We start from the raw sequence: 108,011 nt of genomic DNA, 5'->3' as shown, positions 1-108,011 counted from the left end.
CCGGTCGAGCAGCAGCACGGCCACGTCGTCGGCCAGCTCGCCGCCGTTGAGCGAGCGCACCTCGTTCACCGCGGCTCGGAGCAAGGCCTCGCCCCGCAGCCCCTCGGAGAGCTGGCGGCGGATCATGGAGACCATCCCGTCCTGGCCCAGTCGCTCCCGGCCCTCCCCGACACGCCCCTCGATCAGGCCGTCGGTGTAGAGCATCAGGCTCCACTCGGCTCCCAGCTCCACCTGCATCCGGGGCCAGCGGGCTCCCGGCAGCAGCCCCAGGGCGGGCCCGTTGTTGTCGTACGGCAGCAGTCGCGCGGGTCGGCCCGGCACGGCCACCAGCGGCGAGGGATGCCCGGCGAGGCACAGCCCCGCCCGTCGTCCGTCCGGCGCGATGTCCACCGTGCACAGGGTCGCGAAGATCTCGTCGTCCGACCGCTCGTGCTCCAGCACCTCCTGGAGCGTGCCGAGCAGTTCGTCCCCGCACAGGCCCGCCAGGGTCAGCGCGCGCCAGGCGATCCGCAGTTCGACACCGAGCGCCGCCTCGTCGGGGCCGTGCCCGCAGACGTCACCGATCATGGCGTGCACGGTTCCGTCGGGAGTCCGTACGACGTCGTAGAAGTCACCGCCGAGCAGCGCACGCGAGCGGCCCGGCCGGTACCGCGCGGCGAACCGCAGCGACGAGCCCTCCAGCAGCGGTGTGGGCAGCAGCCCGCGCTCCAGGCGCCGGTTCTCCTGCGCCCGCACCCGTCCCTCGGCGAGCCTGCGCTCCGCTGTGTCGGAACGCTTCCGCTCCACCGCGTACCGGATCGCCCGGCTCAGCAGCCGCCCGTCCAGCTCGTCCCGGAAGAGGTAGTCCTGGGCGCCCACCCGCACCGCCTCGGCGCCGCGCTCGGCGTCACCGGACGCGGTGAGCGCGAGGACGGCGTGCCGGGGTGCCAGCTCCAGGACATGGCGGAGTACGGCGAGCTCGTCGTCGTCGGAACGGCCGGGTGCGGGCAGGGCGAGGTCGAGCAGGATGCAGTGCACGTCATCCGTGAGCAGCCGCTCCGCCTCGGTGAGGTTGCGGGCGGTGCGGACGCGGATCGGTTTGCCGGCCGAGTCCAGGAGTTCGGGGACGACCGTGGACCCGCCGGGATCGTCCTCGATCACCAGCAGGCTCAGTTGGGTGGCGGCGTTGTTGTCGACCGTGGCTTCCTTGCGCGGGGCTACTTCCTTGGAGGGTTCGTCCTGGGGTGCGGCCGGCGCCTGACCACTCTCCACGGCCGGGATCGCTCGCTGCCGCGGTATGGGTACGGGCATGGTCTCGGATTCCTTCCCTCCCCCCGAGGGCATGGTGGGGCGAGGGGTCTCGATCCACCGACGGGGACCATAGCGGGTGGCGGGCCGGGAAAGGAATGGCGTGAGACACGCTCCTTGGCCGGTGGCCACTGTCATATGCCGCGTTATCCACCGCAGTTGGACAGGTGGAGGGTGTCGTGGGGATGACGAACGTCACGTTCGCGGCAGGTTTGCGGAAGCGCCGGGCGTGCCTCGCGTCACATGACCCGGGTCTCATCCGGGCGAGCGACGACGCTCACGCGTCCGGCCGCACGACCCCGAGTATCGGCATCGAGCCCGCTCCGGCGATCGTCACCGTGCGTCCGGGGCGCGGCGCGTGCACGATCGCGCCGTCGCCGAGGTACATCGCCACGTGGCTGGCGTCGCCGAAGTAGATGATCAGGTCGCCGGGCCGCATGTCCTTGATGTCGACGTGCTGGAGTTGCTTCCACTGCTCCTGCGAGGTGCGGGGGATGGGCTTGCCGGCGCTCGCCCAGGCCTGCGAGGTCAGTCCGGAGCAGTCGTACGAGTCCGGGCCCTCGGCGCCCCATTCGTACGGTTTGTCGATCTGGGCGGTCGCATAGGCGACGGCGGTCTTGCCGGCCTCGCTCGCCTTGCCGCTGATCTCGTCGAGGACGCCGGAGTCCAGCCAGGCGGTCTGTGCCTGGTGGGCGGCCTGTTCCTGCAGTTCGGCGAGGCGCTTCTTCTCCTTCGCCTCGAGTTGGGACTCGAGCTTCTCGGCCGCCGCGATCTGCCGCTCGACCTTCTTCTTGGCCGCTGCCTTGGCCTTGCGGTTCGCCTCCAGCTTGGTCCACTGGGCGGAGGCGTCGTCGGCGTACTGCTTCAAGTCCTGCTGGGTGCGGGTCAGTTCGGCGATGAGCGCCTTGGTGGCGCGCTGGCCCTGGATGACGCGGCCGGTGGCGTCCAGGAACTGCTGCGGATCGTCGCTCAGCACCAGCTTGGCCTCGTCCGGCAGGCCGTTGGTGCGGTACTGGGCGGCGGCCGCGGCACCGGCGCGGGCCTTCAGCTTCGCCAGCTTCTCCTGACCCTTGACGATCTTCTGGGCCAGCGCGACGATCTGCGCCGACTGCTGCTCGGCCTTCTCCTCGGCGGCGTTGTACGCGTCGGTGGCGACAGCTGCGTCGTGGTAGAGCGCGTCGAGTTGTCGGCGTACGGCTTCGATGTCCCTGTTGGTCGGTGGCGTCGACGCCGACGGTGAGGCGGTGGGAGTGGGCGTCGGACCCGGGGCGGCGAAGGCGGTGCCCGGCGCCGCCAGCACGGCCACCGCGCCGATCACGGTCAAGGCCGTAGCGATCAGACCGCGCTTGCCCGTCCCCATACCCCTGCCCCCAAAGCTGATTTACCGTCAGTAACTTACGGTGCTCGGGGGATCGTGCCACGTCATGGCCGAAAGCGACAGAGGCTCGCCTTCCCGGCGCACCCCTGCACGACCCGGCGCTCCCCGATGCCTCCCCGTCTCCCCGTCCCCCGAAGACGATCTCCCGGTCATTGTGACGAACGACTCATGTAGATCGTTCCCGGCAGGTCGCGCGAGGGGCGGAGCTCCGCGCCTGTGCCGAATCCTCGCCGGCTCCGCCGCCGTCTCGCCGCCTGCACCGCACCACGTCGAAGTAGCGCTCTGTGGCGCGGCACCGCCCGCCCCGGCCGCGGGCCGGTCCTGCGCCGACCTCGGCTGGTGAACGCCGGTGTACCGCTGGTCGGCGGATCGGACGGCCGGGCTCGGTCGGCGTCGTACGGCGCTTCGCCGGCGCGCCGAGGTTCGGGCGAGTGCTGCGGCCCGCGGGGCGTAACCGCGCCCATGGGGACCGGAATTCGCGGGGGCGCGCGGTTTCAATCAGCCGTACCCCATGTGGAGCCCCGCAGTTCAGCGAGCGGCGCCCTAGTGCGGCGCTCCCGGCGCCAACGCCCCCCAGGCCACCGTCACTTCCCCCTGGCGCCACCGTGAAGGGCCGTCCGTCACCGGCCAGTCGGCTGTCAGGGCCCGTACCGTCCTGATCCAGCGCTGTCGGGCGCCGTAGGACGCGTAGGGCGCGGCGGCCGCCCACGCGCGGTCGAAGTCGCGCAGGAAACGGTGCACCGGCTCGCCCGGGACGTTGCGGTGGATCAGGGCCTTCGGCAGTCGTTCGGCGAGGTCGGAGGGGCGTTCCAGCGAGCCCAGCCGGGTCGCGAAGGTGACCGTCCGCGGTCCCTCGGGGCCGAGCGCGACCCACACGTGCCGGCGCCCGATCTCGTCGCAGGTCCCCTCGACGAGCAGTCCGCCGAGCGACCCTCGCGCCGGGTCGGCCGGAGCCAGCCGGGCACACAGCCGTGCCCACACGTCGGCCACGTCTCCCTCGTCGTACTGGCGCAGCACATTGGCCGCCCGGATGAGCAGTGGCCGCTGGGGGAGCGGGATCTCGAAGCCGCCGTGCCGGAAGACCAGCCCCTCGCGTTGGTACGGCCTGGCCGCCGCCACCCGGGCCGGTTCGATCTCGATGCCGACCACGCGCGTGCGGGGAGCGGTCTCGCGGAGCCGGGTGAGCAGTTCGACGGCGGTCCAGGGCGCGGCCCCGTACCCGAGGTCGACGGCGACCGGATCGGTGGCGCGGCGCAGCTCCGCTCCGTGTGCGGCCGCGATCCAGCGGTCCATGCGGCGCAGCCGGTTGGGGTTGGTCGTCCCGCGCGTGACCGTGCCCACAGGGCGGGAGGCGGCGCGGGAGGTCATGCCTACGAGGGTATGCGGCGGGTATGCGGCGGCGAGCACGGCACCGGGCGCCGGTGTCAGGTGCCAGGGGTGGCGCCCCACAGTCCCCGCCGCCCCCACTGGCACCGCAACGCGCCACGCCTTCGAACGGTTGAGCGAACTCCGGTAATACCTCGGCAAAAACCACTCCGATCGGAATGGGAATGGCTCCCTCCGGTGTTGCCGCCCTCGGAGGGTGTCCCACGCCCTCCGTCCGGCATGCCCGCTGCAAGGAGGAACGCCACGTGAGCCAGTACGTCAGCAGGCTCCAGCGTCGCTCCCAGGCCGCTCCCCACCGGCTGCGCCTGCACCGCCGCCCCCGCCGCGTCGCCATGCTCTCCGTGCACACCTCCCCGCTCCACCAGCCCGGCACCGGCGACGCGGGCGGCATGAACGTCTACATCGTGGAGCTCGCGCAGCGACTCGCCGCGATCAACATCGAGGTCGAGATCTTCACGCGCGCGACGACCGGCGGTCTCCCGCCCACCGTCGAGATGGCCCCCGGCGTCCTGGTCCGCCATGTCGACGCGGGCCCTTACGAGGGCCTGAACAAGGAAGACCTCCCCGCCCAGCTCTGCGCCTTCACCCACGGCGTGATGCAGGCCTGGGCCGGCCACCGCCCCGGCTACTACGACCTGGTCCACTCGCACTACTGGCTCTCAGGACACGTCGGCTGGCTCGCCGCCCAGCGCTGGGGCACCCCGCTCGTGCACGCCATGCACACCATGGCCAAGGTCAAGAACGCCAACCTCGCCGACGGCGACACCCCCGAGCCCGCCGCCCGCGTCATCGGCGAGACCCAGATCGTCGCCGCCGCCGACCGCCTCATCGCGAACACCGCCGAGGAGCGCGAGGAACTCGTGCTCCACTACGCCGCCGACCCCGCCAAGGTCGCCGTGGTCCACCCCGGCGTGAACCTCGAGCGCTTCCGCCCGGCGGACGGCCGGGCGGCGGCCCGTGCCCGGCTCGGGCTGCCCCAGGACGCCCTGATCCCCCTCTTCGCGGGCCGCATCCAGCCCCTGAAGGCCCCGGACGTCCTCCTGCGAGCCGTCGCGGTACTCCTCGACCAGCGCCCCGACCTGCGCTCCCGCATCCTGGTGCCGGTCGTCGGCGGCCTCAGCGGCAGCGGCCTCTCCAAACCCGAGGGCCTGCAGAAACTGGCCTCCCGCCTCGGTATCGCGGACGTCGTACGGTTCCAGCCGCCGGTCGGCCAGGAGCAGCTCGCCGACTGGTTCCGGGCCGCGTCCGTGCTGGTCATGCCCTCCTACAGCGAGTCCTTCGGACTGGTCGCCATAGAGGCCCAGGCGGCCGGCACCCCGGTGCTCGCGGCGGCGGTCGGCGGGCTGCCGGTGGCCGTGGCCGACGAACGGACCGGTTTCCTCGTACGCGGACACGATCCGGCCGCCTACGCGCGCGTGCTGCGCGACTTCGCCGACGACCCGACGCTCACGCCCCGCATGGGCGAGGCGGCCGCCCGGCACGCCCGGTCCTTCGGCTGGGACACCGCGGCCGCGGCGACGGCGGACGTGTACGTGGCCGCCGCGCAGTCGTACCGGCGTCACGTACGCTCGCTGCATGGCTGAGGCAGAGAAGGCGGCGCAGGTCATCGAGGGCGTCCTCAAGGACACCGAGGTCGAGTGGGAGAGCCCCGCGCCCGGCAACTACGTCGTGCAGCTCCCCGGCACCCGCAAGCTCAAGACGACCGTCTCGCTCCTCGTCGGCCGCCACTCCCTCTCCCTGAACGCCTTCGTCATCCGCCACCCCGACGAGAACGAACCCGGCGTCCACCGCTGGCTCCTGGAGCGCAACCTCAAGCTGTACGGCGTGAGTTACGCCGTCGACCGGCTCGGCGACGTCTACGTCACCGGCAAGCTCCCCCTCGCCGCGGTCACCGCCGACGAGGTCGACCGCCTCCTCGGCCAGGTCCTGGAGGCGGCCGACGGCAGCTTCAACACCCTGCTGGAGCTGGGGTTCGCCACAGCGATCCGCAGGGAGTACGAGTGGCGGGTGGCCCGGGGCGAGTCGACGCGCAACCTGGACGCGTTCGCGCATCTCACGCAGCGCGCGCAGGACTGACCCCCGGTCGTCCCCGTTGTTCTGCGTTGTGTCTGCGCCTAGTTGGGCGGCAGCGAGCTGGTGGGCTGGGGCCCGCTGGTGGGCTCGTGGCCGGGATCCTCGGGCGGGCCCGGCTTGTCCAGCTGGTCCGCCATGGCCCGTAGCGCGTCGGCGAGTTCCTTCTTGGTGGGCAGCTCGTCGATCTTCCTGTCGAGCTCGGCGATCCGGCGGTTGAGCTCGTCCAGCTCGCTCGGGGTGGAGGGTTCCTCCGTGGGCCCCTCGGTGACCGGGGGCTCGTCCGGGGACGTGGAGGTCGGGCTCGGGCTCGGGCCGGTGCCGCCAGTGCCGCCTGTGCCACCGGAGGTGTCGGGGTCCGACCCGCCGTCCGAGCCCTCGCTCAGGCCCACGCTGCCGCCGGAACCCACATCCCCCGGGAAGGTGGCCGACGCGCTCGGTTCGGCGGTGGGCTCGTCGTCCGAGCTCGCGGCGATGGCGCCTCCCACGCTGAGGGCGACCAGGGCCGCGGCGCCCGCGACGGCCACGGAAAGACGTCTGAACGGTAAGGAGTTCTGTCTGTCATCCATGCCGCCGACGCTAACCCGCGCCGATCACCGGACGGACGCCTTCCGTGGATCTCCCGGCGCCGCCGCGGTAACGCCCCGGCGTCACCCCCACCAGCCGCTTGAAGTGCCGGGTGAGATGGGCCTGGTCGTGGAAACCGGTGAGCACGGCGACCTCGGCGGGACCCTGCCCCGCGAGCAGCAGACGCCGGGCCCGGTCGACCCGGCGGGAGGTCAGGTACTGGTGCGGGGCGATGCCGTACGCGGCACTGAACGCCCGTACGAGATGCGCCGGATGGGCCTGTACGACCCCTGCCGCCTCCTCCAGGGACAGCCCCTCCACGACCCGCTCGTCGAGGAGTTCGCGCAGTCGGCGGGCGAGGGCTGGGTCGCGGCGCGTGGGCCCCTCGTACAGCGAGGGCCGCAGCAGCGTCCTGAGCCGGTCGCCGATGAGCGTCAGCCTGCTCTCCGCCTCGAACTCCTCGCCGGGCCCGGTCAGGGCCGTGTGCAACTGCCCCACCCGCTGCCGCAGTACGGGATCACGCAGGTCGGGACCGTCGACGGCGGGCCCGATGAGCTCGTCGCCGAGGTGGGTGCGGTCGAGGTAGAGGACCCGCTTGCGGAAGCCGTCGGGGGTGGCGGGCGAGCCGTTGTGCGGGACGTGCGGCGGCAGCAGCGACACGGTGTCGTCCGGGGTGCCGTGCTCATGCCGGTCGAGGTCGTACCGTACGGCCCCGTCGTCCACGATGAGCAGCGTCCACGCCTCGTGCACGTGCATCGGGTACGCGTACTCGGTGAAGTGGGCGTGGAAGACCTCGGTGACGCCCGGGACGGCGGGTCGCCACGCGGTGACTTCCTGCGCGGGCATGGTCGGGGCCGCCATGCAAAGAACGTACAAGACGGGGTCGTGCGACGCCCGCCAGTCTCACCGTATGAACGATGAACCCATCCGCTTCGACACCAAGATCGCCGTCCTGCTGCGCGAGGACCTGGAGACCTGGCAGCGCCTGAACGTCACCGCGTTCCTCGTCAGCGGCCTGGGCACGCAGGCCCCCGAGGTGGTCGGTGAACCGTACGAGGACGCCGACGGTGTGCCCTATCTGCCGATGTTCCGGCAGCCCGTGCTGGTCTTCGAGGGCACGAAGGAGACGCTGAAGGCGGCCCACGCGCGCGTGCTGTCCCGTGCCCTCCCGCGCGCGCTCTTCACGAGCGACCTCTTCGCGACGGGCAACGACCGGGACAACCGCGCGGCGGTACGGGCGGTGACGACCGAGGAGCTGGACCTGGTGGGCCTCGCGGTGTACGGCCCACGCAATGCCGTGGACAAGGTGCTCAAGGGCGCGCGCATGCATCCGTGACGGATCAGGCCGGGCTGGCCTCGGTGGCGGCGGATCTCTCGGATACGGCGGTCTCGGCGACCGTCTCCGTGGACAGGCGGCGCATGAGGGCGGCGTACCCCACCGCCGCCACCGTCCCCACGACCGCGCACAGCCCCCACAGCCACTCCGCCCCGAACCGGTCGATGACGAAACCGGACATCAGGGGCGCCACGAGGGCGGCGACCGACCAGGACAGCGTGTACATGCCCTGGTAGCGGCCGCGGCCGTGGGCGGGGGAGAGGCGGACGACGAGGCCGGTCTGGGTGGGTGCGTTGATCATCTCGCCCAGGGTCCACACGCAGACGGTGAGCGCGAACAGGCCGACGGACCCGGCGAAGGCGGTGAGTCCGAAGCCGTATCCCGCGAGGAGCGACGAGACGACGAGGAGCCGCTGGGGATCCCGGTCCTGGATGAACCGGGTCACCGGGATCTGGAGCGCGACGATCAGGACGCCGTTGAGGGCGATGGCCAGGCCGTAGTCGGCGGGCGTGAACCCGGCCTCGCCCATCGCGACGGGCAGCCCGATCGAACCCTGCTGGAAGATCACGGCGACCAGGAAGGACAGCCCGACGACACTCATGAACCGCCCGTCGCGCAGGACGGTGCCGAGGCGGACGTCATCGGGCGTCTTCACGTCCTGTCGTGCGGCGGGCCGGGACTCGGGCAGCTTGAGGAAGACGACGACCGCGCAGACGGCGGTCATCGCGGCCTCGATCAGGAAGCCCGCGAGGTAGCTGTACTCGGCGATGAACCCGGCGCCCATGGAGGAGAGGGCGAAACCGAGGTTGATGGCCCAGTAGTTGAGGGAGAAGGCCCGGATACGGTCCTCGGGGCGCACGATGTCGGCCATCATCGCCTGCACGGCCGGCCGGGAGGCGTTGGAGGCCATGCCGACGAGGAAGGCGACGGCGGCGATGGCGACGGGGTGGTGCATGAACCCGAGCAGCGCGACGGAGGCGGCGGTCGACGCCTGGGCCACGAGCAGGGTGGGCCGCCGCCCGAGCCGGTCGGTCATGACCCCGGCCCCGATCGACGAGACGACTCCGCCCAGCCCGTGCAGCGAGGCGACGAGACCGGCGTAGGAGGCGGAGTAGCCGCGGTCGAGGGTGAGATAGAGGGCCATGAAGGTGGCGACGAAGGCACCCAGGCGGTTGACGAGGGTGCTGGTCCACAGCCACCAGAACTCGCGCGGGAGCCCGGAGACGGTCTCGCGGGTGGCACGTCTCAGGGCGGCGAGTGGCATGACGGTTCCCCCAGGGCTGGTGCTACGGCTGCGAGCGGCTGGCTTCTGGGCGCCCGGGTGTAAGTGCCTCCGGCGCCGAGCACAACTTACGAAGACGAGGGGACCGGGGACCACTCAATTAACAGATCCCGTCAACCGTCCGTCTGTCGAGCGGGCACCGCCCGGACCGAAGGCGTGGATTACGCTCATACGCATGGCCGACGCACCGTACAAGCTGATCCTCCTCCGCCACGGCGAGAGCGAATGGAACGCGAAGAACCTGTTCACCGGCTGGGTGGACGTCAACCTCAACGAGAAGGGCGAGAAGGAGGCAGTCCGCGGCGGCGAACTCCTGAAGGACGCCGACCTCCTGCCCGACGTGGTCCACACGTCCCTCCAGAAGCGCGCGATCCGCACCGCGCAGCTCGCCCTGGAGTCCGCGGACCGCCACTGGATCCCGGTCCACCGCTCCTGGCGCCTGAACGAGCGCCACTACGGCGCCCTCCAGGGCAAGGACAAGGCCCAGACCCTCGCGGAGTTCGGCGAGGAGCAGTTCATGCTCTGGCGCCGCTCCTACGACACCCCGCCCCCGCCCCTCGAGGACGGCACGGAGTTCTCCCAGTCGGACGACCCCCGCTACGCGACGATCCCCCCGGAGCTGCGCCCCCGCACGGAGTGCCTGAAGGACGTCGTCGTCCGCATGCTCCCCTACTGGTACGACGGCATCGTCCCGGACCTCCTCGTGGGCCGCACGGTCCTGGTCGCGGCCCACGGCAACAGCCTCCGCGCCCTGGTCAAGCACCTGGACGGCATCTCCGACGCCGACATCGCGGGCCTGAACATCCCGACGGGCATCCCCCTGTACTACGAACTCGACGCGTCCTTCAACCCGGTGACCCCGGGCGGCAAGTACCTGGACCCGGAGGCGGCCGCGGCAGCCATCGAGGCGGTCAAGAACCAGGGCAAGAAGAAGTAGGTTTTCCGATCACGCCCCTGACCTGCGGTTTCTCGGCAGGTCGGGGGCTTTTTGGTGGGGCTGGGCCGTCTCCGCCCGGGCTCCCGCATCGCGGAGGGCCGAGACGGCTGCCGCCGCGTCCTCCTCGGGCACGCCGGCGAGAAGGACGGCGGGAACCTGCGTTGCCAGGACCTTGCTGCGCCAGAGACTCAGTCCCATCAGCCGGCGCACGACCTGAACGACGTCCATCACGCGGACGCCGGGGTCGGTGAGCACCACGTCGTGGGGTACGTCCTCACACACCAGCAAGAAGTACTCGTCCGCCATGTCCTGCCTCGCCCTTCTCCGGTTCGGAGCGTACGAACCCTCAGCCGTCATGTCGCATCGTTTTTTACGGCGTCGAAGATGGTGGCTACGGCCTTGCGGCTGCGCACCTGGCTGGACGGCATGAGGTGCGCGTGAACGGGGGCCAAGTTGAGTGCTCCACAGGGCCGTCCGAGCCCGCGACGAAACGCTCAGGAGTGGCAGCAGGCCGAGCAGGCGCAGGTGCGCATCATCGGGGTCGAGCACGAGGTCGAGCAGCTGGGGCAGTTGCTCCGTTACGCGTTGGTGGGCGATCCGCCGACGACCTTCGAGCGCCGACGGAGGACTCACACGCCGAAGAAGTCAGATGTTGCGCCGCTCGTCGCGCGTTTTGCGACATCGGCGGGGGCGGCGGCGATGACTTTGTCGAGTGCGGCGCGGGAGGTCTGCAGATCGATGATGGCTTTGGTGATCCGCTCGCGCTCTTTGGTCAGGTCGGCGAGGAGGTCGGAGCAGGTCGGCACCAGGCGTTCGCCCTCGTCACGCAGGCAGGGCAGGATCGTTGCGATGGTGGTGGTGTTCAGGCCGGCGGCGAGCAGGCTGCGGATGCGGCGCACGGTGTCCACGTCCGCCTCGCTGTATTCGCGGTAGCCGCTGGGCCGTCGCTCGGGCTGGAGCAGGTGCTGCTCTTCGTAGTAGCGCAGCAACCGTTCGTGTACGCCGGTCTTGCGGGACAGCTCACCGATTCGCACGTCATCCTCCTCATGGATGTCCCGGGCGGGCAACGCCGCTTGACTCTCACACCGATGTGAGACTCTAACTTCCCCGGCATGAGGAGAAACTCTGCCTCGCTCGCGGCCTTGTGCGCGAGCGTCTTCGTTGTCGGTACGTCGGAATACCTGGTCGCGGGCATGCTGCCCGAGGTCGGTGCGGATCTTCAGGTGTCGCAAAGCACTGCGGGGCAGGCCGTGACCGCCTACGCGCTCGGCGTGGTGATCGGCGGGCCCGCGGTGACCATGCTGACCGCGCGGCTGCCCCGCAAGCCTCTGGCACTCGGGCTGATGCTGCTGTTCGCTGCGGGCAGCGCGCTCAGTGCCTTGGCCCCCTCGTTCTCGATGTTGCTGGCCGGGCGGGTGGTCTCCTCGCTCAGCCACGCCGCGTTCTTGGCGTTGGCGCTGGTGATGGCCACCAGCGTCGTGCCCGAGGACAAGACCGGCTCGGCGATCGCCACTGTGGCCTCCGGGTTCACCGTCGCTACCTTGCTCGGGGTACCGCTGGGCTCGCTGCTGGGACACGCGGCCGGCTGGCGGGCCCCGTTCGCGGTGCTGACCGCTCTGGCCTTGGCCGCCATCGCGCTGTTGGCGCTGGTGCTGCCCAAGCAGCAGGCGTCGTCCGCCGGCCTGCGCGACGAGCTGCGCGTGGTGAGCCGCAAGCCGGTGCTGCTGGCCATCGCCACCACCGCGGTCGGCTTCTCCGGCGTCGCGGTTGTCTTCACCTACATCGCGCCGCTGCTCATCCGCATCGCCGGCTTCTCCCCGGCCGGAGTCTCCGCCCTGCTCTTCGCCTACGGTGCCGGCAGCTTCCTGGGCAACCTGGCTGCCGGCAAGCTGACCGACAGGTCCATGTCCGCCACCGTGCGCGGGGTGTTCGGCGGCTTGACCGGCGTGCTGGTGGCCATGCCGTTCGCCGCCGCCTGGCAGCCCACCGCCATCCTTGCGGTCCTGGTCCTGGGCCTGCTGGCCACCGCCACCATCGCCCCGCTGCAGGGCCTGATCCTGCGCCATGCCGGCTCCGCCCCGACATTGGCCGTCGCGGTCAACGTCGGTGCCTTCAACCTCGGCGCCGCCGCCGGCTCTGCTCTCGGCGGGGTCATCGTCGCCGCCGACGCTCTGCGCTGGACCGGCCTGGCCGGGGCCGTACTCAGCCTCAGCGGTCTGGCCCTGACCTACCTGGTCCTGCCTCGAACCGGGACCGCGCAGCACACCGGCAATGCCCCAGTGGGCACCGCCGTTTGATTCCCGAACCCACCCTGCCTGGAAGGTCCCTTCTGACCATGCGCGCTGTCCAGATCGACCGCCACGGCGGTCCCGACGTCCTGGCCCTCCGCGAGGTTGCCGCACCCGAACCCGCCGCCGGTGAAGTCCTCATCCGCACCGCGGCCAGCAGCCTCAATCCCGTGGACTGGAAGACCCGCGCCTGGCAGGTCGGCCCGCCGCTGCCGGCCACGCTCGGCTGGGACATCTCCGGCCGGGTCGTCGCGAGCAACGACCCCGCCCACGAGGTGGGCGCCCACGTGATCGCCATGTCCGCGCAGATCGCCACCGGCCGCGGCACCTGGGCGGAGCTGGTCGCCCTGCCCGGCCACCTGCTCGCACCCGCACCGGCCACCGTGCCGTTGGCGGACGCGGCGGCCCTTCCGCTGGCCGGGACGACCGCCCTGCAGGCCCTGCGAGCCACGGAGTTGAGCGTCGGCGAGCGCATTCTGGTCGTCGGTGCCGCCGGGGCGGTCGGCGGCCTGGTTGTCCAACTCGCCCGCTTGACCGGCGCCCACGTCGATGCCCTGGTCTCCCGGCCCGGCCATGAGCAGGCAGCGATGGAACTCCGTGCGAAGCAGGCCTGGCACCGCCCGCAGGACCTGCCCCGCAGCCGGTATCAGGCCGTTCTCGACACCGTCGGCGCGGACGTGGCTGCGGCCCTCGTCCCCGGAGGGCGTTTCGTCTCCATCGCCGACTGTCCCCTGCCCGACGTACCAGGCGCCTGCAAGAGCTACGTTCAGGAGAACGCCGCCGACCTCGCCCACCTCGCCCAGCTCGTCGACACCGATGAGCTGCGGCTGCGAATCGCCGACCGCTTCCCGCTCGACGACATCCGCACCGCCCACGAGCGCTTCGAAGCCGGCGGACTCCTCGGCAAGGTCCTCATCACCTTCTGAGGTACATCGCATGCTTCTCCGACAGATCTGGAACCGGCCGCGTTCATCCGAACGCGGCCGGGGACGCCGAGGTCCGTTGCCGTTCGTGGCCCCGGCGACAAGCGCAGGTGCCGCAGAACATTCACTGACAAGGACTCCTCTTGCCACACGGCAAGGCACCCCTGTCCGGCGAGGGACGCCGTCTTCTCATCGAACGATGCAAGAGCCGACCGGTCGCCCACGTCGCTGCCGAGACGGGGATCTCCCGTGCGTGCGCGTCGAAGTGGGTCAACCGCTACCGACGGCACGGTGAACTCGGTTTGTTGGACCGTTCTCCAACACCTCGACGCCAGCCGACCACGACCGATGCCGACGTCGTCGCCAGGATCGAAACGCTCCGCCGTGCCAGGAAGTGGTCGGCGTCGCGGATCGCATCCGAGCTCCAGCCGAAGGCCCCTCGATCAGTCGCCGCACGGTGTCGCGGCACCTGCTCTCACTCGGACTGAACAGGCGCCGCTTCATGGACCCGAGCGGCGATTCGAACCGGGAGCCGCGGAAGATCACCGCCCGCCGCCCCGGCCACATGGTCCACATCGATGTGAAGAAGGTGGGACGGATCCCTGACGGCGGGGGCTGGAGAGCACATCACGCCTCTGACCTGTGCACATGGCGCGAGTCAGGGGCGTTTTCATGGCCGGGGCACTGTGGGCCCCCAGTGCCCCGGACATTGCGGCCTGAGCGCGCGACCGATGGTGTTCCGGGCCTGGTCCCGACTGCTCGGCATGAGACGCGCGTACACCTTCCGCGTTGATGGGACCGTTCGCTCGCATCCACAAGAGCTCGATGTCCACAGGCGGGAACCCATGGGTCGGGGGCGTCTCCTTGGCTGGGCCCGGGAGGGTGCCCGTGGTGAAGATCGTCTGGCAGGCCGATGAGTAAGGCCGCCGCGCCAGGTCTACATGCGGTGAAATCAGCCTGGAGGAAGACCACAGGAGGTCGAAGTGTCTAGATCAGTGCTCGACATGTCGGTGTCAGTCGACGGGTACATCGCCGACACCGACGATTTCCTCGGCGGCGACGACGGCGAGCGCCTGCACAAGTGGGCCGACGCCGACGGGGAGTCCGGCCGGCCGTCCGGGCCGGCCGCGCAATTCCAGGACGAGTGGAATGCGGCCGGTGCGGTGCTCGCGGGACGGCGGACCGCCGAGCTCATGGACCACTGGGGTGGTGATCACGGCGGTCTCCCGATCTTTGTGCCCAGCCACCGCCCGCCCGGCCCGGCCGCCCGCTGGGGCTATCCACTGGTGACGTACGTGACCGACGGGATCGAGAGCGCGATGGCACAGGCCAAGGCCGCAGCCGGAGGCAAAGACGTGCAGGTGCGCGGCGCGTACACGGCGCAGCGGGCGCTCGAGGCCGGGGTGCTGGACGAGGTGCAGATCCATCAGGTCCCGGTGCTTCTCGGGCGTGGCCGGCGGCTGTTCGACGTGTTGCCGTCAGAGATCGAGCTGGAGATCGTCCAGGTGATCGACACACCGCAGGCCACCCACATCCGCTACCGCGTCCGTCGCTGAGCGCACAAGCAGACGATCTTGAGCGTGGGCAGGCGCCCATCATCTACGAGTTGCTCCGCTGCTGGGCCTCCCAGGACTGCTGTTGCCAGAACAGAGTGAGGAAGAGGGCCAGGAGGAGGTCGGGGGACAGTTCGGCCGCGTCGCCGGGGAGGTGGGCGCGGACGGGGCGGCTGCCGAAGCGGTCGTAGGAGATCTCGAGTGGGCCCACGGTCCGGACGCGGTTGCCGCCCCTGTCGTGGCTGAGCGGATAGGGGCCGAGGCGCAGCATGCGGCTGCCGAACCTGCTGTGCTCGCAGCTCCACTCGCCGACGGTGAGCGGCAGGGCGGACCATCTGCGGTAGGTGATCTCGATACCGGCCACCGACCGCAGGGTCGTGCTGAACCGCTGGTACTCCAGCGGCCAGGAACCCAGGGCACGCGGTGTGCTGTCCAGCCACTCCCGCGGACCGTAGGTGACTTCCACACCACCGATACCGCGCAGCAGGCCCCTTCGATAGGTCAGCTCGATGTCCATGCCGTACCTCGCATCGGCGTTCCGGGGACGCTCCCCGTCGTCGCCGTCGCCACCGCGGGACACCAGGCGGCCGCCCGGACCGCCGCCGCCCCCGTCACACCTGCAACGGCACCGCGTGGATCTCGTCCGCCTTGTGCCCCGCCCGCTCGTGGATCCGCTGGACCGCCTCCGGTGACGGTGCCTCCGAGAGGCAGTACACGAGGCCGGACTCGGGGTCCGCCCAGGCGCGCTCGAAGTGCACGCCCTCTTCCTTCTCTATCGCCAGGTCGGCCTGGTGGGCCTCCATCAACTGGTCGGCCGTGATGCCCTGCATCCCACGGTGTACGTCCATGAACCGTGCCATGGCCTCCACCTCCCTGCCTTCCCCGAGCCGGACGGTCACCTCCCTCCCATGCTCCCCCTCCCCGCCCGCCCGGTCGAGCCGGGACGACGAGGGGCCCCGGGATCACCCGGGGCCCCTCACGGTCGTACGAGATCCAGCCGTGCCGGCTTCAGCCGCACTGGCACGGACTGCCCGACTGGCATCCGCACCCGCACCCCGAGCCGCAGCCGCACGCGCCGATGACCGTCAGGGTCCTGATCGCGGCGGGCTGCTCGGTCGGGCGTTCCTGCGTGGGGTCGGGCTGGGGAGTGCTGGGGGATTCGGCCATGGGTCCCTCCTCGAGGCGAGAGCCAGAACGTGCCGACTGCCGGACCGACTGTCGGATCGGGCCCTGTGCCCATTGCATGCCCGCCCCACTGGGCGCATCAACGGCGCATCGAGGCTCGCGCACGCCCCGTACGGACCCGAAGGCGCCGGTTCAGGCTCCTGCCCACCACCACGTTCAGGCCCCACAGGCTCCGTCAGGCCCCCTCGACCCCCGTCACCGGCTGGATGTCCTGCTGGAGCTCGTCCGCGTGCTCACCCGTCACCAGGTACACCACCCGCTTGGCCACCGACACCGCGTGGTCGGCGAACCGCTCGTAGTAGCGGCCGAGCAGCGTCACGTCGACCGCCGTCTCGATGCCGTGCTTCCACTTGTCGTCCAGCAGGTGCTGGAAGAGCGTGCGGTGCAGCAGGTCCATCTCGTCGTCGTCCTGCTCCAGCTGGAGCGCGAGGTCGACGTCCTTGGTGATGATGACCTCCGCCGCCTTGGCCATCAGGCGCTGGGCGAGCTGGCCCATCTCCAGGATGGTCGCGTGCAGGTCGTGGGGGATGGCCTTCTCGGGGAAGCGCAGCCGGGCCAGCTTCGCCACGTGCTGGGCCAGGTCGCCGGAGCGCTCCAGGTCGGCCGACATGCGCAGGGAGGTGACGACGATACGGAGGTCCGTCGCCACCGGCTGCTGGCGGGCGAGCAGTGCTATCGCCCTGGCCTCCAGGTCGTGCTGGAGGTCGTCCACCTTCTGGTCGGCCTCGATCACGCTCTCGGCCAGCTTCAGGTCGGAGTCGAGGATGGCCGTCGTGGCGCGTCCGATCGCCGAGCCGACCAGCCGGGCCATCTCCACCAGACCGTCGCCGATCGAATCAAGTTCCTCGTGGTACGCGTCCCGCATTGTCGGTTCCCTCTCGTACGTCATTCCTGTGGGTGCCAGGGGCCAAAACCGGCCGTGAAACCGGTGCTGCGTACCCCACGCTCCCACGTTCGGCCCCCTACGCGTCCGTTTCCGCCCTCCCAAATGAACCCGCACTGGCTCCAAGGTGAACTCTGGGCGACGAGTGTTCGAGCTCGCACTCGGACGGCTGTGGCCAGGACGGAACCCATGCCTAACCTGGAGGCATGGACGTGAACGCGGCGGTCGCCGCAGCGGCAGCGATCGCCGGTGTGCTCACCGGTGTCATCGCCATGCTGGCGTTCCGCTGGAGCGAGCGGGAGCAGAAACGCCCCACCCGCACCTCCCTGCACACGGACCCGGTGCTTCCGCCGGGCGTGGACACCGTCCTCTCCGTGCTCCGCTCCTCGGCCGTCGTCCTCGACGAGGCCGACGCCGTCGTCAAGGCGAGCTCCGCCGCGTACGCCCTCGGGCTGGTCCGCGGCGGCAAGCTCTCCGTGGAGCCCATGCTCCAGATGGCCCGGGACACCAGGAGGGACGGCGAGATACGCCAGGTCGAGCTGGACCTGCCCAGGCGGGGGACCGGACGGGGGGAGGCCCTCGCGGTCTCCGCCCGGGTCGCACCCCTCGGCTCCCGGCTGGTGCTGCTCCTCGTGGAGGACCTCACCGAGGCCCGGCGCATCGAAGCGGTACGGCGCGACTTCGTCGCGAACGTCAGCCATGAACTCAAGACCCCCGTCGGCGCGCTCTCCCTCCTGTCCGAGGCCGTCATGGACGCCTCGGAGGACCCGGAGGCCGTGGAGCGCTTCGCCGGCCGCATGCAGATCGAGGCGACCCGGCTCACCAGCCTGGTCCAGGAGCTCATCGACCTCTCCCGGGTGCAGAACGACGACCCGCTGGAGGACGCCGAGCCGGTCCGCGTGGACGAGCTGGTCGCCGAGGCCATCGACCGCTGCCGGCACCAGGCCGGCACCAAGCAGATCACCATGGCCGCCGCCGGCGCGGCCGACCTGCGGGTCTGGGGCAACCGCGGCCAGCTCGCCGCCGCCCTCGGCAACCTCGTCGAGAACGCCGTCAACTACTCGCCCGCCCGCACCCGCGTCGGCATAGCCGCCCGCCGGGTGTCCGTGCCGGGCGGCGACCTGATCGAGGTCGCCGTCACCGACCAGGGCATCGGCATCTCCGACAAGGACAAGGAGCGCATCTTCGAGCGCTTCTACCGCGTCGACCCGGCCCGCTCCCGCCAGACCGGCGGCACGGGCCTCGGTCTCGCGATCGTCAAGCACGTGGCCGCCTCGCACGGCGGGGAGGTCACGGTGTGGAGCTCGGAGGGACAGGGCTCCACGTTCACCCTCAGGCTGCCGGAGGCGGGCGCGGCCCGCGACCGCGCGCTCCAGCACCCCGACCTCGACCACGAGGACGGGCATTCCACCACCGAGTCGGCTTCTTACGACCCGCTTCCCGCCCCGGAGGTCCTTCCGTGACCCGAGTGCTCGTCGTCGAGGACGAGGAGTCCTTCTCCGACGCCCTTTCGTACATGCTCCGCAAGGAGGGCTTCGAGGTCGCCGTCGCGACCACGGGCCCCGACGGACTCGACGAGTTCGAGCGCAACGGCGCCGACCTCGTCCTCCTCGACCTGATGCTGCCGGGCCTGCCCGGCACCGAGGTCTGCCGCCAGCTGCGCGGCCGCTCCAACGTCCCCGTCATCATGGTGACCGCCAAGGACAGCGAGATCGACAAGGTCGTGGGCCTGGAGATAGGAGCCGACGACTATGTCACCAAGCCGTTCTCCTCGCGCGAGCTGGTCGCCCGTATCCGCGCCGTCCTGCGCCGCCGCGGCGAGCCCGAGGAGGTCACCCCGGCCGCGCTGGAGGCCGGTCCGGTCCGCATGGACGTGGACCGCCACGTGGTCACGGTCTCCGGCTCCAAGGTCGACCTGCCCCTCAAGGAGTTCGACCTGCTGGAGATGCTGCTGCGCAACGCCGGCCGCGTCCTGACCCGCATGCAGCTCATCGACCGCGTCTGGGGCGCCGACTACGTCGGCGACACCAAGACCCTCGACGTCCACGTCAAGCGCCTGCGCGCCAAGATCGAGCCGGACCCGGGTGCCCCGCGGTACCTGGTGACGGTGCGGGGCCTCGGCTACAAGTTCGAGCCGTAGGCCGACGCTGACCGGAGCCGACGGACGGAGTCCGGCGCAGCACCTCGAAGCCTGCGAAGCGGTGCGAGTGGTGCGTCAAGGGGGGTGCTCGAGCCGGACCCGGGTGCCCCGCGGTACCTGGTGACGGTGCGGGGCCTCGGCTACAAGTTCGAGCCGTAGGCCGACGCTGACCGGAGCCGACGGACGGAGTCCGGCGCAGCACCTCGAAGCCTGCGAAGCGGTGCGAGTGGTGCGTCAAGAGGGGTGCTCGAGCCGGACCCTGGCGCCCCGCGGTACCTGGTGACGGTGCGGGGTCTCGGCTACAAGTTCGAGCCGTAGGCCGACGCTGACCGGAGCCGACGGACGGAGTCCGGCGCAGCACCTCGAAGCCTGCGAAGCGGTGCGAGTGGTGCGTCAAGAGGGGTGCTCGAGCCGGACCCTGGCGCCCCGCGGTACCTGGTGACGGTCCGCGGTCTCGGCTACAGGTTCGAGCCGTAAGCCGGGACAGCTCACGTACGCCGAAGGGCGGGACCTCCTCGGAGGTCCCGCCCTTCGTGTCGTACGACGGTTACGACCGTCTCGTGAGGCCGTTCAGTGGCTCGCGGCCGACTCGCCGGCCGAGGCGCTCGCGGGCGCGGAGCCCGTCGGCGTGGCGGAGCCGCTCGGCGTGGCCGAACCGGTCGGGGTCGCGGAGCCGGTCGGCTTCGGCGAGGCCGCCGGCGCGGACGGGACGGCGCTCGGGCCCCACTGGGTGTAGTAGCTGTCGGCCGGGACCACGAAGGCGCGCAGGCTCACGTCACCGGTCGTGCTGAAGGTGAAGGTCACCTTCTGGGCGTTGCCGTTCTTGACGCTCGGGCCGAGCTCGCTCACCGCGGCCGCGGCGTTGTTCTTGCCGCCGAGGACGATGGAGCCGTGGGCCGGGACGGTCACCTCGCCCTTGCCCTTGGCGGGCGTGAGCTTGGCGCTGCCGCCGCCGTCGATGCTCACGGAGTCCAGGGTCTGGGGCTTGTCACCGGAGTTGAAGACGGTGGCGGAGACCACGGCAGGGCCCTTGGTCTCACCGGAGGCCTCGGGGGTCGGCTGGGTGATCACCACGACGTTCTGGAGCTTGATGTCGCCCACGCGGGCCTCCGCGTTGTCCGGCTTGACCTCCAGGGTCTGGGCGTTGTTGCCGGCCGCGCACGCGGAGAGCGCGGCGAACGAGAACGCGATGGCGGAGGCGGCGAGGGCGCCGCGTCGAAGGCTGCTGCTCACGGCGGCGGCAACTCCTTGACTTGAGCGGGGCGGCCCGTAAAGCCGCGCTAAGTGTCTGTCAGCGGCCTTAGGTTACCGAGCCGTTCCCGCGGGGCCGCACCCGACCCTCCCCAAGGGGCGTGTCACTCGGTTCACAGCTGACCCGTGCGTCACTTCTGCACCGCACTCCGGCGCTCGTCGGGCATTCGGATAAGAGTCTTCGCAGCCAGAGGCAAATCTTCCGTGAAGGAATGCGCGATCGTCCCCGGAATTGATCACCACCTGATCCGTCGGCCGTACGTGATCAATTCCGGATTCGGCGGGGAAGTGACTCCGGACACCGAACGGAGTAGCGGAAGTCGCACACATGGAACCGGACATTTGGGGACGTTAGCCCACTCGGAGGGGCCTCCGGATGCGTGTAACGTACGCGTTTCACCTCGCCCGGAGAGCCGCTCCGACCTGCGAATTCCTTCTTCCGCTCGGCCTCCGCAGCACGTTCCTGTTGCTGTTGTCAAGCCCCGAGATATGCCCTGACCTGCGAAAACGCCATTCAGAACCCGCAGTTTCCGTGTTACCCTGGATAGCCACGGAAGGGGTACCTGTCACATGACGTTCAAGGTTGGCGACACCGTGGTCTATCCCCATCACGGGGCCGCGCTGATCGAGGCTATCGAAACTCGCCAGATCAAAGGCGTGGACAAGACCTACTTGGTGCTGAAGGTCGCCCAGGGTGACCTGACGGTACGTGTGCCAGCGGACAATGCGGAGTTCGTCGGCGTGCGTGATGTGGTCGGTCAGGACGGGCTGGACCGGGTCTTCGAGGTGCTGCGCGCGCCGTACGCCGAGGAGCCCACTAACTGGTCCCGTCGTTACAAGGCAAACCTGGAGAAGCTCGCCTCCGGCGATGTCATCAAGGTCGCGGAAGTCGTGCGTGACCTGTGGCGTCGTGAGCGCGAGCGCGGACTCTCCGCAGGTGAGAAGCGCATGCTCGCCAAGGCTCGGCAGATCCTGGTGAGTGAGCTCGCTCTCGCGGAGAACACCAACGAGGACAAGGCCGAGGCGCTGCTCGACGAGGTTCTCGCGTCCTGAGCGTCCCTGTGCAGGCACCTCGCCCGCTCAGCTCAGCACCCTGAATCTGAATTGCCGCACTGAAATGCCGCGGTGCCCGATGACGCGAAAGCTGTCGCCGGGCGCTGCGGCATGTCTGTCTCCGGATGCCGGTCGCCGGATGAGAACCGCCCCCACGCCCTGCCGGACGGGGAACCGCCCCGACGCCCCCGAAGTGCCGTGCGCCTGTTCCTCTCGGAGAAAGATCCCCCGATACTTGGCGTGCCGGGCCCGGGCAGCATGCTCGACCGGTGTCACGGAAGGGTCCGGTCAAGGCGTCGCGCCCGGCACGCTGTCTCCGTACCCACGTTGGCCGAGCACACAAACCTGACAGGAACCGATGTCTGACGTTTCGCGTCCTTCGCCCGCCGAAGCCCGTGCGGAGGCCCGCACCGCGGTGGTGATTCCGGCCGCCGGAAGGGGCGTACGCCTCGGTCCGGGCGCCCCCAAAGCGCTCCGAGCGCTGAACGGCACCCCCATGCTGATCCACGCGGTCCGCGCGATGGCCGCCTCCCGCGCCGTCTCCCTGGTCGTGGTCGTGGCCCCGCCCGACGGCGCCGGCGAGGTCAAGTCCCTCCTCGACGCCCACGCGCTGCCCGAGCGGACGGACTTCCTCGTCGTCCCGGGCGGCGACTCCCGTCAGGAATCGGTCCGGCTCGGCCTGGACGCCCTGCCCTCCGACTACGACATCGTCCTGGTGCACGACGCGGCCCGCCCGCTCGTCCCGGTCGACACCGTCGACGCGGTCATCGAGGCCGTACGGGAGGGCGCGCCCGCCGTCGTCCCGGCGCTGCCCCTCGCGGACACCGTGAAGGAGGTCGAGCCGGCGGCCGCTCCCGGTGAGCCGGAGCCGGTGGTGGCGACCCCGGTCCGCGCGCGCCTGCGTGCCGTGCAGACCCCGCAGGGCTTCGACCGGGCCACCCTGATCCGTGCCCACGAGACGGTCACCGAGGACGTCACCGACGACGCGAGCATGGTCGAGCAGCTGGGACACACCGTCGTGGTCGTGCCCGGTCACGAGGAGGCCTTCAAGGTGACCCGCCCGCTCGACCTGGTCCTCGCGGAGGCGGTCCTGGCCCGCAGGAGGCTCAACGATGGCTTCTGAGCAGCCCGTGATCCTCCCTCAGGTCGGCATCGGCACCGACATCCACGCCTTCGAGGAGGGCCGCGACCTGTGGTGCGCCGGCCTGAAGTGGGAGGGCGAGGGCACCGGTCTGGCCGGCCACTCCGACGCGGACGTCGTCGCCCACGCCGCCTGCAACGCCCTCTTCTCCGCGGCCGGACTCGGCGACCTCGGTCAGCACTTCGGCACCGGCCGCCCCGAGTGGTCGGGCGCGTCCGGCGTCACGCTGTTGACGGAGGCGGCCCGGATCGTCCGCGAGGCGGGCTTCGGGATCGGCAACATCGCCGTACAGGTGGTGGGTCCGCGCCCGAAGATCGGCAAGCGCAGGGACGAGGCGCAGAAAATCCTGTCGGAGGCGGCGGGCGCCCCGGTGTCGGTGTCGGGGGCGACCACGGACGGCCTCGGCTTCCCCGGGCGCGGCGAGGGTCTGATGGCGGTGGCGACGGCCTTGGTCGTAAGGCAAGGGTGACAAAAGGACTGCTCCACGCATCCCCTCCGGCCCACTACCCTAGGTCCCGTGACTATTCGCCTGTACGACACCAACGCCCGGCAGATCCGTGACTTCGCCCCGCTCACACCGGGCTGTGTCTCGATCTACCTGTGTGGTGCCACCGTGCAGGCGGCCCCGCACATCGGGCACATCCGCTCCGGCCTGAACTTCGACATCATGCGCCGCTGGTTCGAGTACCGCGGCTACGAGGTCACGTTCATCCGCAACGTCACCGACATCGACGACAAGATCATCGCCAAGGCGGCCGAGCACAACCGCCCCTGGTGGTCGATCGGGTACGAGAACGAGCGCGCGTTCAACGACGGCTACACCGCCCTCGGCTGCCTCCCGCCCACCTACGAGCCGCGTGCCACCGGGCACGTGACCGAGATGGTCGAGATGATGCAGGGCCTCATCGAGCGCGGCCACGCCTACGAGTCCGACGGCAACGTCTACTTCGACGTGCGCTCCTTCCCGGGCTACCTGGAGCTGTCGCGGCAGGAGCTGGACAACCTGCTCCAGCCGTCCGGCGAGGGCGAGACCGGCAAGCGGGACCCGCGCGACTTCGCCATGTGGAAGTCCGCCAAGCCCGGCGAGCCGACCTGGTCGACGCCGTGGGGCCCCGGCCGCCCCGGCTGGCACCTGGAGTGCTCGGCGATGGCCCACAAGTACCTGGGCAGCGCCTTCGACATCCACGGCGGCGGCCTCGACCTGATCTTCCCGCACCACGAGAACGAGATCGCCCAGGCCAAGGCCTACGGCGACGACTTCGCGCAGTACTGGGTGCACAACGCCTGGGTCACCATGGCCGGCGACAAGATGTCCAAGTCGCTGGGCAACTCGGTGCTCGTCTCCGAGATGGTCAAGGAGTGGCGGCCGATCGTGCTCCGGTACTACCTGGGCACACCCCACTACCGCTCGATGATCGAGTACAGCGAGGACGCCCTGCGCGAGGCCGAGTCGGCGTTCGCGCGGATCGAGGGCTTCGTGCAACGGGTCGTGGAGAAGGCCGGCCCCGTCGAACCCTCGGCCGAGGTGCCGCCCGCCTTCGCCGAGGCCATGGACGACGACCTGGGCGTCCCGCAGGCGCTCGCCGTCGTGCACACCACCGTCCGGCAGGGCAACAGCGCGCTCGCGGCCGACGACAAGGAAGCCGCGGTGGCCCGCCTCGCCGAGGTGCGCGCCATGCTCGGCGTCCTCGGCCTCGACCCGCTCGACGCGCACTGGGCCGGCGAGTCGGACCGCGGCGAAGACCTGCACGGCGTGGTCGACAGCCTCGTGCGCCTGGTCCTCGACCAGCGCGAGGGGGCCCGCGCGCGCAAGGACTGGGCGACCGCGGACGCCATCCGCGACCAGCTCGGCCAGTCGGGCCTGACCATCGAGGACGGCCCGCAGGGACCGCGCTGGACGCTGGGTCCCCGCTAGCCGGTTTTCTTGATCGATTGTGCCGCCCGGCCCTCCGGGCGGCACACTGCATAGACGTACGCCCATTTCACCGACGTAGAACAGGTAGGTCATGGCAGCCAACAACCGCCGCATGTCCGGCAAGAAGGGCGCGCAGGTCGGCAGTGGCGGCCAGCGGCGCAAGGGCCTGGAGGGCAAGGGGCCGACCCCGCCCGCCGAGGCACGCAAGGGGCACAAGAAGAACCGAATCGCCAACGCCAAGGCGAAGCAGACGGTACGCCGGCCCGCGCCGCGCGGCCGGGGCGGCAAGGGCACCTCGGAGATGGTCGTCGGGCGCAACCCCGTCGTCGAGGCGCTGCGCGAGGGCGTACCCGCGGTGACGCTGTACGTCCAGCAGTTCATCGACAACGACGAGCGGGTCCGCGAGGCGCTCCAGCTCGTCGCCGACCGCGGCGGCGTCCACCTCATGGAGGCTCCCCGTCCCGAGCTCGACCGCATGACCAACGGGCTCAACCACCAGGGCCTGGTCCTCCAGGTCCCGCCGTACGAGTACGCCCACCCCGAGGACCTCGCCAACGCCGCCTACGACGACGGCGAGGACCCGCTGATCGTCGCCCTCGACGGCGTGACCGACCCCCGCAACCTCGGTGCCGCCGTCCGCTCCGTCTCGGCCTTCGGCGGCCACGGCGTCCTCGTGCCCGAGCGGCGCGCGGCCGGCATGACCGCCGGTGCGTGGAAGTCGTCCGCCGGTACCGCTGCCCGCACCCCCGTCGCCCGCTGCACCAACCTGACGCGCGCCCTGGAGGCGTACAAGAAGCAGGGCATCGCGGTCGTCGGTCTCGCCGCCGACGGTGAGCACGAGATCGGTGACCTGGAAGCCCTCGGCGGCCCCGTCGTCATCGTCGTCGGCAGCGAGGGCAAGGGCCTGTCCCGGCTGGTCGGTGAGACGTGCGACTACCGGGTGCGGATCCCCATGCCGGGCGGCGCCGAGTCGCTGAACGCCGGTGTGGCGGCGGGGATCGTGCTGTACGAAGCGGCCCGCCGACGGGCCTGAACGACTGTTCGGCGCGGTCCCCCACACGGGGTGTTCCTGGCGTACGGGGCAAGCTTGACGGGGTCCGGACAGATCCGGCGAGTCAAAGCAGTGTCCTAACCACACGTCACTCGGTTAGATGAGTGTGGACACCAGAACACCCCGCACACCCACGGGGGGCCGCTCGTCGGGATTCGATACCGGGTTCGATGACGCTCCCGCGCTGAGCATGGTGAAGGTGCCGAGCGATCCGGCGCAGATCATCGTCAACCACGCCAGCTTCCGCGTCCAGTTGGGCGCGTCGACGCGGCGCACCGCCCAATCCCAGCGGATCGCACGGCATTTGAGCGCCGCCGAGGACACCGCGCGCATTCCGGTCGTCGGCGCCACGGCGGGCAGAACCGGCGCGGCCCCCGCCGCGGGGCGCCGTCGGCCCGTCGTGTGGAGCGGCAAGTCCGCCCCCGACGACACCGGCGCCCACCGCCTGTTGCAGGCCGTGCGGGGCGGCAGCGTCGGCCACGCCGAGCCGCCCGCCGCCGACGCCGGAGCCACCCAGGTCATCCCTCGCGTCGACGTCGACCACGGCTACCAGGCCGACTACGGCGACGAGTTGGCCCAGACCATGGAGACCCCGGTCGTCGGCGCCCAGCGCACCCCCGAGGGCGACGGCACCCGACTCCTGCCCCACATGCGCACGGTGGGCAGCGCCTACGACGAACCCGCCTACCAGGGCGAGGAGTTCGACGACGGCTTCGACGAGGCCCGCGCCGACCGCGCCACGAAGCGACAGGGCGACGAAGCCGCGCGGCACGCGTACTACCCCGGCCGCCGGATGAACCTCGGCGTCGTCCTCCTCCCGCTCCGGATCTTCCTCGGCTTCATCTCCATCTACGCCGGCATGGGCAAGCTCTGCGACCCCGTCTACTTCGACGGCGGCAAACGCGGCTCCATGGTCAAGTGGCTCAACACCCTGCACCCGTGGGAAGTCGCCGAACCACTACGCCAGTTCGCCCTCCAGCACCCCGTCGGCTCCGGCCTCGTCATCGCCTTCCTCCAGGTCATCGTGGGCGTCCTCACGATCCTGGGCTGCTGGCAGCGCGTCGCCGCGGTGGTCGGCGCCGGCCTGTCCGCCGCGCTCCTCGTCACCGTGAGCTGGAAGAGCGTCCCCGCCTACGACACCCCCGACATCATCTACCTCGCCGCCTGGTCCCCGCTGATCATCGCCGGCGCCCCCGTCTACTCCATCGACGGCCGCCTCGCGGGCAACGCCTGGCGCCGCCTCGGACCCCACTCCGACATCTGGGAGCTGCGCCGCTTCGTCCTGCGCCGCGGCGCCCTCATCACGGCCATCGTCACCGGCATCACCCTCCTGATCGGCTCCGTCCTCGGCGGCGCCGTCCGGGACGCCGACCGGATCATCGTCCCCGGCCCCGGCGAGGCCCCCCGCAACGAGCTGCCCGGCTCCCCGCTCCCGCAGGACTCCGCCAGGGCCCACAAGAAGAAGCCCTCGGCGTCCACCCGGCCCAGCCACGGCGCCACCAGCGGCCCGTCCGTCGGCGCCTCGGCGGCCCCCGGCGCCACCCGCGACACCGGCACCGCCACCGGCGGCTCGCCCAGCCAGACCCAGGGCACCACGGGCCGGACCTCGCCCCAGCAGTCCTCCCCGGCCCAGCAGGAGGCCCCCAGCACCACCGCGGGCCCGACCGGCGGCACCAGCACCTCCGGCGGATCGACGGGCGGCTCCGGCACCGGAGGTTCCTCCTCCGGCGAACCGGGCCTGGTGGGCGGCCTGTTGGGGTAGGCGGGCCGGTGGGCGACGTACTGGGCAACCCCACCGGCTGAGAGACACGGGCCCACGAAAAGGTCCCGCACCTGTCGAGGTGCGGGACCTTTTCGCGCCGCTCCGGCGTCGACGTACGCCTGCTACCGGCCGAGTGCCGCCAGTTCCCTCGCCGCCTCCGTCAGGTCCTTCGCCGTGTCGATGGCCCGCCAGTACGCGCCCTGCGGAATCGGGAACCCGGCGAGCCGCAGCTCACGCGCCAGCGTGGGGAACGTGGTCCGCTCGTGGTCCCCCCGCTCCGGCAGCAGGTCGGTGAAACCGGGCGAGAACACGTACACCCCGGCGTTGATCTCGAACGTCGACGGGGGTGCCTCTATGAAGTCCGTGATGTGCCCGAACCCGTCGGTCTGCACGGCACCCCACGGGATCCGCGGGCGCGCCAGCGCGACCGTCGCCACCGCGTCGCGCTCGGTGTGGAAGTCCGCCATGTCCCGCAGCGAGAACCGGGTCCAGATGTCACCGTTCGTCGCGAACCAGGCCCGGTCCGGGTGCGGCAGACGCGCCGCCGCGTACTTCAGCCCGCCACCCCGGCCGAGGGGTTCCGTCTCTATCACCGTCTGGACGCGCACCGGGAGGTCGGCCGTCCGCAGCCAGTCCTGCAGCACCTCGGCGAGATGCCCGCAGCTCACCACCACGTCCGTCACGCCTTCCTCGGCGAGCCAGACAAGCTGATGGCCGATGATCGGAGTCCCCGTACCGGGGATCTCGACCATCGGCTTGGGCCGGTCGTCGGTGTAGGGGCGCAGCCGGGAGCCCTGGCCGCCGGCCAGGATCACGGCCTGGGTCGGACGGGACGCGGCGTTCGGATCGGTCATGCCCGAAACTGTACGGCGCGCCCCTTCCCCGACCTCGGTCGGCGTCCCCTCTCGCGGGGTCAGCCGTGTGCCGCGGCCACACCCGTCGCGAACGACGTGTCGCAGACGGGGCGGGCGTAGGACTGCGCGCGCGTGGGGCCGTACACACGGACCGCGGCGCGGCCCAGGGCCCTCGCGATGGACGCGCAGTGCTCGGCGAGCGACGGACGCTCGTTCACGGCCTCCTGGAGGTGCGTGAGGGCGATGCCCGGGTTCTTCTCCTGGAGCTCGGTCAGGAGCTGGTCGCGCAGGGCGTCCTGCGGGGCGAGGCGCGCGCTGCGCGGCTTGCTGTCCGAGACCGTCGCGTCCGAGGCGGTGAGCACCGAGGAGCTCGAGGGATCCCCCGACCAGTTGACTCGGGTGACCGCGAGGGTCCCGGAGAGCACCAGGACGACCGGCAGGACAAGGGCGAGGGAGCGGCCGATACGGCGGGCGGGGCCCCGGCCGCGTCGCGTCTGTTGGTAAGTGGAGTGCTTCACGCGTGTGAGGGTAGCGTGCGGTAATGATTTGGCGACATTTAGTCACCGGTTCGGGGGATGAGACGGTGCCGTTTTTTGGGTAGGGCGTTGACGCACACTGCTCGAAATGACCGGTGTGCCGGGGTATCCGGCGACAGTCTCCCGGCACGGAAAGGGCCCCGCAGACGCGCTGCGGGGCCCTTCTCGTCAACCTGGGTGTTTTGCTGCTGTTCGTCCTCAGTCGGAGAGGCGCTCGCCCGTCGAGGTCGAGAACACGTGGGTCTCGCCCGGACGCGGCACGACGTGCAGCGTGGCGCCCTTCTCCGGGACCGCGCGGCCGCTGACACGGACGACCAGGTCCTTCAGCTCGCCGTCGACCTTGGCGGAGCCGTAGACGTAACCGTCGGCGCCGAGCTCCTCGACGACGTTCACGGAGACCGCGAGACCGGCCGGGGCGTCCTCGGTGTCCTTGGAGAGGGCCGTGGCGGCGGCACCGCCGTGCTCGACCACGTCGAAGTGCTCGGGGCGGACGCCGACGGTGACGGTGGTGTCACCCTTGTCGGAGGCGGCCTTGAGGGCCTCGCGGTTGACGGGCACCACGCTGTTGCCGAACTTCACACCGCCGTCGGTGATCGGGACCTCGACGAGGTTCATCGCCGGGGAGCCGATGAAGCCGGCGACGAAGAGGTTCGCCGGGCGGTCGTACATGTTGCGCGGGGAGTCGACCTGCTGGAGCAGACCGTCCTTGAGCACGGCCACGCGGTCGCCCATCGTCATGGCCTCGACCTGGTCGTGGGTGACGTAGACGGTGGTGATGCCGAGGCGGCGCTGGAGCGAGGCGATCTGCGTACGCGTCGACACACGGAGCTTGGCGTCCAGGTTCGACAGCGGCTCGTCCATGAGGAAGACCTGGGGCTCACGCACGATGGCGCGGCCCATCGCGACACGCTGGCGCTGACCACCGGAGAGGGCCTTCGGCTTGCGGTCCAGGTACTCCGTGAGGTCGAGGATCTTCGCGGCCTCCTCGACCTTCTGCCGGATCTCCGCCTTGTTGACGCCGGCGATCTTGAGCGCGAAGCCCATGTTGTCGGCGACCGTCATGTGCGGGTAGAGCGCGTAGTTCTGGAACACCATGGCGATGTCCCGGTCCTTCGGCGGCAGGTGCGTGACGTCGCGGTCACCGATGCGGATGGCGCCGCCGTTGACGTCCTCGAGCCCCGCCAGCATGCGGAGCGAGGTGGACTTGCCACAGCCGGACGGGCCGACCAGGACGAGGAACTCGCCGTCCTCGATGTGGATGTCGAGACCGTCGACGGCGGGCTTCGTGGAACCCGGGTAAATGCGGGTCGCCTTGTCGAACGAAACAGTGGCCATGGCTCAGAGGCCCCCTTCTACCGGCAGGAACGTGCCGGACGATCCGTTGTAGGAAGGTGGTGGTGTAGTCCACGCAGGTGGACTGGGTCAGGACGGTACCTGGCGTTCACCCGTCTGTCAGTACCTGGCGGACTGTGAACTTCGCGGAAATTTTCGACGGGGCGCCCTGGTGACCTGGGTACACTGCACGGGCGCCTCCTTAGCTCAGCTGGCCAGAGCAACGCACTTGTAATGCGTAGGTCGTCGGTTCGAATCCGACAGGGGGCTCTCTGGAAGCCCAGGTCGGATCACCTCTGACCTGGGCTTTTGTTGTGGGTGGAGGGGGCCGTCGCCGGTAGTTCCACGGTGACGCGCAGGCCGCCGTCGGGGCGTGGGGCGAGGCTCAGGGTGCCGTCGTGGGCCTGGGTGATGGTCTTGACGATGGCGAGGCCCAGGCCGACGCCCGCGTGGTCGGTGTGGATGCGTTCGGTGCCGCGCCGGAAGGGTTCGGCGAGGGTCGAGATCAGTTCCGGGGTGAGCCGGTCGCCGGTGTTCTCGACCGTGAGGATCACCGTTGTGGGGCGCACGCCCGTGGTGACCCGGACCGTGCCCCGGTCGGGCAGGTTGTGGACGATCGCGTTGTGGACGAGGTTCGTGGTCAGTTGCAGCAGGAGAGCCTCGGAACCGGTCGTCGGGGCGATGTCGCCGCAGGTCTCGAGGGTGACGCCGTTCTTCTCCGCGAGGGGGAGGAGGTTTTCGGTGGCTTCCTCCGCCAGCAGGGACAGGTCGACGGGTTCCCGCGTGAAGGACCGCTGTTCGGTACGGCTGACCAGGAGCAGTGCCTCGGTGAGGTCGATGGCCCGGGTGTTGACGGTGTGGAGGCGGTCGAGGACTTCGCCGGTGTCCTGGCCGGGGTCGGTGCGGGCCACGTCGATGAGGGCCTTGGAGATCGCGAGCGGGGTGCGCAGTTCGTGGGAGGCGTTGGCCGCGAATCTGCGCTGTTCGGCGACGTGGGCTTCGAGGCGGGCGAGCATCCCGTCGAAGGCGTCGGCGAGTTCGCGGAACTCGTCCTTGCGGCCGGGCAGCCGGATCCGGTGGGAGAGGGAGCCGGTCGCGGCGGTGCGGGTGGCGTCCGTGATGCGGGTCAGGGGGGCGAGCATGCGGCCGGCGAGGATCCAGCCGCCCAGGAGGCCGAACACCAGCAGGAACGCCATGACCGCGGCTGCCGTCGGGGCGAAGCCCTTCACGAAGAAGGTGCCCGGGGTCGCCTGCATCGCCCCGGTCTCGTTGTATCTGAACTGCCCGTTCCGCAGGAAGTACACCCCCACGGCGGACAGGGCCAGGACGCTGGCGAGCATGAGGAACCCGGCGTAGCTGAGGGCGAGTTTGAGGCGGACGCTCAGGCCGGGCGCTCTATCCACGGTCCGCTCCCTCGTGTCCGGTCCCCGACTGGGTGTCGATGCGGTATCCGACGCCGGCGACGGTGGCGATGATCCAGGGTTCGCCGAGGCGCTTGCGCAGGGCGGAGACGGTGATGCGGACGGCGTTGGTGAAGGGGTCGGCGTTCTCGTCCCAGGCGCGTTCCAGGAGTTCCTCGGCGCTGACGACTCCGCCCTCGGCGGCGACGAGGACTTCCAGTACGGCGAACTGTTTCCTGGTGAGGGCGACGTAGCGGCCGTCGCGGTAGACCTCTCGGCGGAACGGGTCGAGGCGCAGGCCGGCGATCTCGCGGACGGGAGGTCTGCTGTGGGCGCGTCTGCGGTCGAGCGCGCGGAGTCGCAGGGCGAGTTCCTGGAGTTCGAAGGGTTTGGTGAGGTAGTCGTCGGCGCCGATCCCGAAGCCGGAGGCCTTGTCGTCGAGGCGGTCGGCGGCGGTGAGCATGAGGATGGGCATGCCGCTGCCGGAGGCGATGATGCGTTGGGCGATCTCGTCGCCGGAGGGTCCGGGGATGTCCCGGTCGAGGACGGCGATGTCGTAGGTGTTGATGCTCAGCAGTTCCAGGGCGGTGCCGCCGTCGCCCGCGATGTCGGCCGCGATCGCTTCCAGGCGCAGGCCGTCGCGGATGGCTTCCGCCATGTAGAGCTCGTCCTCGACGATCAGCACACGCATGTCCTCGATGCTACGAGCGGGCGCATATCGCGGGCGTATCGAAAACCGCATACGTGCCGGCAACATCGCGCTGCTTTCACTGGTGGTGGATGTGTGCCGACCCCACTCAGGACCCGAGGACGACGTAGTGAGCAACACAGTGACCGGTGGTGAGCGTGACCAGGCGCGCGTGGACACGGCGGACACGGCGGACGCCGGGCAGGAGGGGCCCGTCCGCCGGATCGTTCGCGCCGGCCTCCGCCCTGGCCTGTGGAGGCGGGGCCCGGTGCTGGCCGCGCTGGCGCTGCTGCTCGGTCTGGTCATGCTGCTGCACGCGGGGATCCCGGACTACGGCGGTCTCGGCAGCCTGGTGGAGACGTTCCTGCCGTGGTTCGGTCTGTTCGTGCCGGTGCTGCTGGCGGGGGCGTTGTGGCGTCGGTCCGCGTCCGCGGTGGTCGCGCTGCTGCTGCCGGTCATCGTGTGGCTGAGCCTCTTCGGGGGGCTGCTCGGCGACAAGTCCCGCTCGGGCGGTGATCTCGTCGTGGTCGGCCACAATGTGGGCGCCGGCAACTCCGACCCCATCGGTACGGCGCGTGACCTGGCCGCGTCGGGGGCGGACGTGCTGGGGCTTGAGGAGATCACTACGCGGGCGGTGCCGGTGTACGAGAAGGCTTTGGCGGGGGCGTATCCGTACCACGTGGTGCTGGGCACGGTCGGGCTGTGGAGCAGGCTGCCGTTGTCGGACACCCGGGTGGTCGACACCGCGCAGGACGCCGGGCCGCTGGGGGCCACGAAGTCGGCGGCCGACAAGCTGCCCTCCAATCGGGCGCTGCGTGCCACGGTGGCGACGGACCGGGGCCCGCTGGTGGTGTACGTGGCTCACCTGGGGTCCGTGCGGGTGATGCCCCGGGCCGGGTTCTGGACGGACAGCCGGGACCGCAACGCGAAGGCGCTCGCGAGGGCCGTGGCCGCCGAGCGGAGCGGTCGGGTGGTGCTGCTGGGGGACTTGAACGGCACCACGGACGACCGTGTTTTCGCCGGTCTCACCTCGCGGCTGCACTCGGTCCAGGACAGGGCCGGGGACGGTTTCGGCTTCACCTGGCCGGCGGCGTTCCCGGTGGCGCGGATCGATCAGATCCTGGTGCGTGGGGTGGAGCCGGAGCGTTCCTGGGTGCTGCCGGCCACGGGCAGTGACCACCGTCCGGTGGCGGCCGCGATCAGTTGGTGAGGCGTGTGGAGGCGCTTCATGGCTGTGGCGCGTTCTCCGGTTCGGTGTCCGGTGGTCCCGGCAGCGGCAGTTCCCGGATCGCCGGGTCCGTGACACCGGACAGCAGGGCCTGTGCGAAGCGGTCCGCGCGCAGGACGCGGAAGGGGCGGGAGTGGTACGGCCTCGTCGTGGGGTCGATCGGGTCCGTGAGGCCGAGCTGGTTGTGCAGGGCGGCGACCGTCTCGTAGGCGGTGGCGAGACGGTGTTCGCGTTCGTGGTGGTCGGTGGCCGTGAGGGCGGCGGTGAGGACCGGGGTGAGGCGGTCGCCCGCGGTGGTGCGGGCGAAGGCGGTGCCGAGCCATTTGCCGTACGGGGGGTAGCGGCGGTCCATGAGGAGGCACAGGCGCATCAGGTGGCGGGCCAGGCGGGCGGCGACGACGGTCGCGCCGAGTTCGTCGCCGACCTCTGCGCAGCGGCCGACGAAGGCCTCCTCGTGGGCGATGCGCTGCCACTGGCAGGCCAGGACGTACCGCCACAGGTCGAGGGGGTACCAGCGCAGGGCGGCGCGCAACGGGGTGAGGGCGTGCAGGCCGTCGTGGAAGACGGCTCCGGCGGTGACCTCGGCGAGGCTTTGGGTGGGGGTGCGGAGCCAGTCGGCCGGGGTGATCCCGGTGGTCGGGTCGAAGCCGAGGGTGTCGGTGAACCAGGCGGAGACGTGGGTGATCTCGACGCGGTGGTGGACGGGGCCGTCGGTGGCGCGCATGACGCGGATGTCGCGGGTCTCGCCGGTGGGTGCGAAGTGGGTGGGGAAGCCGTGGAAGGTCTTCGGGAGGCGTTCGGCGAGGACGCGGCCGATCCGGGCCGCGTGGCGGGAGGCGTCCTGGGGGCGGAGGAAGAGCTGGAGGCGCGGGCCCCACTCGTGGTCGGCGGAGCGCGGGGTGTCGTAGCCGAGGACTTCGGAGCCGGGGCCGATGCGGGTGGCGGAGTGCGGGATGCCGGGCGCGGCCTGCGCGAGCAGGGGGCCCACCGCTTCGGTGTAGAAGCGGCGGGCCAGTTCGAGGCCGGGGACGAAGGCGGGGGTGGTCACGCGGTGCCGGACGCCTTGACGAGGGCTTCGTCGGTGAGGCGGTACACCGTCCACTCGTCCTGTGGGCGGGCGCCGAGGGACTCGTAGAAGTCGATGGCGGGGGTGTTCCAGTTCAGGACGGACCATTCGAGGCGCTGGTAGCCGCGTTCGACGCAGATGCGGGCGAGTTCGGTGAGCAGGGCCTTGCCGTGGCCGCCGCCGCGGGCGGTGGGGCGGACGTAGAGGTCTTCCAGGTAGATGCCGTGGACGCCGCGCCAGGTGGAGAAGTTGAGGAACCAGATCGCGTAGCCGACGACCGTGTCGGTGGAGTCGGTGGCCACGTGGGCGTAGGCGGCGGGATGGGGGCCGAAGAGGGCTTCGTGGAGTTGGTCCTCGGTCGCCGAGGCTTCCTCCAGGGCCTTTTCGTAGTCGGCGAGTTCGCGGATCAGGGTGTGGAGGGCGGGGATGTCGGCGGGGGTGGCGGGGCGGATCACGGCTGTCGGCTCCGGGGGGTGCGCAGGCGGTGGGCGATGTCGAGTTGGCGGGGTTCGAGGGGGCGGCCGTCCTCGATGTCCCAGAGGGCGTTCTGGAGGAGGCGTCCCAGGGTCCAGGCACGCGCGCGTGCGCGGTCCAGGCCGAGGACGTCGGTCATGGCGTCGAAGCGCCAGAGGACCTCGTCGGGCTCGTAGCGGTTGTCGAGGGCGGGCCACAGTTCGAACCCGGGGTCCCCGGCGAGGGGTTTGGGGTCGATGGCGAGCCAGGGGGCGCGCTCGGAGGCGAGGACGTTCTCGTCGTGCAGGTCCCAGTGCAGGAGCCGGTCGCCGGGTTCGTCGGCGACCTCGCGTACGGCGGCCGCGCAGTCGGCGACGGTACGGCGGGTCCGCGGGTCCGGGATGCGTTCGAGGGCTTCGGGGGTCCGGTCCAGCATGGTGCGCGCGATGTCGTCGAGCCGGCGCATTCCGGCGGGGGCGGGCTGTGCGGTCAGGTGGGCCAGCAGACGGGCGATGACCAGGACCGCGTCCCGGGTGCCGGGCAGGGTGGACAGCATGCGGGCGGAGTCGAGGCGCTCCAGGAGCATGGTGTGGGTGACCGGGTCGTGGTCGAGGAGGCGGACCGCCCCGTCGCCGTGCCACAGGCGCAGGGCGACGGGTTCGCCGGCGCTCTCCTCGTCGAGGAGTTGCAGCTTGAGGGCGGCCCGGGTGCCGTCCTCGCGGCGGACGACCGGCAGGACCAGGGCGGCGACCCCGTGCATCGGCGGGCCGTCCGGTGTGAGTTCCCAGCGTTCCAGGAAGTCCTCGATCAGCGTCGGCAGTCCGGCGATGAACTCCCGGCCCCGGTCGCCGTTGTAAAGCTCCTGTGTCGCCGCCAGTTCCTGCGGGATGTCGATCACGTGCCGGACCCTACCGGCGTGCGTGAATCGACTCATGCGAATTAACCGGGGTGTCCACAGGGTGTGGGCGTACGTCCGCAGCGCCCCCGGCACCCATGTGTGGCTGGCGGTCCTCTTCGTGACGACGGTGGCGTTGCACCACATGTCGCCGGAGTTCGAGGAGGAGTTCCTGCGGCAGCGCTCGACCAACATCCGTGAGCTGTCGAGCAATCCGGTGCGGGTGCTGGTCTCCAGCGCGATGTGGATCGACAGCGGGCACTGGCTGCCGTACGTCGTGCTCTACTCCCTCTTCCACGCGCCGGCGGAGCGCTGGCTGGGTACTTCGCGCTGGCTGGCGGTGTGCGCGGCGGCGCACGTCCTGGCCACGCTGATCAGCGAGGGCGCGCTGCTGTGGGGGATCCGGCACGGGATGGCGCCCGCCTCCGCGGTCAACACGCTCGACATCGGGGTGAGTTACGCGCTGGCCGGCGTGATCGCCGTGCTCGTGTACCGGATTCCGGAGCCCTGGCGGTACGTGTACGGCTTCGCGGTCCTCGTCGTGTACGCGGTGCCCCTGGTGACCGGGCGGACCTTCACCGATCTGGGGCACTTCACCTCGGTGCTGATCGGGTTCGGGTGCGGTCCGCTGGTCGCGGGGCGGGAGAAAGCACGGAATCCGAAGCAGACAGCGGGTGTGCCGGCGGGTTAACGTCCCAGGCCATGAGCAGCGGGGCCGTGAACGGCGGCATCTCCTTCTGGTACGCGGACGACGGCTTCCCCGGGGCGCGGGAGCCGCTCGGCGGTGACGCCTCGGCGGACGTCGTGATCGTCGGCGGCGGGTACACCGGACTGTGGACGGCGTACTACCTGAAGAAGGCGGTGCCCTTCCTGCGGATCACCGTCCTGGAGCAGAAGTTCTGCGGCTACGGCGCCTCCGGGCGCAACGGCGGCTGGCTCTACAACGGCGTCGCGGGCCGCGACCGGTACGCGCGACTGCACGGCCACGAGGCCGCCGTACGCCTCCAGAAGGCCATGAACGACACCGTCGACGAGGTCGTCCGTACCGTCGCCGAAGAGGGCTTCGACGCCGGGCTCCACAAGGGAGGCGTCCTCGAAGTCGCCCGTACACCCGCGCAGTTGGCGCGGCTGCGGGCCTTCCACGAGCACGAGCTGTCGTACGGCGAGAAGGACCGGGAGCTGTACGGCGCCCGGGAGACGGCCGAGCGGATCCGGGTCGCGGACGCGGTCGGCTCGTCGTGGACGCCGCACGGGGCGCGGGTGCATCCGGTGAAGCTGGTGAAGGGGCTCGCGGCGGCCGTCGAGTCCCTGGGCGTGGTCATCCACGAGCAGACGCCGGTGACGGAGATCCGGCCCAAGCACGCTCTCACGCCGTACGGCACCGTCCGCGCGCCCTATGTGCTGCGCTGCACCGAGGGTTTCACCGCCGCGCTGAAGGGCCAGAAGCGGACCTGGCTGCCCATGAACTCCTCGATGATCGCCACCGAACCGCTCACCGGCGAGCAGTGGGCGGCGATCGGCTGGGAGGGGCGCCAGACGCTGGGCGACATGGCGCACGCCTACATGTACGCGCAGCGCACCGCCGACGGGCGGATCGCGCTGGGCGGGCGCGGAGTGCCGTACCGCTTCGGGTCGCGCACCGACAACGACGGGCGGACGCGCGCCGAGACGGTCGAGGCGCTGCGGGAGATCCTCGTGGGCTTCTTCCCGATGCTGGCCGGAACGCGGATCGAGCACGCCTGGTCGGGTGTCCTCGGTGTGCCGCGCGACTGGTGCGCGTCGGTGACCCTGGACCGTTCGACGGGGATCGGCTGGGCGGGCGGGTACGTCGGCTCGGGCGTCGCCACCGCCAACCTGGCCGCCCGGACCCTGCGGGACCTGGTCCAACAGGACTCCGGGCAGGGCGGCCGGACCGAGCTCACCGAACTGCCGTGGGTCGGCCACAGGGTGCGCAAGTGGGAGCCGGAACCGCTGCGCTGGCTGGGCGTGCAGGGCATGTACGCCACCTACCGCACGGCGGACCGGCGGGAGTCGACGAGCCACAGCGCGCAGTCGTCGCGGCTGGCGCGGTGGGCGGACCGGGTCGCCGGGCGGCACTGACCCCTCCCGGGCGTCAGGGCTCAAGGACCACCTTTCCGGTGGTGCCGCGCGTCTCCAGCGCCCGGTGCGCGGCGGCCGCCTCGGCGAGCGGGAAGCGCTGTACGGCGGGGGTGAGGCGGCCCGCTGCGGCTTCGGTGAGGGCGCGCAGTTCGAGGGTGCGGATCGGGTCGGGCCCACCCGCCTTCCGCGCCATGACGGGTCCGAGGACCTGCTCGGAGACGCCCTCGACGAGGTACGGCCGGCCGTCGTGGATGCCCTCGCCGGACCAGCCGAAGACGATGTGCCGGCCCTGGTCGCCGAGGAGGCCGACGGACTCGCGGGCGATCTCGCCGCCCACGCCGTCGAAGACGACCGTGGCGGGCCGGCCGCCGAGGAAGGCGCGGACCTTGTCCGGCCACGCGGGGTCCGTGTAGTCGACGGCGAGGTCGGCTCCGTTGGCCTGCACCCGTGCCGTCTTCGCCGATCCGCCCGCGAGGCCGATGACGGTCGCCCCGGCGTTCTTCGCGTACTGCACGAGCAGGGTGCCGATGCCTCCGGCCGCCGCCGGGATCACGACCACGGAGCTGGGGCCGAGCTCGGCGAACTGGACGATCCCCATGGCCGTACGGCCCGTGCCGATCATGGCGACGGCCTGGGCGAAGTCGAGGTTCGCGGGGATCTCGTGGACGCGGTCGACATCGGTGACGGCGAGTTCGGCGTAGCCTCCGGGGGCGAAACCGAGGTGGGCGACCACCCGCTTGCCGAGCCAGAGCCCGGCGACGCCCTCGCCGAGGGACTCGACCGTGCCGGCGACCTCACGGCCGGGGACGGTGGGCAGGACGGTCGGCTCGGGCAGCGGTCCCTGGTGACCCTCGCGCAGGGCGGTGTCCAGGAGGTGGACTCCGGCCGCTCGTACGGCGATACGGACCTGGCCGGGGCCCGGTACCGGGTCCTCGGTCCGCTCGTACGTGAGGTTCTCGGCGGGGCCGAAGGCGTGCAGGCGGATGGCGTGCATGGGCGGAACCCTCCCGTGTGTCGGTGTGCGCCCACTCTCCGACCTCAAGCGTGCTTGAGGTCAAGGGCGTTGCGGCCCAGGGCCAGCGACACGGCGGTGAGCGCGCTGTTGAAGGAGACCTCCGAGAGCACCCCGGGCGCCGCGACCTGGTCGCCCGCGAGGTAGACGCCGTCGCCCCGGTCGATGGCGGGCCGGTCGCGCCAGCTGGTGCCGGGCAGGTCGACGGCTCCCGTACGGCCGTTCGCGACGGACTCCCGCCGCCAGGTGACGCGCTCGCGCCAGCCGTCGAAGGCGAGGTCCAGCAGCTCCTCCGCGCGCGCGACCCCGTCGGCCTTGGACTCGTGCGGGGCGATCGGGATCTGCCCCTGGAGGAGCTGCTCGCCCGCGGGTGCCAGGGTGCGGTCCTGGGCGGTGAACCGTTCGAGCCAGCCGGGGGAGTCGAGGTCGGAGACGGCGAAGGCGTCGCCGCGCCGGGTGCGCAGGGCGAGGTCGAGGAGGGTCGTACGGCCGCTCGGCCAGGTCAGCGAGTCGTCGTGAAGGAGGCGGCGGGCCGCGTCGAGGGAGGTGGCGACGACGACGGGGGTGTCGGTGGGCAGGGCGTCGACACGGGACAGGGTCTCCATCCGGACGCCCAGGTTCCAGGCGCGGGCGGCCATCCGGTCGACGACCGCGGCCCAGCCGCCGCGCGGGTAGTGCGCCTCGGGCGGCAGCTTGGTGGCGCGCCGGAGCCGTTCCTGCACGAACGCGGCGGACAGGGCGCCCGGGTCGTGGTGGAAGAGGGCGACGGCGGAGTAGTGGGCGGCGGCGCGGGCGCCCTCCTCGCCGGCCTGAGCGGTGGCCCACGACATGAAGTCCACGTCGACCGGCGCCTGTTGGGCGCCGCGGCGCAGCAGCTTGAGCATCGCGAAGGGCGGGGTGCGGCGGAGTGCGCCCTTGTGCCGCAGGCGCAGCCGGGCCGCCTCCAGGGGCGGGAGCGGGGCGAGCGGTCCGATGAGATCGCGCTGCTGGAGCCAGGACCAGTGCGGGCCGCCGTTGTAGAGGGCGTGCGGGCCGTCGTTCGTGCGGTACGGCCCCTCGGCGGTCCTGGCCCGGCCGCCGAGCGTGTGATGGGCCTCGTACACGGTGACCTTGGCGCCCGCCTCGGCGGCGGTGATCGCCGCGGTGAGCCCGGCGAGGCCGCCGCCGATGACGGTGATGCGGTGCATGGCTGGGGTCTCCCTCTGCTGTTCGGGGTCGGTTCGGGGTCGCTGGTTGTTCGGGGTCGGTGGTCGTGGCTTCGTCGGTATGACCGATCGAGGGCACCGGAATGTGACATGGGGGTTGTCCGCGCAGGTCAGGGGGGTTGTCAGTGGTGGGGTGCAGGATGCGGGGCATGGTGAGTCGAGGGACGGGCGCGAGCAGGGTGAAGGGGGCGCGGCGGCCGGAGGTGCGGCTGCCGCCGCTGGAGCCGTACGGGGGAGGGGAGCTGGAACCGGACGGGGACTACGACGGCCTGGAGTTCCTGGAGGCGGACCTCGCGGGGCAGGACGGGGCGGGGGCCCGCTTCATGGACTGCGCGCTGAGAAGCTGCGCGCTGGACGAGGCCCGGCTGCACCACGCCCGCTTCCTCGACTCGGTCCTCACCGGCATACGGGGCGTGGGCACCGACCTCGCGGAGTCGACCCTGCGTGACGTCGAGCTGATCGACGCCCGCCTCGGCGGGGTGCAGATGCACGGCGCTGCCTTGGAGCGGGTCGTGATCCGGGGCGGCAAGATCGACTACCTGAATCTGCGCACGGCCGTCCTGAAGGACGTCGTCTTCGAGAGCTGCGTGCTGGTGGAACCGGACTTCGGCGGGGCCCGCCTGGAGCGCGTGGAGTTCGTCGACTGCGCCTTGAAGGGCGCGGACCTCACGGCGGTGACCCTCAAGGACGTCGACCTGCGCGGCGCCGCGTCACTGGAGATCGCCCGGGGCGTGGACCGACTGGCGGGGGCGCTGATCAGCCCGTCCCAACTCCTCGACCTGGCACCGGTGTTGGCGGCGGAGCTGGGAATTCGGGTGGAGGGCTGACAGGGCTGGCGCCGGGTGGAGGGCTGACGGGACTCGCCCCGGGTGTCGGGCTGACGGGGCTCGCGCCGGGGTGGAGGGCCAGCTGACGGGACTCGCGCCGGAGACGGCACGATCTCACCCGTGTCCGGTGAGGGACCAGGTCAGCCGTCCGCCAGTACCCGCCGCAGTGCCGCCCTTCCCGCCGGTCCCCAGGTCGGTTTGCCTCCGGGCAGGCCCTTCTCGCCGGCCTGGCCGATGCTGAGGAGGCCGAAGGCGCTGCGGACCGCCCAGGCGCGGGCGCGTTGGACGAGGGCCGGGTCGTCGGTGCCGTAGGACGTGAAGAAGCGGGGGGCTGCGCCGTCCGGGAGGAGCAGCCAGGCGGCGGCGAGGTCGGTCGCCGGGTCACCGGCGCACAGTTCGCCGAAGTCGATCACGCCCGCGAGCGTCCCGTCCGCCGTGACGACGTTCGCGGGATGCAGGTCGCCGTGCAGCCACAGCGCGGGTTGCTGCCAGACAGGGGCGGCGAGGCCCGCCTCCCACACCCGCCGGACGAGGTCCGGTGCGAACTCGCCCAGGTCCATCGTCCTCAGCGCCCTGTCGACCCCGGCCGCGTGGGTCGCGAGGGGCACTCCCCGGTCGGGGTTCGCCGGGGCGTCGGTGGGAGCCGGGCGGTGCAGGGCGCGCAGGAAGCCGGCGAGGGCGTCGGCCGCGTGGTCGGCGCGGGTCACCGGGACGCGGTCGGCCGGGTCGCCGGGGACCCAGGTGACCACGCTCCAGGGGGAGGGGAAGCGGGGGGACGGCCGGCCGAGCCGGACCGGCGTCGGCACGGGGAGCGGGAGGAGCGGGGCTAGGGCGGGCAGCCAGCGGTGCTCCTTGACGAGGAGGTCCGGGGCGCGGGGTGTGCGGGGCACCCGTATCGCCAAGTCCTCGCCGAGACGCCAGAGTTCGTTGTCCCAGCCGCGGGCCGCGTGGTCGAGCGTCAGGTCCGCGAGGTCGGGGTGCTGCTCCCGCAGCAGGGACCGCAGCAGCCCCTCGTCGATCGGGATGCCGGTGCTGTCGGCGCTGCCCGTGGCTTCCGTGGTCACTTCACCCTCGGGAATCGTGCCTGGAGCGTCCAGATCGCCGGGTTCTCGCCCAGGTCGTCGTGCAGGTCGGTCAGATCCGCGATCAGGTCGTGCAGGAAGTCGCGGGCCTCCCGGCGCAGATCCGTGTGGGAGAAGGTGAGCGGGGGTTCCTCGGCCGGCATCCAGTCGGCCTCGATGTCCACCCAGCCGAAGCGGCGCTCGAAGAGCATGCGGTCGGTGGACTCGGTGAAGTCGAGCTCGGCGTGCTGGGGCCGGGAGGCGCGGGAGCCCGCCGGGTCCCGGTCGAGGCGTTCCACGATGTCGCACAGCGCCCACGCGAAGTCGAGCACCGGCACCCATCCCCAGGCTGTGGACAGTTCCCGGTCCTCCCTGGTGTCCGCGAGGTACACGTCCCCGCAGAACAGGTCGTGCCGCAGCGCGTGGACGTCCGCCCGGCGGTAGTCGGTCTGCGGGGGGTCCGGGAAGCGGTTGGAGAGGGCGTAGCCGATGTCGAGCACGTACGAGATGGTGTCACGCGGCCTCTCATAGGATCACCTGGTGCCCCGACCCGCGCCGCTCACCGCCCTCGCCCTGCTCCTCGCGGGCACCCTCGTCGCGTGCGACGGGGGAGTGCACGGCACCCCCGGCGCCCCTGGCCTGCGCGACCCGTACTTCCCGAAGGCCGGCAACGGCGGCTACGACGTCACCCACTACGACCTCGACCTCGCCTACGACCCGGACGGCGACCGGCTCTCGGGCACGGCGACCCTCACCGCCCGCGCCGGTCAGGACCTCTCCGCGTTCCACCTCGACCTCGACGGCCTGGACGTCGAGAAGGTCACCGTCGACGGCGACACGGCCCGCTGGAACCGCACCGGCCAGGAGCTGACCGTACGCCCGCACGACGACCTCGACGAGGGCCGCGTCTTCCGCGTGACCGTCCGCTACTCCGGCACCCCCCGGACGATCACCGATCCGGACGGCTCGGAGGAGGGCTGGCTGCCCACCGAGGACGGCGCGGTGGCCCTCGGCGAACCGACCGGCTCGATGGCCTGGTTCCCCGGCAGTCACCACCCGTCCGACAAGGCGTCCTACGACCTCACGATCACCGTGCCCGAGGGCCTCCGTGCCGTCTCCAACGGCGAGTTGACGCAGAGCAGGACCAGCGGCGGCCGTACGACGACCACCTGGCACACCGCCGAACCCATGGCGAGCTACCTCGCCACCCTCGCGATCGGCGACTACGACATCCACACCTCCACCCTCGCCGACGGGCTGCCCGTGTACACCGCGGTGGACCCGGAGGAGGCCGACGCGAGCCGGAAGGTGCTGGCACAGATCCCCGCGGTGCTGAAGTGGGCGCAGGACACCTTCGGCCCGTACCCCTTCTCGTCCACCGGCGCGATCGTCGACCGCCAGGGCGACGCGGGGTACGCGCTGGAGACCCAGAACCGCCCCTACTTCCCCGGCGCCCCCGACACCGGGACCCTCGTCCACGAACTCGCCCACCAGTGGTACGGCGACTCGGTCACCCCGAGGACCTGGCGGGACATGTGGCTCAACGAGGGCTTCGCGACCTACGCCGAGTGGCTGTGGGCGGAGGACCACGGCGGAGACAGCGCGCAGGAGACCTTCGACGCCCTCTACGACCACGGCGAGGACGACCACGAGGACCTCTGGGACTTCCCGCCCGGCAAGCCGTCCGGCGCCGCGCACCTCTCCGACAGCCCCGTCTACCAGCGCGGCGCGATGGTCCTCCACAAGATCCGGCAGCGACTCGGCGACACCGCCTTCCGTGCCCTCCTGCGCGACTGGGCCACCACCCACCGCCACGGCAACGCCGACACCGAGGACTTCACGTCGTACGTCGAGGACCTCGCCCCCGACGAGGACTTCGGTCCGGTCTGGGAGGAGTGGCTGTACGGGGACGGCAAGCCGACGGAACCCTGATGCCGTCAGCCTTCCGCGCGGCCCCCACCGGCTGACAGCTTCTTGCACAACACCGCGCAGGGGCGGGCGTGTTGGCGGTCCGGGCGGTGGTCGACGACCTCGTAGCCGAGGGCGGTCCAAAAGGCGAGGGCGCGGTCGTTGCCGTCGAGGACGGCGAGGCGTACGGCGGTGCGGCCCTCTTCCCGGAAGCGGTTCTCGACGAGTCGCGCCAGTTGCTGCCCGTAGCCCTGCCGGTGCACGCCCGCGTCGATCATCAGCAACCCGATCCACGGGTCCGGGTCGGCCGGGTCGGGGTGGTGGGCGAGGGTGATCGCGATGCCGACCAGCCGGCCCTCGCTCCGCGCCAGCAGCACCTCCGCGTCCGGATGCGCGAGCTCCTCGGCCAGCGCCGCCGCCACCTGCTCCGGCCGGATGTCGTCCGGGTCCGGGAAGTCACCGCTGAGCGCGAAGAACTCGTGGTTGGCGGCGTAGAGAGCGGTGAGCTCGGTCAGGAGGGGGCCCGGGATGTCGTGGTCGGGGGTGAGGTCGAGGGGGTGAGGAGCATGCGGGGCAGAGTAGTTGAGCGACTGTGACGCCCAGGCCCCGTCGTTTGGATCAGGCCGTGGGGTGGCGGCGGGCGCGGAGCCAGTGGGCACCCTTCACGGCGTAGACAGCGGTCAGGAGCGGGAAGCCTGCGAGGCCGAGCCAGAACCAGGATCGCTCCACCGTGAAACTCAACAGGCTGCCGCCGAAGAGCAGCAGGGAGCCGGCGACCTCCAGCAGGTCAAGGCGCGCTTTGAAACGCATCGCGGAGTTGGCTTCCCGCAGTCGATGAATGACGGGGAAGAGACCGAGGACCTGCCATAAGAACAGAACGAGAAAGATCCAGACGAACCAACCGGGTATGCCCACGGCGCGCACTCTATCGGCCGCCTGGAACCCTCCGGAGGAAGATCCGAAAGGAGCACCCTAGTCCTGGTAGCGCGGCAGGCCGTCCGTCGGGATCGTCCAGTCGCCGATGGTGACGTCCTCGCCGTAGACGAAATCCTTGCGGGTCGCGTAGCGCGGTCCGTCGGGGGTGGAGTGGATGTCGGTGAGGACGGCGCCGGTGGCGCTGCGCGGGTCGAAGATCGCGTAGATGGGGATGCCGATCAGGGGGTAGTCGCGCATCTTTCCGACCCAGTCGTTGTCGGGGTTGGAGCGGGAGACGACCTCGATGGCGGCGATGAGGGTGCGTGGATCGATGGAACCCTCGACGTCCAAGTCGTCCCATGCGATCACCATGACGTCGGGGTGACGTGTGATTCCTTCTGGTGCGTTCTCCACATCCGGTGTGCCGTTGTGTGCCAGCAACTCGTCCGGCATGACCCTCTCCAAACGGCGGCTGATATGGGCTGCCGTCACTTCGTGGGGTCCCCCCGGCGACATCATGTCGTGGACGATTCCTTCCTTGGTGATCTCGAATTTTCCGGGGAGGTTGTCGTCCATGGACTGAACGACGTCTCGCATGGCTCGGTAGACGTGGGAAGCGCTCTGCTGCGCGTCGTCCGGGGCGATGGTCATGGCGCTCGCTCCTCGTCTGTGCCCAGGGTCCAGAATCGTCACGTCCATGCTAGGCGGCCCCCGGGAGATCGCCTCGGCAGTCGCGGCAGCGGCCGGGGGGCGCGGAAGGCGCGGTCGCAGCTGTCGCAGGTCTGGAGCGGGTGTCGGATTTCCGGGGGTGGGGCCGGGGGCCGGATCGGGGGCGGGGGTGGCAGCTGGGCGGTGAGGCGGTGGGCCAGGAGGGCCGCCGGGCGTTGCAGCGGTTCCATGGGGAGGCGCGCGGTCAGGGCGTCCCGTACGGCGGTGGGGGTCAGGTCCCGTTCCAGCCAGGCGGCGACTCCGGGGGCCAGGTGTTCCGTGTCCGTGGCCGACAGGAGCAGGCGGGGGTCGTGGCGGCGCAGGGTGCTGAGCAGGTCGATGGCCCGCTGAAGGAGGGCGGGGGCCGGGTAGCCGGGCTGCGGTACGGCGGGCAGGAGCCGCTTGCGGGCCGGTTGCCGTTTCTTCGGCGGCCCGGGGGCCTGGTCCTCGCCGGCCCGGCCGCGGTGACCTGGCCGGTTGCAGGAGATCGTGCGGGTGACGATGCGGCCACCGGAGACGCGTTCGCGGCTACGGCGCAGGTAGCCGTGGGTCTCCAGGTCCCGCAGGGCGGCGGCGATACGGTCCCTGCCCTCCGGGAAGCGGGCCGCGAGCGTCTTGATGTCCACGGGGGCACCGGCGGGGAGGGACTGGATGTACAGGGCCAGGCCTCTGGCTACGAGCGAGAGCTCCGGGTGCTGGGCGAGGTGGTTGCCGATGACCGTGAAGCGGGTGGTGTGCCGGGCGTTCTCGTGAACGAGGCCCCCCGCGTGGGAGTGGTTTTTGCCCGCGTTGCGGGACCGGGCGCGCGAGGGCGCGCTAGGGTTTTGGGTGTCCATCGGGAAGGTCTTTTCTTCCTTGGTGGGCGCCACCGGGAAGGTCTCTTCTTCCTTGGTGGTCAGGCCCTCGCATCGGGATGCCAGTCCCAGCGAGGGCCGTTGCATGTCTGCGGTTGTGTTGCGCCGACTGTAGGGCAGGCAACCGGGGCGAAATCCAGCTGAGTTGGCGATGTTCACTCGCCCGGGTGAGCTGCGCCGCGAGGCGGGAGGAAAGGTGGGGCTTGGTCTGGGTTCTTTCTTCCCAGGGTTCTTTGGGAAAGGCCGCCCGCGCCACCGATGTACGGGTTTCCGGGATGCGGTGACAGGGCGATTTCCGCCCACACCGTCTTGCGCGGACGGGGGCCCGGGGCCACGCCCCAGCGGTCGGCGAGCGCGTCCACCAGGACCAGGCCCCGGCCCGACTCGGCGTCCGGTGCGGGGAGTTCGGCGCGCGGCAGACGGTCACCCCGGGTGTCCGTGACCTCGATGCGCAGGGTGCCCCCGACGACGTACAGCGTCACGCGGAAGTCCCGCCCCGGGACCCGGCCGTGCGTGGCCGCGTTCACCGCCAGCTCCGCCACGATGTGCTCCGCGGGGTGCAACGGGAGTCCCCACTCACGGAGTTGCTCCGTCGCCAGCAGTCGGGCCAGGCGGGCCCCGCGGGGCGTGGGGGAGAGCAGGACGCTGAAGTTCCTGATGACGGCGGTTTCTTGATTCACGTCACTCAGCGTGGTGGCGCTCGCTTACCGTAAACAGTGATCGAGTCGATACGTACGGTGACTGTCCGGAAGCTGTCCGGTCGTGTCCGGGCTGTCGGAGGTCGTCGCAAGGGTAGGGGCGCGGGATGAGTGTGGATGGCGAGACGGTCGACCCGGACGACGAGTGGGGTGTCGCGGTCATCGCGACGGTCGGGAGGCAACTGAAGCTGCGACGCGAGGCCGTGGGGATGCGGGCCGCGGAGTTCGGAGAGGCGGTGGGATACGGCGAGGACCTCGTCTACAAGATCGAGGGCGGCAAGCGGATTCCCCGGCAGGAGTATCTGGACAGGGCGGACGAGGTGTTGGGGGCCGGTGGGCTGCTCTCCGCGGCCTGGGAGGACGTCAAGAAGGTCCGGTACCCCAAAAAGGTGCGGGAGCTGGCCAAGTTGGAGGGGCAGGCCGTCGAGATCGGGGTGTACGAGTGCAACAGCGTCCATGGGCTGTTGCAGACACCCGAGCATGCACGGGCCGTGATCTCCGCCGCGCAGCCGCCCTATTCGCCGGACGACGTGGAGCGCATGGTGACCGCTCGGGTCGCGCGGCAGTCGGTCTTCGATCGCGTTCCGGCGCCGTCCATCCATTTCGTGCTGGAAGAGGCGGCCCTGCGTCGTCCCATCGGAGGCACAATGGTGTGGCGACGCCAGCTCGAACACCTGCTGGAGGTGGGGCAGTTGCACAACGTCGTGCTTCAGGTGATGCCGCTGAACTCCGAGGTGCACTCCGGTCTGGACGGAAAGATCGAGATGCTCAAGTTTCCCGATGGCACGGCGGTTGGGCGTTCCGACGGTCGCGCGACCTCGGATCCGAAACAGCTGCGCATCCTGGAACTGCGGTATGGCACGATCCGCGCGCAGGCTCTCTCACCAAGAGAGTCGCTGGTCCTCATCGAACAACTGCTGGGAGCAACATGATCCGTAAGTCCGCTGCCGGGGACGTCTCCGACCTGGCGTGGTTCAAGAGCAGCTACAGCAGCGGCAATGACGGCAACTCCTGCGTCGAGATCGCGGTAGCACCCCGCACGGTCCACGTCCGTGACTCCAAGAACGACACCGTCGGCCCCCGCCTGGCCTTCACCCCGGCCAGCTGGACCGCGTTCGTGTCGCAGACCTGACGCCGGAGCCCCCGGCCGGTACGGCCGGGGGCTCCCGCTCAGCTCAGCGCGGCGACACGTCAGACGTTGACGCCGAAGTCCTGGGCGATGCCGACCAGGCCGGACGCGTAGCCCTGGCCCACCGCGCGGAACTTCCACTCCGCGCCGTTGCGGTACAGCTCGCCGAAGACCATCGCCGTCTCCGTGGCCGCGTCCTCGGAGAGGTCGTAGCGGGCGATCTCGGCGCCGCCGGCCTGGTTGACGATGCGGATGTAGGCGTTGCGGACCTGGCCGAAGTTCTGCGAGCGGTTCTCCGCGTCGTAGATCGAGACCGGGAAGACGATCTTGTCGATGTCGGCCGGGAGGCCGGCCAGGTTGACGTTGATCGCCTCGTCGTCGCCGGCGCCTTCGCCGGTGCGGTTGTCACCGGTGTGGACGATGGTGCTGTCCGGGGTCTGCTTGTTGTTGAAGAACACGAAGTGGGCGTCGGAGTAGACCTTGCCCTGCGTGTTGACCGCGATCGCCGAGGCGTCGAGGTCGAAGTCCGTGCCGGTGGTGGTGCGGACGTCCCAGCCGAGGCCCACGGTGACGGCGGTCAGGCCCGGAGCCTCCTTGGTGAGCGAGACGTTGCCACCCTTGGACAGGCTTACAGCCATTGTTGGGAGTCCCTTCCCTCGTTAAGTAACGGGCACGAAGCTACAGCTACCTCTATGAACGCCGCGAGCGGTGTCGAAGGTTCCCCGCTTCTTTACTTTCTTTACCCAAGCGGACGCGGGCGGCGGACAGGGGATATTGGGGTGACGTGGACCGGTCAGAGGCGGGAACATGGACCCCATGTCCGGTCCTTACGTCATCCGCGGCTCCGTCTCGCTTCCCGAGGCCGAGCTCATGTGGCGTTTCTCGCGGTCGTCCGGTCCGGGCGGTCAGCACGTCAACACCAGTGACTCCCAGGTGGAGCTGCGCTTCGACCTCGCCCGCACCGAGGCCCTGCCCGACGTCTGGAAGCAGCGGGCCCTCACCAAGCTGGCCTCGCGGCTCGTCGACGGGGTCGTGACCGTACGGTCCTCCGAGCACCGCTCGCAGTGGCGCAACCGGGAGACCGCGGCCGTACGCCTTGCGGCGCTGCTGGCGGAAGCGACGGCGCCGCCGCCGAAGCCTCGGCGGCCGACGCGGATTCCTCGTGGGATCAATGAGCGGCGGTTGCGGGAGAAGAAGGCGCGGTCGGACACGAAGCGGGGGCGGTCGGGGCGGGACTGGGGGTAACAGGCCGTCTGTAGGGCGCGGCGCCGTCGTGGCTTGTCGCGCAGTTCCCCGCGCCCCTACGGGGCGCGTCACATTCTCGCCGTCTCATCCGTCAACTCATCGACGGCGGACGACGACGAGAGCGGTGACCCATGGGCGACGAGGACTTCCAGGCCGAGCGGTTCGAGGCGCACCGCGGACAGTTGCGGGCGGTGGCGCAGCGGATGCTCGGGTCGGTCGCCGAGGCGGAGGACGCCGTGCAGGAGGCCTGGGTGCGGATGAGCAGGTCGGACACCACGCACGTCGACAACCTCGGCGGCTGGCTGACCACGGTCGTCGGGCGGGTCTGCCTCGACATGCTCCGCGCCCGCAGGTCCCGTGCCGAGCAGCCGTTGGAGCCCGAGGTGCCGGTCGCGGCCGCCGTTCCCGATCCCGAGCAGGACGTCCTCCTCGCCGACTCGGTCGGCAGCGCCCTGCTCGTCGTCCTCGACACCCTCACCCCCGCCGAACGGCTCGCCTTCGTCCTCCACGACCTCTTCGCCGTCCCCTATGACGAGATCGGCGGTGTCGTCGGCAAGTCCCCGGCGGCCACCCGCCAGCTCGCCAGCAGGGCCCGGCGCCGGGTGCGGGGCGCCCAGGCCACCGACGCCGATCCGGCGCGTCGGAGGGAACTCGTCGACGCCTTCCTCGCCGCCGCGCGTGACGGTGACTTCGAGGGGCTGCTGGAGGTCCTCGACCCGGATGTCGTGGTGCGCACGGAGGCCGGGGTGACGGCGGGGGCCCTCGCCGTGGCCAAGGGGGCGACCGGCTACGCGCGGCACATCACCGGTGTCGCAGTACCGGCTCTCGTGGCGGGCCGCAGCGGCATCGCGCTGCTGCGGGACAACCGGGTGGAGCGGACCCTCGCGTTCACGTTCGTACACGACCGGATCGCCGTGATCGACATCACCACGGACCCGGCGAGGGCGGCACGGCTGGACGTCACCCTTCTCTAGCCTCTAGGCGAGGTCCAGGACTCCCACCGTCTCTCCCTCGCTCAGTTCGCCGGTGCGGCGGAAGCCGAGCTTCAGGTAGAACTCCGCCGGGCCCTCGGGACCCTCGTGCCAGGTGACGTACAGCTCCTTCGTGCCCCGGCGGCGCAGCTTTGCGGCGACGGACTCGACGGCGAAACGGCCGTAGCCCTGGCCCTGGGCGTCGGCCGCGATGTTCAGGCGCCACAGCCCGGAGCGGCGCACGGTGCCGCCGTCGGCGTGCCAGTCGATGTCGAGGAAGGCCATCAGGAAGCCGACCGTGCGGTCACCGTCGACGATCAGGCGGGGCCAGGCCACGCCCGGGGGATGGACGTACGCCTCGGCGAGGGACTGCATCACGGGGGAGACCGCGAATTCCTGCTCGGGGCGGACGCGTATGCCGGTCGCGGTTTCGAAATTCCCGGGTGTGACCTCTTCGAGGCGCGGTGCGAATGTCATCCGGGGACCTTAGGGCGGGTCAGTGGCGCGCTGCCACTGAATTCATCCCAACTGCCGGTACCTGCCGCGGAAATACGTGAGCGGGCCGCCGTCCGCGCTCGGAACGTCAGCCGTCAGGACGCGGCCGATCACCAGGGTGTGGTCGCCGGCCTCCACCCGCTGTTCGGTGCGGCACTCCAGCGTGGCCAGGGCGCCGCCCACCAGAGCGGCGCCGGTCGCGGCGCCGCGGACGTACGGGATGTCCTCGAACAGCAGGCGGTCGCTGATGCGGCCCTTCATGGCGAAGCGGCCCGCGATGTGCCGCTGGCTCTCGGACAGGACGGACACCGCCCACAGCGGCTGCTCGTCGAGCAGGTCGTCCATGCGGGAGCCGGTACGCAGGCTGACCAGCACCAGAGGCGGGTCCAGGGAGACGGACAGGAAGGCGGTCGCGGTCATGCCGACGTCCTCGCCCTTGGGTCCCTCGGCGTCGAACGGGGGCTCGAACGCGGTCACCAGGACCACACCCGCGGCCAGCCGGGACATGGCGGCGCGGAACTCGTCGTTGCTCACCCCCACAGCATGCCCGTAGGTGGGCGAGGGGATCATCGGGGCGGTGGGGACGTGAGTGTTCGACACACCGGAAACGCTAGTCCGGGTGCCGCGCGCCCCGCATCGGGCCTTCGCCCGAGACCGGACCTAGGTCTCCCGGCGGACCGCCTACCAGCGCCTCCACAAACACCCAAACTTTGTGTGCAGTAAGCGCACGGGAAAAACGCAGAAACACCGTTCAATTGCTCAGCTTTCACTGTGACTTGAGTCACAAGAGAAGCCAATTGTTGACCCTGTGTACCGAGCGGGCAGCGCGCTGTGATTCAGTGGCTGGACAGATGACCCTTGATTCACTGCGAGGTCTCGGGGGGAGGGCGAGCAATGGAGAGCGAGTCGGAGCCGTACGTCCGCCTTGCGTCCCTGCGACAGCTGCACCAGGTCATGGCCGACATGAACACGGCCCGCAGCCTGGCCGACACACTGCAGACCGTCGCGAACGGCGTGGTCACCGCACTCGGTTATGAACTGGCGTGCGTCAATCTCGTGCGCCCCGACGGGGACCTCGTGGTCGCGGCCTTCGCCGGGAACCAGGCCGCCGAAGCGCTGATCACCGGTCGGGTGGGCTCCCGCGAGTCCTGGGAACGCCGGCTGAGCATGGGAGAGACCTGGGGCGACCTGGTCTTCATCCCGCACACCGAGGGCTGGATCCTCGACGACGACGACGTCCCGCAGTGGTACACCGACGGTCCCGCGCCCCGCTTCGAGGACGAGTGGCACCCCTCCGACCGGCTGTTCGCGCCGATGTACACGCCGGGCGTGCAGGGCGGCCAGTGCGGCGAACTGATCGGCGTGCTCTCCGTGGACCGACCGCGCAACGGCCGCAGGCCGGGCGCGTGGGGCCGCGAGGCGCTCCAGATGTACACGTTCCAGGCCGCCATCGCGATCAGCAACGCGCGCCTGCGCGCGAACATGCAGCGTGCGCTGGTCAGGCTCGAAAGGGAGCAGCAGGCCCTCAGGGCCAGCGAGGAAAGCTTCCGGCAGGCCTTCGAGTACGCCCCCTCCGGCATGGCCATCGCCGAGATGGGCGGCGACCAGCACGGCCGCATCCTGCGCACCAACGACGCCCTGTGCCGTCTGCTGGGCCGCCCCGCGTCCGCGATGCGCCGCTACTCCTTCTCCGACCTCGTGCACCCCGAGGACATAGGCACCCTGCTGCGGACCTCGGCGGAGGGCGGACGGGCCGAGCTCCGCCTGGCGCGCCGCGACGGCACCTACGTCTGGGTGTCCCTGCGCAACTCCGTCGTCGCCGACGCGGCCGACGGCCCGCGCTTCCTGCTCACCCACGTCGAGGACATAGAGGAGCGCAAGCGCCGCGAGCTCCAGCTCGCCCACCGCGCCTCCCACGACTCGCTGACCGGCCTGCCGAACTCCGCGGAGCTGCGCTCGCGGCTGTCCTCCCGGCTCTGTCAGCGCCCCACCCACACGGGCGCCCTGGAGTCCGTCGACGCGGCCTTCGGGCACCCGGCCTTCGACGCGGGCGGCCACGGCTTCGACTTCCGGCAGGGCGGGACCGAGGCGTACGACACCTTCGACCACCATGTGCACACCGTCGCCCCCCAGGGGGAGCGCGACGACGGCTCCAAGGGGCTCGCGGTCCTCTTCTGCGACCTCGACGGCTTCAAGTCGATCAACGACCGGTTCGGGCACAACGCGGGTGACGCGGTGCTCATCGAGGTCGCCCGGCGGCTGTCCCAGTGCGTCCGCGACGGCGACACCGTGGCCCGGCTCGGCGGCGACGAGTTCGTGATCCTCGCCGACGGCCTCGGCAAGGCCGACGCGGCCGACCTCGCGGTCCGCCTGCGCAACGAGATCATCCAGCCCATCCGGGCCGAGGGACGGGCCGTGCGGGTGGGTGCCAGCTTCGGTATCGGCTGGGCGCACTGCGGCATGACCGCGGACGAAGTGCTGAAGTCGGCCGACGAGCGGATGTACGTCGAGAAACGATCTCGTCCCAAACAACACAGACGCGCGGGCTGAGCCCCAGGTCAGCGAGCCGATGCGATCCGAGTCACCCGTTTGGGCCATCTGGAGCGGGTAGGCTCGCCATTCTGACTCCACGTATCGCATCCGATCCGCACCTGTTGAGGAGTACCAAGGGATGACGTCCGGCAACAACGGCGCGAGCACGCCAGAGGACGAAGACCCGTTCGGCTACCTCTACGCCGACGGCCAGGCCAACGGGGCCCAGCCGCCCTCCGGCGGCGGCTACGGCTACGGCTACCCGAACTCCGTCAACCGGACGCGCGCGGTCGGCCAGCGGCAGTACGGCCAACAGCAGGCACCGGCCGCCCCGAACGGCCCGTACGGCCAGGTTCCGCAGCAGCAGGGCCAGGTCGGCTACGGCCAGCCCAGCGCGCACTACCAGGCCCCCGAGACCCTCCCGGGCGGTGCCCCCACCAGCCAGCAGCCCATGCCCGGCTACAGCGGCGGCGGCCGCAGCGGTGGCCCCAACACCAAGGGTCTGCTGATCGGCGCGATCGCGGTCGTGGCCGCGGTGGTCATCGGCATCGCCATCGCCATCGCGGGCGGCGACGACAACAAGGACGACAAGGGCAACGAGGCGGCGACGACGCCGAGCGTCTCGCAGAGCTCGAAGCCGAGTCCGTCGAGCAGCGCCGGCGCCGACGCCGAGGAGCTGCCGAAGGCCGACGCGAAGACGATGCGGCTGGAGGGCGGCACGACCCTCGCCTCCGACGTGAAGGGCGCCCAGTCCGACGGCGGCGTCTACGTCCAGGGCTTCAACCAGGTCGGCGCCTCGGTCACCTGGACGGTCAACGGCATCAAGAAGGCCGGCACCTATCGGGTCTACGTCCGCTACGGCCTCCCCGCCGAGGACGCCAACGCGACGGTGACGGTCAACGGCAAACCCTCCGCCCGGCCGTTGAACATGAAGAACTTCGGTGGGCTTCCCGCGAACGAATGGCAGGAGACCTGGGCGCAGGTCTCCCTGACCAAGGGCACCAACACGATCCAGCTCTCGTGCCAGCAGGGCAACAAGTGCAACGCGCTGCTCGACCAGTTCTCCGTGACCGAGAACGTCGACCAGTAGGTCACGCCGCGCTGACCTCCCCCGTGACCGTCACCCGCCCCAGCAGGTCCTCGTAGGCCGCCCGGTCGAACTCGCCGGCCGTCGGGGACAGGACCGTCGCCGCCGACAGGGCTACCGCTCGGGTCAGGCGGTCCGGCCAGGGGAGTTGTTCCACCAGGCCCGACAGCAGGCCCGCCGCCACCGAGTCGCCCGCGCCCGTCGGGTTGCCGTGGACCGGGGCGGGCGGGGTGGCGCGCCAGCGGCCCTCGGGGGTCGCCGCGAGGAGGCCCTCCTTGCCGAGGGACGCGACCACCGCCCGGGCGCCTCGCCGCCGAGCGTCCTGCGTCGCGCGCAGCGGCTCGTGGGAGCCGGTCAGTTCGGCGAGTTCCTCGATGTTCGGCTTCACGATGTCGGGGCGGGCGGCGACCCCGCGGCGCAGCGCCTCGCCGCTGGTGTCCAGGAGGACAGGGACCCCGGCCGCCTTCGCCGTGCGGATCAGGCCCGCGTACGCCCCCACCGGCACCCCCGGCGGCAGGCTCCCGCACAGGGCCACCGCCGCCACGGACGGGACGAGATCCTCGTACGCCTCCTGGAAGGCCGACCACTCCGCGGGCGTCACCGTCGGGCCCGGTTCGTTGAGCTGGGTGGTGTCGCCGGAGCGTTCGTCCACGACGGCGATCGTGCGCCGGGTCGGGCCGGTGACCGGGACGAGCGCGTCCACCAGGCCCGGTACGCGGGTGAGGCGGTCCTGGACCGAGCGGCCGGTGGCGCCGCCCGTGAAGCCGGTGACCGTCACCTCGTGGCCGAGGGCGGCCAGCACCCGGGCCACGTTCAGGCCCTTGCCGCCGGGACGTTCGCTGACCTCGGTGACCCGGTGGCTGGTGTGCGGCCGCAGTGACCGTACGCGATAGGTGATGTCGAGAGCGGTGTTCAGCGTGACCGTGAGGATCACCCGGGCCGACCTCCCCCGAAGACGAAAACGTGCCCGTCCAGTCTCCCAGGACGATCCCGGCCCCAACAGCCGGACACATCACCCCAGTTGGGGACCGACCACCCATTCTCCCCGGCGCATGACGCCCTTGAGGTCGAAATGACGGTCGAGGAGGACCAGGTCGGCGTCCTTGCCGGGCTCCAGTGAGCCGATGCGGTCGGACATGCCGAGCAGCCGGGCCGGGTTGGCGGAGATCGCCGCGACCACGTCCTCGACCGGCAGCCGGTCGACGGTCACCGCCCGCTTGAAGGCGCGGTCCAGGGTGAGCGTCGAGCCGGCGATCGAACCGCCCTCGACCAGGCGGGCGACCCCTTCGCTGACCTCGACCTCCAGGGGGCCGAGCATGTAGCGCCCGTCGCCGAAGCCGGCCGCGTCCATGGCGTCCGTGATGAGGGCGACCCTCTGCGCACCCGCGTGGTGGAACGCCAGTTGCAGCGCGGCCGGGTGGAGGTGCGTGCCGTCGTCGATGAGCTCGACCGTGATCCGCTCGTCCTCCAGGAGGGCGGTGATGGGGCCGGGGGTGCGGTGGCCGAGGGGCGGCATCGCGTTGAAGAGGTGGGTGGCCACGGTCGCGCCCGCGTCGATCGCCTCGACGGTCTGCTCGTAGGTCGCGTCCGTGTGGCCGATCGCCGCGATGACCCCGTGCTCGGCGAGGAGACGTACCGACTCGATGCCGCCGGGGAGCTCGGTGGCGAGCGTGAGCATCCTCGCCTGCCCGCGCGCCGCGTCGATCAGCTTGCGGACCTCCGCCGGGTCGGGGTCGCGCAGGAGCTCCTGGGAGTGCGCACCCTTGCGGCACGGGGAGATGAACGGGCCCTCGAAGTGGATGCCGGCGATGTCGCCCTGCTCGGCGAGTTCGGAGAGGAGACCGGCTCGCTGGGCCAGGAAGTCCATGTCGCCGGTGACGGTGGAGGCGACGAGGGTGGTGGTGCCGTGGGTCAGGTGGGTGCGGATGCCCTTGAGGATCTCGTCGGGGGTGCCGGAGGTGAAGGAGGCTCCGCCGCCGCCGTGGTTGTGCAGGTCGACGAAGCCGGGGACCAGCCAGTGGTCGGTTACGTCTATGACCTGGGCGTTTTCTGGGGCGGTAGCGGTGATTCGGGTGCCGTCGATGACGACTTGGCCGTTCTTGACCGTTCCCGTGGGCAGGACCACGGTCGCGCCGGACAGGACGAGGGGGGTCTTGTCCGTTGCGGGGTGCGGGTGCGTCGTGGCTTGTCGCGCCCGCGCGGCGGTAGCCGCAAATTCGACGCTGTCCCGCGCCCCTGAGTCGGCTGCCATCAGGGCGTTACCTCCGTACCGTCGGTCTTGTTGAGGAGATCCCAGGCCAGGAGGCCGGCGCCCAGGCAGCCCGCCGTGTCGCCGAGTGCCGCGGGGACGATCGTCGGGAGCTTCTGGAAGGTGACCCGGCTGCGGACCGCCTCCCTCAGCGGTGTGAACAAGGTTTCCCCCGCCTCCGCCAGGCCGCCACCGATGATCAGGGTGCGGGGGTCCAGGAGGGTGAGGGCGGTGACCAGGCCGTCGGCGAGGGCGTCCACGGCGTGCTGCCAGACCTCCCGGGCCTGCCGGTCCTCGGCCTCCACCGCCTTCGCGCAGTCCGCCGCGTCCGCCGCCGGGTTCCCGGTGACCGCGGCCCAGGCCTCGCTGACGGCGGCCGCGGAGGCGTACCGCTCCAGGCAGCCGCGCTGGCCGCACGGGCAGGGCGTGCCGTCCGGGCGTACGACGATGTGGCCGATCTCGCCCGCGAAGCCGTGGGCGCCCGCCTCCACCCGCCCGGTGATGCCGATGGCGCCCGCGATGCCGGTGCCGAGGGCGACGAAGAGGAAGCGGTCGGTGCCCCGGCCGGCTCCGATGCGGCCCTCGGCGAGGCCGCCGGTGCGGACGTCGTGGCCGAGGGCGACCGGGACGCCGTCGAGACGCTCGGCGAGCCGGGCGCGCAGGGGGACGTCCCGCCAGCCGAGGTTGGCGGCGTAGGCGGCGATGCCCCGGTCCTCGTCGACGATGCCGGGGACGGCGACGCCGGCCGCGACCGCGGGGGCGCCGAGGTGCTCGGTGCCGTACGCGCGCAGCTCGGCGGCGAAGTCGAGGATGCCGTCGACGACCGCGTCCGGTCCGCGCTCGCGGCCGGTCGCCCGGCGGGCCCGGTGCAGGAGCTCGCCGCCCGCGCCGACCAAGGCCGCCTTCATCCCGGTGCCGCCCACGTCGAGGGCGATGACATGTCTCACGGGGGACAGTGTGACCCGTGGACCCGCAAGAGGTCTAGTCCACTCGCGTGGTGTAGACCTTAGTCTGAGATATGTATGACTTTTCGAAAGTTTTCGAACGTGAGTTTGGGGCGGTTGTCGGTGCGGCGGCGTAGGACGGGAACGATCGCGGCGGTGTCCGCACTGGGGATGACGGCGGTACTGGGTGGCTGCGGCCTGGGCGGCGGGTCGGACGAGGTGACGCTGAAGCTGGTCGCCGCCGACTACGGCGACAGCTCGGCCAACAGCTCCCAGAAGTACTGGGACAAGCTCGTCAAGGAGTACGAGGCGAAGCACTCCGGCGTGAAGATCGACGTCAGCGTGTACTCCTGGACCGACGTCGACCGCAAGGTCAAGGAACAGGTCGACGCCGGGGAGGCGCCCGACATGGCGCAGATCGGCGCCTACGCCGACTACGCGGACAAGGGACTGCTCTACAAGGCCGACGAGCTGATCGGGATCCGGGAGCAGGCCGACTTCGTCGCCCAGCTCGGCTCCGCGGGGCGGATCAACGGCATGCAGTACGGGATGCCGTTCGCCGCGTCGACCCGGCTGCTCTTCTACAACAAGACCCTCTTCGCCGACGCCGGGCTCACCCCGCCGACCACGTGGAAGGAGCTGGCCGCCGACGCCGAGGCGCTCAAGGCGGACGGGGTGAAGTACCCGTACGCGCTCCCGCTCGGCCCCGAGGAGGCGCAGGCCGAGACCATGCAGTGGCTGCTGAGCGGGGGCGGCGGGTACGTCGACGACGTCGGCACGTACGGCATCGACTCCGACGAGAACATCGCCACGCTGACCTGGCTCAAGGACGACCTCGTCGGCAAGGGACTGACCGGCCCGGTCGCGCCCGAGAACCTGAACCGGGCCGCCGCGTTCTCGGCGTTCGCCGCCGGGGACGTCGGGATGCTCAACGGGCACCCCTCGCTGATGAAGACCGCCGCCGCGAAGGGGGTGAAGTTCGGGATGGTGCCCATGCCCGGCGTGGACGGGCCGACCAGGAACTCCATGGGCGTCGCCGACTGGATGATGGCCTTCCGGCAGAACGGGCACGCCGAGCAGGTGGGCGACTTCCTCGACTTCGTCTACAGCGAGAAGAACGTCCTCGCGTTCTCACGGGAGTACGACCTGCTGCCGGTCACCAACTCCGCGTCCTCGGCGATGAGCGCGAGCTCCCAGGACGCCGACCTCAAGCCCTTCCTCGCCGCGCTGCCCTCCGCGGAGCTGCCGCCGGTCGGCAAGACGTCCTGGGCCTCGGTCAGCGCCGCGGTGAAGAAGCGGATCGGCTCCGCGGTGAGCTCCGACGGGAACCCCGCGGAGGTGCTGCGCGCGCTCCAGCTCACCGCACGGAACGCGGAGTAGCCGCTGTCAGTGGCGGGCGTTACGGTTCCCGGCATGGAGCACGCGGAACTCGACCGCCGGGAGCGGGACATCCTCGCGCTGGAGCGCCGCGGTTTCGCGGGCCCCGGCGCGAAGGAGCGGGCGATACGTGAGGAGCTGGGCCTGGCGCCGGTCCGCTACTACCAGCTCCTCAACGCCCTCCTGGACGACGAACGCGCCCTGGCCCACGACCCGGTGACGGTGAACCGGCTGCGCAGAGTGCGGCAGGCCCGGCGCGCCGAGCGCTGAGGGTCAGGCGAGCCGCTCCGCCAGGCCCCGCAGCAGGCCCACCACGCCGGCCGGGCCGTCCACCACCAGGTCGGCCCGCTTGCGCAGTTCCGTGACCTCGTCGCTGCCGCTGCACACCAGGAGGCCCGCGGTGCCGTGGGCACGCAGTTCGTCGACCGCCGAGTAGGCCGGGAGGTCGCCCAGGTCGTCACCGGCGAACAGCACGGACCGGGCGGACACCTCGCCGGCGTGCTTCAGGAGGGCCACGCCCTTGTCCACGCCCGGTGGGCGCAGCTCCAGGACCAGCCGGCCGGGTTCCACGATCAGGCCGTTGCGGGCGGCCAGGTCGGTGAGGGGCCCGCGGAGGGCTTCGAAGGCGGACTGGGGGTCGGCGGCCCGGCGGGTGTGGACGGCCACCGCCCGGCCGCCCTTCTCCTCGATCCACGCGCCGGTTCCGGCCAGGAGCTCCGGCAGCTCGGCACGGACCGCCGCCACCCCCGGGTGCGCGGCGGGGGCGGTCACCTCGCCCGTCGCCGCGTCCCAGCGCTCCGCCCCGTAGTGGCCGAGCACGGTCAGGTGCTCCAGACCCGGGACGCCCGCGAAACCGCCGTTGCGGACGGCGACCGCGGCCGGGCGGCCGGTGATCACCGTCACGGACGCCACCTTCGGCGCGAGGGCCGCGAGCGCCGGCACCGCCTCGGGGTGGGCGGCCGCCTTCTCCGGGTCCGCCACGATCGGCGCGAGCGTCCCGTCGAAGTCCAGGCCGATCAGCGCCCGGTGCGGTTCCGCGAGCAGCGCGCGCAGGCCCTCCTGACCGGCGGGGGTGAGGGGGGTAGGAAGGTTCATGCTCACCCGTTCAGCGCTTTCAGCGCGTTCAGCTGGTCCAGGAACCACTGCGCCGGCGGGAGCGCCGTCGCCGCCGCGGCGAGCCGCTTCGCGCGTTCGGCCCGTTCGTGGGCCGGCATCGTCAGGGCCTCGTGCAGGGCCGCCGCCGTCTGCTCCACGTCGTACGGGTTCACCACGATCGCGTCCTCGCCGAGCTCCTCGTACGCCCCGGCCTCCCGCGACAGCACCAGCGCGCACCCCTCGTCGGAGACCACCGGCACCTCCTTCGCGACCAGGTTCATGCCGTCCCGGATGGGGTTGACCAGCGCCACGTCGGCCAGCCGGTACGCGGCGAGGGAGCGCGCGAAGTCGTCCTTCAGATTCAGCAGGACCGGGGTCCAGCCAGGTGTGCCGAACGTGTCGTTGATCTCCTGCGCCACCCGCTGCACCTCGGCCGTGTAGTCCCGGTACACCGCCAGGTCCTGCCGCGAGGGATACGCGAACGCCACGTGCACGACCCGCTCCCGCCACTCCGGCCGCGACTCCAGCAGCCGCCGGTAGGCGTGCAGGCCGCGCACGATGTTCTTGGACAGCTCGGTCCGGTCCACCCGCACGATCGTCTTGCGGCCCGCGCCGATCTCCTCGCGCAGGGCGACGATCCGCTCCTCGACGTCGGCCTCGTGGGAGCGGGCGCGCAGGAACTCGGCGTCCGCGCCAAGGCCGTGCACGCCGATCCACGTCGTCCTCAGGGGCGGCACGCCCGTCGCGGTGTGCTCGATGCTCTTCGGCTCACTGGGGACCGGGCTGTACACCTGGATCCGCTCGGCGTCGATCTCGTTCGCGCAGGCCATGAACCCGAACGCCCACCGCCAGGTCAAAAAGCCGAGCCGGTCAGCGCCGAGCATGCCCCACACCAACTGCGCCCGGATGTCGTCCGGCAGCATCCGGAAGTACTCCACCGGCGCCCACGGCGTGTGCGAGAAGTGGGCGATGCGCAGGTCGGGGCGGAGTTCGCGGAGCATCCCCGGCACCAGGCACAGGTGGTAGTCCTGCACCAGGACCGCCGCCCCCTCGGCCGCCTCCTGAGCGAGCGCCTCCGCGAAGGCACGGTTGTACGTCTCGTACGACGCCCACTGCCGCCGGAACTCCGCGTCGAAGGACGGCTCCAGCGGGGTCTGGTAGAGGAGGTGGTGGACGAACCAGAGGACCGAGTTGGCGATGCCGTTGTACGCGTCCGCGTGCACGTCGGCCGGGATCGGGAGCATCCGGACGCCGTCCTCGCCGACGCCCTGCCGTACCGCCTCGCGGTCACCGTCGGACAGCGCCGAGCACACCCACAGCGCGTCGGCCTCCGGCCCGATCGCCGACAGACCCGAGACCAGCCCGCCGCCACCCCGTTTGGGTTTCAGCGAACCGTCGTCCTGGACCTCGTAGGAGACCGGACCTCTGTTGGACGCGACCAGTACGTGGGCGTTGTGCGAGGGAGCCATGCCTCGACATCTAGCCCGGTGTCCAACCGCTCAAACGTTCCCTTTGGGAGCGCTCCGGAAGGGGCGCTCCTACGCCGCCCTTCTTTTCATGTACTCCGGGATCTCCGTCATCGGCGGCCGCTCCTCCGTGTCCACGGAGTACGTACGCGGCTCGAAGCCCTCCCGGCCGCGCTCGAACTGGGTCAGGGCGGGCCGGATCAGGTGGCCGCGGGCCAGCCGGAGCTGGGCGGTGCGGTAGATCGCGGCGGACATCCGGCCCAGGGCCTGCCCGTCCTGGTGGCGGTGCTTGCGCACCCCGACGTCGACCTGGGCGAGCGCGTCCAGGCCCACCAGATGCAGGGCGTCGACCAGCATGCCGAGCTCCACGCCGTAGCCGACGGGGAACGGCAACTGCTCCAGCAGGGAGCGCCGGGCCGCGTACTCGCCGCCCAGCGGCTGCACGAAACCGGCGAGCTGCGGCCAGTGCATGTTCAGCAGCGGGCGCGCCATCAGCTCGGTGACCCGGCCGCCCTGTCCGGCGGCACCGCCCAGGGGACGGTCGTACATGCCCTTGACCAGGTCGACCTCGGGGTCGGTGAGCAGCGGGCCGACGATGCCGGAGACGAAGTCCGAGGAGAACTCCTTCAGGTCGGCGTCGATGAAGCAGACGATGTCCCCGGTGGTGACCAGCAGGGACCGCCACAGGACCTCGCCCTTGCCGGGCACGGCCGGGATGCGCGGGAGGATGTCGTCGCGGTGGACGACCCGCGCGCCGGCCGCCGCGGCGACCTCCGACGTGCGGTCGGTCGATCCCGAGTCGACGACGACTATCTCGTCGACGAGCGGGACCTGCTGCATGAGGTCATGACGGATCACGGCGACGATGTCACCGACCGTCTCCTCCTCGTTGAGTGCGGGCAGGACGACACTGACCGTCCGGCCCGTGGCCCGCTTCGCCGCCATGATCCGGTGGAGCGGGCGATCGGTCACGGACCAGGAACGGGTCGCCAGCCAGCGCTCGACTTCGTTCAGCACAGTGCGCGGCTCCTCTGCGTGTGATCTGCGGGTGATCCATCTCGCCGTTCGGACGACTCTCTCAACTGTCCCGGCCGTCGGTTACAGTCTTGAACAACGCGGATGACCATCGCATGTCCAGGGTGGCCCGCCGTTCACAACTTCATACCGCTCATCCAGAGGGGCAGAGGGATACGGCCCGATGAAGCCCCGGCAACCCTCCAGTCGGCTCTTGCAGCGATCACTGACGATCGTCTCCGCGAGGCTCCCGACTCGGGAAGGTGCCAAATCCGTCTCACGGCGAAGTGCGTCGTGAGGAAGATGAGGAGAAAGGGCCTCGCCTCCATGGCTGCGCAGACTGTTGCAAGCACCACGAACTCCGTCGACCTGGGTCCCGCCGCGGCACTGAGCTGCCGCGAATGCGGCCACCGAGTCCCGCTCGGCCCGGTCTTCGCCTGCGAGGAGTGTTTCGGCCCGCTCGAGATCGCGTACGACTTCTCGGCCTACGAAACCGAGGAGCTCCGCAAGCGCATCGAGGCGGGACCCGCGAACATCTGGCGCTACGCCCCGCTGCTGCCCGTCCCCGCGGACGTGGCGGACAAGCCCAACATCAACCCCGGCTGGACCCACCTCGTCAAGGCCGACAACCTCGCCCGCGAGCTCGGCGTGACCGGCGGCCTGTACATCAAGGACGACTCCGGCAACCCGACGCACTCCTTCAAGGACCGCGTCGTCGCGCAGGCCCTGGAGGCCGCGCGTGCCTTCGGCTTCACCACGCTCTCCTGCTCCTCCACCGGCAACCTGGCCGGCGCGGTGGGTGCCGCCGCGGCCCGGGCGGGCTTCCGCTCCTGCGTGTTCATCCCGCACGACCTGGAGCAGGGCAAGGTCGTCATGGCCGCGGTCTACGGCGGCGAGCTCGTCGGCATCGAGGGCAACTACGACGACGTGAACCGCTTCTGCTCCGAGCTGATCGGCGACCCGGCCGGCGAGGGCTGGGGCTTCGTCAACGTCAACCTGCGGCCGTACTACGCGGAGGGGTCCAAGACCCTGGCGTACGAGATCTGCGAGCAGCTCGGCTGGAAGCTTCCCGACCAGCTCGTGGTGCCGATCGCCTCCGGCTCGCAGCTCACGAAGATCGACAAGGGGCTCCAGGAGCTGATCAAGCTCGGGCTCGTCGAGGACAAGCCGTACAAGATCTTCGGTGCGCAGGCGGAGGGGTGCTCGCCGGTGTCGGTGGCGTACAAGGCTGGCCACGACGTGGTCCGGCCCCAGAAGCCGAACACCATCGCCAAGTCGCTGGCCATCGGCAACCCGGCGGACGGCCCGTACGTGCTGGACATCGCGCGGCGTACCGGTGGCGCGGTGGAGGACGTGAACGACGAGCAGGTCGTCGACGCGATCAAGCTGCTGGCGCGGACCGAGGGGATCTTCGCGGAGACCGCCGGTGGGGTGACCGTGGGTGTCACCAAGAAGCTGATCGAGAACGGGCTGCTGGATCCCTCGCTGACGACCGTCGTGCTGAACACCGGGGACGGTCTGAAGACGCTGGACGCGGTGGCGGGTACGGGTCTGACGGCGACCATTCGTCCCAACCTCGATTCGTTCCGTGAGGCCGGCCTCGCGTAGTCGTTGTTCGTTTACCTGACCGGAGGTCTTGAACCATGAGCGTTTCCGTCCGTATCCCCACCATCCTGCGCACCTACACCGGCGGCCAGGCCGAGGTGCAGGCCGAGGGTGGGACCCTCGCCGAGGTCATCGCCGATCTGGAGAAGAACCACACGGGTATCGCGGCGCGCGTTCTCGACGACCAGGGCAAGCTGCGGCGGTTCGTGAATGTGTACGTGAACGACGACGATGTGCGGTTCGAGCAGGGGCTGGAGACGGCTACGCCCGACGGGGCCGGTGTCTCCATCATCCCGGCGGTCGCCGGCGGGTGACCATATGACTGGTCATTACCTTCGGTAACAGAAATTACCGAGTGTTCATCCGATTGCCCCCTCCGCGAGAGAAGCGGAGGGGGCAATTCTCTATGGTTGAGCACGGTACAGTTGGGGAACCCGCTGCTTCCTTCATGCCGGGCGCATATGAGTTGCGACTTCGGATGCGGCGAGAAGTAGCCAAAGTGTGTGGGTTCTTTGCGTCTTATGCTCCTTTTGTGGGGCCCGACTTGCCCCGAATTCGGGCGAATTCTCACTACATTCCGGACCCCTTCCGTCCAGAATTCTCGTCCGATTGACCTGTTGCAGACGGCAGTTGGACAGATACATTCAGCCGCGGTCGACGCGTTCCGGCGCACGCCCCCAACCATGTGGGGGGTGAGGTCTGACCCGGATCCATGAAGTGTGGATCCGTGCAAGGGCCAGTAATAGGGGAGTTAGGCATGGCTCAGGGCACCGTCAAGTGGTTCAACGCGGAGAAGGGGTACGGCTTCATCGCGGTCGACGGTGGTGCGGATGTATTCGTCCACTACAGCGCGATTCAGATGGACGGCTACCGCACCCTTGAAGAGGGCCAGCGGGTCGAGTTCGAGATCTCGCAGGGTCAGAAGGGGCCGCAGGCGGACATGGTCCGTCTCGCGACTGGCTGAAGCACGCGCCGGGTAACAACAGCGTCGTTCTTCGTTCTTCTTCGAAGGGCTCGTACCCCATGGGGAGTCATGGGTACGGGCCCTTCGGCATGTGTTTTGGGTGGTTGGGCGGTTTCGTGCGCGGGTCCGGTGGGGGCGGGCGTTCTGCGCAGTTCCCCGCGCCCCTGAGTGTGTGCGGCGGCCCCTGATCGTGGCGCTGGGTGACTGCAACCTCCCCAGGGGTGCGGGGAACTGCGCGATCAGCCCCCACCGGCCGGTGGCCGCCCGGCAGCCCGACCCGGCCTCCCGCGGCGCGCAGTCCGGGCGCCCGGAACACAGCGAACCCGTGCCCGGTCTTCGGTAGGCGCTTGCACTCGACCATGCCGAGTGCTAATCATTGGCGTTAGCACTCTGAAGGTGAGAGTGACAAAGATGGACCGGGTCGGTGAGGCCCGCAGGCCTTGTGGGGCAAGGATCCACGGGCCGGCGAGCCGTCCGTCGCGGGCGCGGGCGCGGTCCGAAGGAATCACCCCCAGTCCTGGAGGGACCACTTCACATGGCCAAGATCATCGCGTTCGACGAGGAGGCGCGGCGCGGCCTCGAGCGCGGCATGAACCAGCTCGCGGACGCCGTCAAGGTGACGCTCGGCCCCAAGGGCCGCAACGTCGTCCTCGAGAAGAAGTGGGGCGCGCCCACGATCACCAACGATGGTGTCTCCATCGCCAAGGAGATCGAGCTCGAGGACCCGTACGAGAAGATCGGCGCCGAGCTGGTCAAGGAAGTCGCCAAGAAGACGGACGACGTCGCCGGTGACGGTACGACCACCGCGACCGTGCTCGCCCAGGCCCTGGTCAAGGAAGGCCTGCGCAACGTAGCCGCCGGCGCCAACCCCATGGCCCTCAAGCGCGGTATCGAGAAGGCCGTCGAGGCCGTCTCCGCCGCCCTGCTCGAGCAGGCCAAGGATGTCGAGACCAAGGAGCAGATCGCCTCCACGGCCTCCATCTCCGCCGCCGACACCCAGATCGGCGAGCTCATCGCCGAGGCGATGGACAAGGTCGGCAAGGAAGGCGTCATCACCGTCGAGGAGTCCCAGACCTTCGGTCTGGAGCTGGAGCTCACCGAGGGTATGCGCTTCGACAAGGGCTACATCTCGGCGTACTTCGCCACCGACATGGAGCGGATGGAGGCGTCGCTCGACGACCCGTACATCCTCATCGCCAACTCCAAGATCGGCTCCGTCAAGGACCTGCTCCCGCTCCTGGAGAAGGTCATGCAGTCGGGCAAGCCGCTGCTGATCATCGCCGAGGACGTCGAGGGCGAGGCCCTGTCCACCCTGGTCGTCAACAAGATCCGCGGCACCTTCAAGTCCGTCGCCGTCAAGGCCCCGGGCTTCGGTGACCGCCGCAAGGCCATGCTCGGCGACATCGCCATCCTCACGGGCGGCGAGGTCATCTCCGAGGAGGTCGGCCTCAAGCTGGAGAACGCGACCCTGGACCTCCTGGGCCGCGCCCGCAAGGTCGTCATCACCAAGGACGAGACCACCATCGTCGACGGTGCCGGTTCCTCGGACCAGGTCAACGGCCGCGTCAACCAGATCCGCGCCGAGATCGAGAACAGCGACTCGGACTACGACCGCGAGAAGCTCCAGGAGCGCCTGGCCAAGCTCGCCGGTGGCGTCGCCGTCATCAAGGCCGGTGCCGCGACCGAGGTCGAGCTCAAGGAGCGCAAGCACCGCATCGAGGACGCCGTTCGCAACGCGAAGGCGGCCGTCGAGGAGGGCATCGTCGCCGGTGGTGGCGTGGCCCTCATCCAGGCCTCCTCGGTCTTCGAGAAGCTGGACCTGGAGGGTGACGAGCTGACCGGCGCCAACGCCGTGAAGCTCGCCCTGGAGGCCCCGCTCAAGCAGATCGCCGTCAACGGTGGTCTCGAGGGTGGCGTCATCGTCGAGAAGGTCCGCAACCTGCCCGTCGGCCACGGCCTGAACGCCGCAACCGGTGAGTACGTCGACATGATCGCCGAGGGCATCATCGACCCGGCGAAGGTCACGCGCTCTGCCCTGCAGAACGCCGCCTCCATCGCCGCGCTGTTCCTCACCACCGAGGCCGTCATCGCCGACAAGCCGGAGAAGGCCGCCGCGCCCGCCGGTGGCGGCATGCCGGGCGGTGACATGGACTTCTGATCGACTCCGGGCCGTGAGGCCTGACGGTTGATCAACGTCCTCGCCGGGGGCGGCCCTTCCTGGGAACAGGGGGTGGCCGCCCCCGGTCCTTTCTTGCGCTATGCTTGATCACGAGCCGCTCGACGTGAACTCCCGTCGGTCGACTACGCGTTGGTGGTCCAAGGAAAGACGCCCCGCTTCCTGCGGGGAAATGCAGGTGCAAGGCCTGCCCAGCGCTCAAGACGAAGCCCGTCCCACGGTCGTGGGGCGGGCTTCTTCCATGCGTGGCCGGAGTCACAGCGTGGCGGGAATCTTGGAGCGCGCGAGGCGGTTGGCACCTGGGTACTGTCCATGCGCATGCACATACCGAGGAGTATCCACACGTGACCGCCCCCGCTCCCACCCGTGCCGCCGAGATCCTCTCCCGCCCGGTGCACATCAACGGCCTGACCGTCCCGAACCGCATCGCGATGGCGCCCATGACCCGCATGTTCTCCCCGGGCGGCATCCCCGGCGAGAACGTGGCGTCGTACTACTCCCGCCGCGCGGCCGCCGGAGTCGGTCTGATCGTCACCGAGGGGACGTACGTCGGCCACGAGTCGGCCGGGAACAGCGACAGCGTCCCGCGGTTCCACGGCGACGAGCAGCTCGCGGGCTGGGCGAAGGTCGCCGAGCAGGTGCACGCGGCGGGCGGCACCATCGTCCCGCAGCTGTGGCACATCGGCATGGTGCGCGAGCAGGGGCAGGCGCCCTACGCCGACGCCCCCGCGGTCGGCCCCTCCGGTATCCGCCCCGGCGCCGACGAGCCCACCGGCAAGGCGATGACCCAGCGCGACCTGGACGACGTGATCGGCGCGTTCGCCGAGGCCGCGGCCGCCGCCGAGCGCATCGGCTTCGACGGCGTGGAGCTGCACGGTGCCCACGGCTACCTCCTCGACCAGTTCCTGTGGGCGGGCACCAACCGCCGCACCGACGCCTACGGCGGTGACCCGGTCGCCCGTACGAAGTTCGCGGCGGAGATCGTGGCGGCCGTACGCGAGACGGTGTCGGCCGAGTTCCCGATCATCTTCCGGTACTCGCAGTGGAAGCAGGAGGCCTACAAGGCGCGGCTCGCCGAGACGCCGGAGGAGCTGGAGGCGATCCTCGCCCCGCTCGCCGCGGCCGGTGTGGACGCCTTCCACGCCTCCACCCGCCGCTACTGGCTCCCCGAGTTCGAGGGTTCCGACCTCAACCTCGCCGGCTGGACCAAGAAGCTCACCGGCCGGACCACCATCACCGTCGGCTCGGTCGGCCTCGACGGCGACTTCATCAAGGGCTTCATGGGCGAGGGCTCCCCGGTCAAGGGCATCGACGACCTGCTCGACGGCCTGGAACGCGAGGAGTACGACATGGTCGCCGTCGGGCGGGCGCTGCTCCAGGACCCCGAGTGGGCCGCGAAGGTGCTGGCGGGCCGCTTCGACGAACTCCAGCCGTACGACGCGTCCGCGCTGAAGTCGTTGAGCTGACGGCACAAGGGACCCTCGGCTTGGTTGACTCAGGCAAGGGACGTGGGCTGGAGTGAGGCGAAGCAGCCCCGACCTGTGAGGAGTTCGACCGATGACGTCAGCCGAGGGTCTCGAAGTACGCACCGCGGCCGGTGCCGTACGCGGGCGCGCCGAGGACGGACTGGTGGTCTTCCGGGGGATCCCCTTCGCCGAACCGCCCGTGGGAGCGGCCCGGTTCCAGGCGCCCCGGCCCGTCGGGAGCTGGGAGGGGACCCGGGAGGCGTACGCCTTCGGGCCCCCGCCCCCGCAGGAGTCCGCCTTCCAGGCGCGCGCGGGCGCGGTGGAGACGCCCACCGGTGACGACTGGCTGACGGTCAACGTCTGGACCCCCGCGACGGACCCGGCGGCCCGCCGACCCGTGATGGTGTGGATCTACGGCGGTGCCTACAAGCTGGGTCACGCGGGCAGCCCCGGCTATGACGCCCAGCACCTCGCGCGCGCCGGTGACGTGGTCGTCGTCACCCTCAACTACCGCGTCGGCATAGAGGGCTTCGCCCTGCTGGAGGGCGCGCCCGCGAACCGGGGGCTGCTCGACCAGGTCGCGGCGCTGGAGTGGGTGCGGGACAACATCACGGCGTTCGGCGGGGACCCCGGGCAGGTCACGGTGTTCGGGGAGTCGGCGGGCGCGGGGTCGGTCGCCTCGCTGCTGGCCATGCCCCGCGCGCGGGGACTGTTCCGGCGGGCCGTCGCGCAGAGCGTCCCCGGCACCTACTTCTCCGCCGAACTCGCCCGGGACATAGCGGTGGAGCTCGGCAAGGAGGCCGGTCTCGCTCCCACGGCCGCCGCGCTGGCCGCCGTGGACCCGCGTGAACTCCCGGCGGCCGGTGAGCGGTTGAGCGCGCGCATGCGGGAGTACGACGACCGGTGGGGGCAGGTGGCGCCCACGGTCACTCCCTTCTCGCCGGTCGTCGACGGGGAGGTGCTGCCGTGCACGCCCTGGGAGGCGCTGGCGGCGGGCGCCGGGCGGGACGTGGACCTGCTCGTCGGGCACACCCGCGACGAGTTCCGGCTCTTCCTCGCCCTCGGCGAGCAGCTCGGCAGGATCACCGAGGAACAGGCGGCCGCGGCCCTGCGGATGTTCGCGCCGGGCCCGGACGGCGAGCGCTCCTACCGCGAGGCCTTCCCCGACGCCACCCCGACCGACCTCTACGAACGCGTGCAGACGGACTGGCTGTTCGCCCTGCCGTCGCTTCGGCTGGCGGAGGCGCATGCAGCGGGCGGCGGCCGGGCCCACCTGTACGAACTGACCTGGACCGCACCGGCGTTCGGCGGCGCGCTCGGCGCCTGCCACGGGCTGGACGTGCCGCTGCTGTTCGGCACCTACGACGCCGACCTCGGGGCCCTGCTGTTCGCGGGCACCGGGGTGCCGGACGAGGCCAGGGCACTGACCGCGCTCTTCCAGTCGGCGTGGACCGGGTTCGCGCGGACCGGGGAGCCGGGATGGCCGGCGTTCGAGCCGTCGGGCGGCCGCCTCACCCAGGTGCTGGACGGGGCGGCGGCGCAGGTGCTGCCGTACCCGGAGGAGGTCTCGCGGCGGCTGTGGGAGGGGTACGACATCCCGGCGCTGCCGCTGCTGAAGTAGGCGGCTGGGGTCTATCGGGCTCTAGAGGTTGCCGAGCGGCTCGATGTCGACCCTGACCGGGGTGCCCCACACGCGCAGCACCTCGTAGTCGGTGAACTCGTGGACGAGCCGGTACGCCATCGCGGCGCGCGGCCCGCGGCGCTGGGCGTTGAGGTAGAGCTCGGCCTCGTGCCGGTCCCGCCTCGGCGTCCCGCACAGCTGCCACTCCTGGCCGGTCCACTGCTCCGGAAGCCAGCGCTGCTGGGGCTGGGGCCGGTCCTCCCGCACCCCGTACCGGGAGGGGGCGGGCTCGGCGGAGCGGGGGCGCGCGTACGGTCCGTTGATCTCGGCGCGGCGGGCCGCCCTGCGGCGCGTCTCGCACAGCAGGCACAGGTCGGGGGCGTTCTCGTCGACCGGGCCGTTCGGATGCTCGGCGCAACGGGTGCTGGGGGCGGCGGTGGTGACGCTGTCCTCCAGGAGGTCCAGGGCACGCTTCAGGTCCGCTCTGACCTCGTGCAGCTTGGCGTCCGGAGCGTCGGCCGTGAGGGAGTCGCCGTGCTCGCCGAGCACACGGAGAGCACGGCCTAGATGGGTGAGCTGGGCGTGGTTCATGGGTGGCTCCGGTTGTCGCGGGGGCCGGGTTCAGTTGCTGCGGCCGACCTTCAGCACATGCACGGTGACGGTGGGTGCGTCCGGCCGGTACAGCACGCGCCAACTTCCGACGTGCAGCCGGTAGTAGCCGGAACTTCCCAAGGCCCGTGCCGCGTCGGGACGGGGATCTTCGGCGAGGGCGCGTACTGCCACGGCAGTCGCCTTGGCTCCTACCGGATCGAGGACGCGGAGCCGTCGGAACTCGTTCATGGCGTGGTTCTCCCACACCACGGTGTACGTCACGAAGCGGCCTCTCGGCGATCTTCCGCCTCCAACTGGGCCATGAAGTCGTCGTGCGACATCGACGGGCCGGCCGGAGCGGCCTCACGAGCGCGCGCCTCGGCGATGTCCGCCTCGTCGCGCAGCCGCTGCAGCTCTTCCAGTTCGCTTATCGGGATGAGTGCGGCGGCGGGCTTGCCGTACTCGGTGATCAGGATCTGCTCCTGTCCGTGCCGAACCCGGCCGACCAGTTGGCCGAGCTGGTTGCGGGCTTCGACGAGCGGATACGTGTCCATGGGGAAACTGTACACACCTGCTGGTGTGTGCTGGCTCCCGTGACAGAGCTGGGATGGGGGCGGTCGTCATGTGTACGTGCGTTCTTCTTGCCTCTTGGACATCGCGGCCCGGATCGCGTCCGCGCGGGCGTGGATTTCGAGTGCGGGCAGGAGTGCGGTGGGGCGTGTGGTGGCCTGTTCGCCTCGGCAGCCCTTGCATACGCCCCCTGGCAGGGCCTCCGGACGCCCCAGCACCCCGCACTCCGCGCACTCCAGGATCCGGCGGGGCGGCTGTGGGGCGGGTGGTTCCGGAGGGATCTTGTCCGTCAGACGGCGACGGAGCAGGGCGGCCGGGTGGTGGACCGGGGTGGGCAGGCCGCTGGTCAGGGCGTGGCGTACGGCGTCCTCGCCGGCTCCTCGGGCGAACCACTCCGCGACCAGCGGGGCGAGGGCCGTGCAGTCGGCGGCGGACAGGGACAGTGCCGGGGTTTCGCGACCGAGGGCCGCCAGGAGGATGTGGGCGCGGGTACGGGTCGGCGGGCGGGGTTCGCTGTCCTTCGGTACGTCACCTCTCGTGAAGGCAGCCCACCACTCGTCATTGCGTGCGGTACGGGTGAACCACGTTCGGGTGATCCAACGGGAGCCGCCGGTATCCGAGTCCAGGCGCTCGCGTCCCCGGCGCAAGTGGCCTGCGTTCTGGAGGCGGTTGAGGGCGGTGCGGAGGGCGCACTGTCCGTACGGCAGCTGCTTGGCCAGCGTTTTTACGGAGATGTCGGCGCCGTCGGGGAGGCGGTCGACGTACGCGGCGATGGCGGCTTCGCGGGGTGGGAGGTGGGCGAAGTCGTGCGCGGTGCGGGGGCGTTGGTCGGGGGCGCTGCGTTTGCCGTATCCCGGGTTCGCCATGGGGTGCGGGGAGGCGTGCGCGGGCAGGAAGGCAGGACTAAGATTGGTGGCAGCCACAGGTCGATGCTCGCGATCGATCTCGTAGGTCAAGCCCCCGCAGGTGTTGGTAGCACCTGGCGGGGGCTGTTCGTTATCCGGGCACGCTAGACGATCGTAACGCTGCGTGGCAAGTCGAACGCGTCAAGTCAACATGCGGGGTGGGAGGGCGGGTTGGGGCCCTCCACCCGTTCCTTGAAAAGAGGGCTCGGAGCTGGACGCTTGAGCTTCGGGAGCGGTCAGCCCATGCTCTTGGCGCCGTCCAAGGACTCGCGGATGATGTCGGCGTGACCCGCGTGCTGGGCGGTCTCGGCGGCGATGTGCAGCAGCACCCTGCGCGCCGACCATCGAGCCCCGGGCTCGTTCCACGGCGCCTCGGGGAGCGGATGGGCGGTGTTCAAGTCGGGCAGGGCCCAGACGAGTTCGTCGGTCCGGCGGGCCGCCTCGTCGTAGTCGGCCAGCACACCGGCCAGCGTCTCGCCGGGCAGCATCCGGAACTCGTCGGCCCGCCGCGCGAAGTCGGCCTCGGTCATCGCGGTGAAGTCGGGCATGGCGGAGGGGCCGTTGACGATGAAGTCCGCCCAGTGCCGCTCCACCGACGTGACGTGCTTGATCAGGCCGCCCAGACACAGCTCGCTGGCGGTGGTCCGCTGTCCGGCCTGCTCGTCGGTGAGGTCACGAGTCGTGAAGCGCAGGAAGCGCCGGCTGTGGGCCAGCGCCTCCAGGAGGTCGGTGCGCTCGTCGGTGGCGGTGGCGGTGGCGGTGGCGTGCGTGGTGTTGGTCATGGGACCACGCTAGGAGCCGTATAGGTCAGATCCTGACCTCAATGACCGCCTCGACGAAGGCTGACCACGCTTCCGGCCGGAGCATGAGCTTCGGGCCGTGGGGGGCCTTGGAGTCGCGGACGGGGACGGTGGTGGGGTGGCCGAGGGCCACTTCGAGGCAGTTGCCTCCGCCGCCCCCGCTGTAGGTCGACTTGCGCCAGATCTCAGGGTTCTTCCTCATGGACGTAATCCTGCGCCAACGACTCCACCAGGGCCAGGGACTTCTCCCGCGAGAGTGCGGAGGCCACGAGGAGGTCGAACGTGAACCGCAGTTGGACGACCGTGGCCGGGTCGTCCTCCAGTCGGCCGAAGCGCACTCCCTCGTAGTAGGCCAGCGGAGGCGCGTCCTCGAACTCCATTAGTTTCAGGGCGCCTTCCATCGCGGAATGTGCTCCTGCGCGGAAGGGCAACACCTGCACGATCGCTCGGTTTCGGCGGGCCAGCTCGGCGATGTGACGCAGTGCCTCCGCCATCACCGCCCGGCCACCGGTCTCCCGGCGCAGTGCCGCCTCGTCGAGCACCACCCACAACACCGGCTTTGTTGGATGGTCGAGGAGCCGGATCCGCTCCATCCGGCCCTCCACCCACACGTCGATGGTTTCCTCCGGCGTTGTGGGGTCGTAGGCGCGGTTCACGGCCCGTGCGTAGGCGGGGGTCTGGAGCAGGCCGGGGATGAGGAGAGGTGCGTACTCCCTGATCACCGTCGCCTGGGCCTCCGACTCCGCCGCCTCCGCGAAATGCTCCGGGTACTTGGACTTCGCCGCCGCCGCGCAGTTCCGCTGGAAGAACCCGTCCGTCCCGAGCACCTCGTCCAGCAGTCGCGCGACATCCGCTTGCATCCTCCGCGTCCCCGCCTCCAACTGCCCCACGAACGACCCGCTCACGAAGAGTCGTTGACCCAGCTCCTCCTGGCTGAGTCCCGCCTTCTCCCGCGCGTGCCGCAGCTCTGCTCCCAGAAGTGCTCGCGGTGATGACGACGGGTCCAGATCCTTCGGTCCTGCCATGCGTAGCCCCCGGTCCACCAGTTGACGTTGTTGGGACGCCCTGTCTGGCCAGGTTAGAGCCGTACCGGACACGCTGTGTCGCGAAAAGGAAACTCACCGTGCCGATGGAGGAAAGCGTGCGGTCCACCGAAGAAGTCCTGGAGTCCCTGCGGGAGGCCCTCACCGGCGTCGGCGTGACGCTGCCGTCCCTCGCCGTCGACCCCCTCACCGGCGCCGGTGACGAGCCGTTCCCGCTGGTCGACCTGGGCCGGTGCAACGTACGCACGGCCGAGCGGCTGGCGTCCGTGCTGCGCGGGGAGCAGCCGCCGGTCGGGGCGTACGTCGTGGACGTGCGGGACGGGCGGGTGGGGGAGGTGAGGGGGCACCTGGGCGGGAGAGTGCAGCTCAGGCCTCTCGGCGGTGGGCGGGAGTGGGACTGTCCGCCGGAGTCCACCGGGCCCGCGCCGCAGGGCGAGGTGCTGCGGGCGAGGGTGCGGAAGGTCAACAGGGAGGGGCGGATGTCCTGTTGAAATGAACCATGCCTCTCCTGGACGCCCTCGCCCGCTTCAACGACGCCCACCCCTGGAGCCACAACGCCCACTTCCACGCGTGGATCACGCGCCAGTTGCCCAGCCGCTTCGACCGGGCCCTGGACGTCGGCTGCGGTTCCGGAGACCTGGCCCGGCTGCTGGCCACGCGCGCGAGGGAGGTCCACGGCATCGACAGCGACGAACGGATCATCGGCGAGGCGAGGGAGTCGACCGATCCCGGACTGCCCGTGGCCTTCTCCGTCGCGGACGCCCTGTCGTACGACGGGGGTGGACGTTACGACGTCATCACCTGTGTCGCCGTACTCCACCACCTCCCCCTCACCGAGACCCTGAGCCGCTTCCGCGAGCAACTGGCCCCCGGCGGCACGCTGGTGATCGTCGGGCTGACCCGGGAGGACACCCGGGTCCAGACCTTCCTGGGTCTTGTGTCCGTCCCCCTCAACCTGGTCATCGGCTGGGCCAAGAACAGGGGGCGTACGGCACCGGGGCGCCCCGTCGCGATGACCGCCCCGACCCGCCCGGCCGACGTCCCCTACACCGAGTTCGTACGCGAGGCGCGCCGGGTGCTGCCCGGGGTCCGGGTGCGGCGGCGGCTGTTCTGGCGCCACACCCTCGTCTGGAAAAAAGTGCGCGGGGATGTCGATTCAGGCAGGCTCGGAACGACGTATGGGTGAGAGCACGACACCACACGAGAGGTGAAGGCGATGCCCAAGGTCCGAGTGCACAACGTGACGATCTCCCTCGACGGCTTCATGGCCGGTCCGAACCAGCGGCTGGACGCCCCGTTCGGCGACGGCGTCGGCTGGGGCGACGAACTGCACCGCTGGTTCATCTCCGCGACGGAGGACCTGGCGGCCGGGAAGGGCGGGACCGACGTCGAGTACTTCGTCCGCGGCGACGAGAACATCGGCGCCACGATCATGGGACGGAACATGTTCGGCCCGCAGCGGGGGCCCTGGGAGGACGAGTCCTGGCAGGGCTGGTGGGGGGACAATCCGCCGTACCACCACGACGTCTTCGTCCACACCCACCATCCGCGCCCGTCTCTGGAGATGGCCGGCGGGACGACCTTCCACTTCACCGACGAGGAGCCGGAGGCGGTCCTGCGGCGCGCTTTCGACGCCGCGGGCGGCAAGGACGTACGGATCGGCGGCGGGGCGGCGACCATCCGGCAGTACCTGCGCGCCGGGCTGATCGACGAGCTTCACCTGGTGATCGCGCCGATGCTCATCGGGCGCGGTGAGCGGCTGCTCGACGGCCTGGGCGAGGGGATCGACGGCTACCGCGTGGCCGAGCTGGTCAGCTCGCCGAACGTCACCCACGCGGTGCTGGTCCGCCGCTGAGAGCCGCCCGCAGGTGGCCCCCCGACTCCTCCAGCAGGCGGGCCGCCGTGGGCCCGTCGACACCGGCCAGGATCGTCAGGATCGCGTTCTTCACCTCGCCGTCCGTGGCGGCCAGGGCGCGTTCGACCTCCTCGTCACCGGCGCCGGTGGCGAGGGCGACGATGCGGCGGGAGCGGGCGCGCAGCTTGTCGTTGGAAGCGCGCACGTCGACCATCAGGTTTCCGTAGGTCTTGCCGAGGCGGATCATCGTGATCGTCGACAGCATGTTGAGGACGAGCTTCTGGGCGGTGCCCGCCTTGAGGCGGGTGGATCCGGTGAGCAGTTCGGGGCCGACGACCACCTCGATGCCGTGCTCGGCGGCCGCGGCGAGCGCGCTGTCGGCGTTGCAGGACAGCCCGACCGTCAACGCCCCCCGCGTGCGGGCGTGTTCCACCGCGCCCACGGCGTACGGGGTACGGCCGGACGCGGACACCCCGACCACCGTGTCCAGGGCCGTCAGCGCGAGCCCGTCCAGGTCGGCCCGCGCCAGCTCCGCGGAGTCCTCGGCCCCCTCGACGGAGGTGATCAGGGCCTGTGGGCCGCCCGCGATCAGGCCCACCACCTGGGCGGGGTCGGTGTTGAAGGTCGGCGGGCACTCGGAGGCGTCCAGGACACCGAGACGTCCGGCGGTGCCGGCGCCGGCGTAGATCAGCCGGCCGCCGCGGGCCATCCGCTCGGCGATCGCGTCGATGGCGGCGGCGATCCTCGGCAACTGCCGGGACACCGCGGCGGGCACGGAGGCGTCCTCGCCGTTCATCAGCCGGGCGATGTCGAGGGTCGGCAGCCGGTCGATGTCGGCGAGCTCGGGCCGGAAGGCCTCGGTGGTGAGCGTCTCCAACTGGGCTCGCAGATCACGGGGGTCGGAGGTGGAGGTCATGGAGGAGTGGCTCTTTCTTCGTGACCGACGTCTACCGGGAACTCGTGTCTAGCGACGGTGCCGGTGCGCCAGCGCCTCGTAGGACGCGGCCAGCGCGGGCGCCGCCGTCTCGTACGTTCGTTGCGCCACCCCGACGAACAGACAGTCCACCACGAGGAGCTGGCTCGTGCGCGACGACATCGCCGCGGGGCGCAGCTCGCTCTCCCGGGCCGTGGACGTCGTCAGCACATGGTCGGCGTACTGTGCCACGGCCCCGTCCGGCCGCCCGGTGATGGCCACGGTGGTGGCCCCGCGCTCGAAGGCGACCCGCAGCGGCTCGATGACGTCCCCGGTCGACCCCGAGTGCGTGATCGCGATCGCCACGTCCCCCGCCCGCAATTGCACCGCGTTCGTCACGGCCAGGTGCGGATCGCTGTGCGCCTGCGCTATCAGTCCTATCCGCAGCAGCTTCTGCGTGAGGTCCTGCGCGACCAGACCGGAGGCCCCCACCCCGTACACGTCGATCCGCCGCGCCGCGGCCGTCGCGGCGACCGCCGCCCCCAACTGCGCGGTGTCCAGCCCCGCCGCCGTGTCGGCGAGGGTCTGCTGCTCGTCGTAGGCGAGCTTGGCGACCACGTCCGCGATCGGATCGTCCACCGCGACGTCCGTGGTGATCGCGGGCGCCCGCCCGGACTGCTGCTGCGCGGCCAGTCCGGCGAGGGCGAGCCGCAGGTCGCGGTACCCGGGATAACCCAGCAGCCGGGCCGTCCGCACGACCGTCGCCTCACTGGTCCCGGTCAGCTCCGCGAGGCCCGTGACGGTGAGCGCCGCGCACCCCGCGGGGTCGTTCGCGACGGCCTCGGCGACCCGCTGCATGGAACGGGTCATGGACGGACCCATCGTGCGCACCTTCGCGGCGAGAGCGCTGCCGAAAATTTCCTTCACGTCCTGGGGCACGTATGAAAGATATTTTCGGCTCGGTGCCGTGGTCAAGAGCCCGCACAATGGCTGCATGGAGTCCATCGGTCCACTTGAGCAGTCCCTGCACACGGCACGCGCGCTCGTGCTCGCCGACCTGGCCGCGAGCGAGGTCGCCGCCGCGGATGTCGTGTCGATGGTCGAGGACTCCGTCGTACAGCGGCGCTGGTGGGTGGAGCAGTGGCCGGAGGGCGCGGAGTTCGTGGCGGGGCTGGTCGCCCAGGACGTCCAGGACGCGCTGCTGGAGGCCTACGGCCGTTGGCCCCTGTGCCCGGTGTGCGGCTCCGGCGACCCGCACGCCCTGGAGGTCGAGCCGGAGCTCGGTCCCGACCCGCACTGGGTGTGCCACAAGGCGGGCGTGAAGGTGGCGGCGGTCGGCTCCCTCGGTACCGCGGTGGGCGGGGCCTCCTCCTCGTGACCGTCTACATCGACCCACCCACCTGGCCGGGCCACGGCCGCATGTGGTCCCACCTGATCAGCGACACCTCCTTCGACGAACTGCACGCCTTCGCCGAGGAGTTGGGCGTACCCTCCCGCGCCTTCGAACGCGACCACTACGACATCCCCTCGCACCGGTACCCGGACGTGGTCGCGGCGGGCGCGGTGGAGGTCAGCAGCCGCGAGGTGGTGCGGCTGCTGACGGCGGCGGGGTTGCGCCGGCCCAAAGGCCGTTAACCGGCGCCGCCCGAAAGGACGTACAGCCGCAGGCCCGTCTCCATCTCGCCGTACGACTGCTCCTGCTCCACGGTCGCCCTGATGTAACCGGCGCGGGCGATCACGCGCTGGGAGGCGGCGTTGTCGGGCTCGATGGTGGCGCAGAGGCTGGACACGTCGTCGCGGGCCAGGGCCCAGTCGCTCAGGACGCGCAGGGCCTCGGTGGCGTAGCCCTGGCCGCGGGCGCTCTCGGCCAGGTCGTAGCCGACCTCCGCGCGGCCGTCCTCGTCGGGGGCGCCGTGGAAGCCCATGCCGCCGATCGCGCGGCCGTCCTCGCGCCGGACGAGGACGAAGAGGCCGAACTCCGGGCGGTGGACGCCCGCCTCGTACGCCTTGACGGCCATGCCGGCGGCCTCGCGGGTGCCGTCGAAGGGGCCGTCCTCGACCCACTCGAAGTCGCCGTCGCCGCCCGCGGCCAGTTCGGCGGCGGACGCGGGCGTGACGCCCTGGAGGGTGAGGCGCTCGGTGGGCAGGACGAGGTTGTTGCTCCAGCGCCACTGGGTGCGCGGGGCGCGGTCGGGCAGCTCGCCGCGGCCGGTGGCCCACAGCAGGGTGCGCCACGGGTCGGGGCCGGGCTGGACCTCGGGGAAGATCCGGGTCAGCACGTACTCGGGGAGGTGGGCGGGAGGCTCGTACGCCAGGCCCAGGCCCTCGGCGATGTCGTACGCGTGCAGCAGGACCTCGGCGACGCCCATCGCGGCGAAGCCCACGCGGTTCGCGCTGCGGAAGGGGTACGGGTGGAAGGCGCGGACCTCGCGAGGGGTCGTGCGGATGGTCGCGGAGAACAGCGTGCCGGCCGTCTCGATGACCTGGAGGGCGCCCTCGGCGTCCGTGTCGTCCTCCAGGAAGATCTCGAAGGGGACGTACTTCTCCCGCGCCCGGCCCGCCAACTGCCCCGCGTACGCGATCAGATCGCTCGCGATGTGCTCGGCCGTCTTCAGACAGCTCCACTCCACCCGGCCGGCCGGCACCCCGGACCAGTCCCGGTCCACCGCCGTCCGCAGTACCGCCACCGCGTCCGCGACAGCCTCCGTCACCCGTTCCGCGCCCATGTCTGCCATGCGGGCAGGTTATGGCGCCGGACGCCTCAGAGCGACAGCATTTCCAGCTCCGAGGCGAGGTTGTAGCGGGCCGTGGCCTCCCAGGTCCGTGCCCCGTACGGAGTCCGGAACAAGCGGGGCAGATCGAGCAGTTGCCGCAGCACCGCGGACCGGCCCTCGCGGAAGGCGTCGGAGGGCACGAAGCCGTACTCCTCGCGGACGGCGGCCGTGTAGGCGGCGTACGCGGAGGGCGGGGCGGCGAGGATCGCGAGGTCGGCGTCGCACAGGACCTGGCCGTCGCGGTCGTCGTCGGCGGGGGCGTGGGTGACGGTGAGGCGGACCAGGCGGGCGACCTCGGCCGTCGCGGCGGCCGGGACTCCGGCTTCGGGGAGGGCGCGTTCGGCCAGACGGGCGGAGCGCTCCTCGTTCTCGGAGCGGTCCGGGAGGTAGACGGCGTCGTGGAACCAGGCGGCGAGGCGGACCAGGCCGGGGTCCTGCGCGTACTCCTCCAGCACGTCGATGTGGTCGAGGACCGCGGTGAGGTGTTCGACGGTGTGATACCGGCGCTGCGGCTCCTGCCAGCGGGCGAGGAGGTCGTCGGCGTACGGCGCCGGATCGGGGCCGTCGGTCCCGGGGCGGGCGCTCTCCAGCGCACGGGCGAAACGGTCGCGGAGGTCGTCGAGATCGGCCATGGCCTCATTGTCCCGCGCCCCACCCCCTGGCAGGTTGGCCCCATGACTGCTGACGCCACCCACGACCGTGATCCAGAGCTCCCCGGCCGCCTCCTGACCACCGAACGCGACGCCCTGATCCCGCTTCTGCGCTCCCGCCCGGACACCGACTTCGCCCTGCCGACACGGGCGTGTCCGGGGTGGAGCGTGCGCGATGTGCTGGCGCACTGTTCGTCCGCGCTGATGCGGGTCGTGGAGGGCCGGTTCGAGAAGGGCGTCTTCTCGCCGGAGTCGAACGACCGGGACATCGCCGAGCGCGCGGACTGGACGAACCAGCAGGTCGTCGACGAGCTGGAGCGCGGGATGACGGAGGCCGGGCCGGTGATCGCCGGGGCGGGTGGGGTGCTGGACATCGTAGGGCTGGGCGAGTGGGTGCACGCGGGGGACGTACGGGAGGTGTGGGGGGTGCCGGGCGCGTACGGGGGCGCCGGGCTGCCCGACGCGCTGAGCCTCCTCGCCCGTACGACCCGGGAACGCGGCCACCTTCCCCTCCACGCCGACCTCGACGACCTGGACGAACCGCTCCGCCTGGGCGACACGGCCGGCGACCGCACGCCGGCCCGTTTCATCGGGGACGCGGCGACCCTCGTACGGCTGTACTCGGGGCGTCCGGTGGAGGGGCGGACGTACGAGCTCGCGGGGGCGGAGGCGAAGGAGCTGAACATCTTCGGCTGAGACGCGCCGGTGAGAGGGACCCCGTGGCGGCGTATTCTTGAAATTGGACTAGACCTGTAGCCGCCCGAGACCGTCGACGAATGGGGTCCCATGAGCAAGCGTGCAGTCCTGGAGGTGATCGCCCTCGACGCCGAGGACGCGATCGCCGCCCAGGCCGGAGGCGCGGACCGGCTGGAACTGGTGACCGACATGGCGGCGGACGGTCTGACGCCGACGGTCTCCACGGTCACCGCGATCCGGGCCGCCGTGGACATCTCGGTGCGGGTGATGCTGCGGTTGTCGGACGGATTCGCGGCGGGGGACGTCTCGCGGGTGGCCCGGACGGCGCGGGAGCTGCGCGAGGCCGGGGCCGAGGAGTTCGTGCTCGGTTTCCTGGACACTTCCGGCGAGGTGGATCTGGCCGCCGTGGAGCAGGTCGTGGAGGTGCTGGACGGGTGCCGCTGGACGTTCCACCGGGCGATCGACCACGCCGCGGACCGCGACGCCCTGCGCAAGCAACTGGCCGATCTGCCGGGCCTGGACACCTACCTCACCGCGGGGTCGGCGTCGGGCGTGGACGAGGGGTCGCCGGTGCTGCTCGCGGAGGCGGCGCGGGCGGGGGAACCGGGGTACGAGCAGCAGCTGCTGGTGGGCGGCGGACTGCGGCTCGACCACGTGCCGGGACTGCGGGCCGCCGGAATCGACGCGTTCCACATCGGTGGCGCGGCGCGGCCGGGCGGCTGGGAGGCGCCGGTTTCGGCGGAGGCGGTCGGGGAGTGGCGGCGGGCGGTGGACGGCGGGTCCCGCTAGCGCTTCAACGGCCGTAGACACAGCGATGTGCTGCCGTCCTCGCTGTACTCGAGGTGGGCGAGGTAGTCCCCGGCCGGACAGGAGCCGTTCGCCGGGGCGGTGACACGGAGCTCCGCGTCGGAGGAGTCGCAGGACTCCGGCTCGAGGTCCTGTTCCGGCCAGGCCGCGTCGTTGCGGGCGCACGAGCCGGCCGTGAGCGTCGGCCGGTCGGCACGGTCACCCGCCCCGGCCACCAGGCCGACCAGCAGGAGCGCCGTGAACGCGAACACCGCCAGGCCCAGCAGTCCCAACGGGATCAGCGCCAGGATCCCGGCCGGCCGCTTGAACACCGGCTTGCCCGGATCCAACGGCGGCCGGAACCCCGGCGCGGCCGGCTCGGGGATGCGCCGGATGCCCGACAGCGCGCCGAGGTTGCTCAGCAGGGTGAAGGGCGTGATCAGCACCGACAGCGGCCCCCACCAGCCCATCACCATCGTGTCCGCCTGCATGTCCCGGAAGCTCGCCAGCGCACAGGTCCGGCAGAACACGCCCTCGCGCTTCAGGAACCGCATGACCACCACCATCCCCTGGTGACCCCGGACCGTCACCGGGGCGGCGGGGGCAGCTCCGCAGATCTGGCAGGCCGCCACGGGTGGGTACGCCACGGGTGGGTACGGCCCCGAAGTGGGCTGGTAGGCGGGGTGCGAGGGCGGCGGCGTGCTCAACGGGGGCCTCTCCGGGGGGACATGGCGAAACGCAGCAGCACCTTACTCGGCGAGCGCCCCGGGCAGCGGCGCGGTGTGCGTCACGATCAGGCCCGACACCGCTCGGGTCAGGGCCACGTACAGCCGCCGCAGGCCCGTGCGTTCGTCCGGTTCGCCGTCCACGACCGCCCGCGGCTCGTCCAGGACGACGTAGTCGTACTCGAGACCCTTGGCGAGGGACGCCGGGACCAGGGTCAGCCGGGCCTCGGCCGTCGTCTCCTCACCCGGGGCGAGATACGGGATCCCCGCCGCCGTCAGCGCCTTGGCGAGGGCCGGGACGCGGGCGTCCGCCGCGATCAGACCGGTCGAGCCCTCGTGGCGCAGCAACTCCTCGCACGCGGCGACCACTTCGGCCGTACCGCCGATCTCGCGGACGTCGAAGAAGCCCGGGTTCTCACGGACCGACGCGACCGGGGTCAGGCCCGGCGCGATGTGCGGCAGCAGCCGGGAGGCGTACGTGATGACGTCCGTCGGCACGCGGAAACCGGCCGTCAGCTCCTCGACCACCCCGTCCGACTTGCCGAGGTGGGCCAGCGCCTCCTGCCAACTCCGCGTCGCCCACGGCGTGGTGCCCTGCGCGAGGTCGCCCAGGACGGTCGCCGAACCCGTCGAGCAGCGGCGGCCGACCGCGCGGTACTGCATGGGGGAGAGGTCCTGCGCCTCGTCGAGCACCACGTGCCCGAGCGAATGGGTGCGCTGCACGAGGTCCGTCGCCTCGTCGATCAACACCGCGTCCGCGGAAGACCACTTGGCCGACTTCACCGACCGCACCGGCTTCGCCCACAGGATGGTCTTCTGCTCGTCCTCGTCGAGGATCCCCTCCGCGTGCACGGCGAGGAAGTCCGCGTCCGTCAGCAGGCGCAGGACGAGTTTCGCCGGGTCGACGGGCGGCCAGATCTGCTTGACCACCGCCTTCACCGCCGGGTTGCGGGCCACCGCGTCCTGCACCCGGTCGTCCGGCGCCTCCCCGGACCGCTCCATCTGCACCAGCACGGCGTGCGCGATGCGCTGCGGGAGCGCCTCGCGGGCGGCGCCGTAGCGGATGCCCCGGTCGAGCAGCTCCCGCACGATCTCCTCGATCTCGTACGCCGGGACCCGCCACCTGCGTGACCCGCGCACCACCATCACCGGCTCGGTGGGCATGCTCACGTGGGAGTAGACGGCCCGCCTCAGCACCTCCGCCATCCTCGCGTCGCCCTTGAGGACCGCGGCGGGGGCGTCATCGGTGCCGCGCACCTCCAGACCCGCGGTCACCAGGTCGTCGACGGTGGCCTGCCTGACCGTCAACTCGCCCAGCGCGGGCAGCACTTGCTCGATGTAGTGCAGGAAGGACCGGTTCGGTCCGATGACGAGCGTGCCGGTGCGGGCCAGCCGCTCGCGGTGGGCGTAGAGGAGATAGGCGACCCGGTGCAGGCCGACGGCGGTCTTCCCGGTACCCGGACCTCCCTGCACGCAGACCGTGCCGCCCAGACCGGACCGTACGATCTCGTCCTGCTCGGGCTGGATGGTCGCCACGATGTCGCGCATCGGGCCGACGCGCGGGCGCTCGATCTCCTGCTGGAGCAGCTTGCTGGTGGTGGCGGCCTCCGCCGGGTCGGAGAGGTGCTCGTCCTCGTACGCCGTGATCTCGCCCCGGGTGTACCCGAAGCGGCGGCGCAGCCCGACGTCCATCGGGTCCTTCTTGGACGCCCGGTAGAACGGCTGCGAGACCGGCGCCCGCCAGTCGATCACCATCGGGTCGCCGTCGTGGTCGTGGACGTGCCGGCGCCCGATGTAGAAGCGCTCTCCCTGCGCGCCCTCGGCCCGGTCGGCGCCGGGGGAGTGCAGGTAGTCGAGGCGGCCGAAGAACAGCGGGGTGTCGCTGAGGTCCGCCAGCGCCTTGATCCGCTCGTCGATCTGGCGGGCCAGGACCTCGGCGTTGACCCAGTTCGCGGTGACGTCCTTGATGTCCAGCGACTCGACGTCCTCGCGCATGGCGCGCAACGCGGCGCGCGAACGGGCGAGGTGGGAGCGTTCGCGGGCGAGGGGGTCGTCGTCTGCGGGCACGGGAGTGGACGGCCTGGACAAGGGGGTGCCTCCGAAGGTGCTGCGGGCCGCGTGGTGGGATGCCGACCGGTTTCCGTCCGGACGGCGGCACTCCGTGAGGGAGGCGGGCAAGAGCGGAGATCTTAGGACAGGCCCCGGGCCGGACGCCAACCGTTTTTCCGTCCCCTAGGGGGTCACCCCTCCCTCTGCCAGGGGAGGCTCCCCCCACGAGCTGTACCCAGGTAGCACAAGAAGGGGATACCTGGGACCGATGCCCTCCTTATGCCTCGAAAGCCACTATGGAGGCATGAGCGCAGCGACCTTCACCCCGGCCCCCGGTCGCCCGTCCGGGGCGACCCCCCTCTCCGACATCCACAGCACCCACCGCCTGGGCAACGCCCTCCGCGCGGTCCGCGTCTTCGCCGGCGCGGCCTTCGACGTCGTCATACTCGGCGAGTACGGCGAGGAGGCCGGCGTCCGCCGCAGGTAGCCGCCGGTCAGCTCTCCGCGAGCAGTTCGTCCGCGTCCACGATCCGGTAGGCGTACCCCTGCTCCGCCAGGAAGCGCTGGCGGTGCGCGGCGAAGTCCTGGTCGATGGTGTCGCGGGCGACCACGGAGTAGAAGTGCGCCTGGTGGCCGTCCGCCTTCGGGCGCAGGACCCGCCCGAGCCGCTGAGCCTCCTCCTGCCGCGACCCGAACGTCCCGGAGACCTGGATGGCGACCGTCGCCTCCGGCAGGTCGATGGAGAAGTTCGCGACCTTCGACACCACCAGCACGCTGATCTCGCCCTCCCGGAAGGCGTCGAAGAGCTTCTCGCGCTGGGCGTTGGAGGTCTCGCCCTTGATGACGGGCGCGTCCAGATGCTCACCGAGTTCGTCGAGCTGGTCGATGTACTGGCCGATGACCAGGATCTGCTGGCCCGCGAAGCGCCGTACCAGAGCCTCCGTGACCTTCCGCTTCGTCGCGGTCGTGGCACAGAAGCGGTACTTCTCCTCCTGCTCGGCCGTGGCGTAGGCGAGCCGCTCCGAGTCGGTCAGGTTCACCCGCACCTCGACACAGTCGGCCGGCGCGATGTACCCCTGCGCCTCGATCTCCTTCCACGGCGCGTCGAACCGCTTGGGCCCGATGAGCGAGAAGACGTCCGACTCCCGCCCGTCCTCCCGCACGAGGGTCGCGGTCAGCCCGAGCCGGCGCCGGGCCTGGAGGTCGGCGGTGAACTTGAAGACGGGCGCGGGCAGCAGGTGCACCTCGTCGTAGACGATGAGCCCCCAGTCCCGGGAGTCGAACAGCTCCAGGTGCGGGTAGACGCCCTTCCGGCGAGTCGTCAGCACCTGGTAGGTGGCGATGGTGACGGGCCGGATCTCCTTGCGCGTCCCGCTGTACTCGCCGATCTCGTCCTCGGTCAGCGAAGTCCGCTTCACCAGCTCGTGCTTCCACTGCCGCGCCGAGACGGTGTTGGTGACCAGGATGAGCGTGGTCGACCTGGCCTGGGCCATGGCCCCGGCGCCGACCAGGGTCTTCCCCGCGCCGCACGGGAGCACCACGACACCGCTCCCGCCGTGCCAGAAGTTCTCCACGGCCTGCTTCTGGTAGGGCCTGAGCGCCCAGCCGTCCTCGGCCAGGTCGATCGGGTGCGCCTCGCCGTCGACGTACCCCGCCAGGTCCTCGGCGGGCCAGCCCAGCTTCAGCAGCGTCTGCTTGATCTGCCCGCGCTCGGAGGGGTGCACGGCCACCGTGTCCGGGTCGAGCCGCGCGCCGACCAGCGGGATGATCCGCTTCGAGCGCAGGATCTCCTCCAGCACCGGCCGGTCGGTGGTGGTGAGCACGAGTCCGTGGGCGGGGTGCTTGCTGAGCGTGAGCCGCCCGTACCGGTCCATCGTCTCGGCGACGTCGACGAGCAGGGCGTGCGGCACCGGATACCGGCTGTACTGCACCAGCGCGTCGACCACCTGCTCGGCGTCGTGCCCGGCGGCCCGCGCGTTCCACAGCCCGAGCGGTGTCACCCGGTAGGTGTGGATGTGCTCGGGCGCCCGCTCCAGCTCGGCGAACGGCGCGATGGCCCGACGGCACGCGTCGGCCTGCTCGTGGTCGACCTCGAGCAGCAGGGTCTTGTCGGACTGGACGATGAGAGGACCGTTCACGTACATGCATCCTTCCGCACGGGCCAAACGTCCAGTGTGCCTCAACCAGGGACGATCAAGGGAGGCCGAGGAAGGCCGGGGAAGGCAGTGGAGGTCTTCTCGATGCAACCCCGGCCCCCGCTCGGGTGTCTTGACTGGCGGGAGCGGGCTGGGGAGGACACATGGGGATGTCTGCGGGCAGATGGGCGGCCGGCGGGGGAGCGGTCGTCGTGCTGGTGGCGACCGGGGCGTGGGCCCGCTCGTCGTCGGACGCCGACCCCCGGCTGTGGAACCAGGTGCGCCCGGCCATCGAGGCGCGGCTCGTGGACCAGTCGCGCGGCTCCGGGTACGGGGAGAGCGCGCCCGGGCTCGGGGCGAGGTGGTTCTGCCGGGCCGAGGCGCTGGACCTCGACGAGCGGGACGGACTCGTGCGGGCCGGCGTCAGCACGCTGTGCGTGGAGTACGGGGTGCGCGGGGGGCGCCTGGTGGAATGCAGCGGCGCCGAGGTCCCGCAGGTGCTGCGGCTGCGCAGGGAGGCAGACGGCCACTACGCGGTCGTGTCCCAGGAGGAGCCGCCCGACGGCGCGGGCGGCACGGAGTGGCTGACCAGCCACTTCGGCCACGCCACGACGGTCGCCCTCGACACCGGTGTGGCCTCCGGCCCCCTGGAGTCCGCGGCCCGGACCCACTTCGGTCTGCCCGCCGACTCGCCCGTCGCGGAGTGCTGACCGGCCCTACTCCTCCGCCAGCTCCGCCACCCCGGTCACCCGGTGCAGCGGATACGTGCGGACCTCGTCCGCCGTGTGGTCGTAGGCCGTCACGAAGCCGCCCTCGACGCGGATGGGGGCGATGACGCGCTGGCTGGCGGCGCCCTCGGCGTTGACGTAGCCGATCCACAGGGCCCCACCGGTCAGAACGGCGGCCTGCATGGTGGCGAGGGTCTCGGCGGAGCTGGTGCGGGGGAGCTCACCGGTGGCGGGCAGCGCCTGGTCGCCCTGCCGTCGAGGGGTCGTCGAGGCCAGGTCACCGGCCCGGATCGCCCGGATCGCGGCCGCCAGGAGGGTCGCGTCCGGGATCGGGGGGCCCTCCGGCACGGGTTCGGGAGCCGTGCGCGGCGGGGTGCGGTGGGCGTGCGCGCGGGTGATCAGGACATCGCCCTCCGCCGACTCGGCGGCCGGGGCGAAGCCCATCGTGCGCAGGCCCTCCAGCAGGGCCGCCGGATCGGCCTGCGCGGCCAGCACCGTCGGGGCCAGGCGGCGCAGCCGCAGGCCCGCGGCACGCTTGTCGGCGAGGATCTCGTTGAGCAGGGCGTCGTCGTCGCAGCGGACATACGCGGAGGCCGCGCCCACTCTGAGGTGCCCGTGTCTGCGCGCCACGTCGTCGATCAGATACGTCAGCGGCTGCGGCACCGGCGTACGCGCGTGCGCGGCGAGGAAGGCGTGCAGGTCGGAGGCCGACTGGCCGGCGTCCAGGGCACGCCGTACCGACGCGGGGGTGAAGCGGTAGACGGTCGCCCCGCCCTTCGACTCCACGTCGGCCAGGACGTCCAGGACCTCGGCCAGCGACCGCTCAAGGGGGCCGGGGGCCACCGCCGTCAGGTCGGCCTGGAGCAGGACGTGGTCGAGCGGCTCGGGCAGGAGCGGCGCGAGCAGCCGGGCGGCCGCGGCGGACGCGGTGGCCTGCTCGGCGGGGGAGAGGGGTTCGGCGACGGCGGGGCGGTGGTGGTGCACGGGCAGCTTGTCGCCGGGGCCCTGCGGTGCCCTGTCCGGTGTCTTCGGCGCGGCCGCGCCCAGCAGCGCCCGCCCGTGCCCCGACAGCGCCCCCCGTCCCGTCACGCCCAGCAGCTCCGCCTCCGTCAGCGTCCACTCGGCGAGCCGTGACCGCAGATCGTCCCCGCGCTGCGGCCCCCGCAGCGGACGCTCCCAGCGGAGCCGGGCCAGCACCGACTCCCGCGACGGCGACGCCCCCTCCGGCAGCCCCGCCAGCAGCGTCAGCACCCGGTGCCGTACCTCCGGCGCCGCGCTGCGGTCGAGCCCCGGGCCCAGCGTCGACAGCGTGCGGTCCTTCGCGTCCCGGCCGCCCACCAGGCCGGACACCCGCGTCGCCGTCAGCCAGGCCTCCGCCAGGCGGGCCCAGCGCTGTGCCGGGGGCTGCTCCAGCCACTCGTCGTGCGCCGGGGTCGCCGCGTACCGCTCGTCGGCCTCACCGTCGGAGGCCAGCAGGCCCGCCGCGTACGCCAGCTCGACCCAGAACGCGGCGACCGGTTCCGCCACGTCCAGGGCGACGGCCGTGCGCTTGAGGTCACGGACGCTCAGACCGCCCGCCCGCAGCACCGCGGGCCCGCCCTCGTCCCAGTCCTTCAGCAGCTCCTCGACGGTCGCGAGCGCGGTGTACGCCTGCCCGGCCGCCGTCGCGTCCACAACCTGTGGACGGTGCGTCGCCGCGGGCTCCACGGCCGGCGGCAGCGGCTCCACCTCCCGGTGCGCCCGGCCGCCGCGCAGATGCAGGGCCACCTCCCGCGGGAGCACGACCGTCCCGGGCGCCGTCGGCACCAGCAGCCCCAGGTCCAGCAGACGGCGCAGATGGGCCGCCGGATCGGCGGTGACCTGGCCGTACGGCGGGCCCCACACCAGCCGCGAGAGCACCTCCCGCGACTCCTCCGGGAGCCCGGCCAGCAGCGCCGACATCCGCTCGCGATCGGTGAACAGGGCCGTCAGCGACGCCACCGCGGAGACCGCGTCGTGCGTCGAACCCAGCCCCGCAGCCGTGACGATGTCCTGGATGCGGCCCGGCGACATCCCCGCCGTGGCCTCCCGCACGGTCGGCCCGAGCCCCGTCGGCGACGGATGCTGCGGCGAGGGCGCGAGCAGCTCACGGGCGGTGCGCACCAGCCGCAGCCGGTCGTCGTCGCCCCACACCAGGGCCTGCTCCCGCAGGGTGCCGAGGGCACGCGGCAGCGCCGCCGAGACCGCCGGGTCGCCGCCGTCACCGGTCAGCAGCGCCAGCAGCTCGCCGTACGGGGCCGGGTCGGCCGCCACCGCCAGCGCCTCCGCCGTCTGGAGCGCGAAACGGTCGAGGCGCTCCAGCGCCCGCACCACCGACGCCCGCGTCCCGGCCCGCGTGGCGAGCTGGGTGAGGTCCGTCGGCACGGGCGTGATCAGGTCGGGGCGGGCACGCAGAAGCGCGGCCAGGGAGACGTCGTCCCTGGCCCGGAGCGCTTCCGCGAGGGAGCGCGGCGGTACGGCCGGGTTGCTCATCCGACCAACGGTAGCGGGTGGCGGGGCGGCCCAGGGGTGACGTACGCCGCGCCCACGCGACCGTCCTCCTCGGCGCCGGGGCCCGTCCGGTCGGCGGCTGCCTGCGCTAACGTCGTCCCACGGGGTATCCAACGCACCCGCCCCGGAGGGGACTTCGTGGGTATCGAGAGCGACCAGGTCGTCTACGAGTATCTGAGCCGCGTCGGCGATGTCGCGCAGCAGCGGCAGTTGCCGTCGTCCACCCGCATGCGGCTCGTCTCGGAACTGCGCAACGAGATCGACCGGCGGCGCGCCAAGGTCACCGTGGACTCGCCCGCCGCCGTCCGCCGGATCATCGCCAAGCTGGGCAGCCCCGACGAGGTGGTCACCGCCGCCGGCGGCAGCGCGGACAGTGCCCCGCAGGCGCCGGTCGTCGCCATGCCCGTACAGCGGGACCGGGAGACGAAGGAGACCGAGCGGCCCAAGGGCCTGCGCAAGGTCGTCCCCCGGCCGCGCCCCGGCACCCCGCCGCAGCCCGCCCCCACCGCCGACCGCGACACGTCCCACGGGCCGCACCTGGCCGGCCTGGACGAACTCGGCGACAGCGCGGCGCAGCCCGACTGGTGGCGGGTCGACAGCAGTCCCTTCGGGGTCGGGGACAGCGTGCCGGGCTTCGTGGGCGGAGTGGAGATCCCGGAACTGCTGAAGCCACCGCCGCCCAAGGAGGAGAAGAAGCCCGAGCCCGCGCCCGCCGTGGAACAGGCGCCGCCCGTGCCGGTGGTGAAGGCCCGGACGGCCTGGTGGAAGCGCAGGGCGGCGACGAAGGCCGCCGGACCGGTCGTCGAGGCCGCCCCGGCCCGCCGACGCCCCTTCTCCGGGCCCGGGAGCTGGAGCAACCCCCTCCTCCTGCTCGCCGCCGCCCTGCTCGTCGCCGGTGCCGTGCTCGGCAACCTGCTCGTCCTCCTCGTCGGCTGGCTCATCGCGTGGGCCTCGCGCCGGCTGAGCGACGCCGAGACCAAATGGGCCGTCGTGTTCCTGCCGAGCCTGTCGCTCACCGCGGGAATCGTCTGGCTGTGGGGGCGCAACGAGGGCCGCTGGGGCGAGCCGATCGCCCAGGGGCACATGAACGACGCGGTCGCCGAGACCTGGCCATGGGTCGTACGGGGAGCGGCCGTGGCCTCGGCGCTGTTCCTGGTGTGGCGCTCCCAGCGGCGGCGCTAGGGCACCGGAAATCGTTGTCCGACGGCCCTCCCCCTTGGGCACAATGGCTCATATGGCCTCTACATGCACCTCCGCGCCGACCGTCGGCTTCGACCTCGACATGACGCTCGTCGACTCCCGCCCCGGCATCCACGCCTGCTGGGTGGAACTGTCCGAGCGGACCGGGACGTACGTCGACGCCGACCTGGTGGTGACGCGGCTCGGGCCGCCGTTGCAGGAGGAGATGGCGCACTGGTTCCCCGCGGAGCGGGTCCCGGCGATGGCGGACCTGTACCGCGAGCTCTACCCGACGTACGCCATCAGCGGCACCCGGGCGATGCCCGGCGCCCGCGAGGCCATACGCGCCGTACAGGCGGCCGGCGGGCGGGCGATCGTCGTGACGGCCAAGTGGGAGCCCAACGCCAAGCTGCACATGGAGCACCTGGGCATGGAGCCCGACGCGGTGATCGGCAACCTGTGGGCCGAGGGCAAGGGCGAGGCCCTGCGCGAGCACGCCGCGAGCGTGTACGTCGGGGACCACGTCGGCGATGTGCGCGGGGCGCGGATCGCCGAGGCGCTCTCGGTCGCGGTACCCACCGGCCCGTGCTCCGCGGAGGAACTGACCGAGGCCGGTGCCGATGTCGTCCTCGGCGATCTCACCGAGTTTCCGGGGTGGTTTTCGGACTACCGTCCGGACTCCGTTCCCGCCCGCGCCTGACGCCTTCCCGCCGCGACCGATTGCAGGACGCCGGCACCGGCCACCACGAACCCGACGGCCATGAGCATGCTCAATCCGAACATGTAGGTCGGAAATGGCTTCGTTCCGAGCAGGAACGGGGCCACGGTGACCAGAGTGGCCACCGCACCGATGAAGAACACGATGGCTCCGGCACGGATCAGTCGGTCACCGGGAGCGGCGGAATTCGGTTGGGTTTTGTCACGCACCCGACCAGGGTAGTTCCCTGCCCGAAGGAACAACCGGGCGACGTCTTGTCACCGGCCTGAAGACCATTAGCCTTGGAACCGGCGGGTCCCGACGACCCGCCCCAGTGCTATCAAGAGCCGTTTCAGAAGCAGTTTTCCGACGAGTACGAGGACGAGGACAGACGTGCCTACCGGCAAGGTCAAGTGGTTCAACAGCGAGAAGGGCTTCGGCTTTCTCTCCCGTGACGACGGCGGTGACGTCTTCGTCCATTCCTCGGTCCTCCCCGCCGGAGTCGAGACGCTGAAGCCCGGACAGAAGGTGGAGTTCGGGGTGGTCGCCGGTCAGCGCGGTGACCAGGCGCTTTCGGTGACCGTCCTCGACCCGACCCCGTCGGTCGCGGCGGCGACGCGCAAGAAGCCGGACGAACTGGCCTCCATCGTCCAGGACCTGACGACCCTCCTGGAGAACATCACGCCGATGCTGGAGCGCGGCCGCTACCCCGACAAGGTCGCCGGCAAGAAGATCGCCGGTCTCCTGCGAGCGGTCGCCGACCAGCTCGACGTCTAGTGAGCGAGGCAGGAGCCGAGGCGCCGTCGCCCCAACTGCTGGAGCACATCCGGCGGCAGCGGCGCCACACCCTGGAAGTGCTGACCGTCTGCGCCCTGGGCCTCGTCCCGTGGACGATCCTGCTGGCGTTCACGCTGCCCAGCGGGTACACGGTCCGTCAGTGGCGCACCACCTGGGTCGGCTTCGACGTCCTGCTCCTGCTCGCGATGGCCGCCACGGCCCTGCTCGGATGGCGTCGCCACCGGGGGGTCGTGGTGGCGGCGGTGACGACGGGTGCCCTGCTGGTCTGCGACGCCTGGTTCGACGTGTCGCTGGCCCTGGGCACCCCGGACGTCTGGTGGTCGGCGGCATTGGCGGTGTGCGTGGAACTCCCGCTGGCGGGCTTCCTGATCCACCGGGTCCTGGGAATGTTGAAACTGGCGCAATGGCCGATCGCCCCAAAGGGCGTCAGATAAACGACAACGCGTCGGGCCGCAAAGCCGGAACAAGTCCTTCCGCGGCCGCCCGGGTCAACAGCCCCCGAATCGCCGCATATCCGTCCTCGCCGAGGTCCGCGGTGAACTCGTTGACGTACAGACCGATGTGCTGATCGGCGACCGCGGGATCCATCTCCTGCGCGTGTTCCATGACATAAGGCCGGGAAACCTCGGGCTCTTCCCAGGCGGCCCGCACGGACGTACGGATGGACTCGGCGAGCAGTGACAGCCGCTCCGCGCCCAGGGACCGTTTCGCGATGATCGCCCCGAGGGGAATCGGCAGCCCGGTCGTCGACTCCCAGTGCTCGCCCATGTCCGCGAGCTTGTGCAGACCGTAGTTCTGGTACGTGAAACGCGCCTCGTGGATCACGAGCCCCGCGTCGACCTTCCCGTCCCGCACGGCCGGCATGATCTCGTGGAACGGCAGCACCACGATCTCCCCGACCCCGCCCCGGAGCACATCCGCCGCCCACAGCCGGAACAGCAGGTACGCCGTCGACCTCTCGGACGGCACGGCGACCGTACGCCCGGTGAGGTCCACGCCGGCCTCCCTCGTCAGCACCAGCGGCCCGCACCCCCGCCCCAGCGCACCCCCGCACGGCAGCAGCGCGTACTCGTCGAGGACGTAGGGCAGCACGGCGTACGACACCTTCAGCACGTCGAACTCGCCGCGCTCCGCCATCCCGTTGGTGATGTCGATGTCGGCGAAGGTCACGTCCAGCGCGGGCGCCCCCGGCACGCGGCCGTGCGCCAGGGCGTCGAAGACGAACGTGTCGTTCGGGCAGGGGGAGTACGCGATCTGCAGCGGCTCAGTCGTCATGGTGCTTCCAACTCTCCAGTAGGGGCGTCAGCTTCCCGAACGCCTCCGTCAGGGCCGCGAGCGCGTCGCCGATGCGCCAGGCGGCCCGGTCGCGCGGACCGACCGGGTTGGACACGGCACGGATCTCCAGCACGGGCACCCCGTGCGCCCCGGCCGCCTCGGCGACCCCGAAGCCCTCCATGGCCTCGGCGAGGGCGGTGGGATGGCGTGCGCGCAGGGCGGCCGCGCGGGCGGCCGTACCGGTCACCGTGGAGACGGTGAGCACGGCTCCGGCCCGCGCCCCGGTCGCGGCCACCGCGGCCCGTACGAGGGCCGCGGGCGGGCGGTGGGTGACGGCCCCGAACCCCAGCTCGGTCACCGGCACGAACCCCTTGGCGGTCTCCGCCCCGAGATCGGCCGCGGTGATCTCGTCGGCGACGACGAGCGACCCGACCGGCGCGTGCGGCAGGAAGCCGCCGGCGATCCCGGCGGAGACGACGAGGCCGTAGGGAGTGCCTTGGAGGGCGGCCGTCGTGAGGGCGGTCGCGGTGGTCGCGGCGGCGAGCGCGGGGCCCACCCCGGCCGCGAGGACGGTCACGCGGTCGCCCGTGAACGCACGGGCCACCGCGTCCCGTTCGACCGGGACCGCGGTGGCCACGAGGATGCGCATCGGATACGGCGGATCAGTAGTCGGAGTTCTCCAGCTTGAAGTTCCAGACGCCCTTGTACGCCTTGCTCTCGCCGGAGGTCTGCTTGTCCTGCTCGACGATGCTGATGTACAGCGTCTTCTGCGGGGCCTGGCCCTGCTGCTGGGCGAAGAGGTCGACACCGTCGAAGGAGTAGTACGTCTTCTTGTAGGCGTACGTCATCTGCTGGCCGTTGATCCACAGCGCCCAGCCGGTGTCGGCGATCTCGGGGTCGACGCCGACGCGCAGGGTCTCGCTCTGCTTGACCTTGATCGTCTTGACGTCGGACTTCTCCAGGGCGCACTTGGCGGCCTTCGCCTTGCCGAGGTCGTCGCCGTCGTCGTAGCAGACGGCCTCGGAGCTCACCGAGGTCGAACCGACCGTGACGGTGACGCGCGGCGTCGGCTTGTCGCAGGCCGACAGGACGAGCAGTCCGGCGGAAACGAGGCCGGCGGCGGCGACGGCGCGGCGGCGTCGCACATCGGATTGCAGCGTGGTCATGGCGGAAGGCTATCGGGCAGGCCCTACGGTCCCCTTATGCGGGGTACGGCGTGCCGTGCGCGGGGACCGGGTCAGGCCACTCGCGCCTTGGGGGAGCTGCCGTGCCGGGCCGAGCTGAGCAGGCCCCTCGCGGTGCCCAGCCAGCCCGCGGCGACGACCGCGGCGGCCACCGACAGGCCCAGGTAGCCGTTGAGCGGCATCACGATGCCGACCGCGCCGCCGAACACCCACGACACCTGGAGCAGCGTCTCGGAGCGGGCGAAGGCGGAGGTGCGGACCAGTTCGGGCACGTCCCGCTGGATCAGCGCGTCCAGGGACAGCTTGGACAGGGCCTGCGAGAACCCGGCGACCGCGGCGAGGCACGCCACCAGGAACGCCCCGAAGAAGATCGCCGCCGTGATCGCCGCGCCCAGCACGATCGCCACCACCGTCAGGATGATGATCTCCGGCGCCCGCGACCTGAGCCAGGCGCCGACCGCCGTGCCGAGCGCGTTGCCCGCGCCCGCCGACACGGCCACCAGACCCAGGGAGACCGCCGCGCTCTCGCCGGTCAGCGGGTGCTCGCGCAGCAGGAAGGCGAGGAAGAAGGTGAGGAAGCCGGAGAGCCAGCGCAGGGCCGCGTTCGCGCCCAGGGCGTGGGTGACGGCGGTGCCGACCGTGCGCAGCCCGGGCCGCTTGAGCGGCTTGAGGTGCGGCCCGTGCAGATGCTCCTCGTCGGCGGCGAGCAGTGCCACGTCCTCGCCCTTGGCCGAGTCGACCTTCGGCGGCAGCGAGAAGGACAGGAACGTGCCGGCGATGAAGATCACGAAGGCGCCGTACAGCGGCCAGCGCGGTCCGATGGCCTGGAGCCCCGCGCCGACGGGGGCCGCGATGCCGGTGGCGAGGAGTCCGCCGAGGGTGACGCGGGAGTTCGCCTTGACGAGGGAGAAGCGGGGCGGGAGCAGACGGGGCACGACCGCGCTTCTGACGACGCCGTACGCCTTGGAGGCCACCAGTACGCCGAGGGCCGCCGGATACAGCTCCAGGCTGCCCGTGGCGACCGCCCCGGCGATGATCAGCGCGAGCATCGCCCGGGCGAGCATGGCGCCCGCCATGGCGGCACGGCGGCCGTGCGGGAGACGGTCGAGGAGGGGGCCGATCACGGGCGCGAGGACTGTGAAGGGCGCCATGGTGATGGCCAGGTACAGGGCGACGCGCCCACGGGCCTCGTCGGTCGGCACCGAGAAGAACACCGTGGAGGCGAGGGCGACGGTGATCATCACGTCCCCCGCGCCGTTGACCGCGTGCAGCTCGATCAGCTTGCCGAGGCCGGACTCGCCCGCTCCGTGCGCGTGGGTCGCCTTGCGGATGCCGCGGGCCGTACCGGTGAACGGGAAGTGCAGGGCACGGCCGACCGCGCGCACGGGCCCTGTCATCTGGGTAATCCGGCCCGAACCGCCACCGATCCTGGTGGCTCCCTGGGGTGTCCTCGTGGCTGCCACCCCGTCATAGTGCCCCGAGAAAGCTGTGAGTAGTGCGGTTACCGCGCGTATGAACGCATATGAAGTGCCACCGGAGGGCTGCTCGGGGGCCACCTGAGGCAACGAACCATCACGTCGGTGTAGGCCGAGCGGCGGCGAACAGGTAGCGTGCGTAGCGCGCCGTGGCGAACGTTCTCGGCCGCGCGCCTCTTCGACATCCCGCAGAATGGATGGGAGCAGGTGCGCCCGAGCGCGATCGGGCGCGGACGTCGACGCGGTCCTCCGGTCCGCTCCGTCCGCACCCACCGCCTTCAGGCCGGCGCACCCGAGTGACGGCGTAGGAGAGAAGCGATACCTGTGAGCGCAGCGACAACGCGAAGCCGCACCCCCGACCGCCTGTGCGCCGAGGCCGTCGACCTCGCCCGCGCCGCCGCCGAGGAGGCCGCCGCGCCCGGGGTGGTGGGCGAGCACGCGGGCCTGGTCTCCGAGGGGGACCGTGTCGTCACGCACTTCTTCGAGTGCAAGGAACTCGGCTACCGGGGCTGGCGCTGGGCCGTCACGGTGGCGCGCGCCTCCCGCGCGAAGCTGGTGACGCTGGACGAGGTCGTCCTGCTCCCCGGCCCGGACGCGCTGCTGGCACCGGAGTGGGTGCCGTGGAGCGAACGCCTGCGCCCCGGCGACATGGGCCCCGGCGATCTGCTGCCCACCGACGCCGAGGACCTGCGCCTGGAGCCCGGCTACACCGGCGAGGACGAGCCCCTGCCGAACGCGCCGGTCTCCGAGGAGATGGCCGAGCTGGTCGAGGCGGAGGACGCGGACCTCACGGCGGGCACCGTCTCGAACCTCCCGGTGGCCCCGACCCGCGGCTCCATCGCCGCGGTCGCCGAGGAACTGGGCATGCGCCGGGCCCGGGTCCTGTCCCGCTACGGCCTCCATGTCGCCGCCGACCGCTGGGAGGAGTCGTTCGGCGCGAAGACGCCGATGGCCCAGGCGGCCCCGGCGCCCTGCGTGAGCTGCGGCTTCCTGGTCCCGCTCGGCGGCTCCCTGGGCCAGGCCTTCGGTCTGTGCGCCAACGAGTTCGCCCCGGCGGACGGCCGCGTGGTCTCCCTGTCCTACGGCTGCGGAGGCCACTCGGAGGCCGCGGTCATGCCGAAGCCCCCGCAGCCGGCCCCTCCGGTGATCGACGAGACCCGGGTGGACCCGTTCCCGCTGCGCCCCGCCCGGGACTCCGGCTCGGTGCCGGAGACCGCGGACGAGGCGTCGGCGGAACTGGGCCACTCGTAGGGCCTTCGGCTCACGGGCGCTGGAACACCCGGTCCACGACGCCGTCGGCGACGATGTACTGCGACTGCTCGTAGACCTTGCTCGTCAGTTTCGCCGTGGTCCGCTCACGCAGCCCCAGGTACCGGTACGTCTTCGCGTCGAAGAGCAGCAGCCGCCCGCCGTCCTTCGCGGAGGTGCCGGGCGGGCCGACGACGTACCGGACGCCGATGGCGGTGTGGCCGTTGAACTCGGTCCGGCCCGGCAGCACCTTGACCCCGGGGGCGGTGGCGAGCGCCTCGAACGCCGCGGAGCGCAGCCCCTTGGGCAGGACGGAGTGGCGGAGCAGTCCGGAGAGGAAGATCTGGACCATCGGCCACTCGTCGGCCCTGGTCGGCCGGCCGTAGTCCGGCTTGCCGCCCATGTCGCGCAGGGCGGCCGTCAGCTTCCCCGGATCGGTGGGCAGCTTCTCCAGCTCGGACCACTTGGACGGCGGCCAGGTGCTCTGACCCGGCTGGAACACCGGCACCCACTGCTTGTGGCCCAGCTCGCTGACGTAGCCCTTCTTGGACCCGTCGACCGAGCTCCAGCTCTCGTCGACCCACTTCTTCACGGGGCCGCCGGAGACCGGCCTGCGCTCGATGACCTCCTTGGTGTAGATGAACTGGTCGTCGCGCGGGGCGAGCGGCTTCTCGGTCCGCAGGGCCTCGGCCGCCGCCCCCCGCAGCACGGTGGTCGCGCTCACGGTCCGGGTGCGGGGTGCGTCCTCCCCGGTGTCCTGGGAGACCACCACGGTCGCGGTGACGGCCGCCGCGGTGGCGCAGGCCACGCCGACCCGCAACAGCTGACGGCGGTGGACGGGGAACCGGGTGCGGGCGGCCGGGGCCTGCATCGCCTGGTGGAGGCGGAAGCGGGCGCGGGCGCGGGCGGCGTCCGAGAGAGGGGGCGCGTCCGCGTCCCACTCCCTCAGGAGCTCGATCTCATTCATCGTCGGATTCCTCTCGAAGAGCGGTCGGATCGGATCCGCCCAATGCCTCACGAAGTTTTCTGCGAGCCCTGTGCAGCCGTGACCGGACCGTCCCCACCGGCACACCGAGGGCGGCCGCGACTTCCTCGTAGCCGAGGTCGGCCCAGGCGACCAGCAGCAGCACGTCCCGGTGCCGGGCGGGCAACCGGCCGAGGGCACCGGCGAGTTCGCCGCGTACCGCCTGGGCGCTGACCCGTGCCGCCACCCGGTCCGCGACCGTCTCCTCGGCCTGCCCCGCGGGGGCCGCCGGGGGCAGCCGGCCGAGGGTCCTCAGTCGGCGGGCCTCGGCTCGCCGGTGGCGGCCGATGAGGTTGGTCGCGATGCCGAACAGCCAGGGACGGGCGTCGGCCGCCTCCGTGCGGTACCGGAAGCGCTGCTGGAACGCGGTGGTGAAGGTCTCCGCCATCACGTCCTCGGCCGCCTCCGCACCGAGCCGGCGGGCCGCGTAACGGTGCACGGAGTCGGCATGACGGTCGAAGAGCGCGGCGAACGCCTCGGGCTCGTCCCACGACCGTTCGATCACCGAGGCGTCGCTGTCCTGCCCCACGCTGACGCCTGGTTCGACGGTCATCGGGGCTCCTTTCGTCGCTGTGGCGCTGTGAAGCTCGGGCTTTCACCCGTACTTCGCCACTCGCGGGAATCCGGTTCCCATGGGGACGAGGTGTGAGGGCCGCAAGGTGCGGAGTTACGGTCCTCCCTCCGCGCGGTACCTTCATCGTCACGCCGATGAGGAGAGTCAACGTGAGCAAGTTCGTGCGGCCCGCTGCCGAGGGTGCCGACCCGTTCGGGACCGCCCGGCTCCGGCGAGGGGTGCTGGACGCCTGGGCCACCAGCCCCGCCCGGTTCCGGGAGGACGCCAACGCCGAGGAGGACCTCGTCCTCGGCGGGTACCGGGACCGGCTCGTCGTCGAGCTCGCGCAGAACGCGGCCGACGCGGCGGCCCGGGCCGGCGTGCCCGGACGGCTGCGGCTCACCCTTCGCGAGGGCGTCCTGTTCGCCGCCAACACCGGCGCCCCGCTGGACGCGGCCGGTGTCGAGTCCCTCTCCACCCTCCGGGCCTCCGCCAAGCGCGAGTCGCAGAACGGCCCGGACGGCTCGGTCGGACGCTTCGGCGTCGGCTTCGCCGCCGTCCTCGCCGTCACGGACGAACCCGCCGTCGTCGGCCGCCACGGCGGGGTCCGCTGGTCCCTCGCCGAGGCCCGCCACCACGCCGCCGAGACGGCACGGCACAGTCCCGGGCTCGGCGACGAGATCCGCCGCCGCGACGGCCATGTGCCGCTGCTGCGGCTCCCGTTCGCCGCCGAGGGCAGCGCGCCCGAACCGTACGACACCGTCGTCATCCTCCCGCTGCGCGACACCGCCGCCGCCGACCTCGCCGAGCGTCTCCTGGACGCCGTCGACGACGCCCTCCTGCTCGCCCTGCCCGGGCTGGAGGAGGTCGTGATCGAGACGACCGACACGACCCGCACGATCAGCCGCCGCACCGAGGACGAGCTCACCGTCGTCGAGGACTCGCGGGACGGTACGACCCGGTGGCGCACCGCGTCCGCGCACGGCCCCCTCACCCCCGAACTCCTCGCCGACCGGCCCGTCGAGGAGCGGCTGCGGCCGCACTGGTCGCTCACCTGGGCCGTGCCCGCCGACACCGACGGCACCCCGGCCCACCCCCGCACCAGCCCCGTCGTGCACGCCCCGACACCCAGCGACGAACCGCTCGGCGTCCCCGCGCTGCTCATCGCGTCCTTCCCGCTGGACACCACCCGCCGGCACGCGGCCCCCGGGCCCCTCACCGACTTCCTCGTGCAGCGCGCGGCGGACACCTACACCGAACTCCTCGCCGGCTGGCGGCCGGTGAGCGAGGGGATCATCGCGCTGGTGCCCGGCCCGCTGGGCAAGGGCGAGCTGGACGGCGCGCTGCGGCAGGCGATTCTGGAGCGCCTCCCACGCGCCGCGTTCCTCCCGCCCGCGCTCGAACCCACCGACGATCTCCCGGAGGCCCTGCGCCCGCGTGAGGCCGAGGTCGTCGAGGGCGCCGGCGCCGACACCGTGCGGGTGCTCGCCGAAGTCCTGCCCACCCTGCTGCCCGCCGGGCTCGAACGGCGCGTGGAACTAAGGACGTTGGGCGTCGCCCGGGTCCCGCTGACCGACGCGATCGACCGGCTGGCGGGTCTGGAGAAGGAGCCGGAGTGGTGGCAGCGGCTCTACGACAGCCTCGCGGGCGTCGACCCCGACCGGCTCTCCGGGCTTCCCGTCCCGCTGGCCGACGGGCGCACGACGATCGGACCCCGGCAGGTGCTGCTGCCCACCTCGGACGGGCCCCTGATCGACCCCGGAGTCCTCGCCCGGCTCGGCCTCAAGGTCGCCCACCCGGACGCCGCCCACCCGCTCCTGGAGAAGCTCGGCGCGCTGCCCGCGACCCCGCGCGCGGTGCTCACCACACCCCAGGTGCGGGCCGCCGTGGCCGCCTCCCTGGACGACGACGGTGGAATGAGCTGGGAGGAGGACACCCCGGACGCCGAGGAGCTGGCCGACACCGTCCTTGCGCTCGTCCGGGACGCGGGCCTGGAGCCCGGCGACGAGCCGTGGCTGGGCGCGCTCGCCCTGCCCGACGAGGAGGGCGAGCTGGTCCCCGCCGGTGAACTCGTCCTCCCCGGCAGCCCGTTCGCGCGGGTCATGCGCGAGGACGAACTCGCCCACGTGGACGCCGAGCTGGCCGCGAAGTGGGGCGAACAACCCCTGGCCGCCTGCGGGGTGCTCGCCAACTTCGCCCTGGTCCGGGCCACGGACGTGGTCCTCGACCCGGACGAACTGGAGCCGCGCGAGGGCGACTTCGCCGAACCGGACGACGCCGGGCTCCTCGACGCCGTCGACGTGTGGTGCGAGGACATCCTCGACCGCTTCCCCGACACACCCGTACCGCCGGTCGCCACCGAGCTGATCGCCGTACGCGATCTCGACCTGGTCGACGAGGACAAGTGGCCCGAGGCCCTGGCCCTGCTCGCCCAGCCCCCGCTCAGGGACGCCCTCACCCAGCAGGTCCGCATCCTCCTGCCGGACGGCACCCACGAGGTCGTACGGCCGTACACCGCCTGGTGGCTGCGCGGGAACCCGGTGCTCGACGGCCGCCGCCCGGCCGGTCTGCTGGCGGCCGGGGGAGACCCCCTGCTCCGCGGCCTGTACGACGAGGCGGACGCGACCGGGTTCGACGACGAGCAGGTGCTGCGGGCGCTGGGGGTGCGGACGTCCGTGGCCGCGCTGCTGGCGGAGCCGGGGGGCGCGGCGGAACTGCTGGACCGTCTGGCCGACCCTTCGCGTTCGGTCACCGGGGCACAACTGCACGCGCTCTACAGCGCGTTGGCCGACCTCGACCCCGAACAGGTCACCCTGCCCGACGAGCTGCGGGCCGTGACCGACGGCCGGGTGGAGGTCGTGGACGCGGCCGACGCGGTGGTCGTCGACTCGCCGGACCTGCTCCCCTTCACGGAGGGCGTCCCCCTGCTCCCGGTCCGCCCGTCCCGGGCGGGGGAGCTGGCCGAACTCTTCCAGGTCCGCCGGCTCAGCGAGTCGGTGACGGGCTCGGTGGACTCCGAGGGCACGGAGCACGAGGTCCCGGAGCCGGTACGGATCCTGCTGGGCGCGAGCACCCCGGCCTCGTACGTCGAGCACGAGGAACTCGTCGTCGACGGCGTGGAGATCGACTGGCGCCTGACGAACGACGGCGTCCTGCACGCGGCCACCCTGGAGGGCGTGGCCGCGGGCCTCGCCTGGGCGGCCCGTCAGTGGCCCCGCCGCTTCGAGGTGGCGGCCCTCCTGGAGGACCCGACCCGCACGGAGGAACTGGCACGGGACCGTTGGTTCGACTGACGGCTCAGTCGGAGCTGGGGTCCAGGAAGTACTCGTAGGTTTCCAGGTCGAGCGTGATTCCGGTCAACTGCCGGACACGCTCGGCGTGTTCCCGGGTCAGGGGCACATCACCGACGAGTTCGGTCAGTGGAATGTCCACGAGGTCCGCGAGGGCGTCCAGGCCGACAGCGGTCACGTCGACGGACGAGTCCAGGAAATCGCCGTCCTTCGGGTAACGGGAGATGGCGAGTCTCATACGGACGGGTCCCATGCCGGCTCCAGGAAGTACTCGTAGCTCTCCAGGTCGAGCCTGATTCCGGCCAACTGCCGGACACGCTCGGCGTGTTCATGGGTCAGTGGATAGACGTTGACCAGGTGCTCCAGCGGGATCCGCACGAGTTCCGCCCAGGCTGCCCCGCCGACCGCGGTGACGTCGACGGACAAGTCGGGGGAGTCGCCGTCCTTCGGGTAACGGGTGATGGTGTAGACGATGCTCACACAAAATTCTTACCAGGTCTGCAACGCTTCACCCCGGTCGCGCATCTGACCCCACGAGCCGTCAGGCTCCACGACCAGTCCCTGGGGGAACGCATGCGCATCCGCACCACCGTGGCCGCCGTCTCCGGCGGTCTCGTCCTCGCCGCCCTCGCCGTCCCGGTCGCACAGGCCGACGGCGGGGGCCTCCACAAGCCCACCGCCGCGGAGCGTTTCGGCGTCTCCAGAGCCGCGATGAGCGCCGCCGCGGACGACGTGGAACTGCCGGTCGTCTCCAAGGTGACGGTCAACGGCGGCAAGAGCATCGTGGCCGGTCTGACCGGCGTCAAGACCTTCGACGTCTCGCTGACCGCCAGTCACTCCGCCGGTATCCAGGACGCGTACGTCGACGTGTGGCACGGCGTGGAGCACGCCCACTACGACGGCCTGTTCGTCCCGAACGAGCAGAACGCCACCTGCACACCGGTCAACGCCACCACCTCGACCTGCAAGCTCACCATCACGGTCGACTTCCGCCGCGAGCTGTACATGAACTCGCTGGCCGGCACCTGGCACGTGACCGCCGCCGCGATCGCCGCCGACGAGGCCGGCACCTACTACTGGAACGACTTCTACGGCACCCACAAGGTGCAGCGCTTCTCCAAGCTCACCGCCAACGCCTCCCCCGAGCCGGTGAAGAAGGGCAAGACCATCACCGTCACGGGCAAGCTGACGCGGGCCAACTGGGAGACGCGGAAGTACGCCGGTTACTCGACCCAGCCGGTGAAGCTGCAGTTCCGGAAGAAGGACTCCAACACCTACACCACCGTGAAGACGGTCAAGACCAACAGCAAGGGTGACCTGAAGACCACGGTCAAGGCCACGGTCGACGGGTTCTACCGCTGGAGCTTCGCGGGCACCTCCACCACCCCGGCGGTCAACGCCCCGGGTGACTTCATCGACGTCAAGTAGGTCGAGCCGAAGCAAAGCGTTGCGCATGTGCGGGGAAAATCACGGCCCACCCGTACAACCAGTCCCCTGCGTCACGGATCTACGGAGTGAGTCAGCAGACTCCGAGATCCTTCTCTCCTCATGGGGAACGCACATGCGCATACGCGCCCTCGTCCTCGCCGCCTCCGGCGCCGTGGCCCTCTCCGCCCTTGCCGTGCCGTCCGCCTCGGCCGCCACGGCCGGGCCCGCCGTCACCTTCTCCAACCTGAAGGTCAACAGCGGCAAGAACATCGTCGTCGGGTCGACGTCCATGGTCACCGTCTCGGCGACCTACACCGTGACCAAGCCCGCGAGCCTGAACCCGAACTCCTTCGCCACCCTCCCGGTCCTCTACCGTGGCGACACCCTCGGGACGAACTCCGACGACCTGCTCGCCGGCGACGACGTGGGTACGTGCACGACGTCCTCCTCAACCGTTCTCAAGTGCTCGGCGAAGATCCAGTTCCGTCCAAACTCCTCCGACCAGGACCTCGATCTGCTCAGCAGCGAGGCGGGCACCTGGAAGCTGGGCGCTCTCGCTGCCGACGCCGACGCCGCGACCACCTGGCAGGGCGACCTCGGCACCACCCACCTCCAGCGCCGGGCCACCCTCACCACCGACGCCTCCCCGGAGCCGGTGAAGAAGGGCAGGACCATCACCGTCACGGGCAAGCTCGCCCGCGCGAACTGGGACACCAACAAGTACGCGGGTTACTCGACCCAGCCGGTGAAGCTCCAGTTCCGCAAGAAGGGCAGCAGCACCTACACGACCCTGAAGACCGTCAAGACGACGTCCACGGGCACGCTGAAGACGACGACCACGGCGACCGCCGACGGCTACTACCGCTTCAGCTTCGCGGGCACGACGACGACCTCGCCCGTGAGCGCGGCCGGCGACTTCGTCGACGTCCAGTAAGCAGCACGGGCCCGTCCCGGCTGAAGCCCGGCGTTAAGCGGATACGCGGCGGTCGACCCACCTCCACAGGAGTTCCAGGGCGGCCGCCGCCACCACCGAGATGCCGACCGCGATCCACGGCATCGTCATCCCCACCAGCTTCAGTGCGAAGAAGTGCTGGAGCCAGGGCACGGCCAGGACCAGGACGAAGGCCAGTCCCATCGAAGCGACCAGCGCGACCCGCCACCACGTGTACGGGCGGGCGATGATCGCCAGCACCCACATCGAGATCAGGAACAGGGTCAGGGTCGCCGCGCTGGTCTCCGCGTCCAACGCGCCCGCGCCCGTGTAGTGGTGACGGGCGATCAGGTACGTCACGAAGGTCGCCACCGCCGCGACCACACCGCCGGGGATCGAGTACCGCATCACCCGCCGCACGAAGTGGGGTTGCGCGCGTTCCTTGTTGGGGGCGAGAGCCAGGAAGAAGGCCGGGACGCCGATCGTCAGCGTCGACAGCAGGGTCAAGTGCCGGGGCAGGAAGGGGTATTCGACCTGCCAGCACACCACGAGGACCGCCAGCAGCACCGAGTACACGGTCTTCACGAGGAACAGGGTCGCGACCCGGGTGATGTTGCCGATCACCCGCCGGCCCTCCGCGACCACCGACGGCAGCGTCGCGAAGCTGTTGTTCAGCAGCACGATCTGGGCGACCGCCCGGGTGGCCTCCGAGCCGGAGCCCATCGCCACCCCGATGTCGGCGTCCTTCAGGGCGAGCACGTCGTTGACGCCGTCGCCGGTCATCGCGACCGTGTGCCCGCGCGACTGCAGGGCGCCCACCATGTCCCGCTTCTGCTGCGGGGTGACCCGCCCGAACACCGTGCCCTCGTCGAGCTCCTTCGCCATCCCATCCGGGTCGGCGGGCAGTCGACGTGCGTCCACCGTGCTGCCGTTCAGCCCCAGCTTGGCCGCCACCGCCCCCACGGACACCGCGTTGTCCCCGGAGATGACCTTGGCGCGGACGTCCTGCTCGGCGAAGTACCGCAGGGTGTCGGCCGCGTCGGGGCGCAGCCGCTGTTCCAGGACGACGAGGGCGGTCGGCCGGGCTCCCCGGGCGACCTCGGGATCGCCGAGGTCACGGGAGGCGCGGGCCAGCAGCAGGACCCTGAGCCCCTGCTCGTTGAGCCGCCCGGTCTCGGCGAGGGCCGGGTCGTCGGGGGACAGGAGCACGTCCGGCGCCCCCAGCAGCCACGTACTCGACTCGCCGTCGCCCTCGCTGAAGGTGGCCCCGCTGTACTTGCGGGCGGAGGAGAAGGGGAGCGACTCGGTGCAGCGCCACTCCTGGACGTCCGGGTAGACGTCGATGATCGCCTGGAGGGAGGCGTTGGGCCGCGGGTCGGACTCGCCGAGGGCGCCCAGGACCTTGCGTACGTACGACTCGTCGGCGCCCCGCAGCGGCCTGAGCTCGGTGACGTCCATGCCGCCCTCGGTGAGGGTGCCGGTCTTGTCGAGGCAGACCGTGTCGACGCGGGCGAGGCCCTCGATGGCCGGGAGTTCCTGGACGAGGGCCTGTTTCCGGCCAAGCCGGATGACGCCGATGGCGAAGGCGACGGAGGTCAGGAGGACCAGTCCCTCCGGGACCATCGGCACGATGCCGCCGACCGTCCGGGCGATCGAGTCCTTGAGGTCGTTGTCCTTCACGAAGAGCTGGCTGACGACCAGGCCGATCGCGGTCGGGACCATCATCCACGTCACGTACTTGAGGATCGTGGAGATGCCGGAACGCAGTTCGGAGTGGACCAGGGTGAAGCGGGAGGCCTCCTCGGCGAGCTGGGCGGCGTAGGCCTCGCGGCCCACCTTGGTCGCGCGGAAGGCGCCGCCGCCGGCGACCACGAAGCTCCCGGACATCACCTGGTCGCCGGGCCGCTTCACCACCGGGTCGGCCTCGCCGGTCAGCAGTGACTCGTCGATCTCCAGGCCGTCGGCCTCCACGACCTCCCCGTCGACCACCGCCTTGTCGCCGGGGCCGATCTCGATGAGGTCGTCGAGGACGATCTCCGAGGTGCCGACGGGGGTCGCGGTCCCGTCCCGCCGTACCGTCGGCCTCGCCTCGCCGATCACCGCGAGCGAGTCCAGGGTCTTCTTCGCCCGCCACTCCTGGACGATGCCGATCCCGGTGTTGGCGAGGATGACGTACCCGAACAGGCTGTCCTGGAACGGCGCGACGAACAGCATGACCAGCCAGAGCACACCGATGATCGCGTTGAACCGGGTGAAGACGTTCGCCCGGACGATCTCCCCCAGGGTCCGGCTGCTGCGCACCGGCACGTCGTTGACCTGTCCGCGCCGCACCCGCTCGGCGACCTCGGCGGCGGACAGGCCGGTGACCGCCGGAGACCGGCCCGTCGTGCGGTCGAGTTCGGCGCCCGCGTCGGTGTGCGTCATGCATTCGACGGTACGTGCGGTTTTGCGGCTTCACCCGCCGAGTGACCGGAAGTTCCGACCTGGGGAGGAGACGGGAACGGGCGAATGATGCCGTGGTACTAGGCCCTGTCGTTTGGATCAGGTCGGCCGTGAGGTGCGGTGCGTTTCGGCCGAGCCGAGCGGGGTCTGGTGCGTGCAGCTGCAAGGCGGAGGA

Annotated in this window: 113 protein-coding genes, 1 tRNA gene, 5 pseudogenes and 1 riboswitch (1 of these 120 running past the window's edge); of the genes and pseudogenes, 56 read left to right on the top strand and 63 right to left on the bottom strand. The window is 71.3% G+C overall.

Annotated elements, in window-relative coordinates:
• The 3 genes from ABZ098_RS34225 to ABZ098_RS34215 form a co-directional block, all read right to left on the bottom strand.
• Positions 1 to 1,290, bottom strand: the 5' portion of a protein-coding gene (locus tag ABZ098_RS34225; protein WP_356597625.1) for a SpoIIE family protein phosphatase. Its footprint begins 9 nt before the window's first position; the window shows 1,290 of its 1,299 coding nt (coding positions 1-1,290); it begins with the start codon at positions 1,288 to 1,290; the stop codon falls past the left edge of the window.
• A 274-nt stretch (positions 1,291 to 1,564) separates the two neighbouring features.
• Positions 1,565 to 2,647 (bottom strand): NlpC/P60 family protein, encoded by a 1,083-nt coding sequence (locus ABZ098_RS34220; RefSeq protein WP_356597624.1) that lies wholly within the window; start codon positions 2,645 to 2,647, stop codon positions 1,565 to 1,567.
• Between the two features lie 561 nt (positions 2,648 to 3,208).
• On the bottom strand, positions 3,209 to 4,033 hold the full coding sequence (locus tag ABZ098_RS34215) for a class I SAM-dependent methyltransferase (RefSeq protein ID WP_356597623.1): 825 nt from the start codon (positions 4,031 to 4,033) through the stop codon (positions 3,209 to 3,211).
• Between the two features lie 263 nt (positions 4,034 to 4,296).
• Here ABZ098_RS34215 and mshA point away from each other — a divergent pair, with 263 nt between their 5' ends.
• Together mshA and ABZ098_RS34205 are read left to right on the top strand one after the other, a co-directional pair.
• Complete coding sequence (mshA, locus tag ABZ098_RS34210) at positions 4,297 to 5,634, top strand: D-inositol-3-phosphate glycosyltransferase (RefSeq protein WP_356597622.1); 1,338 nt, start codon at positions 4,297 to 4,299, stop codon at positions 5,632 to 5,634.
• Positions 5,627 to 6,127: a YbjN domain-containing protein gene (locus tag ABZ098_RS34205; protein ID WP_356597621.1), complete on the top strand. Its 501-nt coding sequence runs from the start codon at positions 5,627 to 5,629 to the stop codon at positions 6,125 to 6,127. Before mshA ends, ABZ098_RS34205 begins: the two co-directional genes overlap by 8 nt.
• 38 nt (positions 6,128 to 6,165) lie before the next feature.
• On the opposite strand, the gene ABZ098_RS34200 is transcribed toward ABZ098_RS34205, so the two are convergent.
• Positions 6,166 to 6,690 (bottom strand): hypothetical protein, encoded by a 525-nt coding sequence (locus ABZ098_RS34200; protein WP_356597620.1) that lies wholly within the window; start codon positions 6,688 to 6,690, stop codon positions 6,166 to 6,168.
• Between the two features lie 10 nt (positions 6,691 to 6,700).
• Positions 6,701 to 7,549 (bottom strand): AraC family transcriptional regulator, encoded by an 849-nt coding sequence (locus ABZ098_RS34195; RefSeq protein WP_356597619.1) that lies wholly within the window; start codon positions 7,547 to 7,549, stop codon positions 6,701 to 6,703.
• 49 nt (positions 7,550 to 7,598) lie between these two features.
• On the opposite strand from ABZ098_RS34195, the gene ABZ098_RS34190 reads away from it, so the two are divergent.
• Positions 7,599 to 8,024 (top strand): DUF2000 domain-containing protein, encoded by a 426-nt coding sequence (locus ABZ098_RS34190; RefSeq protein ID WP_356597618.1) that lies wholly within the window; start codon positions 7,599 to 7,601, stop codon positions 8,022 to 8,024.
• Positions 8,025 to 8,028: 4 nt separating this feature from the next.
• Here the strand turns inward: ABZ098_RS34190 and ABZ098_RS34185 are convergent, their stop codons facing one another.
• On the bottom strand, positions 8,029 to 9,288 hold the full coding sequence (locus ABZ098_RS34185; RefSeq protein ID WP_356597617.1) for an MFS transporter: 1,260 nt from the start codon (positions 9,286 to 9,288) through the stop codon (positions 8,029 to 8,031).
• Positions 9,289 to 9,481: 193 nt separating this feature from the next.
• On the opposite strand from ABZ098_RS34185, the gene ABZ098_RS34180 reads away from it, so the two are divergent.
• Positions 9,482 to 10,243 (top strand): phosphoglyceromutase, encoded by a 762-nt coding sequence (locus ABZ098_RS34180; RefSeq protein WP_356597616.1) that lies wholly within the window; start codon positions 9,482 to 9,484, stop codon positions 10,241 to 10,243.
• A 9-nt stretch (positions 10,244 to 10,252) separates the two neighbouring features.
• Here ABZ098_RS34180 and ABZ098_RS34175 read toward each other — a convergent pair whose 3' ends face one another.
• Both ABZ098_RS34175 and ABZ098_RS34170 read right to left on the bottom strand, forming a co-directional pair.
• Entirely contained in the window at positions 10,253 to 10,549 is a 297-nt protein-coding gene (locus tag ABZ098_RS34175) for a ribosomal protein L7/L12 (RefSeq protein WP_356597615.1), read from the bottom strand.
• A gap of 323 nt (positions 10,550 to 10,872) precedes the next feature.
• Positions 10,873 to 11,277, bottom strand: a complete 405-nt coding sequence (locus ABZ098_RS34170) for a MerR family transcriptional regulator (protein WP_356597614.1) — start codon at positions 11,275 to 11,277, stop codon at positions 10,873 to 10,875.
• A 108-nt stretch (positions 11,278 to 11,385) separates the two neighbouring features.
• Here ABZ098_RS34170 and ABZ098_RS34165 point away from each other — a divergent pair, with 108 nt between their 5' ends.
• From ABZ098_RS34165 to ABZ098_RS34150, 4 genes and pseudogenes are all read left to right on the top strand, one after another.
• Entirely contained in the window at positions 11,386 to 12,540 is a 1,155-nt protein-coding gene (locus ABZ098_RS34165) for an MFS transporter (protein WP_356597613.1), read from the top strand.
• Positions 12,541 to 12,578: 38 nt separating this feature from the next.
• On the top strand, positions 12,579 to 13,457 hold the full coding sequence (locus ABZ098_RS34160; protein WP_356597612.1) for an NADP-dependent oxidoreductase: 879 nt from the start codon (positions 12,579 to 12,581) through the stop codon (positions 13,455 to 13,457).
• A 140-nt stretch (positions 13,458 to 13,597) separates the two neighbouring features.
• Positions 13,598 to 14,076, top strand: a pseudogene (locus ABZ098_RS34155) (leucine zipper domain-containing protein); the annotation flags it as partial.
• A gap of 361 nt (positions 14,077 to 14,437) precedes the next feature.
• A complete protein-coding gene (locus ABZ098_RS34150; RefSeq protein ID WP_356597611.1) occupies positions 14,438 to 15,010 on the top strand; it encodes a dihydrofolate reductase family protein in 573 nt (190 codons plus the stop codon).
• Positions 15,011 to 15,053: 43 nt separating this feature from the next.
• On the opposite strand, the gene ABZ098_RS34145 is transcribed toward ABZ098_RS34150, so the two are convergent.
• The 3 genes from ABZ098_RS34145 to phoU form a co-directional block, all read right to left on the bottom strand.
• Positions 15,054 to 15,524 carry a hypothetical protein gene (locus ABZ098_RS34145; RefSeq protein ID WP_356597610.1) on the bottom strand — a complete coding sequence of 157 codons (471 nt, stop codon included), beginning with the start codon at positions 15,522 to 15,524 and terminating at the stop codon, positions 15,054 to 15,056.
• A 94-nt stretch (positions 15,525 to 15,618) separates the two neighbouring features.
• A complete protein-coding gene (locus ABZ098_RS34140; RefSeq protein WP_356597609.1) occupies positions 15,619 to 15,867 on the bottom strand; it encodes an SCO4226 family nickel-binding protein in 249 nt (82 codons plus the stop codon).
• Positions 15,868 to 16,367: 500 nt separating this feature from the next.
• Complete coding sequence (gene phoU, locus ABZ098_RS34135) at positions 16,368 to 17,057, bottom strand: phosphate signaling complex protein PhoU (RefSeq protein ID WP_356597608.1); 690 nt, start codon at positions 17,055 to 17,057, stop codon at positions 16,368 to 16,370.
• Between the two features lie 224 nt (positions 17,058 to 17,281).
• Between phoU and ABZ098_RS34130 the strand changes: the two genes are divergently transcribed.
• The 5 genes and pseudogenes from ABZ098_RS34130 to ABZ098_RS34110 form a co-directional block, all read left to right on the top strand.
• A complete protein-coding gene (locus tag ABZ098_RS34130; protein WP_356597607.1) occupies positions 17,282 to 18,538 on the top strand; it encodes an ATP-binding protein in 1,257 nt (418 codons plus the stop codon).
• On the top strand, positions 18,535 to 19,215 hold the full coding sequence (locus ABZ098_RS34125) for a response regulator transcription factor (protein ID WP_015659563.1): 681 nt from the start codon (positions 18,535 to 18,537) through the stop codon (positions 19,213 to 19,215). Before ABZ098_RS34130 ends, ABZ098_RS34125 begins: the two co-directional genes overlap by 4 nt.
• Positions 19,216 to 19,302: 87 nt before the next feature.
• A pseudogene (locus ABZ098_RS34120) lies at positions 19,303 to 19,374 on the top strand (DNA-binding response regulator); the annotation flags it as partial.
• 87 nt (positions 19,375 to 19,461) lie between these two features.
• A pseudogene (locus ABZ098_RS34115) lies at positions 19,462 to 19,533 on the top strand (DNA-binding response regulator); the annotation flags it as partial.
• An 87-nt stretch (positions 19,534 to 19,620) separates the two neighbouring features.
• Positions 19,621 to 19,692: pseudogene (locus ABZ098_RS34110) on the top strand (DNA-binding response regulator); the annotation flags it as partial.
• Between the two features lie 93 nt (positions 19,693 to 19,785).
• On the opposite strand, the gene ABZ098_RS34105 reads toward ABZ098_RS34110, so the two are convergent.
• Positions 19,786 to 20,448 carry a DUF461 domain-containing protein gene (locus ABZ098_RS34105; RefSeq protein ID WP_356597606.1) on the bottom strand — a complete coding sequence of 221 codons (663 nt, stop codon included), beginning with the start codon at positions 20,446 to 20,448 and terminating at the stop codon, positions 19,786 to 19,788.
• A gap of 588 nt (positions 20,449 to 21,036) precedes the next feature.
• Here ABZ098_RS34105 and ABZ098_RS34100 point away from each other — a divergent pair.
• The 6 genes from ABZ098_RS34100 (at position 21,037) to ABZ098_RS34075 (ending at position 27,388) form a co-directional block, all read left to right on the top strand.
• Complete coding sequence (locus tag ABZ098_RS34100) at positions 21,037 to 21,519, top strand: CarD family transcriptional regulator (protein WP_003953493.1); 483 nt, start codon at positions 21,037 to 21,039, stop codon at positions 21,517 to 21,519.
• A gap of 358 nt (positions 21,520 to 21,877) precedes the next feature.
• On the top strand, positions 21,878 to 22,642 hold the full coding sequence (gene ispD / locus ABZ098_RS34095) for a 2-C-methyl-D-erythritol 4-phosphate cytidylyltransferase (RefSeq protein WP_356597605.1): 765 nt from the start codon (positions 21,878 to 21,880) through the stop codon (positions 22,640 to 22,642).
• On the top strand, positions 22,632 to 23,129 hold the full coding sequence (gene ispF / locus ABZ098_RS34090; protein WP_356597604.1) for a 2-C-methyl-D-erythritol 2,4-cyclodiphosphate synthase: 498 nt from the start codon (positions 22,632 to 22,634) through the stop codon (positions 23,127 to 23,129). Before ispD ends, ispF begins: the two co-directional genes overlap by 11 nt.
• A 48-nt stretch (positions 23,130 to 23,177) precedes the next feature.
• Entirely contained in the window at positions 23,178 to 24,575 is a 1,398-nt protein-coding gene (gene cysS, locus ABZ098_RS34085) for a cysteine--tRNA ligase (protein WP_356597603.1), read from the top strand.
• Positions 24,576 to 24,666: 91 nt separating this feature from the next.
• Positions 24,667 to 25,608: a 23S rRNA (guanosine(2251)-2'-O)-methyltransferase RlmB gene (gene rlmB / locus ABZ098_RS34080; RefSeq protein WP_356597602.1), complete on the top strand. Its 942-nt coding sequence runs from the start codon at positions 24,667 to 24,669 to the stop codon at positions 25,606 to 25,608.
• 118 nt (positions 25,609 to 25,726) lie between these two features.
• Positions 25,727 to 27,388, top strand: a complete 1,662-nt coding sequence (locus ABZ098_RS34075) for a DoxX family protein (protein WP_356597601.1) — start codon at positions 25,727 to 25,729, stop codon at positions 27,386 to 27,388.
• Positions 27,389 to 27,510: 122 nt separating this feature from the next.
• On the opposite strand, the gene ABZ098_RS34070 is transcribed toward ABZ098_RS34075, so the two are convergent.
• The 3 genes from ABZ098_RS34070 to ugpC form a co-directional block, all read right to left on the bottom strand.
• The gene (locus tag ABZ098_RS34070; RefSeq protein ID WP_356597600.1) at positions 27,511 to 28,242 is read right to left on the bottom strand and encodes a nucleotidyltransferase family protein; all 732 of its coding nucleotides are present in this window, start codon (positions 28,240 to 28,242) and stop codon (positions 27,511 to 27,513) included.
• Between the two features lie 59 nt (positions 28,243 to 28,301).
• Positions 28,302 to 28,760 (bottom strand): hypothetical protein, encoded by a 459-nt coding sequence (locus ABZ098_RS34065; protein ID WP_356597599.1) that lies wholly within the window; start codon positions 28,758 to 28,760, stop codon positions 28,302 to 28,304.
• A gap of 216 nt (positions 28,761 to 28,976) precedes the next feature.
• A complete protein-coding gene (ugpC, locus tag ABZ098_RS34060; protein WP_356597598.1) occupies positions 28,977 to 30,113 on the bottom strand; it encodes a sn-glycerol-3-phosphate ABC transporter ATP-binding protein UgpC in 1,137 nt (378 codons plus the stop codon).
• Positions 30,114 to 30,306: 193 nt separating this feature from the next.
• Here ugpC and ABZ098_RS34055 point away from each other — a divergent pair.
• Positions 30,307 to 30,380, top strand: a tRNA-Thr gene (locus ABZ098_RS34055).
• A 20-nt stretch (positions 30,381 to 30,400) separates the two neighbouring features.
• Here the strand turns inward: ABZ098_RS34055 and ABZ098_RS34050 are convergent.
• Positions 30,401 to 31,513 carry a HAMP domain-containing sensor histidine kinase gene (locus tag ABZ098_RS34050; protein WP_356597597.1) on the bottom strand — a complete coding sequence of 371 codons (1,113 nt, stop codon included), beginning with the start codon at positions 31,511 to 31,513 and terminating at the stop codon, positions 30,401 to 30,403.
• Positions 31,506 to 32,201, bottom strand: coding sequence for a response regulator transcription factor (locus tag ABZ098_RS34045; protein WP_356597596.1), 696 nt, complete (start codon positions 32,199 to 32,201; stop codon positions 31,506 to 31,508). Before ABZ098_RS34045 ends, ABZ098_RS34050 begins: the two co-directional genes overlap by 8 nt.
• Positions 32,202 to 32,421: 220 nt before the next feature.
• Here ABZ098_RS34045 and ABZ098_RS34040 point away from each other — a divergent pair, with 220 nt between their 5' ends.
• Positions 32,422 to 33,408 (top strand): endonuclease/exonuclease/phosphatase family protein, encoded by a 987-nt coding sequence (locus ABZ098_RS34040; RefSeq protein ID WP_356597706.1) that lies wholly within the window; start codon positions 32,422 to 32,424, stop codon positions 33,406 to 33,408.
• A 16-nt stretch (positions 33,409 to 33,424) separates the two neighbouring features.
• Here ABZ098_RS34040 and ABZ098_RS34035 read toward each other — a convergent pair whose 3' ends face one another.
• The 3 genes from ABZ098_RS34035 to ABZ098_RS34025 are packed head-to-tail and all read right to left on the bottom strand — an operon-like array spanning position 33,425 to position 35,843.
• Positions 33,425 to 34,474, bottom strand: a complete 1,050-nt coding sequence (locus tag ABZ098_RS34035) for a DUF4037 domain-containing protein (protein ID WP_356597595.1) — start codon at positions 34,472 to 34,474, stop codon at positions 33,425 to 33,427.
• Positions 34,471 to 34,947 (bottom strand): GNAT family N-acetyltransferase, encoded by a 477-nt coding sequence (locus ABZ098_RS34030; protein WP_356597594.1) that lies wholly within the window; start codon positions 34,945 to 34,947, stop codon positions 34,471 to 34,473. The genes ABZ098_RS34035 and ABZ098_RS34030 overlap by 4 nt, the downstream gene beginning before the upstream one ends.
• Positions 34,944 to 35,843, bottom strand: a complete 900-nt coding sequence (locus ABZ098_RS34025; protein WP_356597593.1) for an aminoglycoside phosphotransferase family protein — start codon at positions 35,841 to 35,843, stop codon at positions 34,944 to 34,946. Before ABZ098_RS34025 ends, ABZ098_RS34030 begins: the two co-directional genes overlap by 4 nt.
• 34 nt (positions 35,844 to 35,877) lie before the next feature.
• Between ABZ098_RS34025 and ABZ098_RS34020 the strand changes: the two genes are divergently transcribed.
• Together ABZ098_RS34020 and ABZ098_RS34015 are read left to right on the top strand one after the other, a co-directional pair.
• Positions 35,878 to 36,531 (top strand): rhomboid-like protein, encoded by a 654-nt coding sequence (locus ABZ098_RS34020; RefSeq protein ID WP_356597592.1) that lies wholly within the window; start codon positions 35,878 to 35,880, stop codon positions 36,529 to 36,531.
• Between the two features lie 11 nt (positions 36,532 to 36,542).
• Positions 36,543 to 37,940 (top strand): FAD-binding oxidoreductase, encoded by a 1,398-nt coding sequence (locus ABZ098_RS34015; RefSeq protein WP_356597591.1) that lies wholly within the window; start codon positions 36,543 to 36,545, stop codon positions 37,938 to 37,940.
• A gap of 13 nt (positions 37,941 to 37,953) precedes the next feature.
• Here the strand turns inward: ABZ098_RS34015 and ABZ098_RS34010 are convergent, their stop codons facing one another.
• Together ABZ098_RS34010 and ABZ098_RS34005 are read right to left on the bottom strand one after the other, a co-directional pair.
• Complete coding sequence (locus tag ABZ098_RS34010) at positions 37,954 to 38,934, bottom strand: zinc-binding dehydrogenase (RefSeq protein WP_356597590.1); 981 nt, start codon at positions 38,932 to 38,934, stop codon at positions 37,954 to 37,956.
• 44 nt (positions 38,935 to 38,978) lie between these two features.
• Entirely contained in the window at positions 38,979 to 40,139 is a 1,161-nt protein-coding gene (locus ABZ098_RS34005; RefSeq protein WP_356597589.1) for an FAD-dependent oxidoreductase, read from the bottom strand.
• Positions 40,140 to 40,306: 167 nt separating this feature from the next.
• Between ABZ098_RS34005 and ABZ098_RS34000 the strand changes: the two genes are divergently transcribed.
• Positions 40,307 to 40,984, top strand: a complete 678-nt coding sequence (locus ABZ098_RS34000; RefSeq protein WP_356597588.1) for a pentapeptide repeat-containing protein — start codon at positions 40,307 to 40,309, stop codon at positions 40,982 to 40,984.
• A 140-nt stretch (positions 40,985 to 41,124) separates the two neighbouring features.
• On the opposite strand, the gene ABZ098_RS33995 is transcribed toward ABZ098_RS34000, so the two are convergent.
• Positions 41,125 to 42,048, bottom strand: a complete 924-nt coding sequence (locus ABZ098_RS33995) for an aminoglycoside phosphotransferase family protein (RefSeq protein WP_356597587.1) — start codon at positions 42,046 to 42,048, stop codon at positions 41,125 to 41,127.
• A complete protein-coding gene (locus ABZ098_RS33990; RefSeq protein WP_356597586.1) occupies positions 42,045 to 42,545 on the bottom strand; it encodes a hypothetical protein in 501 nt (166 codons plus the stop codon). Before ABZ098_RS33990 ends, ABZ098_RS33995 begins: the two co-directional genes overlap by 4 nt.
• A 40-nt stretch (positions 42,546 to 42,585) precedes the next feature.
• Between ABZ098_RS33990 and ABZ098_RS33985 the strand changes: the two genes are divergently transcribed.
• Positions 42,586 to 43,977 (top strand): M1 family metallopeptidase, encoded by a 1,392-nt coding sequence (locus ABZ098_RS33985; RefSeq protein WP_356597585.1) that lies wholly within the window; start codon positions 42,586 to 42,588, stop codon positions 43,975 to 43,977.
• Between the two features lie 5 nt (positions 43,978 to 43,982).
• Here ABZ098_RS33985 and ABZ098_RS33980 read toward each other — a convergent pair whose 3' ends face one another.
• The 5 genes and pseudogenes from ABZ098_RS33980 to ABZ098_RS33960 all read right to left on the bottom strand — a co-directional run bounded on the left by ABZ098_RS33980 (position 43,983) and on the right by ABZ098_RS33960 (position 47,110).
• The gene (locus ABZ098_RS33980) at positions 43,983 to 44,612 is read right to left on the bottom strand and encodes a GNAT family N-acetyltransferase (protein WP_356597584.1); all 630 of its coding nucleotides are present in this window, start codon (positions 44,610 to 44,612) and stop codon (positions 43,983 to 43,985) included.
• Positions 44,572 to 44,868 carry a hypothetical protein gene (locus tag ABZ098_RS33975; protein ID WP_356597583.1) on the bottom strand — a complete coding sequence of 99 codons (297 nt, stop codon included), beginning with the start codon at positions 44,866 to 44,868 and terminating at the stop codon, positions 44,572 to 44,574. Before ABZ098_RS33975 ends, ABZ098_RS33980 begins: the two co-directional genes overlap by 41 nt.
• Positions 44,869 to 44,925: 57 nt before the next feature.
• Positions 44,926 to 45,519, bottom strand: a complete 594-nt coding sequence (locus tag ABZ098_RS33970; RefSeq protein ID WP_356597582.1) for a Uma2 family endonuclease — start codon at positions 45,517 to 45,519, stop codon at positions 44,926 to 44,928.
• Positions 45,520 to 45,568: 49 nt separating this feature from the next.
• A pseudogene (locus tag ABZ098_RS33965) lies at positions 45,569 to 46,412 on the bottom strand (helix-turn-helix domain-containing protein).
• Between the two features lie 173 nt (positions 46,413 to 46,585).
• A complete protein-coding gene (locus tag ABZ098_RS33960; protein ID WP_356597581.1) occupies positions 46,586 to 47,110 on the bottom strand; it encodes an ATP-binding protein in 525 nt (174 codons plus the stop codon).
• Between the two features lie 125 nt (positions 47,111 to 47,235).
• On the opposite strand from ABZ098_RS33960, the gene ABZ098_RS33955 reads away from it, so the two are divergent.
• Positions 47,236 to 48,060, top strand: coding sequence for a helix-turn-helix transcriptional regulator (locus ABZ098_RS33955; protein WP_356597580.1), 825 nt, complete (start codon positions 47,236 to 47,238; stop codon positions 48,058 to 48,060).
• Positions 48,057 to 48,260 (top strand): DUF397 domain-containing protein, encoded by a 204-nt coding sequence (locus tag ABZ098_RS33950; RefSeq protein ID WP_356597579.1) that lies wholly within the window; start codon positions 48,057 to 48,059, stop codon positions 48,258 to 48,260. Before ABZ098_RS33955 ends, ABZ098_RS33950 begins: the two co-directional genes overlap by 4 nt.
• A 59-nt stretch (positions 48,261 to 48,319) precedes the next feature.
• On the opposite strand, the gene ABZ098_RS33945 is transcribed toward ABZ098_RS33950, so the two are convergent.
• Positions 48,320 to 48,895, bottom strand: coding sequence for a TerD family protein (locus ABZ098_RS33945; protein ID WP_037709701.1), 576 nt, complete (start codon positions 48,893 to 48,895; stop codon positions 48,320 to 48,322).
• A 169-nt stretch (positions 48,896 to 49,064) separates the two neighbouring features.
• On the opposite strand from ABZ098_RS33945, the gene arfB reads away from it, so the two are divergent.
• Positions 49,065 to 49,502: an alternative ribosome rescue aminoacyl-tRNA hydrolase ArfB gene (gene arfB / locus ABZ098_RS33940; protein WP_356597578.1), complete on the top strand. Its 438-nt coding sequence runs from the start codon at positions 49,065 to 49,067 to the stop codon at positions 49,500 to 49,502.
• A gap of 131 nt (positions 49,503 to 49,633) precedes the next feature.
• Positions 49,634 to 50,476, top strand: a complete 843-nt coding sequence (locus tag ABZ098_RS33935; RefSeq protein WP_356597577.1) for a sigma-70 family RNA polymerase sigma factor — start codon at positions 49,634 to 49,636, stop codon at positions 50,474 to 50,476.
• Positions 50,477 to 50,479: 3 nt separating this feature from the next.
• Here the strand turns inward: ABZ098_RS33935 and ABZ098_RS33930 are convergent, their stop codons facing one another.
• Positions 50,480 to 50,950 (bottom strand): GNAT family N-acetyltransferase, encoded by a 471-nt coding sequence (locus tag ABZ098_RS33930; protein ID WP_356597576.1) that lies wholly within the window; start codon positions 50,948 to 50,950, stop codon positions 50,480 to 50,482.
• A gap of 42 nt (positions 50,951 to 50,992) precedes the next feature.
• Positions 50,993 to 51,538 carry a flavin reductase family protein gene (locus ABZ098_RS33925; RefSeq protein WP_356597705.1) on the bottom strand — a complete coding sequence of 182 codons (546 nt, stop codon included), beginning with the start codon at positions 51,536 to 51,538 and terminating at the stop codon, positions 50,993 to 50,995.
• A 324-nt stretch (positions 51,539 to 51,862) separates the two neighbouring features.
• Here ABZ098_RS33925 and cdgB point away from each other — a divergent pair, with 324 nt between their 5' ends.
• Both cdgB and ABZ098_RS33915 read left to right on the top strand, forming a co-directional pair.
• Positions 51,863 to 53,518: a diguanylate cyclase CdgB gene (gene cdgB, locus ABZ098_RS33920; protein ID WP_356597575.1), complete on the top strand. Its 1,656-nt coding sequence runs from the start codon at positions 51,863 to 51,865 to the stop codon at positions 53,516 to 53,518.
• Between the two features lie 121 nt (positions 53,519 to 53,639).
• Positions 53,640 to 54,590 carry a carbohydrate-binding protein gene (locus tag ABZ098_RS33915; protein ID WP_356597574.1) on the top strand — a complete coding sequence of 317 codons (951 nt, stop codon included), beginning with the start codon at positions 53,640 to 53,642 and terminating at the stop codon, positions 54,588 to 54,590.
• 1 nt (position 54,591) lies between these two features.
• Here the strand turns inward: ABZ098_RS33915 and ABZ098_RS33910 are convergent, their stop codons facing one another.
• The 3 genes from ABZ098_RS33910 to ABZ098_RS33900 form a co-directional block, all read right to left on the bottom strand.
• Positions 54,592 to 55,521 carry a 1-phosphofructokinase family hexose kinase gene (locus ABZ098_RS33910; RefSeq protein ID WP_356597573.1) on the bottom strand — a complete coding sequence of 310 codons (930 nt, stop codon included), beginning with the start codon at positions 55,519 to 55,521 and terminating at the stop codon, positions 54,592 to 54,594.
• A gap of 78 nt (positions 55,522 to 55,599) precedes the next feature.
• On the bottom strand, positions 55,600 to 56,838 hold the full coding sequence (nagA, locus tag ABZ098_RS33905) for an N-acetylglucosamine-6-phosphate deacetylase (RefSeq protein WP_356597572.1): 1,239 nt from the start codon (positions 56,836 to 56,838) through the stop codon (positions 55,600 to 55,602).
• Positions 56,838 to 57,782, bottom strand: a complete 945-nt coding sequence (locus tag ABZ098_RS33900) for an ROK family protein (RefSeq protein ID WP_356597571.1) — start codon at positions 57,780 to 57,782, stop codon at positions 56,838 to 56,840. The genes nagA and ABZ098_RS33900 overlap by 1 nt, the downstream gene beginning before the upstream one ends.
• A gap of 168 nt (positions 57,783 to 57,950) precedes the next feature.
• Here ABZ098_RS33900 and ABZ098_RS33895 point away from each other — a divergent pair, with 168 nt between their 5' ends.
• Together ABZ098_RS33895 and ABZ098_RS33890 are read left to right on the top strand one after the other, a co-directional pair.
• A complete protein-coding gene (locus ABZ098_RS33895; RefSeq protein ID WP_356597704.1) occupies positions 57,951 to 59,159 on the top strand; it encodes an extracellular solute-binding protein in 1,209 nt (402 codons plus the stop codon).
• Positions 59,160 to 59,192: 33 nt separating this feature from the next.
• Entirely contained in the window at positions 59,193 to 59,426 is a 234-nt protein-coding gene (locus ABZ098_RS33890) for a DUF3263 domain-containing protein (RefSeq protein WP_356597570.1), read from the top strand.
• 3 nt (positions 59,427 to 59,429) lie between these two features.
• On the opposite strand, the gene otsB is transcribed toward ABZ098_RS33890, so the two are convergent.
• The 3 genes from otsB to ABZ098_RS33875 form a co-directional block, all read right to left on the bottom strand.
• Complete coding sequence (gene otsB, locus ABZ098_RS33885; protein WP_356597569.1) at positions 59,430 to 60,251, bottom strand: trehalose-phosphatase; 822 nt, start codon at positions 60,249 to 60,251, stop codon at positions 59,430 to 59,432.
• 2 nt (positions 60,252 to 60,253) lie between these two features.
• Complete coding sequence (locus ABZ098_RS33880; RefSeq protein WP_356597568.1) at positions 60,254 to 61,720, bottom strand: trehalose-6-phosphate synthase; 1,467 nt, start codon at positions 61,718 to 61,720, stop codon at positions 60,254 to 60,256.
• Between the two features lie 69 nt (positions 61,721 to 61,789).
• A complete protein-coding gene (locus ABZ098_RS33875; protein ID WP_356597567.1) occupies positions 61,790 to 62,734 on the bottom strand; it encodes a glucosyl-3-phosphoglycerate synthase in 945 nt (314 codons plus the stop codon).
• A gap of 148 nt (positions 62,735 to 62,882) precedes the next feature.
• Positions 62,883 to 63,041: riboswitch (SAM riboswitch) on the top strand.
• A gap of 17 nt (positions 63,042 to 63,058) precedes the next feature.
• On the opposite strand from ABZ098_RS33875, the gene thrC reads away from it, so the two are divergent.
• From thrC to ABZ098_RS33845, 6 genes are all read left to right on the top strand, one after another.
• A complete protein-coding gene (gene thrC / locus ABZ098_RS33870) occupies positions 63,059 to 64,339 on the top strand; it encodes a threonine synthase (RefSeq protein ID WP_356597566.1) in 1,281 nt (426 codons plus the stop codon).
• A 35-nt stretch (positions 64,340 to 64,374) separates the two neighbouring features.
• Positions 64,375 to 64,650, top strand: a complete 276-nt coding sequence (locus tag ABZ098_RS33865; RefSeq protein WP_123990075.1) for a MoaD/ThiS family protein — start codon at positions 64,375 to 64,377, stop codon at positions 64,648 to 64,650.
• A gap of 443 nt (positions 64,651 to 65,093) precedes the next feature.
• The gene (locus ABZ098_RS33860) at positions 65,094 to 65,300 is read left to right on the top strand and encodes a cold-shock protein (RefSeq protein WP_007382895.1); all 207 of its coding nucleotides are present in this window, start codon (positions 65,094 to 65,096) and stop codon (positions 65,298 to 65,300) included.
• 535 nt (positions 65,301 to 65,835) lie between these two features.
• On the top strand, positions 65,836 to 67,458 hold the full coding sequence (groL, locus tag ABZ098_RS33855) for a chaperonin GroEL (protein ID WP_007382894.1): 1,623 nt from the start codon (positions 65,836 to 65,838) through the stop codon (positions 67,456 to 67,458).
• Between the two features lie 362 nt (positions 67,459 to 67,820).
• Complete coding sequence (locus ABZ098_RS33850; RefSeq protein WP_356597565.1) at positions 67,821 to 68,942, top strand: NADH:flavin oxidoreductase; 1,122 nt, start codon at positions 67,821 to 67,823, stop codon at positions 68,940 to 68,942.
• Positions 68,943 to 69,033: 91 nt separating this feature from the next.
• The gene (locus tag ABZ098_RS33845) at positions 69,034 to 70,563 is read left to right on the top strand and encodes a carboxylesterase family protein (RefSeq protein WP_356597564.1); all 1,530 of its coding nucleotides are present in this window, start codon (positions 69,034 to 69,036) and stop codon (positions 70,561 to 70,563) included.
• A gap of 21 nt (positions 70,564 to 70,584) precedes the next feature.
• Here ABZ098_RS33845 and ABZ098_RS33840 read toward each other — a convergent pair whose 3' ends face one another.
• The 7 genes from ABZ098_RS33840 to ABZ098_RS33810 form a co-directional block, all read right to left on the bottom strand.
• Positions 70,585 to 71,154 (bottom strand): hypothetical protein, encoded by a 570-nt coding sequence (locus ABZ098_RS33840; RefSeq protein ID WP_356597563.1) that lies wholly within the window; start codon positions 71,152 to 71,154, stop codon positions 70,585 to 70,587.
• A gap of 30 nt (positions 71,155 to 71,184) precedes the next feature.
• On the bottom strand, positions 71,185 to 71,436 hold the full coding sequence (locus ABZ098_RS33835; RefSeq protein ID WP_356597562.1) for a type II toxin-antitoxin system RelE/ParE family toxin: 252 nt from the start codon (positions 71,434 to 71,436) through the stop codon (positions 71,185 to 71,187).
• Positions 71,433 to 71,708, bottom strand: coding sequence for a type II toxin-antitoxin system Phd/YefM family antitoxin (locus ABZ098_RS33830; protein WP_356597561.1), 276 nt, complete (start codon positions 71,706 to 71,708; stop codon positions 71,433 to 71,435). Before ABZ098_RS33830 ends, ABZ098_RS33835 begins: the two co-directional genes overlap by 4 nt.
• Before the next feature lie 66 nt (positions 71,709 to 71,774).
• Entirely contained in the window at positions 71,775 to 72,590 is an 816-nt protein-coding gene (locus ABZ098_RS33825; RefSeq protein ID WP_356597703.1) for a hypothetical protein, read from the bottom strand.
• Between the two features lie 275 nt (positions 72,591 to 72,865).
• Positions 72,866 to 73,411 (bottom strand): DinB family protein, encoded by a 546-nt coding sequence (locus ABZ098_RS33820; RefSeq protein WP_356597560.1) that lies wholly within the window; start codon positions 73,409 to 73,411, stop codon positions 72,866 to 72,868.
• A 25-nt stretch (positions 73,412 to 73,436) separates the two neighbouring features.
• Entirely contained in the window at positions 73,437 to 73,631 is a 195-nt protein-coding gene (locus ABZ098_RS33815; protein WP_356597559.1) for a DUF397 domain-containing protein, read from the bottom strand.
• Positions 73,615 to 74,454 carry a helix-turn-helix transcriptional regulator gene (locus ABZ098_RS33810; RefSeq protein WP_356597558.1) on the bottom strand — a complete coding sequence of 280 codons (840 nt, stop codon included), beginning with the start codon at positions 74,452 to 74,454 and terminating at the stop codon, positions 73,615 to 73,617. The genes ABZ098_RS33815 and ABZ098_RS33810 overlap by 17 nt, the downstream gene beginning before the upstream one ends.
• A 116-nt stretch (positions 74,455 to 74,570) precedes the next feature.
• Here ABZ098_RS33810 and ABZ098_RS33805 point away from each other — a divergent pair, with 116 nt between their 5' ends.
• From ABZ098_RS33805 to ABZ098_RS33795, 3 genes are read left to right on the top strand one after another with little or no spacing between them, the layout of a single operon-like run.
• Positions 74,571 to 74,963, top strand: a complete 393-nt coding sequence (locus tag ABZ098_RS33805) for a hypothetical protein (RefSeq protein ID WP_356597557.1) — start codon at positions 74,571 to 74,573, stop codon at positions 74,961 to 74,963.
• A gap of 8 nt (positions 74,964 to 74,971) precedes the next feature.
• Positions 74,972 to 75,658, top strand: a complete 687-nt coding sequence (locus ABZ098_RS33800; RefSeq protein WP_356597556.1) for a class I SAM-dependent methyltransferase — start codon at positions 74,972 to 74,974, stop codon at positions 75,656 to 75,658.
• A 30-nt stretch (positions 75,659 to 75,688) separates the two neighbouring features.
• Positions 75,689 to 76,327 (top strand): dihydrofolate reductase family protein, encoded by a 639-nt coding sequence (locus ABZ098_RS33795; protein ID WP_356597555.1) that lies wholly within the window; start codon positions 75,689 to 75,691, stop codon positions 76,325 to 76,327.
• Here the strand turns inward: ABZ098_RS33795 and murQ are convergent.
• Together murQ and ABZ098_RS33785 are read right to left on the bottom strand one after the other, a co-directional pair.
• Positions 76,299 to 77,243, bottom strand: coding sequence for an N-acetylmuramic acid 6-phosphate etherase (gene murQ / locus ABZ098_RS33790; RefSeq protein WP_356597554.1), 945 nt, complete (start codon positions 77,241 to 77,243; stop codon positions 76,299 to 76,301). The two genes, ABZ098_RS33795 and murQ, sit on opposite strands and share 29 nt — an antisense overlap.
• 48 nt (positions 77,244 to 77,291) lie before the next feature.
• A complete protein-coding gene (locus tag ABZ098_RS33785) occupies positions 77,292 to 78,122 on the bottom strand; it encodes a MurR/RpiR family transcriptional regulator (protein WP_356597702.1) in 831 nt (276 codons plus the stop codon).
• A 112-nt stretch (positions 78,123 to 78,234) separates the two neighbouring features.
• Between ABZ098_RS33785 and ABZ098_RS33780 the strand changes: the two genes are divergently transcribed.
• Together ABZ098_RS33780 and ABZ098_RS33775 are read left to right on the top strand one after the other, a co-directional pair.
• Positions 78,235 to 78,618: a hypothetical protein gene (locus ABZ098_RS33780; RefSeq protein ID WP_356597553.1), complete on the top strand. Its 384-nt coding sequence runs from the start codon at positions 78,235 to 78,237 to the stop codon at positions 78,616 to 78,618.
• Positions 78,615 to 78,875 carry a DUF4031 domain-containing protein gene (locus ABZ098_RS33775; protein ID WP_356597552.1) on the top strand — a complete coding sequence of 87 codons (261 nt, stop codon included), beginning with the start codon at positions 78,615 to 78,617 and terminating at the stop codon, positions 78,873 to 78,875. Before ABZ098_RS33780 ends, ABZ098_RS33775 begins: the two co-directional genes overlap by 4 nt.
• Here the strand turns inward: ABZ098_RS33775 and ABZ098_RS33770 are convergent.
• Both ABZ098_RS33770 and ABZ098_RS33765 read right to left on the bottom strand, forming a co-directional pair.
• Positions 78,872 to 79,975, bottom strand: a complete 1,104-nt coding sequence (locus tag ABZ098_RS33770) for a GNAT family N-acetyltransferase (protein WP_356597551.1) — start codon at positions 79,973 to 79,975, stop codon at positions 78,872 to 78,874. The two genes, ABZ098_RS33775 and ABZ098_RS33770, sit on opposite strands and share 4 nt — an antisense overlap.
• Positions 79,976 to 80,001: 26 nt before the next feature.
• Positions 80,002 to 80,646, bottom strand: a complete 645-nt coding sequence (locus ABZ098_RS33765) for a hypothetical protein (protein ID WP_356597550.1) — start codon at positions 80,644 to 80,646, stop codon at positions 80,002 to 80,004.
• 42 nt (positions 80,647 to 80,688) lie between these two features.
• Here ABZ098_RS33765 and ABZ098_RS33760 point away from each other — a divergent pair, with 42 nt between their 5' ends.
• The gene (locus tag ABZ098_RS33760) at positions 80,689 to 81,360 is read left to right on the top strand and encodes a maleylpyruvate isomerase family mycothiol-dependent enzyme (RefSeq protein ID WP_356597549.1); all 672 of its coding nucleotides are present in this window, start codon (positions 80,689 to 80,691) and stop codon (positions 81,358 to 81,360) included.
• Positions 81,361 to 81,450: 90 nt separating this feature from the next.
• Positions 81,451 to 82,149: a copper homeostasis protein CutC gene (locus ABZ098_RS33755; RefSeq protein ID WP_356597548.1), complete on the top strand. Its 699-nt coding sequence runs from the start codon at positions 81,451 to 81,453 to the stop codon at positions 82,147 to 82,149.
• Here ABZ098_RS33755 and ABZ098_RS33750 read toward each other — a convergent pair.
• Together ABZ098_RS33750 and ABZ098_RS33745 are read right to left on the bottom strand one after the other, a co-directional pair.
• Positions 82,146 to 82,700 carry a hypothetical protein gene (locus ABZ098_RS33750; RefSeq protein ID WP_356597547.1) on the bottom strand — a complete coding sequence of 185 codons (555 nt, stop codon included), beginning with the start codon at positions 82,698 to 82,700 and terminating at the stop codon, positions 82,146 to 82,148. The two genes, ABZ098_RS33755 and ABZ098_RS33750, sit on opposite strands and share 4 nt — an antisense overlap.
• A 195-nt stretch (positions 82,701 to 82,895) precedes the next feature.
• Positions 82,896 to 84,866 (bottom strand): UvrD-helicase domain-containing protein, encoded by a 1,971-nt coding sequence (locus ABZ098_RS33745; RefSeq protein WP_356597701.1) that lies wholly within the window; start codon positions 84,864 to 84,866, stop codon positions 82,896 to 82,898.
• A 358-nt stretch (positions 84,867 to 85,224) separates the two neighbouring features.
• Between ABZ098_RS33745 and ABZ098_RS33740 the strand changes: the two genes are divergently transcribed.
• Positions 85,225 to 85,407, top strand: a complete 183-nt coding sequence (locus ABZ098_RS33740; RefSeq protein WP_356597546.1) for a hypothetical protein — start codon at positions 85,225 to 85,227, stop codon at positions 85,405 to 85,407.
• 7 nt (positions 85,408 to 85,414) lie between these two features.
• Here the strand turns inward: ABZ098_RS33740 and ABZ098_RS33735 are convergent, their stop codons facing one another.
• Entirely contained in the window at positions 85,415 to 87,058 is a 1,644-nt protein-coding gene (locus ABZ098_RS33735; protein ID WP_356597545.1) for a DNA repair helicase XPB, read from the bottom strand.
• 167 nt (positions 87,059 to 87,225) lie between these two features.
• Here ABZ098_RS33735 and ABZ098_RS33730 point away from each other — a divergent pair, with 167 nt between their 5' ends.
• Complete coding sequence (locus ABZ098_RS33730; protein ID WP_356597544.1) at positions 87,226 to 87,765, top strand: hypothetical protein; 540 nt, start codon at positions 87,226 to 87,228, stop codon at positions 87,763 to 87,765.
• Between the two features lie 6 nt (positions 87,766 to 87,771).
• Here ABZ098_RS33730 and ABZ098_RS33725 read toward each other — a convergent pair whose 3' ends face one another.
• Complete coding sequence (locus ABZ098_RS33725; RefSeq protein WP_356597543.1) at positions 87,772 to 90,294, bottom strand: helicase-associated domain-containing protein; 2,523 nt, start codon at positions 90,292 to 90,294, stop codon at positions 87,772 to 87,774.
• A gap of 156 nt (positions 90,295 to 90,450) precedes the next feature.
• Between ABZ098_RS33725 and ABZ098_RS33720 the strand changes: the two genes are divergently transcribed.
• Both ABZ098_RS33720 and ABZ098_RS33715 read left to right on the top strand, forming a co-directional pair.
• The gene (locus ABZ098_RS33720; protein WP_356597542.1) at positions 90,451 to 91,494 is read left to right on the top strand and encodes a hypothetical protein; all 1,044 of its coding nucleotides are present in this window, start codon (positions 90,451 to 90,453) and stop codon (positions 91,492 to 91,494) included.
• Positions 91,495 to 91,546: 52 nt separating this feature from the next.
• Positions 91,547 to 92,191, top strand: a complete 645-nt coding sequence (locus tag ABZ098_RS33715) for a haloacid dehalogenase-like hydrolase (RefSeq protein WP_356597541.1) — start codon at positions 91,547 to 91,549, stop codon at positions 92,189 to 92,191.
• On the opposite strand, the gene ABZ098_RS33710 is transcribed toward ABZ098_RS33715, so the two are convergent.
• Entirely contained in the window at positions 92,158 to 92,418 is a 261-nt protein-coding gene (locus tag ABZ098_RS33710; protein ID WP_356597540.1) for a hypothetical protein, read from the bottom strand. The two genes, ABZ098_RS33715 and ABZ098_RS33710, sit on opposite strands and share 34 nt — an antisense overlap.
• A gap of 163 nt (positions 92,419 to 92,581) precedes the next feature.
• Here ABZ098_RS33710 and ABZ098_RS33705 point away from each other — a divergent pair, with 163 nt between their 5' ends.
• Both ABZ098_RS33705 and ABZ098_RS33700 read left to right on the top strand, forming a co-directional pair.
• Entirely contained in the window at positions 92,582 to 92,965 is a 384-nt protein-coding gene (locus ABZ098_RS33705; protein ID WP_356597539.1) for a cold-shock protein, read from the top strand.
• Entirely contained in the window at positions 92,965 to 93,420 is a 456-nt protein-coding gene (locus ABZ098_RS33700) for a hypothetical protein (protein ID WP_356597538.1), read from the top strand. The genes ABZ098_RS33705 and ABZ098_RS33700 overlap by 1 nt, the downstream gene beginning before the upstream one ends.
• On the opposite strand, the gene ABZ098_RS33695 is transcribed toward ABZ098_RS33700, so the two are convergent.
• The 4 genes from ABZ098_RS33695 to ABZ098_RS33680 form a co-directional block, all read right to left on the bottom strand.
• The gene (locus tag ABZ098_RS33695; protein ID WP_356597537.1) at positions 93,413 to 94,261 is read right to left on the bottom strand and encodes a 1,4-dihydroxy-6-naphthoate synthase; all 849 of its coding nucleotides are present in this window, start codon (positions 94,259 to 94,261) and stop codon (positions 93,413 to 93,415) included. The two genes, ABZ098_RS33700 and ABZ098_RS33695, sit on opposite strands and share 8 nt — an antisense overlap.
• On the bottom strand, positions 94,251 to 94,910 hold the full coding sequence (locus tag ABZ098_RS33690; RefSeq protein ID WP_356597536.1) for a futalosine hydrolase: 660 nt from the start codon (positions 94,908 to 94,910) through the stop codon (positions 94,251 to 94,253). Before ABZ098_RS33690 ends, ABZ098_RS33695 begins: the two co-directional genes overlap by 11 nt.
• A gap of 13 nt (positions 94,911 to 94,923) precedes the next feature.
• Positions 94,924 to 95,427, bottom strand: a complete 504-nt coding sequence (locus ABZ098_RS33685) for a hypothetical protein (RefSeq protein ID WP_356597535.1) — start codon at positions 95,425 to 95,427, stop codon at positions 94,924 to 94,926.
• A 71-nt stretch (positions 95,428 to 95,498) separates the two neighbouring features.
• Positions 95,499 to 96,842, bottom strand: coding sequence for an MFS transporter (locus ABZ098_RS33680; protein WP_356597534.1), 1,344 nt, complete (start codon positions 96,840 to 96,842; stop codon positions 95,499 to 95,501).
• Between the two features lie 402 nt (positions 96,843 to 97,244).
• On the opposite strand from ABZ098_RS33680, the gene ABZ098_RS33675 reads away from it, so the two are divergent.
• Positions 97,245 to 98,171: a DUF3027 domain-containing protein gene (locus ABZ098_RS33675; RefSeq protein ID WP_356597533.1), complete on the top strand. Its 927-nt coding sequence runs from the start codon at positions 97,245 to 97,247 to the stop codon at positions 98,169 to 98,171.
• Between the two features lie 10 nt (positions 98,172 to 98,181).
• On the opposite strand, the gene ABZ098_RS33670 is transcribed toward ABZ098_RS33675, so the two are convergent.
• The gene (locus tag ABZ098_RS33670; protein ID WP_356597532.1) at positions 98,182 to 99,135 is read right to left on the bottom strand and encodes a CU044_5270 family protein; all 954 of its coding nucleotides are present in this window, start codon (positions 99,133 to 99,135) and stop codon (positions 98,182 to 98,184) included.
• Positions 99,128 to 99,745 carry an RNA polymerase sigma factor gene (locus ABZ098_RS33665; protein ID WP_356597531.1) on the bottom strand — a complete coding sequence of 206 codons (618 nt, stop codon included), beginning with the start codon at positions 99,743 to 99,745 and terminating at the stop codon, positions 99,128 to 99,130. The genes ABZ098_RS33670 and ABZ098_RS33665 overlap by 8 nt, the downstream gene beginning before the upstream one ends.
• 170 nt (positions 99,746 to 99,915) lie before the next feature.
• Between ABZ098_RS33665 and ABZ098_RS33660 the strand changes: the two genes are divergently transcribed.
• Positions 99,916 to 103,038, top strand: a complete 3,123-nt coding sequence (locus tag ABZ098_RS33660; RefSeq protein ID WP_356597530.1) for a molecular chaperone Hsp90 — start codon at positions 99,916 to 99,918, stop codon at positions 103,036 to 103,038.
• 4 nt (positions 103,039 to 103,042) lie between these two features.
• On the opposite strand, the gene ABZ098_RS33655 is transcribed toward ABZ098_RS33660, so the two are convergent.
• Positions 103,043 to 103,273, bottom strand: a complete 231-nt coding sequence (locus tag ABZ098_RS33655; RefSeq protein WP_356597529.1) for a hypothetical protein — start codon at positions 103,271 to 103,273, stop codon at positions 103,043 to 103,045.
• Positions 103,270 to 103,515: a hypothetical protein gene (locus ABZ098_RS33650; protein ID WP_356597528.1), complete on the bottom strand. Its 246-nt coding sequence runs from the start codon at positions 103,513 to 103,515 to the stop codon at positions 103,270 to 103,272. Before ABZ098_RS33650 ends, ABZ098_RS33655 begins: the two co-directional genes overlap by 4 nt.
• Before the next feature lie 93 nt (positions 103,516 to 103,608).
• Between ABZ098_RS33650 and ABZ098_RS33645 the strand changes: the two genes are divergently transcribed.
• Together ABZ098_RS33645 and ABZ098_RS33640 are read left to right on the top strand one after the other, a co-directional pair.
• The gene (locus tag ABZ098_RS33645; protein WP_356597527.1) at positions 103,609 to 104,463 is read left to right on the top strand and encodes a DUF5707 domain-containing protein; all 855 of its coding nucleotides are present in this window, start codon (positions 103,609 to 103,611) and stop codon (positions 104,461 to 104,463) included.
• A 133-nt stretch (positions 104,464 to 104,596) separates the two neighbouring features.
• Complete coding sequence (locus ABZ098_RS33640) at positions 104,597 to 105,397, top strand: hypothetical protein (RefSeq protein WP_356597526.1); 801 nt, start codon at positions 104,597 to 104,599, stop codon at positions 105,395 to 105,397.
• A 33-nt stretch (positions 105,398 to 105,430) separates the two neighbouring features.
• On the opposite strand, the gene ABZ098_RS33635 is transcribed toward ABZ098_RS33640, so the two are convergent.
• Positions 105,431 to 107,818: a cation-translocating P-type ATPase gene (locus tag ABZ098_RS33635; protein WP_356597525.1), complete on the bottom strand. Its 2,388-nt coding sequence runs from the start codon at positions 107,816 to 107,818 to the stop codon at positions 105,431 to 105,433.
• Positions 107,819 to 108,011 lie beyond the last annotated feature (193 nt).

The sequence above is a fragment of the Streptomyces sp. NPDC006335 genome, assembly GCF_040612795.1.
Lineage (GTDB): Bacteria > Actinomycetota > Actinomycetes > Streptomycetales > Streptomycetaceae > Streptomyces.
The sequence above is the reverse complement of the archived record's forward strand: the minus strand, read 5'-3'. Positions and strand labels throughout refer to the sequence as shown.

Coding starts and splice junctions, on each gene's coding strand:
- ABZ098_RS34220 (WP_356597624.1), bottom strand. CDS start 2,647: ATGGGGACGGGCAAGCGCGGTCTGATCGCTACGGCCTTGACCGTGATC.
- ABZ098_RS34215 (WP_356597623.1), bottom strand. CDS start 4,033: ATGACCTCCCGCGCCGCCTCCCGCCCTGTGGGCACGGTCACGCGCGGG.
- ABZ098_RS34205 (WP_356597621.1), top strand. CDS start 5,627: ATGGCTGAGGCAGAGAAGGCGGCGCAGGTCATCGAGGGCGTCCTCAAG.
- ABZ098_RS34200 (WP_356597620.1), bottom strand. CDS start 6,690: ATGGATGACAGACAGAACTCCTTACCGTTCAGACGTCTTTCCGTGGCC.
- ABZ098_RS34195 (WP_356597619.1), bottom strand. CDS start 7,549: ATGGCGGCCCCGACCATGCCCGCGCAGGAAGTCACCGCGTGGCGACCC.
- ABZ098_RS34190 (WP_356597618.1), top strand. CDS start 7,599: ATGAACGATGAACCCATCCGCTTCGACACCAAGATCGCCGTCCTGCTG.
- ABZ098_RS34185 (WP_356597617.1), bottom strand. CDS start 9,288: ATGCCACTCGCCGCCCTGAGACGTGCCACCCGCGAGACCGTCTCCGGG.
- ABZ098_RS34180 (WP_356597616.1), top strand. CDS start 9,482: ATGGCCGACGCACCGTACAAGCTGATCCTCCTCCGCCACGGCGAGAGC.
- ABZ098_RS34175 (WP_356597615.1), bottom strand. CDS start 10,549: ATGGCGGACGAGTACTTCTTGCTGGTGTGTGAGGACGTACCCCACGAC.
- ABZ098_RS34160 (WP_356597612.1), top strand. CDS start 12,579: ATGCGCGCTGTCCAGATCGACCGCCACGGCGGTCCCGACGTCCTGGCC.
- ABZ098_RS34145 (WP_356597610.1), bottom strand. CDS start 15,524: ATGGACATCGAGCTGACCTATCGAAGGGGCCTGCTGCGCGGTATCGGT.
- ABZ098_RS34140 (WP_356597609.1), bottom strand. CDS start 15,867: ATGGCACGGTTCATGGACGTACACCGTGGGATGCAGGGCATCACGGCC.
- phoU (WP_356597608.1), bottom strand. CDS start 17,057: ATGCGGGACGCGTACCACGAGGAACTTGATTCGATCGGCGACGGTCTG.
- ABZ098_RS34130 (WP_356597607.1), top strand. CDS start 17,282: ATGGACGTGAACGCGGCGGTCGCCGCAGCGGCAGCGATCGCCGGTGTG.
- ABZ098_RS34100 (WP_003953493.1), top strand. CDS start 21,037: ATGACGTTCAAGGTTGGCGACACCGTGGTCTATCCCCATCACGGGGCC.
- ispD (WP_356597605.1), top strand. CDS start 21,878: ATGTCTGACGTTTCGCGTCCTTCGCCCGCCGAAGCCCGTGCGGAGGCC.
- ispF (WP_356597604.1), top strand. CDS start 22,632: ATGGCTTCTGAGCAGCCCGTGATCCTCCCTCAGGTCGGCATCGGCACC.
- rlmB (WP_356597602.1), top strand. CDS start 24,667: ATGGCAGCCAACAACCGCCGCATGTCCGGCAAGAAGGGCGCGCAGGTC.
- ABZ098_RS34075 (WP_356597601.1), top strand. CDS start 25,727: ATGAGTGTGGACACCAGAACACCCCGCACACCCACGGGGGGCCGCTCG.
- ABZ098_RS34070 (WP_356597600.1), bottom strand. CDS start 28,242: ATGACCGATCCGAACGCCGCGTCCCGTCCGACCCAGGCCGTGATCCTG.
- ugpC (WP_356597598.1), bottom strand. CDS start 30,113: ATGGCCACTGTTTCGTTCGACAAGGCGACCCGCATTTACCCGGGTTCC.
- ABZ098_RS34045 (WP_356597596.1), bottom strand. CDS start 32,201: ATGCGTGTGCTGATCGTCGAGGACGAGCTCTACATGGCGGAAGCCATC.
- ABZ098_RS34020 (WP_356597592.1), top strand. CDS start 35,878: ATGCGAATTAACCGGGGTGTCCACAGGGTGTGGGCGTACGTCCGCAGC.
- ABZ098_RS34015 (WP_356597591.1), top strand. CDS start 36,543: ATGAGCAGCGGGGCCGTGAACGGCGGCATCTCCTTCTGGTACGCGGAC.
- ABZ098_RS34010 (WP_356597590.1), bottom strand. CDS start 38,934: ATGCACGCCATCCGCCTGCACGCCTTCGGCCCCGCCGAGAACCTCACG.
- ABZ098_RS34005 (WP_356597589.1), bottom strand. CDS start 40,139: ATGCACCGCATCACCGTCATCGGCGGCGGCCTCGCCGGGCTCACCGCG.
- ABZ098_RS34000 (WP_356597588.1), top strand. CDS start 40,307: ATGGTGAGTCGAGGGACGGGCGCGAGCAGGGTGAAGGGGGCGCGGCGG.
- ABZ098_RS33970 (WP_356597582.1), bottom strand. CDS start 45,519: ATGACCATCGCCCCGGACGACGCGCAGCAGAGCGCTTCCCACGTCTAC.
- ABZ098_RS33955 (WP_356597580.1), top strand. CDS start 47,236: ATGAGTGTGGATGGCGAGACGGTCGACCCGGACGACGAGTGGGGTGTC.
- ABZ098_RS33950 (WP_356597579.1), top strand. CDS start 48,057: ATGATCCGTAAGTCCGCTGCCGGGGACGTCTCCGACCTGGCGTGGTTC.
- ABZ098_RS33945 (WP_037709701.1), bottom strand. CDS start 48,895: ATGGCTGTAAGCCTGTCCAAGGGTGGCAACGTCTCGCTCACCAAGGAG.
- arfB (WP_356597578.1), top strand. CDS start 49,065: ATGGACCCCATGTCCGGTCCTTACGTCATCCGCGGCTCCGTCTCGCTT.
- ABZ098_RS33935 (WP_356597577.1), top strand. CDS start 49,634: ATGGGCGACGAGGACTTCCAGGCCGAGCGGTTCGAGGCGCACCGCGGA.
- ABZ098_RS33930 (WP_356597576.1), bottom strand. CDS start 50,950: ATGACATTCGCACCGCGCCTCGAAGAGGTCACACCCGGGAATTTCGAA.
- ABZ098_RS33925 (WP_356597705.1), bottom strand. CDS start 51,538: ATGATCCCCTCGCCCACCTACGGGCATGCTGTGGGGGTGAGCAACGAC.
- cdgB (WP_356597575.1), top strand. CDS start 51,863: ATGGAGAGCGAGTCGGAGCCGTACGTCCGCCTTGCGTCCCTGCGACAG.
- ABZ098_RS33915 (WP_356597574.1), top strand. CDS start 53,640: ATGACGTCCGGCAACAACGGCGCGAGCACGCCAGAGGACGAAGACCCG.
- nagA (WP_356597572.1), bottom strand. CDS start 56,838: ATGGCAGCCGACTCAGGGGCGCGGGACAGCGTCGAATTTGCGGCTACC.
- ABZ098_RS33895 (WP_356597704.1), top strand. CDS start 57,951: ATGACGGCGGTACTGGGTGGCTGCGGCCTGGGCGGCGGGTCGGACGAG.
- ABZ098_RS33890 (WP_356597570.1), top strand. CDS start 59,193: ATGGAGCACGCGGAACTCGACCGCCGGGAGCGGGACATCCTCGCGCTG.
- otsB (WP_356597569.1), bottom strand. CDS start 60,251: ATGAACCTTCCTACCCCCCTCACCCCCGCCGGTCAGGAGGGCCTGCGC.
- ABZ098_RS33880 (WP_356597568.1), bottom strand. CDS start 61,720: ATGGCTCCCTCGCACAACGCCCACGTACTGGTCGCGTCCAACAGAGGT.
- thrC (WP_356597566.1), top strand. CDS start 63,059: ATGGCTGCGCAGACTGTTGCAAGCACCACGAACTCCGTCGACCTGGGT.
- ABZ098_RS33865 (WP_123990075.1), top strand. CDS start 64,375: ATGAGCGTTTCCGTCCGTATCCCCACCATCCTGCGCACCTACACCGGC.
- ABZ098_RS33860 (WP_007382895.1), top strand. CDS start 65,094: ATGGCTCAGGGCACCGTCAAGTGGTTCAACGCGGAGAAGGGGTACGGC.
- groL (WP_007382894.1), top strand. CDS start 65,836: ATGGCCAAGATCATCGCGTTCGACGAGGAGGCGCGGCGCGGCCTCGAG.
- ABZ098_RS33845 (WP_356597564.1), top strand. CDS start 69,034: ATGACGTCAGCCGAGGGTCTCGAAGTACGCACCGCGGCCGGTGCCGTA.
- ABZ098_RS33840 (WP_356597563.1), bottom strand. CDS start 71,154: ATGAACCACGCCCAGCTCACCCATCTAGGCCGTGCTCTCCGTGTGCTC.
- ABZ098_RS33830 (WP_356597561.1), bottom strand. CDS start 71,708: ATGGACACGTATCCGCTCGTCGAAGCCCGCAACCAGCTCGGCCAACTG.
- ABZ098_RS33825 (WP_356597703.1), bottom strand. CDS start 72,590: ATGGCGAACCCGGGATACGGCAAACGCAGCGCCCCCGACCAACGCCCC.
- ABZ098_RS33820 (WP_356597560.1), bottom strand. CDS start 73,411: ATGACCAACACCACGCACGCCACCGCCACCGCCACCGCCACCGACGAG.
- ABZ098_RS33815 (WP_356597559.1), bottom strand. CDS start 73,631: ATGAGGAAGAACCCTGAGATCTGGCGCAAGTCGACCTACAGCGGGGGC.
- ABZ098_RS33810 (WP_356597558.1), bottom strand. CDS start 74,454: ATGGCAGGACCGAAGGATCTGGACCCGTCGTCATCACCGCGAGCACTT.
- ABZ098_RS33800 (WP_356597556.1), top strand. CDS start 74,972: ATGCCTCTCCTGGACGCCCTCGCCCGCTTCAACGACGCCCACCCCTGG.
- ABZ098_RS33795 (WP_356597555.1), top strand. CDS start 75,689: ATGCCCAAGGTCCGAGTGCACAACGTGACGATCTCCCTCGACGGCTTC.
- murQ (WP_356597554.1), bottom strand. CDS start 77,243: ATGACCTCCACCTCCGACCCCCGTGATCTGCGAGCCCAGTTGGAGACG.
- ABZ098_RS33785 (WP_356597702.1), bottom strand. CDS start 78,122: ATGGGTCCGTCCATGACCCGTTCCATGCAGCGGGTCGCCGAGGCCGTC.
- ABZ098_RS33780 (WP_356597553.1), top strand. CDS start 78,235: ATGGAGTCCATCGGTCCACTTGAGCAGTCCCTGCACACGGCACGCGCG.
- ABZ098_RS33770 (WP_356597551.1), bottom strand. CDS start 79,975: ATGGCAGACATGGGCGCGGAACGGGTGACGGAGGCTGTCGCGGACGCG.
- ABZ098_RS33765 (WP_356597550.1), bottom strand. CDS start 80,646: ATGGCCGATCTCGACGACCTCCGCGACCGTTTCGCCCGTGCGCTGGAG.
- ABZ098_RS33760 (WP_356597549.1), top strand. CDS start 80,689: ATGACTGCTGACGCCACCCACGACCGTGATCCAGAGCTCCCCGGCCGC.
- ABZ098_RS33755 (WP_356597548.1), top strand. CDS start 81,451: ATGAGCAAGCGTGCAGTCCTGGAGGTGATCGCCCTCGACGCCGAGGAC.
- ABZ098_RS33750 (WP_356597547.1), bottom strand. CDS start 82,700: ATGCGGTTCCTGAAGCGCGAGGGCGTGTTCTGCCGGACCTGTGCGCTG.
- ABZ098_RS33745 (WP_356597701.1), bottom strand. CDS start 84,866: ATGCGCGAGGACGTCGAGTCGCTGGACATCAAGGACGTCACCGCGAAC.
- ABZ098_RS33740 (WP_356597546.1), top strand. CDS start 85,225: ATGAGCGCAGCGACCTTCACCCCGGCCCCCGGTCGCCCGTCCGGGGCG.
- ABZ098_RS33730 (WP_356597544.1), top strand. CDS start 87,226: ATGTCTGCGGGCAGATGGGCGGCCGGCGGGGGAGCGGTCGTCGTGCTG.
- ABZ098_RS33725 (WP_356597543.1), bottom strand. CDS start 90,294: ATGAGCAACCCGGCCGTACCGCCGCGCTCCCTCGCGGAAGCGCTCCGG.
- ABZ098_RS33715 (WP_356597541.1), top strand. CDS start 91,547: ATGGCCTCTACATGCACCTCCGCGCCGACCGTCGGCTTCGACCTCGAC.
- ABZ098_RS33695 (WP_356597537.1), bottom strand. CDS start 94,261: ATGACGACTGAGCCGCTGCAGATCGCGTACTCCCCCTGCCCGAACGAC.
- ABZ098_RS33690 (WP_356597536.1), bottom strand. CDS start 94,910: ATGCGCATCCTCGTGGCCACCGCGGTCCCGGTCGAACGGGACGCGGTG.
- ABZ098_RS33685 (WP_356597535.1), bottom strand. CDS start 95,427: ATGACCACGCTGCAATCCGATGTGCGACGCCGCCGCGCCGTCGCCGCC.
- ABZ098_RS33680 (WP_356597534.1), bottom strand. CDS start 96,842: ATGACAGGGCCCGTGCGCGCGGTCGGCCGTGCCCTGCACTTCCCGTTC.
- ABZ098_RS33670 (WP_356597532.1), bottom strand. CDS start 99,135: ATGAATGAGATCGAGCTCCTGAGGGAGTGGGACGCGGACGCGCCCCCT.
- ABZ098_RS33665 (WP_356597531.1), bottom strand. CDS start 99,745: ATGACCGTCGAACCAGGCGTCAGCGTGGGGCAGGACAGCGACGCCTCG.
- ABZ098_RS33655 (WP_356597529.1), bottom strand. CDS start 103,273: ATGAGACTCGCCATCTCCCGTTACCCGAAGGACGGCGATTTCCTGGAC.
- ABZ098_RS33645 (WP_356597527.1), top strand. CDS start 103,609: ATGCGCATCCGCACCACCGTGGCCGCCGTCTCCGGCGGTCTCGTCCTC.
- ABZ098_RS33640 (WP_356597526.1), top strand. CDS start 104,597: ATGCGCATACGCGCCCTCGTCCTCGCCGCCTCCGGCGCCGTGGCCCTC.
- ABZ098_RS33635 (WP_356597525.1), bottom strand. CDS start 107,818: ATGACGCACACCGACGCGGGCGCCGAACTCGACCGCACGACGGGCCGG.